Origin of the sequence: Streptomyces hiroshimensis, from assembly GCF_014650335.1 — a bacterium.
Taxonomy (GTDB): Bacteria; Actinomycetota; Actinomycetes; order Streptomycetales; family Streptomycetaceae; genus Streptomyces; species Streptomyces hiroshimensis.
Genome location: NZ_BMUT01000001.1, coordinates 234708 through 350050, shown reverse-complemented (window position 1 = coordinate 350050; position 115343 = coordinate 234708). Strand labels below are relative to the sequence as shown.

General features: G+C 72.6%; 103 protein-coding genes (1 of these 103 only partly in view). 58 read left to right on the top strand and 45 right to left on the bottom strand.

Annotation, left to right across the window (positions count from 1 at the left end; translation table 11 throughout):
- Positions 1 to 540: the 5' end (the start) of a ribosome small subunit-dependent GTPase A gene (rsgA, locus tag IE241_RS01450; RefSeq protein WP_190019702.1), read on the bottom strand. The gene continues 555 nt to the left of window position 1, outside the view; only the first 540 of its 1095 coding nucleotides appear in the window; the start codon lies at positions 538 to 540; the stop codon falls past the left edge of the window.
- 195 nt (positions 541 to 735) lie between these two features.
- Entirely contained in the window at positions 736 to 1920 is a 1185-nt protein-coding gene (locus tag IE241_RS01445; protein ID WP_190019701.1) for a YihY/virulence factor BrkB family protein, read from the bottom strand.
- Positions 1921 to 2151: 231 nt separating this feature from the next.
- Between IE241_RS01445 and IE241_RS01440 the strand changes: the two genes are divergently transcribed.
- The 13 genes from IE241_RS01440 (at position 2152) to IE241_RS01385 (ending at position 13764) form a co-directional block, all read left to right on the top strand.
- The gene (locus IE241_RS01440; RefSeq protein WP_373300535.1) at positions 2152 to 3414 is read left to right on the top strand and encodes a helix-turn-helix domain-containing protein; all 1263 of its coding nucleotides are present in this window, start codon (positions 2152 to 2154) and stop codon (positions 3412 to 3414) included.
- 116 nt (positions 3415 to 3530) lie between these two features.
- The gene (locus tag IE241_RS01435; RefSeq protein WP_190019699.1) at positions 3531 to 4112 is read left to right on the top strand and encodes a GNAT family N-acetyltransferase; all 582 of its coding nucleotides are present in this window, start codon (positions 3531 to 3533) and stop codon (positions 4110 to 4112) included.
- A gap of 182 nt (positions 4113 to 4294) precedes the next feature.
- A complete protein-coding gene (locus IE241_RS34875) occupies positions 4295 to 4378 on the top strand; it encodes a putative leader peptide (RefSeq protein ID WP_373300573.1) in 84 nt (27 codons plus the stop codon).
- 189 nt (positions 4379 to 4567) lie between these two features.
- Positions 4568 to 6265 (top strand): nitrite/sulfite reductase, encoded by a 1698-nt coding sequence (locus IE241_RS01430; protein WP_190019698.1) that lies wholly within the window; start codon positions 4568 to 4570, stop codon positions 6263 to 6265.
- Positions 6262 to 6453: a hypothetical protein gene (locus IE241_RS01425; protein WP_190019697.1), complete on the top strand. Its 192-nt coding sequence runs from the start codon at positions 6262 to 6264 to the stop codon at positions 6451 to 6453. The genes IE241_RS01430 and IE241_RS01425 overlap by 4 nt, the downstream gene beginning before the upstream one ends.
- On the top strand, positions 6450 to 7139 hold the full coding sequence (locus tag IE241_RS01420) for a phosphoadenylyl-sulfate reductase (RefSeq protein WP_190019696.1): 690 nt from the start codon (positions 6450 to 6452) through the stop codon (positions 7137 to 7139). Before IE241_RS01425 ends, IE241_RS01420 begins: the two co-directional genes overlap by 4 nt.
- On the top strand, positions 7136 to 7693 hold the full coding sequence (gene cysC, locus IE241_RS01415) for an adenylyl-sulfate kinase (RefSeq protein WP_190019695.1): 558 nt from the start codon (positions 7136 to 7138) through the stop codon (positions 7691 to 7693). Before IE241_RS01420 ends, cysC begins: the two co-directional genes overlap by 4 nt.
- Complete coding sequence (gene cysD, locus IE241_RS01410; protein ID WP_190019694.1) at positions 7690 to 8604, top strand: sulfate adenylyltransferase subunit CysD; 915 nt, start codon at positions 7690 to 7692, stop codon at positions 8602 to 8604. The genes cysC and cysD overlap by 4 nt, the downstream gene beginning before the upstream one ends.
- Before the next feature lie 2 nt (positions 8605 to 8606).
- Positions 8607 to 9935, top strand: a complete 1329-nt coding sequence (locus IE241_RS01405; protein WP_190019693.1) for a sulfate adenylyltransferase subunit 1 — start codon at positions 8607 to 8609, stop codon at positions 9933 to 9935.
- Between the two features lie 186 nt (positions 9936 to 10121).
- Positions 10122 to 11249, top strand: a complete 1128-nt coding sequence (locus tag IE241_RS01400; protein ID WP_190019692.1) for an aliphatic sulfonate ABC transporter substrate-binding protein — start codon at positions 10122 to 10124, stop codon at positions 11247 to 11249.
- 49 nt (positions 11250 to 11298) lie between these two features.
- Positions 11299 to 12102 carry an ABC transporter ATP-binding protein gene (locus IE241_RS01395; protein ID WP_190019691.1) on the top strand — a complete coding sequence of 268 codons (804 nt, stop codon included), beginning with the start codon at positions 11299 to 11301 and terminating at the stop codon, positions 12100 to 12102.
- Positions 12089 to 12991 carry an ABC transporter permease gene (locus IE241_RS01390; RefSeq protein WP_190019690.1) on the top strand — a complete coding sequence of 301 codons (903 nt, stop codon included), beginning with the start codon at positions 12089 to 12091 and terminating at the stop codon, positions 12989 to 12991. The genes IE241_RS01395 and IE241_RS01390 overlap by 14 nt, the downstream gene beginning before the upstream one ends.
- Positions 12988 to 13764 carry a sirohydrochlorin chelatase gene (locus IE241_RS01385; RefSeq protein WP_190019689.1) on the top strand — a complete coding sequence of 259 codons (777 nt, stop codon included), beginning with the start codon at positions 12988 to 12990 and terminating at the stop codon, positions 13762 to 13764. Before IE241_RS01390 ends, IE241_RS01385 begins: the two co-directional genes overlap by 4 nt.
- Here the strand turns inward: IE241_RS01385 and IE241_RS01380 are convergent.
- The gene (locus IE241_RS01380) at positions 13695 to 14198 is read right to left on the bottom strand and encodes a MarR family winged helix-turn-helix transcriptional regulator (RefSeq protein ID WP_229898669.1); all 504 of its coding nucleotides are present in this window, start codon (positions 14196 to 14198) and stop codon (positions 13695 to 13697) included. The two genes, IE241_RS01385 and IE241_RS01380, sit on opposite strands and share 70 nt — an antisense overlap.
- A 158-nt stretch (positions 14199 to 14356) precedes the next feature.
- Here IE241_RS01380 and IE241_RS01375 point away from each other — a divergent pair, with 158 nt between their 5' ends.
- A complete protein-coding gene (locus IE241_RS01375) occupies positions 14357 to 15196 on the top strand; it encodes an NAD(P)H-binding protein (RefSeq protein WP_190019687.1) in 840 nt (279 codons plus the stop codon).
- 7 nt (positions 15197 to 15203) lie between these two features.
- On the opposite strand, the gene IE241_RS01370 is transcribed toward IE241_RS01375, so the two are convergent.
- Positions 15204 to 15905 carry a LysE family translocator gene (locus tag IE241_RS01370; RefSeq protein ID WP_190019686.1) on the bottom strand — a complete coding sequence of 234 codons (702 nt, stop codon included), beginning with the start codon at positions 15903 to 15905 and terminating at the stop codon, positions 15204 to 15206.
- Between the two features lie 181 nt (positions 15906 to 16086).
- Positions 16087 to 17316 carry a S8 family peptidase gene (locus IE241_RS01365; RefSeq protein ID WP_190019685.1) on the bottom strand — a complete coding sequence of 410 codons (1230 nt, stop codon included), beginning with the start codon at positions 17314 to 17316 and terminating at the stop codon, positions 16087 to 16089.
- Between the two features lie 394 nt (positions 17317 to 17710).
- Between IE241_RS01365 and IE241_RS01360 the strand changes: the two genes are divergently transcribed.
- Positions 17711 to 18598, top strand: a complete 888-nt coding sequence (locus tag IE241_RS01360) for a phosphotransferase enzyme family protein (RefSeq protein ID WP_229898668.1) — start codon at positions 17711 to 17713, stop codon at positions 18596 to 18598.
- 286 nt (positions 18599 to 18884) lie between these two features.
- On the opposite strand, the gene IE241_RS01355 is transcribed toward IE241_RS01360, so the two are convergent.
- Together IE241_RS01355 and IE241_RS01350 are read right to left on the bottom strand one after the other, a co-directional pair.
- Positions 18885 to 19607: a 3'-5' exonuclease gene (locus IE241_RS01355; RefSeq protein ID WP_190019684.1), complete on the bottom strand. Its 723-nt coding sequence runs from the start codon at positions 19605 to 19607 to the stop codon at positions 18885 to 18887.
- Between the two features lie 139 nt (positions 19608 to 19746).
- Entirely contained in the window at positions 19747 to 20988 is a 1242-nt protein-coding gene (locus tag IE241_RS01350) for a DUF5919 domain-containing protein (protein WP_190019683.1), read from the bottom strand.
- Between the two features lie 470 nt (positions 20989 to 21458).
- Between IE241_RS01350 and glgX the strand changes: the two genes are divergently transcribed.
- Positions 21459 to 23585, top strand: a complete 2127-nt coding sequence (gene glgX, locus IE241_RS01345) for a glycogen debranching protein GlgX (RefSeq protein ID WP_190019682.1) — start codon at positions 21459 to 21461, stop codon at positions 23583 to 23585.
- Positions 23586 to 23627: 42 nt separating this feature from the next.
- Positions 23628 to 26060 carry a malto-oligosyltrehalose synthase gene (gene treY, locus IE241_RS01340; protein ID WP_190019681.1) on the top strand — a complete coding sequence of 811 codons (2433 nt, stop codon included), beginning with the start codon at positions 23628 to 23630 and terminating at the stop codon, positions 26058 to 26060.
- Between the two features lie 49 nt (positions 26061 to 26109).
- Here the strand turns inward: treY and IE241_RS01335 are convergent, their stop codons facing one another.
- Positions 26110 to 26997 (bottom strand): LysR family transcriptional regulator, encoded by an 888-nt coding sequence (locus tag IE241_RS01335; RefSeq protein WP_190019680.1) that lies wholly within the window; start codon positions 26995 to 26997, stop codon positions 26110 to 26112.
- Between the two features lie 114 nt (positions 26998 to 27111).
- On the opposite strand from IE241_RS01335, the gene lpdA reads away from it, so the two are divergent.
- The 4 genes from lpdA (at position 27112) to IE241_RS01315 (ending at position 31753) form a co-directional block, all read left to right on the top strand.
- Positions 27112 to 28527: a dihydrolipoyl dehydrogenase gene (gene lpdA / locus IE241_RS01330; RefSeq protein ID WP_190019679.1), complete on the top strand. Its 1416-nt coding sequence runs from the start codon at positions 27112 to 27114 to the stop codon at positions 28525 to 28527.
- Positions 28528 to 28627: 100 nt separating this feature from the next.
- A complete protein-coding gene (locus IE241_RS01325) occupies positions 28628 to 29551 on the top strand; it encodes a GNAT family protein (protein WP_190019678.1) in 924 nt (307 codons plus the stop codon).
- Positions 29552 to 29596: 45 nt separating this feature from the next.
- Entirely contained in the window at positions 29597 to 31333 is a 1737-nt protein-coding gene (gene treZ / locus IE241_RS01320; RefSeq protein WP_190020391.1) for a malto-oligosyltrehalose trehalohydrolase, read from the top strand.
- A gap of 126 nt (positions 31334 to 31459) precedes the next feature.
- A complete protein-coding gene (locus IE241_RS01315; RefSeq protein ID WP_190019677.1) occupies positions 31460 to 31753 on the top strand; it encodes a hypothetical protein in 294 nt (97 codons plus the stop codon).
- A 27-nt stretch (positions 31754 to 31780) separates the two neighbouring features.
- Here the strand turns inward: IE241_RS01315 and msrB are convergent, their stop codons facing one another.
- From msrB to IE241_RS01295, 4 genes are all read right to left on the bottom strand, one after another.
- Positions 31781 to 32188, bottom strand: a complete 408-nt coding sequence (gene msrB / locus IE241_RS01310; protein WP_190019676.1) for a peptide-methionine (R)-S-oxide reductase MsrB — start codon at positions 32186 to 32188, stop codon at positions 31781 to 31783.
- 42 nt (positions 32189 to 32230) lie between these two features.
- Positions 32231 to 33634 (bottom strand): UDP-N-acetylmuramate--L-alanine ligase, encoded by a 1404-nt coding sequence (gene murC, locus IE241_RS01305; RefSeq protein WP_190019675.1) that lies wholly within the window; start codon positions 33632 to 33634, stop codon positions 32231 to 32233.
- Between the two features lie 81 nt (positions 33635 to 33715).
- The gene (locus IE241_RS01300; protein ID WP_190019674.1) at positions 33716 to 34387 is read right to left on the bottom strand and encodes a response regulator; all 672 of its coding nucleotides are present in this window, start codon (positions 34385 to 34387) and stop codon (positions 33716 to 33718) included.
- Positions 34384 to 35859, bottom strand: a complete 1476-nt coding sequence (locus IE241_RS01295; protein WP_308433603.1) for a sensor histidine kinase — start codon at positions 35857 to 35859, stop codon at positions 34384 to 34386. Before IE241_RS01295 ends, IE241_RS01300 begins: the two co-directional genes overlap by 4 nt.
- A gap of 172 nt (positions 35860 to 36031) precedes the next feature.
- Between IE241_RS01295 and IE241_RS01290 the strand changes: the two genes are divergently transcribed.
- Positions 36032 to 37096: an FtsX-like permease family protein gene (locus tag IE241_RS01290; protein WP_190019673.1), complete on the top strand. Its 1065-nt coding sequence runs from the start codon at positions 36032 to 36034 to the stop codon at positions 37094 to 37096.
- Positions 37093 to 37797 carry an ABC transporter ATP-binding protein gene (locus tag IE241_RS01285; RefSeq protein ID WP_190019672.1) on the top strand — a complete coding sequence of 235 codons (705 nt, stop codon included), beginning with the start codon at positions 37093 to 37095 and terminating at the stop codon, positions 37795 to 37797. The genes IE241_RS01290 and IE241_RS01285 overlap by 4 nt, the downstream gene beginning before the upstream one ends.
- A gap of 17 nt (positions 37798 to 37814) precedes the next feature.
- Here the strand turns inward: IE241_RS01285 and IE241_RS01280 are convergent, their stop codons facing one another.
- Positions 37815 to 38315 (bottom strand): indole-3-glycerol phosphate synthase, encoded by a 501-nt coding sequence (locus tag IE241_RS01280; protein WP_190019671.1) that lies wholly within the window; start codon positions 38313 to 38315, stop codon positions 37815 to 37817.
- A 161-nt stretch (positions 38316 to 38476) separates the two neighbouring features.
- Positions 38477 to 39310 (bottom strand): pyrimidine reductase family protein, encoded by an 834-nt coding sequence (locus IE241_RS01275; protein WP_190019670.1) that lies wholly within the window; start codon positions 39308 to 39310, stop codon positions 38477 to 38479.
- Positions 39311 to 39459: 149 nt separating this feature from the next.
- On the opposite strand from IE241_RS01275, the gene zapE reads away from it, so the two are divergent.
- The 3 genes from zapE (at position 39460) to IE241_RS01260 (ending at position 42068) form a co-directional block, all read left to right on the top strand.
- Positions 39460 to 40533, top strand: coding sequence for a cell division protein ZapE (gene zapE, locus IE241_RS01270; protein ID WP_229898776.1), 1074 nt, complete (start codon positions 39460 to 39462; stop codon positions 40531 to 40533).
- A 274-nt stretch (positions 40534 to 40807) separates the two neighbouring features.
- The gene (locus IE241_RS01265) at positions 40808 to 41104 is read left to right on the top strand and encodes an antibiotic biosynthesis monooxygenase family protein (protein WP_190019668.1); all 297 of its coding nucleotides are present in this window, start codon (positions 40808 to 40810) and stop codon (positions 41102 to 41104) included.
- Between the two features lie 67 nt (positions 41105 to 41171).
- Positions 41172 to 42068: a polysaccharide deacetylase family protein gene (locus IE241_RS01260; protein ID WP_190020389.1), complete on the top strand. Its 897-nt coding sequence runs from the start codon at positions 41172 to 41174 to the stop codon at positions 42066 to 42068.
- A 28-nt stretch (positions 42069 to 42096) separates the two neighbouring features.
- Here IE241_RS01260 and IE241_RS01255 read toward each other — a convergent pair whose 3' ends face one another.
- From IE241_RS01255 to IE241_RS01245, 3 genes are read right to left on the bottom strand one after another with little or no spacing between them, the layout of a single operon-like run.
- On the bottom strand, positions 42097 to 42237 hold the full coding sequence (locus IE241_RS01255) for a hypothetical protein (RefSeq protein WP_190019667.1): 141 nt from the start codon (positions 42235 to 42237) through the stop codon (positions 42097 to 42099).
- Between the two features lie 47 nt (positions 42238 to 42284).
- A complete protein-coding gene (locus tag IE241_RS01250) occupies positions 42285 to 42953 on the bottom strand; it encodes an ABC transporter (protein WP_190019666.1) in 669 nt (222 codons plus the stop codon).
- Positions 42950 to 43852: an ATP-binding cassette domain-containing protein gene (locus tag IE241_RS01245; RefSeq protein ID WP_190019665.1), complete on the bottom strand. Its 903-nt coding sequence runs from the start codon at positions 43850 to 43852 to the stop codon at positions 42950 to 42952. Before IE241_RS01245 ends, IE241_RS01250 begins: the two co-directional genes overlap by 4 nt.
- 47 nt (positions 43853 to 43899) lie before the next feature.
- Here IE241_RS01245 and IE241_RS01240 point away from each other — a divergent pair, with 47 nt between their 5' ends.
- A complete protein-coding gene (locus tag IE241_RS01240) occupies positions 43900 to 44601 on the top strand; it encodes a peptidyl-tRNA hydrolase (protein WP_229898667.1) in 702 nt (233 codons plus the stop codon).
- A gap of 66 nt (positions 44602 to 44667) precedes the next feature.
- Positions 44668 to 45939 carry a polysaccharide deacetylase family protein gene (locus tag IE241_RS01235; protein WP_190019664.1) on the top strand — a complete coding sequence of 424 codons (1272 nt, stop codon included), beginning with the start codon at positions 44668 to 44670 and terminating at the stop codon, positions 45937 to 45939.
- A 118-nt stretch (positions 45940 to 46057) separates the two neighbouring features.
- Here IE241_RS01235 and IE241_RS01230 read toward each other — a convergent pair whose 3' ends face one another.
- Positions 46058 to 48160: a transglycosylase domain-containing protein gene (locus tag IE241_RS01230; protein ID WP_229898666.1), complete on the bottom strand. Its 2103-nt coding sequence runs from the start codon at positions 48158 to 48160 to the stop codon at positions 46058 to 46060.
- Positions 48161 to 48270: 110 nt separating this feature from the next.
- Here IE241_RS01230 and IE241_RS01225 point away from each other — a divergent pair, with 110 nt between their 5' ends.
- Positions 48271 to 48675: a BlaI/MecI/CopY family transcriptional regulator gene (locus IE241_RS01225; RefSeq protein WP_190019663.1), complete on the top strand. Its 405-nt coding sequence runs from the start codon at positions 48271 to 48273 to the stop codon at positions 48673 to 48675.
- 292 nt (positions 48676 to 48967) lie between these two features.
- Here IE241_RS01225 and IE241_RS01220 read toward each other — a convergent pair whose 3' ends face one another.
- From IE241_RS01220 to IE241_RS01210, 4 genes are all read right to left on the bottom strand, one after another.
- Complete coding sequence (locus IE241_RS01220; RefSeq protein ID WP_190020386.1) at positions 48968 to 50785, bottom strand: phospholipase C; 1818 nt, start codon at positions 50783 to 50785, stop codon at positions 48968 to 48970.
- A gap of 41 nt (positions 50786 to 50826) precedes the next feature.
- Positions 50827 to 52065 (bottom strand): iron uptake transporter deferrochelatase/peroxidase subunit, encoded by a 1239-nt coding sequence (gene efeB, locus IE241_RS33940; RefSeq protein WP_229898665.1) that lies wholly within the window; start codon positions 52063 to 52065, stop codon positions 50827 to 50829.
- Complete coding sequence (locus IE241_RS33935; RefSeq protein WP_229898664.1) at positions 52062 to 53267, bottom strand: EfeM/EfeO family lipoprotein; 1206 nt, start codon at positions 53265 to 53267, stop codon at positions 52062 to 52064. Before IE241_RS33935 ends, efeB begins: the two co-directional genes overlap by 4 nt.
- A 540-nt stretch (positions 53268 to 53807) precedes the next feature.
- A complete protein-coding gene (locus IE241_RS01210) occupies positions 53808 to 54512 on the bottom strand; it encodes an NERD domain-containing protein (RefSeq protein ID WP_190019662.1) in 705 nt (234 codons plus the stop codon).
- A 247-nt stretch (positions 54513 to 54759) separates the two neighbouring features.
- Here IE241_RS01210 and IE241_RS01205 point away from each other — a divergent pair, with 247 nt between their 5' ends.
- Entirely contained in the window at positions 54760 to 56358 is a 1599-nt protein-coding gene (locus IE241_RS01205) for an alpha/beta hydrolase (protein WP_190019661.1), read from the top strand.
- Positions 56359 to 56423: 65 nt separating this feature from the next.
- Here the strand turns inward: IE241_RS01205 and hemQ are convergent, their stop codons facing one another.
- Both hemQ and hemG read right to left on the bottom strand, forming a co-directional pair.
- A complete protein-coding gene (hemQ, locus tag IE241_RS01200; RefSeq protein WP_190019660.1) occupies positions 56424 to 57137 on the bottom strand; it encodes a hydrogen peroxide-dependent heme synthase in 714 nt (237 codons plus the stop codon).
- A 5-nt stretch (positions 57138 to 57142) separates the two neighbouring features.
- Positions 57143 to 58600 (bottom strand): protoporphyrinogen oxidase, encoded by a 1458-nt coding sequence (gene hemG, locus IE241_RS01195; RefSeq protein WP_190019659.1) that lies wholly within the window; start codon positions 58598 to 58600, stop codon positions 57143 to 57145.
- Positions 58601 to 58787: 187 nt separating this feature from the next.
- Here hemG and IE241_RS01190 point away from each other — a divergent pair, with 187 nt between their 5' ends.
- The 6 genes from IE241_RS01190 (at position 58788) to IE241_RS01165 (ending at position 65357) form a co-directional block, all read left to right on the top strand.
- Positions 58788 to 59981, top strand: a complete 1194-nt coding sequence (locus tag IE241_RS01190) for a thiolase family protein (protein ID WP_190019658.1) — start codon at positions 58788 to 58790, stop codon at positions 59979 to 59981.
- Between the two features lie 70 nt (positions 59982 to 60051).
- Complete coding sequence (locus IE241_RS01185) at positions 60052 to 61233, top strand: 4-hydroxybenzoate 3-monooxygenase (protein ID WP_190019657.1); 1182 nt, start codon at positions 60052 to 60054, stop codon at positions 61231 to 61233.
- 54 nt (positions 61234 to 61287) lie between these two features.
- On the top strand, positions 61288 to 62022 hold the full coding sequence (gene pcaH / locus IE241_RS01180) for a protocatechuate 3,4-dioxygenase subunit beta (protein WP_190019656.1): 735 nt from the start codon (positions 61288 to 61290) through the stop codon (positions 62020 to 62022).
- Entirely contained in the window at positions 62022 to 62588 is a 567-nt protein-coding gene (gene pcaG, locus IE241_RS01175; RefSeq protein WP_190019655.1) for a protocatechuate 3,4-dioxygenase subunit alpha, read from the top strand. Before pcaH ends, pcaG begins: the two co-directional genes overlap by 1 nt.
- A gap of 32 nt (positions 62589 to 62620) precedes the next feature.
- Positions 62621 to 64000: an FAD-dependent oxidoreductase gene (locus tag IE241_RS01170; RefSeq protein ID WP_190019654.1), complete on the top strand. Its 1380-nt coding sequence runs from the start codon at positions 62621 to 62623 to the stop codon at positions 63998 to 64000.
- A gap of 445 nt (positions 64001 to 64445) precedes the next feature.
- The gene (locus IE241_RS01165) at positions 64446 to 65357 is read left to right on the top strand and encodes a nitroreductase/quinone reductase family protein (protein WP_190019653.1); all 912 of its coding nucleotides are present in this window, start codon (positions 64446 to 64448) and stop codon (positions 65355 to 65357) included.
- Between the two features lie 54 nt (positions 65358 to 65411).
- Here IE241_RS01165 and IE241_RS01160 read toward each other — a convergent pair whose 3' ends face one another.
- Positions 65412 to 65894: a MarR family winged helix-turn-helix transcriptional regulator gene (locus tag IE241_RS01160; RefSeq protein WP_190019652.1), complete on the bottom strand. Its 483-nt coding sequence runs from the start codon at positions 65892 to 65894 to the stop codon at positions 65412 to 65414.
- Between the two features lie 203 nt (positions 65895 to 66097).
- On the opposite strand from IE241_RS01160, the gene IE241_RS01155 reads away from it, so the two are divergent.
- Positions 66098 to 67168, top strand: coding sequence for an alkene reductase (locus tag IE241_RS01155; RefSeq protein ID WP_190019651.1), 1071 nt, complete (start codon positions 66098 to 66100; stop codon positions 67166 to 67168).
- Positions 67169 to 67256: 88 nt separating this feature from the next.
- Here the strand turns inward: IE241_RS01155 and hemE are convergent, their stop codons facing one another.
- On the bottom strand, positions 67257 to 68342 hold the full coding sequence (hemE, locus tag IE241_RS01150) for a uroporphyrinogen decarboxylase (protein ID WP_190019650.1): 1086 nt from the start codon (positions 68340 to 68342) through the stop codon (positions 67257 to 67259).
- 91 nt (positions 68343 to 68433) lie between these two features.
- Here hemE and IE241_RS01145 point away from each other — a divergent pair, with 91 nt between their 5' ends.
- From IE241_RS01145 to IE241_RS01125, 5 genes are all read left to right on the top strand, one after another.
- Positions 68434 to 69138, top strand: a complete 705-nt coding sequence (locus IE241_RS01145) for a DUF3000 domain-containing protein (RefSeq protein ID WP_190019649.1) — start codon at positions 68434 to 68436, stop codon at positions 69136 to 69138.
- 561 nt (positions 69139 to 69699) lie between these two features.
- Complete coding sequence (locus IE241_RS01140) at positions 69700 to 70362, top strand: response regulator transcription factor (RefSeq protein ID WP_030369345.1); 663 nt, start codon at positions 69700 to 69702, stop codon at positions 70360 to 70362.
- 283 nt (positions 70363 to 70645) lie between these two features.
- Positions 70646 to 71923, top strand: coding sequence for an HRDC domain-containing protein (locus IE241_RS01135; RefSeq protein WP_190019648.1), 1278 nt, complete (start codon positions 70646 to 70648; stop codon positions 71921 to 71923).
- 379 nt (positions 71924 to 72302) lie between these two features.
- Positions 72303 to 73523, top strand: a complete 1221-nt coding sequence (locus tag IE241_RS01130) for a thiolase family protein (protein ID WP_120755822.1) — start codon at positions 72303 to 72305, stop codon at positions 73521 to 73523.
- Complete coding sequence (locus tag IE241_RS01125) at positions 73520 to 75649, top strand: 3-hydroxyacyl-CoA dehydrogenase NAD-binding domain-containing protein (RefSeq protein ID WP_190019647.1); 2130 nt, start codon at positions 73520 to 73522, stop codon at positions 75647 to 75649. The genes IE241_RS01130 and IE241_RS01125 overlap by 4 nt, the downstream gene beginning before the upstream one ends.
- A gap of 54 nt (positions 75650 to 75703) precedes the next feature.
- On the opposite strand, the gene IE241_RS01120 is transcribed toward IE241_RS01125, so the two are convergent.
- Complete coding sequence (locus IE241_RS01120) at positions 75704 to 75898, bottom strand: DUF397 domain-containing protein (RefSeq protein WP_190019646.1); 195 nt, start codon at positions 75896 to 75898, stop codon at positions 75704 to 75706.
- Positions 75882 to 76718, bottom strand: a complete 837-nt coding sequence (locus IE241_RS01115; RefSeq protein WP_190019645.1) for a helix-turn-helix domain-containing protein — start codon at positions 76716 to 76718, stop codon at positions 75882 to 75884. The genes IE241_RS01120 and IE241_RS01115 overlap by 17 nt, the downstream gene beginning before the upstream one ends.
- Positions 76719 to 76850: 132 nt before the next feature.
- On the opposite strand from IE241_RS01115, the gene IE241_RS01110 reads away from it, so the two are divergent.
- Positions 76851 to 77039 (top strand): hypothetical protein, encoded by a 189-nt coding sequence (locus IE241_RS01110; protein ID WP_190019644.1) that lies wholly within the window; start codon positions 76851 to 76853, stop codon positions 77037 to 77039.
- Between the two features lie 3 nt (positions 77040 to 77042).
- On the opposite strand, the gene IE241_RS01105 is transcribed toward IE241_RS01110, so the two are convergent.
- Together IE241_RS01105 and IE241_RS01100 are read right to left on the bottom strand one after the other, a co-directional pair.
- Positions 77043 to 78218, bottom strand: a complete 1176-nt coding sequence (locus IE241_RS01105) for a hypothetical protein (protein ID WP_190019643.1) — start codon at positions 78216 to 78218, stop codon at positions 77043 to 77045.
- Positions 78215 to 78742 carry an SH3 domain-containing protein gene (locus IE241_RS01100; protein WP_190019642.1) on the bottom strand — a complete coding sequence of 176 codons (528 nt, stop codon included), beginning with the start codon at positions 78740 to 78742 and terminating at the stop codon, positions 78215 to 78217. The genes IE241_RS01105 and IE241_RS01100 overlap by 4 nt, the downstream gene beginning before the upstream one ends.
- Before the next feature lie 132 nt (positions 78743 to 78874).
- On the opposite strand from IE241_RS01100, the gene IE241_RS34570 reads away from it, so the two are divergent.
- From IE241_RS34570 to IE241_RS01085, 3 genes are all read left to right on the top strand, one after another.
- Positions 78875 to 80401 (top strand): serine/threonine-protein kinase, encoded by a 1527-nt coding sequence (locus tag IE241_RS34570; RefSeq protein ID WP_190019641.1) that lies wholly within the window; start codon positions 78875 to 78877, stop codon positions 80399 to 80401.
- 114 nt (positions 80402 to 80515) lie between these two features.
- A complete protein-coding gene (locus tag IE241_RS01090) occupies positions 80516 to 80773 on the top strand; it encodes a hypothetical protein (RefSeq protein ID WP_147449723.1) in 258 nt (85 codons plus the stop codon).
- Positions 80770 to 81018 (top strand): hypothetical protein, encoded by a 249-nt coding sequence (locus tag IE241_RS01085; RefSeq protein WP_190019640.1) that lies wholly within the window; start codon positions 80770 to 80772, stop codon positions 81016 to 81018. Before IE241_RS01090 ends, IE241_RS01085 begins: the two co-directional genes overlap by 4 nt.
- 47 nt (positions 81019 to 81065) lie before the next feature.
- Here IE241_RS01085 and IE241_RS01080 read toward each other — a convergent pair whose 3' ends face one another.
- Complete coding sequence (locus tag IE241_RS01080) at positions 81066 to 81311, bottom strand: hypothetical protein (protein ID WP_190019639.1); 246 nt, start codon at positions 81309 to 81311, stop codon at positions 81066 to 81068.
- Positions 81312 to 81468: 157 nt separating this feature from the next.
- On the opposite strand from IE241_RS01080, the gene IE241_RS01075 reads away from it, so the two are divergent.
- Positions 81469 to 82953 carry a hypothetical protein gene (locus tag IE241_RS01075; protein ID WP_190019638.1) on the top strand — a complete coding sequence of 495 codons (1485 nt, stop codon included), beginning with the start codon at positions 81469 to 81471 and terminating at the stop codon, positions 82951 to 82953.
- Between the two features lie 215 nt (positions 82954 to 83168).
- Positions 83169 to 83774, top strand: coding sequence for a mycothiol-dependent nitroreductase Rv2466c family protein (locus IE241_RS01070; protein ID WP_190019637.1), 606 nt, complete (start codon positions 83169 to 83171; stop codon positions 83772 to 83774).
- A gap of 22 nt (positions 83775 to 83796) precedes the next feature.
- On the opposite strand, the gene IE241_RS01065 is transcribed toward IE241_RS01070, so the two are convergent.
- On the bottom strand, positions 83797 to 84831 hold the full coding sequence (locus IE241_RS01065; protein WP_190019636.1) for a hypothetical protein: 1035 nt from the start codon (positions 84829 to 84831) through the stop codon (positions 83797 to 83799).
- A gap of 224 nt (positions 84832 to 85055) precedes the next feature.
- Here IE241_RS01065 and IE241_RS01060 point away from each other — a divergent pair, with 224 nt between their 5' ends.
- Genes IE241_RS01060 through IE241_RS01045 form a run of 4 tightly spaced genes read left to right on the top strand, consistent with a single transcriptional unit; the run spans position 85056 to position 90228 of the window.
- Entirely contained in the window at positions 85056 to 87314 is a 2259-nt protein-coding gene (locus IE241_RS01060) for a HAMP domain-containing protein (RefSeq protein ID WP_229898663.1), read from the top strand.
- 3 nt (positions 87315 to 87317) lie between these two features.
- A complete protein-coding gene (pgsB, locus tag IE241_RS01055) occupies positions 87318 to 88634 on the top strand; it encodes a poly-gamma-glutamate synthase PgsB (RefSeq protein ID WP_190019635.1) in 1317 nt (438 codons plus the stop codon).
- Positions 88631 to 89113, top strand: a complete 483-nt coding sequence (locus tag IE241_RS01050; RefSeq protein WP_190019634.1) for a poly-gamma-glutamate biosynthesis protein PgsC/CapC — start codon at positions 88631 to 88633, stop codon at positions 89111 to 89113. Before pgsB ends, IE241_RS01050 begins: the two co-directional genes overlap by 4 nt.
- Before the next feature lie 20 nt (positions 89114 to 89133).
- On the top strand, positions 89134 to 90228 hold the full coding sequence (locus tag IE241_RS01045) for a C40 family peptidase (RefSeq protein WP_190019633.1): 1095 nt from the start codon (positions 89134 to 89136) through the stop codon (positions 90226 to 90228).
- 128 nt (positions 90229 to 90356) lie between these two features.
- On the opposite strand, the gene IE241_RS01040 is transcribed toward IE241_RS01045, so the two are convergent.
- The gene (locus IE241_RS01040) at positions 90357 to 91463 is read right to left on the bottom strand and encodes a PLL family lectin (protein WP_190019632.1); all 1107 of its coding nucleotides are present in this window, start codon (positions 91461 to 91463) and stop codon (positions 90357 to 90359) included.
- Positions 91464 to 91592: 129 nt separating this feature from the next.
- Here IE241_RS01040 and IE241_RS01035 point away from each other — a divergent pair, with 129 nt between their 5' ends.
- The gene (locus tag IE241_RS01035) at positions 91593 to 91982 is read left to right on the top strand and encodes a PIN domain-containing protein (RefSeq protein ID WP_190019631.1); all 390 of its coding nucleotides are present in this window, start codon (positions 91593 to 91595) and stop codon (positions 91980 to 91982) included.
- A gap of 34 nt (positions 91983 to 92016) precedes the next feature.
- Here IE241_RS01035 and IE241_RS01030 read toward each other — a convergent pair whose 3' ends face one another.
- The 6 genes from IE241_RS01030 to IE241_RS01005 all read right to left on the bottom strand — a co-directional run bounded on the left by IE241_RS01030 (position 92017) and on the right by IE241_RS01005 (position 100872).
- Positions 92017 to 93519, bottom strand: a complete 1503-nt coding sequence (locus tag IE241_RS01030; RefSeq protein ID WP_229898662.1) for an amino acid permease — start codon at positions 93517 to 93519, stop codon at positions 92017 to 92019.
- 388 nt (positions 93520 to 93907) lie between these two features.
- Entirely contained in the window at positions 93908 to 95878 is a 1971-nt protein-coding gene (gene dxs, locus IE241_RS01025) for a 1-deoxy-D-xylulose-5-phosphate synthase (protein WP_190019629.1), read from the bottom strand.
- 369 nt (positions 95879 to 96247) lie between these two features.
- On the bottom strand, positions 96248 to 97540 hold the full coding sequence (locus IE241_RS01020) for a sugar ABC transporter permease (protein ID WP_190019628.1): 1293 nt from the start codon (positions 97538 to 97540) through the stop codon (positions 96248 to 96250).
- Complete coding sequence (locus tag IE241_RS01015; RefSeq protein ID WP_190019627.1) at positions 97537 to 98367, bottom strand: ATP-binding cassette domain-containing protein; 831 nt, start codon at positions 98365 to 98367, stop codon at positions 97537 to 97539. Before IE241_RS01015 ends, IE241_RS01020 begins: the two co-directional genes overlap by 4 nt.
- Positions 98368 to 98378: 11 nt before the next feature.
- Complete coding sequence (locus tag IE241_RS01010; protein ID WP_190019626.1) at positions 98379 to 99485, bottom strand: substrate-binding domain-containing protein; 1107 nt, start codon at positions 99483 to 99485, stop codon at positions 98379 to 98381.
- 187 nt (positions 99486 to 99672) lie between these two features.
- Positions 99673 to 100872, bottom strand: a complete 1200-nt coding sequence (locus IE241_RS01005) for an ROK family transcriptional regulator (RefSeq protein WP_190020383.1) — start codon at positions 100870 to 100872, stop codon at positions 99673 to 99675.
- Positions 100873 to 101212: 340 nt separating this feature from the next.
- On the opposite strand from IE241_RS01005, the gene IE241_RS01000 reads away from it, so the two are divergent.
- Positions 101213 to 101662, top strand: a complete 450-nt coding sequence (locus IE241_RS01000; RefSeq protein WP_190019625.1) for a hypothetical protein — start codon at positions 101213 to 101215, stop codon at positions 101660 to 101662.
- Positions 101663 to 101769: 107 nt separating this feature from the next.
- Here IE241_RS01000 and IE241_RS33925 read toward each other — a convergent pair whose 3' ends face one another.
- The 4 genes from IE241_RS33925 to ngcE form a co-directional block, all read right to left on the bottom strand.
- A complete protein-coding gene (locus IE241_RS33925) occupies positions 101770 to 102324 on the bottom strand; it encodes a hypothetical protein (protein ID WP_229898661.1) in 555 nt (184 codons plus the stop codon).
- A gap of 30 nt (positions 102325 to 102354) precedes the next feature.
- On the bottom strand, positions 102355 to 103266 hold the full coding sequence (locus tag IE241_RS00990) for a carbohydrate ABC transporter permease (RefSeq protein ID WP_190019624.1): 912 nt from the start codon (positions 103264 to 103266) through the stop codon (positions 102355 to 102357).
- A 34-nt stretch (positions 103267 to 103300) separates the two neighbouring features.
- Positions 103301 to 104218 carry a carbohydrate ABC transporter permease gene (locus tag IE241_RS00985; protein ID WP_190019623.1) on the bottom strand — a complete coding sequence of 306 codons (918 nt, stop codon included), beginning with the start codon at positions 104216 to 104218 and terminating at the stop codon, positions 103301 to 103303.
- A gap of 124 nt (positions 104219 to 104342) precedes the next feature.
- A complete protein-coding gene (ngcE, locus tag IE241_RS00980; RefSeq protein ID WP_190019622.1) occupies positions 104343 to 105785 on the bottom strand; it encodes an N-acetylglucosamine/diacetylchitobiose ABC transporter substrate-binding protein in 1443 nt (480 codons plus the stop codon).
- A 612-nt stretch (positions 105786 to 106397) separates the two neighbouring features.
- Between ngcE and IE241_RS00975 the strand changes: the two genes are divergently transcribed.
- Together IE241_RS00975 and IE241_RS34565 are read left to right on the top strand one after the other, a co-directional pair.
- A complete protein-coding gene (locus tag IE241_RS00975; RefSeq protein ID WP_190019621.1) occupies positions 106398 to 110378 on the top strand; it encodes a GH92 family glycosyl hydrolase in 3981 nt (1326 codons plus the stop codon).
- Between the two features lie 109 nt (positions 110379 to 110487).
- Positions 110488 to 111543: an FG-GAP repeat domain-containing protein gene (locus IE241_RS34565; protein ID WP_190019620.1), complete on the top strand. Its 1056-nt coding sequence runs from the start codon at positions 110488 to 110490 to the stop codon at positions 111541 to 111543.
- A gap of 80 nt (positions 111544 to 111623) precedes the next feature.
- Here IE241_RS34565 and IE241_RS00965 read toward each other — a convergent pair whose 3' ends face one another.
- Together IE241_RS00965 and IE241_RS00960 are read right to left on the bottom strand one after the other, a co-directional pair.
- Positions 111624 to 112787 carry a serine hydrolase domain-containing protein gene (locus tag IE241_RS00965; protein ID WP_190019619.1) on the bottom strand — a complete coding sequence of 388 codons (1164 nt, stop codon included), beginning with the start codon at positions 112785 to 112787 and terminating at the stop codon, positions 111624 to 111626.
- Positions 112788 to 112925: 138 nt separating this feature from the next.
- Entirely contained in the window at positions 112926 to 113447 is a 522-nt protein-coding gene (locus IE241_RS00960; RefSeq protein ID WP_190019618.1) for an EF-hand domain-containing protein, read from the bottom strand.
- A gap of 502 nt (positions 113448 to 113949) precedes the next feature.
- Between IE241_RS00960 and IE241_RS00955 the strand changes: the two genes are divergently transcribed.
- Both IE241_RS00955 and IE241_RS00950 read left to right on the top strand, forming a co-directional pair.
- The gene (locus tag IE241_RS00955; protein ID WP_190019617.1) at positions 113950 to 114210 is read left to right on the top strand and encodes a hypothetical protein; all 261 of its coding nucleotides are present in this window, start codon (positions 113950 to 113952) and stop codon (positions 114208 to 114210) included.
- Positions 114211 to 114221: 11 nt separating this feature from the next.
- Positions 114222 to 115286, top strand: coding sequence for a cobalamin-independent methionine synthase II family protein (locus IE241_RS00950; RefSeq protein WP_190020381.1), 1065 nt, complete (start codon positions 114222 to 114224; stop codon positions 115284 to 115286).
- The last annotated feature ends 57 nt before the right edge of the window (positions 115287 to 115343 follow it).

Below are 115343 nucleotides of genomic sequence, written 5' to 3'. Positions count from 1 at the left end.
CACCTGGGCGCCCGGCGCCACGGTCGCCGTGTCGGACAGGAGGTGGCCGAGGACGACGGGGTCGGGCACGAGGTCGGCCTTGGTGAGGACGACCATCGGCTCGGCCCCGCTCTCCCAGGCCAGGGCCAGGAACCGCTCGACGCGGCCCAGGTCCAGCTCCACGGCCAGGGAGACCGCGATGATCGCGTGGTCGACGTTGGCGGCGAGGACCTGGCCCTCGGAGCGCTTGGACGACGTCGAGCGCACGAAGGCGCTGCGGCGGGGCAGCAGGGCGAGCACCAGACCGCGGCCGGTGTCGACGGCGGCCCAGTCGCCGGTGCACATGATGTTCAGCGGGTCGCCGGTGGTGACGAGCGCGGTGTCGGCCTGCACGGTGTGCACGCCGGTGCCGTCGGGCGCGGGCACGACGACGTCGCAGCGGCCCCGGTCGACGCGGACGATGCGGCCGGGGACGGCGCCCCCGGCGGCGTGGGCGGTGAAGCTGTCAGCGAACCCTGCGTCCCAGCCGTACGGGGCGAGAGGGTGTGAGAGCTCGGTCAAGACGGTGTTCCTTAAAGGAGGAGAAGGAGGAAGTGACGGACTTCTGCTGGGTGCGGGCCGTGACAGTCATCGGTCCTCGCCTCCTCTCCTCGGAACACGCGTCTTTCGCGCTGGGGTGAGCTTAAGCAGGGCGGACGGGCGTGCGCGAAGGGTTTTTCTCCCTTCGCCTTCGCTACTCGCGCCGCTTCACGTGCGCTACTCGCGCCGCTTCGCGTGCCGGGCGTGCTTCGGCTGGTGGGTCTCCTTCTGGAGACGCGAGCGGACGTCGTCCGGGGGCAGGAACTGGGCCCACCGCTCCGGGAACTCCGAGGGCGGCTCGCGGTCCTGGCCGATCACGCCCTCGTCCGGGCCGTAGTCGTCGAGGTCGTCCTCCAGGCTCGCCTCCAGCGCGCGGGCCGCGCGCTCGGCGGCCTCCTGCGCCGCGGCCGCGGCCCGCAGCCGGTCGACGTCGGCGCGCGCGGCGGCGGTGGCCACCGACGGCCACACCCGGTCGAGCGCGGCGTTGACGGCCGCGCCGACGAGCACGGCGAAGGCCGAGACGCCGATCCACAGCAGCACGGCGACGGGCGCGGCGAGGGAGCCGTAGATGGTCGGCCCCTCCACCGTGTGGGTGAGGTAGATCCGCAGCAGGAAGCTGCCGAACACCCACATCGTCAGGGCGACGAGCGCCCCGGGGATGTCCTCCTGCCAGGGCGAACGGACCGGCACGGACACGTGGTAGAGCGTGGTGAGGAAGGCGATGCACAGCAGGATGACGACGGGCCAGTACAGGAACCGCACGACGTCGGCGCTCCAGGGCACGACGTCCACCACCGCCTCGGGCCCGGCGACCATCAGCGGCAGCGCCACCGCCCCGATGAGGAGGGCGACGATGTAGAGGAGGAAGGCGAGCAGGCGGGTCCGGACGATGCCGCGCTTGCCCTCCAGCCCGTACATGATCGTGATGGTGTCGACGAAGACGTTGACGGCGCGCGAGCCGGACCACAGGGCGATGGCGAAGCCGACGGAGATGACGTCGGGGCGGCCCTTGGTGACGTCCCGCAGCAGGGGCCGGGCGATCTCGTTGACGCCCTTGTCGCTGAGGACCGTCGCGGACGCCCTGAGGATGTTCTCCTGGATGGAACCGATGGTGTTGGTGCCGGTCCAGTCGTCCAGGTAGCCGAGCAGGCCGAGGAGGCCCAGCAGCAGGGGCGGCAGGGACAGCAGCGTGAAGAACGCGGCCTCCGCGGCGAGCCCGGTCACGCGGTATTCGATGCAGGAGTTGACCGTGTCCTTCAGAAGAAGCCACGCCATCCTGCGTTTCGAGACATTCCGGTACAGGACGCGAGCCCTGTGCAGCCGGCCGGCCCGACGCCCCGGAGATTCATTTGCTGCCTGCACGCTCTAACCGTATCCGGCCTGGCAGCATCGGCTCGCACTCCCGCCGAACAGACGGGCGACAGGGGGTGGGACGAGCGTCCGGTGGAGGGTGATGCTGCGCCGACTCGGCACCACCCTCCGGCCGCTCTCCCACACCATCCGCCCGCGGCGCGACCCCGCGCAACGGTTGCATGGAGTTGCAATCCTGTGGATGCCCCGGCGGACGGGGCCGCGGGACGGCACCATGGCAGCGTGAACCGCGGAACCACCGACGAACGCCTGCTGCCGGCCGTCCGGGAGGCCTGCCTGGGTGACGCACGGCCTCCGGTGCCCCCGCGCCCGGTCATCGGGCAGTCCTGGCACCGCGTCCGGCTCCGGGGCCTCGATCCGGAGAAGGGCGGTTCGTCCCCGCCGCTCCCGGCCGAGGAGGTCGAGCAGCGGCGCCAGCGCTCGCCGCTCGCGGCGCTGCTCGTCCAGCTGCGCGAGGGGCTGGGCTCGGTGGTCGACATCGAGCGGCACCTGATGGCCGTCACGGACGCCGAGGGACGGGTGCTGTGGCGGCAGGGCAATCCGGGCGTGCTGCGCAGCGCCGACCGGCTCGGCTTCGACGTCGGCGCGTCCTGGGCGGAGGAACTGGTCGGCACCAACGGCATCGGCACCTCGCTGGTGGAGCGGCGGCCGGTGCAGGTGCGCTCGGCCGAGCACTACGTCCGCACCCACCACGGCTGGACCTGCGCGGCGGCCCCGCTGCACGATCCGCGCGACGGGCGGCTGCTGGGCGTGCTGAACGTCAGCGGCCCGGCCCCGGTGTTCAACCCGGCCACGCTGCCGCTGGTCACGGCGGTCGCGAAGCTGGGCGAGGGGGAGCTGCGGTCCCGGCACTGGGAGTCGGTGGAGCGGCTGCGGGCGGTCGCGGCGCCCATGCTGGCCCGGGTGGGCGGGCGGGCGCTGGTGGTGGACCGCGACGGCTGGGCGGCGGCGGTGACGGGCATGGGGCCGGTGGGGCGGGTCGCGCTGCCCAAGACGGTGCAGGCGGGGCGGGCGTGGCTGCCCTCGCTGGGGCTGTGCTCGCTCGCGCCGCTGCCGGACGGCTGGCTGGTGCGGGTGGAGGAGGCGCCCCGCGCCGAGCTCGTGCCCAACCGCGTCGTGCTCGACGTACGCGGCCCGCGCCGCTGGACGGTCACGGTCGCGGGCGCCGGCGGCGAGTGGTCGCAGGAGCTCAGCCCGCGCCACGCCGAGCTGCTGTACGTGCTGGCCCGGCACCCCGTGGGCCGCTCCGCCGCGGAGCTCGCGGCGGACCTCTTCGGCGACGCCTCCCGGACGGTGACGGTCCGGGCGGAGATGTCCCGCATGCGGCGCACCCTGGCGGGCGTCCTCGGCCACCGCCCGTACCGCTTCGCCGACGGCGTCGACGTCCGCCTGCTGACCCCGCCGCGGGGCGAGGACCTCCTGCCGGCGTCGACGGCCCCGGTGGTCCTGACGGACCGCGCACGCCTTCCGGGCGGGCCGGACTGACTACCGGGCCCGCGCCCGGCACCGCATGCCGACCCGAAGCACGGCGACCCACCCCCGGGCGGGGACCGCAAGCCCCCGCTCACCCCGCGCGCCCCGCGTCATGGTTCGCTGGGCGTATGAGCATCCGTACGACCAGCGTGACCACCTGGTCCCTGGAACAGACCTCGCCGGCCGACCTCGTTCCCGTCCAGGAGCCGGACGCCGCGTCCGGCATCCGGATTGTCCGCTCCGAGGTGCCCTCGCCCGAGTTCAGCCGCTTCCTCTACACGGCCGTCGGCGGCGACGTGACCTGGCTCGACCGGCTGCCCTGGAGCCACGCGCAGTGGCGCGCGTACCTGGAGCGGCCCGGGGTCGAGACCTGGGTGGCCTATGAACACGGGACACCGGCGGGCTACATCGAACTGGACCCGCAGCCCGAAGGCACGGTCGAGATCGTCTACTTCGGGCTGATCCCGGCGTTCCGCGGCCGCCGCATCGGCGGCCACCTGCTGTCGTACGGCACCGCCCGGGCCTGGGACCTGGCCGAGCACTGGGAGGGCCGGGAGCCGACCCGCCGGGTCTGGCTGCACACCTGCAGCCTGGACGGCGAGCACGCCGTGGCCAACTACGAGAAGCGCGGCTTCCGCCTGTTCGAGACGAAGACCGAGGAGCAGCCCGAGGCCGCCCCGCCCGGGCCCTGGCCGGGCGCCCACGCCTGAGAACAGGCCGGACACGGGCCGAACACAGACCGGGTACAGACCGGGTACAGGCCGGACACAGGCACCGCGCCCGCCCCGCCCGGCACGGCACGCCACCGAACCCGTCCCGCGATGCGGGACGGGTTCGTCCATAATCCGGACAACGGTGGACTGGCCAGTTCCCGCCGTGCCACGCTTCCGTCATGTCCGGAGCTGGAATCGTCTTGGTGAGTCGGCGTCACGTCGACCTCGTCCGCGTGTCCAGCGCCATCTGTCCGGCGCGCTGACGTCTCAGCACCAGCACTGCCGTTTCCTGACTTTCGCCCGCTCCCCCGCCGTCCCCGATGCCGCGGACGAGCATCCCCCTTGCGCACCCCCGCAGCCCCGTAAGCACCCGCGCCCGCCCCTGCATCCGCATCCGCCGGCGCCGGGCGCACCCGTGGGCGTACCCGCAGGCCACCGAAGGACATACCGCCATGGCTGCCACCTCGCAGACCCCCTCAGCCGCCACGTCCCGCCGCAAGGCCGGCCGCCACCGCGGCGAGGGCCAGTGGGCCGTGGGCCACTTCACCCCGCTCAACGGCAACGAGCAGTTCAAGAAGGACGACGACGGTCTCAATGTGCGGACACGCATCGAGACGATCTACTCGAAAGCCGGCTTCGACTCCATCGACCCCAACGACCTGCGCGGACGGATGCGCTGGTGGGGGCTGTACACCCAGCGCAAGCCGGGGATCGACGGCGGCAAGACCGCGGTCCTGGAGCCGGAGGAGCTGGACGACAAGTACTTCATGATGCGGGTGCGCATCGACGGCGGCCGGCTCACCGTCGCCCAGCTGCGCGCCATCGGCGAGGTCTCGCAGACCTACGCCCGCGGCACGGCCGACATCACCGACCGGCAGAACATCCAGCTGCACTGGGTGCGCATCGAGGACGTGCCCGCCATCTGGGAGCGGCTGGAGGCCGTCGGGCTGTCGACGACGGAGGCGTGCGGCGACTGCCCGCGCGTGATCATCGGCTCGCCGGTCGCCGGGATCGCCGCGGACGAGATCCTCGACGGCACGCCGGCGATCGAGGAGATCGAGCGCCGCTACATCGGCAGCAGGGAATTCTCCAACCTGCCGCGGAAGTTCAAGTCCGCGGTCTCCGGCTCGCCGGTGCAGGACGTGGTCCACGAGATCAACGACATCGCGTTCGTCGGCGTCGTCCACCCCGAGCACGGTCCCGGCTTCGACGTCTGGGTGGGCGGCGGGCTGTCCACCAACCCCCGGCTCGGGGAGCGGCTCGGCGCCTGGGTGCCGCTGGAGGACGTGCCGGACGTGTGGGCCGGGGTCGTGGGCATCTTCCGCGACTACGGCTACCGGCGGCTGCGCACCCGCGCCCGGCTGAAGTTCCTGATGGCCGACTGGGGACCGGAACGTTTCCGCGACGTCCTGGAGAACGAGTACCTGAAGCGCAAGCTCGCCGACGGCCCGCCGCCGGCCGAGCCGAGCAACCGCTGGCGCGACCACATAGGCGTGCACGAGCAGAAGGACGGCCGCTTCTACGTGGGCTTCGCCCCGCGCGTCGGGCGGGTGGACGGCAGCACCCTCACCAAGATCGCCGAACTCGCGGCGGCCCACGGCTCGGACCGGCTCAACACCACGGTCGAGCAGAAGATGATCATCCTGGACGTGGCGCGCGAGCAGGTGGACTCGCTCGTCGCAGGGCTGGAGGACCTCGGCTTCCAGGTCACACCCTCCCCCTTCCGGCGCGGCACGATGGCCTGCACCGGCATCGAGTTCTGCAAGCTCGCCATCGTGGAGACCAAGGCGCGCGGCGCCTCGCTGATCGACGAACTCGAGCGCCGGATGCCGGACTTCGAGGAACCGGTCACCATCAACATCAACGGGTGCCCCAACGCCTGCGCCCGCATCCAGACCGCCGACATCGGCCTCAAGGGCCAGCTCGTCCTGGACGACGACGGCCGCCAGGTCGAGGGCTTCCAGGTGCACCTGGGCGGCGCGCTGGGCCTGCAGGCCGGATTCGGCCGCAAGGTCCGCGGCCTGAAGGTCACCTCCGCGGAACTGCCCGACTACATCGAGCGCGTACTGACCCGCTTCGGCGAACAGCGCGAGGACGGCGAGCGGTTCGCGGCCTGGGTCGCCCGCGCCGGCGAGGCGGACCTGTCATGAGCGGACGCGCCGCCCCCTTCTACTGCCCCTACTGCGGCGACGAGGACCTGCGCCCCTCCGAGGAAGGGCACGGGGCCTGGGAATGCGCCGCGTGCAGCCGGGCGTTCCGGCTGTCGTTCCTCGGGCTGCTGGCCCCCCGCCACCGGGGCCCGGCGCCCGTACCCGGCGAAGGGGACAGCACGTCATGACCGTCACCGATCTGCAGGCGCTCGCCGAACGGGCGGGCCGCGAGCTGGAAGAGGCCCCGGCGCCGGAGATACTGCGCTGGGCCGCCGAGACCTTCGGGGAGCGCTTCTGCGTCACCTCCTCCATGGAGGACGCGGTCGTCGCCCACCTCGCCTCGCGCGCCCTGCCCGGCGTCGACGTCGTCTTCCTCGACACCGGCTACCACTTCCCGGAGACCATCGGCACCCGCGACGCCGTCGCCGCCGTGATGGACGTCAACGTCATCACGCTCACACCCCGCGCGAGCGTCGCCGAGCAGGACGCCGCCCACGGGCCCCGGCTGCACGACCGCGATCCCGACCTGTGCTGCGCGCTGCGCAAGGTCGAGCCGCTGGAGCGCGGGCTCGCCGCGTACGACGCCTGGGCGACCGGGCTGCGCCGCGACGAGTCCCCCACCCGCGCGGGCACCCCCGTCGTCGGCTGGGACGAGCGGCGGCGGAAGGTGAAGGTCTCCCCCATCGCCCGCTGGACCCAGGAGGATGTCGACGCGTACATCGCCGAACACGGCGTGCTCGCCAACCCGTTGCTGATGGACGGCTACGCCTCCGTCGGCTGTGCTCCGTGTACGCGCCGGATCGCGGCGGGCGAGGACGCGCGCGCGGGCCGCTGGTCGGGGCTCGCCAAAACCGAGTGCGGGCTGCACGGATGACACAGGAGCGGGAGCAGAGGATGAGCGGAGCCACGATCTGGCTCACCGGCCTGCCGAGCGCGGGCAAGACCACGATCGCCCGGACGCTGGCCGGGCGGCTGCGCGACGAGGGACACCGGGTGGAGGTGCTCGACGGCGACGAGATCCGCGAGTTCCTCTCGGCCGGGCTGGGCTTCTCCCGGGAGGACCGGGACACCAACGTGCGGCGGATCGGCTTCGTCGCGCAGCTGCTCGCCGCGCACGGCGTGAAGGTGCTCGTCCCGGTGATCGCGCCGTACGCGGACTCCCGCGAGGCGGTGCGCAAGCACCACCAGGAGCGGGGCACCGGCTATCTGGAGGTGCACGTGGCCACGCCCGTCGAGGTGTGCTCGGTCCGGGACGTCAAGGGCCTGTACGCGCGGCAGGCGGCGGGCGAGATCTCCGGCCTGACGGGCGTCGACGACCCCTACGAGGCGCCGGCCGACCCGGACCTGCGGATCGAGGCTCACGGGCAGAGCGTGGCCGAGTCGGCGGGGGCGCTGCACGCCCTGCTGGCGGGACGGGGGCTGGCATGAGCGCCGCCGGAAGCCCCTTCGCCCTGCCCCACCTGGAGGTGCTGGAGTCGGAGGCGGTGCACGTCTTCCGTGAGGTGGCGGGGGAGTTCGAGCGGCCGGTGCTGCTGTTCTCCGGGGGCAAGGACTCGATCGTGATGCTGCACCTGGCGCTGAAGGCCTTCGCTCCCGCGCCGCTGCCGTTCGCGCTGCTGCACGTGGACACCGGGCACAACTTCCCCGAGGTCCTGGCCTACCGCGACCGTACGGTCGCCGAGCACGGGCTGCGCCTGCATGTCGCCTCCGTGCAGGAGGCCATCGACACCGGGCGGGTCCGCGAACGCCCCGACGGCACCCGTAATCCCCTGCAGACCGTCCCTCTCCTCGATGCCATCGCCGGTCACCGTTTCGACGCGGTCTTCGGCGGGGGGCGCCGCGACGAGGAGAAGGCCCGCGCCAAGGAGCGGGTGTTCTCCCTGCGGGACGAGTTCGGCGGCTGGGACCCGCGCCGTCAGCGCCCCGAGCTGTGGCACCTGTACAACGGCCGCCACGCCCCGGGGGAGCACGTGCGCGTCTTCCCCCTGTCGAACTTCACCGAGCTCGACGTCTGGCAGTACATCGCCCGCGAGAAGATCGAGCTGCCCGCCATCTACTTCGCCCACCGGCGCGAGGTCTTCGCCCGCGACGGCATGTGGCTGGCCCCCGGCGCCTGGGGCGGGCCCCGCGACGGCGAGGAGAGCCGGATACGCACCGTGCGCTACCGCACGGTCGGCGACATGTCCTGCACCGGCGCCGTCGACTCCCACGCCGTCACCATCGAGGAGGTCATCACCGAGATCACCGCCTCCCGCCTCACCGAACGCGGCGCCACCAGAGCCGACGACAAACTCTCCGAAGCCGCCATGGAGGACCGCAAGCGCGAGGGGTACTTCTAGCCATGAGCACTGTGACCGACACGACCACGGCCGCGACCTCGCTGCTGCGTTTCGCCACCGCCGGATCCGTCGACGACGGCAAGTCGACGCTGGTCGGACGCCTCCTGCACGACTCCAAGTCCGTGCTGGCCGACCAGCTGGAGGCCGTCGAGCACGCCTCCCGCAGCCGCGGCGCCACCGCCCCGGACCTCGCGCTGCTGACGGACGGCCTGCGCGCCGAGCGCGAGCAGGGCATCACCATCGACGTCGCCTACCGCTACTTCGCCACGCCCCGGCGGCGCTTCATCCTCGCCGACACCCCCGGCCACGTGCAGTACACGCGCAACATGGTCACCGGGGCGTCCACCGCGCAGGCCGCCGTCGTCCTCGTCGACGCCCGCAACGGCGTCGTCGAACAGACGCGCCGCCACGCCGCCGTGGCAGCCCTCCTGCGCGTCCCGCACGTCGTCCTCGCCGTCAACAAGATGGACCTCGCCGGCTACGCGGAGCCCGTCTTCGCCGCCATCGCCGAGGAGTTCACGGCCTACGCGAGCGGGCTGGGCGTCCCCGAGGTCACGGCCATCCCCGTCTCCGCGCTCGCCGGCGACAACGTCGTGGCACCGTCCGCGCACATGGACTGGTACGGCGGCCCCACCGTCCTGGAGTACCTGGAGACGGTGCCCGTCGTCACCGACCCCACCGCCGACCCCGCGCGCTTCCCCGTCCAGTACACGATCAGACCGCAGACGGCCGAGCACCCCGACTACCGCGGCTACGCGGGGCAGATCGCCTCCGGGGTGCTGCGCGTCGGCGAGCCCGTCACCGTCCTGCCGTCGGGGCGCACGAGCACGATCGCCGCCATCGACGCGCTCGGCCAGAGCGTCGACGTGGCCTGGGCGCCGCAGTCGGTGACCGTGCGCCTCGCCGACGACCTCGACGTCTCCCGCGGCGACCTCATCGCGCCCACCGCCGGCGCGCCGCAGGTCACCCGGGACGTCGAGGCCACCGTCTGCCACCTCGCCGACCAGCCGCTGCTCCCCGGCGCCCGCGTCCTGCTCAAGCACACCACCCGCACCGTCCGCGCCATCGTCAAGGACATCCCCTCCCGCCTCACCCTCGACGACCTCTCCCAGCACCCCGCGCCGGGCCGCCTGGAGGCCAACGACATCGGGCGCGTCACACTGCGCACCGCCGAGCCGCTCGCCCTCGACCCCTACGCCGGCTCCCGCCACACCGGCTCCTTCCTCCTCATCGATCCGGGCGACGGCACGACGCTGACCGCAGGCATGGCGGGCGAGGCCTTCGCGGCGGGCCCCGGGAGGCCGTCCGACGACGAGGGATGGGACTTCTGAGATGACGGCGGCGATCACGACCGCGATCACGACCGGCTCGGCGGGCGGCATCGGCCGATGTGCGTGCTGACGCCCGTACCCACGGCGTCGGCGCCCCGCCTCTTCCCGTACCAGTCACTTCCCTTACGCCCCACTGAAGCGCCGGGCGTCCCCTAGCCATACCCCGGCCCGTCGAGAGGACCCCTCGTGCCCGCCGCCGCTCGCTCCGCCCGCCGCCGCGCACTCGCCGCCGTCGCCGCCCTGCCCCTGCTGATCGGCGCCCTCGGCGCCTGCGGCTACGGCTCGGAGAAGGACTCCGCCACCACCGGGTCCGGCTCCACCAAGGGAAAGAACACCGAGGGGAAGAAGCTGTCGGCGGACACCGTCCGGATCGGCTACTTCCCGAACATCACCCACGCCACGCCCCTGGTCGGCGAGCAGGAGGGGCTGCTCCAGAAGGAGCTGGGCGGCACCAAGCTTCGCTCGACCACGTTCAACGCGGGCCCGTCCGAGATCGAGGCGCTCAACGCGGGCTCGATCGACATCGGCTGGATCGGGCCGTCGCCCGCGATCAACGGCTACGTGAAGTCCAAGGGCAAGAGCCTGCGCATCGTCTCGGGTTCGGCCTCGGGCGGCGTGAAGCTGGTCGTCGACCCCAAGAAGATCTCCTCCCTGGACGACGTCAAGGGCAAGCGGATCGCCACCCCGCAGAAGGGCAACACCCAGGACGTCGCGTTCCTCAACTGGATCGCGGAGAAGGGCTGGAAGGTCGACCCGCAGAGCGGCAAGGGCGACGTCTCGGTCGTCCGCACGGACAACAAGGTCACTCCCGACGCCTTCAAGTCCGGTTCGGTGGACGGCGCGTGGGTGCCCGAGCCGACCGCGTCGAAGCTGGTCTCCGAGGGCGGCAAGGTGCTCCTGGACGAGTCCGCGCTGTGGCCGGACGGGAAGTTCGTCATCACCAACGTGATCGTGTCGCAGAAGTTCCTGGACGAGCACCCCGACGTGGTCGAGGCCGTGCTGCGCGGCTCGGTGAAGACCAACGCCTGGATCAAGGCGAACCCGGAGAAGGCCGAGGGCTCGGCGAACGCGGCGCTGAAGAAGCTCTCCGGCAAGGAGCTGCCCGCCGCGATCCTCGACCCGGCGTGGAAGTCCATCGAGGTCCTCGACGACCCGCTGGCCGCGTCGCTGGAGGCGGAGGCCGATCACGCCGTCAAGGCCGGGCTGCTGGAGAAGCCGGACCTTGCGGGAATCTACGACCTGACCGTGCTCAACAAGGTTCTCAAGGCCGAGGGCAGGCCCGCGGTGACCGCCGCGAAGCTCGGCAAGCAGTAGCCGCCCGCCCGTCGTATCCCGCCCCGCCCCATCCCCAGGAGGTGACCGGATGGCCCCGGCACTGACGACCGACAAGGCCGGCCCGGCCGAGATCGCGGACCGCGAGCCCGCGGCGGTCCGGATCGAGAACGTCCACAAGTCCTTCGGCCGCCCCGGCGCGGCCCAGCCCGTACTGGACGACATCTCCCTGGAGGTGCGCCCCGGCGAGTTCGTGTGCCTCCTGGGGGCCTCGGGCTGCGGCAAGTCCACGCTGCTGAACCTGGTGGCGGGCCTGGACCGGCCGACCGCCGGCACCATCGATGTGCCCGGCGGCCGCCCGGCGCTGATGTTCCAGGAACACGCGCTGTTCCCCTGGCTCACCGCGGGCCGCAACATCGAACTGGCGCTGCGGCTGCGCGGCGTGCCGCGCCCGGAGCGGCGGCCGGAGGCGGAGCGGCTCCTGGAGCTCGTACGGCTCTCGGGCGCGTACGGCAAGCGGGTGCACGAGCTGTCGGGCGGCATGCGCCAGCGCGTCGCGCTCGCCCGCGCCCTGGCACAGGACAGCCAGGTCCTGCTGATGGACGAGCCGTTCGCCGCGCTGGACGCCATCACCCGCGACGTCCTGCACCACGAGCTGACCCGCATCTGGTCCGAGACGTCGCTGTCGGTGCTGTTCGTCACCCACAACGTCCGTGAGGCGGTACGGCTCGCGGAGCGCGTCGTGCTGCTGTCCTCGCGGCCCGGGCGGGTGGCCCGGCAGTGGGCGGTGGACATACCCCAGCCCCGCCGCATAGAGGACGCGGCCGTGGCGGACCTTTCCGTCGAGATCACCGAAGAACTGCGTGGGGAGATCCGCCGCCATGGCCAGCACTGAGACGGGCCCCCTGAGCACTTCCGGCGGCCCGCACGACCTCGCCGGCCTGGAGGCCGGGCTCGACGCCCTGGAGACGGTGGAGGTCCGGCGCACCCCCTTCGCCCAGGTGCTGCTCCACAAGGTGCTGCCGCCCCTGACGGCCGTCGTCCTGGTCCTCGCGGTCTGGAAGCTGCTGGTCGTCGCGGAGGTCACCGACGACTACAAGCTGCCCGACCCGTCCGCGGTGTGGCACAGCCTTGAGGACCTGTGGCTGCGGGGCACGCTCCTGGACATCGTCTGGACGTCCGTCTCGCGCGGCCTGCTGGGCTTCGCCGCGGCGCTCGTGCTCGGCACGCCGCTCGGTCTGCTCGTCGCGCGCGTGAAGTTCGTCCGGGCCGCGCTCGGCCCCGTCCTGTCCGGGCTGCAGTCGCTGCCGTCGGTGGCCTGGGTGCCCGCGGCGGTGATCTGGCTCGGCATCACCGACGCGGCGATGTACGCGGTGATCCTGCTGGGCGCGGTGCCCTCCATCGCCAACGGCCTGGTGTCCGGGATCGACCAGGTGCCGCCGCTGTACCTGAGGGCGGGCCGCACGATGGGGGCGACGGGGCTGCGCGGCGCCCGGCACGTCCTGCTGCCCGCCGCGCTCCCCGGCTACATCGCGGGGCTCAAGCAGGGCTGGGCGTTCTCCTGGCGGTCCCTGATGGCCGCCGAGCTCATCGCCTCCTCCCCCGACCTCGGCCTGGGGCTCGGCCAGTACCTGGAGAACGCGCGCACCGACTCCGACATGCCGGGGGTCCTCCTCGGCATCATCCTCATCCTCTTCGTCGGCATCGCCATCGACCTGGCCGTCTTCAGCCCGCTGGAGCGCCGGGTGCTGCGGACGCGCGGACTGGCCGCGGCGAACCGATGACCGCGCCGCCCCTGCTCCTCGTCGCCCACGGCAGCCGCGACCCGCGCCATGCGGCCACCGTGCTGGAGCTGCGCGCGCGGGTGGCCGCGACGCGGCCCGGGCTCCGGGTCGAGGTGGGCTTCCTCGACTTCAGCGTGCCGAGCGTGCCGCGGGTGCTGGAGCGGCTGGCGGCGGAGGGGGTGCGCGACGTCGTCGCCGTACCCCTGCTGCTGACCCGTGCCTTCCACGCCAAGGCCGACATCCCGGCCGTGCTGCGGGCGGCGACGGCGGGGCTGCCGGGCCTGCGGGTGACGCGGGCTCAGGTGCTGGGGCCCTCTCCCCTGCTGACGGCCGCCCTGGAGCGGCGGCTGCACGAGGCCGGTCTGCCGCTCGGCGACCGGCGCCCGACCGGGGTCGTCCTGGCCTCGGCGGGCTCCTCCGACCCGGAGGCGAACGCGGTGATCGCAGACATCGCGCGGGAGTGGCGGCGTACCGGCTGGTGCGCCGTGCGGCCCGCGTTCGCCTCCGCCTCCCCGCCGCACGTGGCGGACGCCGTGCGCGCCCTGCGCGCCGAGGGGGCCCGCCGGGTGGCGGTCGCCCCGTACGTCCTCGCGCCCGGCCGGCTGCCGGACCGCATCGCGCAGGGGGCGGCGGAAGGCGGCGCGGACGTCCTGGCGGACGTGCTGGGGCCGGCGCCGGAGGTGGCGGCCCTGGTGGTGCGGCGCTACGAGGAGGCGGCGGCGGGAGGCGTGCTCTCCCCGGCCCGGCCGGCCGCCCGCAGGCGTTCGGCCTGAGTACGGCCGACCTCCGAGCCCTTGTGCAGGTAGTCGCCGATGACGGCGAGCTCCTCGTCCCCGTAGCCGTCGAGGAGCGCCCGGAAGGCGCCGCCCGGCACGTCCCAGGCCGCGCTGATACGGGTCTGCGCCGCGGGGGCCAGGGCCACCAGGGCGCGGCGGCGGTCACCGGGGTCGGCGCGGCGCTCCACGAGGCCGGCCTTCTCCAGGCGGTCCACGAGGCGGGTGGCCGAGCCGGGGGTCAGGCCCGCGAGCCGGGCGACCTCGCCGGTGCTCAGCGGCTCGCGCTCCATGGCCAGCAGGCTGAGGCACTGCAGGTCGGTGGGGTGGAGGCCGAGATGGTCGGCCATGGCCTGGTTGAACAGCGTCCAGGCCGCGTAGTGCCGGCGGCTCTCTTCCCTGATCCGCTCCACCAGCTCCGCACGCTCGGGCACCGGTCCGCTCCGCTCTCCGAAAAATACTTGCGCGACGCAATGTCTGCTCGCCACAATGATTGCGCGACGCAATGTGCGTCTCGCGAGCATTTTACGTACTCCTCGCACGCCGTGCATTCCCTGCACCGCCTGCGTTCCCCGGAAGGGCACCCCAGAACATGACCACCCTCGTCACCGGCAGCCGCGGCCGCGTCGGCCGCGCACTCATCGACCTCCTGCACACCCGCGGCCACGCCGTCCGGGCCGCCTCCAACGCCCCCGGCGAGCTCGCACTGCCGGACGGCGTCCCCTCGCTGCGTCTCGCGCTCGACGAGCCGGAGACCTTCCCCGCGGCGCTCGACGGCGTCACCTCCGTGTTCCTGTACGCGGAGGGCTCGCACACCGCCGCCTTCGCCGAGGCCGCCGCGAAGGCCGGCGTCCGGCACATCGTGCTGCTCTCCTCCAGCTCCGTGCACTACCCCGACCCCGCCACGCACCCGGTCGCCCGCCCGCACTGGGAGGCCGAGCAGGCCCTGGCCGCCGGGCCGGTCACCGCGACGTTCCTGCGGCCGGGCGCCTTCGCCACCAACGCGCTGGGCTGGTCCCGCGCCATCAAGGCCACCGGCACCGTGGACCTGCCCTACCCCGGCGCGTACTCCGACCCCATCCACGAACAGGACCTGGCCGAGGCCGCGTTCACCGTCCTCACCGACCCCGCGCGGCAGGGCGGCGCGTACACCCTCAGCGGCCCGGAGGCCCTGTCCTTCCTCGACCAGGCCGAGCAGATCTCGCGCATCACGGGCGTGACCGTGACCGTCAACCGCGTCTCCCCCGAGACCTGGAAGGAAGCTGCGGGCCCCTACCTGCCCGGGCACTTCGCCGACGCGCTGCTCTCCTTCTGGAAGTCGTCCGAAGGCAAGCCCGTCGCACTCGCGGGAGGCGTGGAGGAGCTGACGGGCCGCCCGGCCCGTACGTTCGCGACGTGGGTGGAGGATCACGCCGCGGACTTCCGCGCCTGACGTGTTCTCAGGCGGCCTCGGCCGCCGTGCCGATCCCCAGGGCCACCAGGACGCCGCCCGTGGCGCGTTCGAGGTTGCGGCTGACGCGGGGGCGGCGCAGCCAGGTGATCATGCGTGCGGCGCAGACCGCGACGAGCAGCATCCACACCGCGGCCACGGCCGCGTCGATCACGCCGAAGAGCAGGGTCACCCCGAACGGCGAGCTCCCCTCGGGCAGGAACTGGGGAACGACGGCGACGAAGAAGACGCCGACCTTGGGGTTGAGCAGGCAGCTCAGCAGGCCCTGGCGGAACGCCTCGGCCGCACGCGGCGCGGGGGCGGCCCCGGGCTGCTCCTGCAGGGCGGCGGTCCCGGCCACACCGGACGCACCAGGGGTTCCGGTCGCGCCGGTCTCACCAGAAGTGCCGAACGCGCCTCCGCGGCGCGGGCGGTGGGCCCACAGGGCCTGGACACCGAGGAAGACGAGGTACGCGGCGCCCGCGAGCCGGACGACGGTGAAGGCCGCGTCCCAGCGCTGCAGCGCCGCCGCGAGGCCGAACGCCGCGGCCACGCCCCAGGCGAGCGAGCCGACCGCCGCGCCGAGGGCGGTGGCGCTGCCCGTACGGCGGCCGCCGCGCAGGCAGTTGCGCAGGACCAGGAGGGTGTCCGGGCCCGGCGCCATGGCCACCAGGAGGGAGAAGAGGGTGAATCCGAGTATCGCCGCCGTCACGCTGGACTCCTGTCTTCTTGAGGCTCGTGGGGTGATCGAGGCTCGTGTGATGACGGGAGCTTAACCAGGGGAGATTTCCGGGGGATCCTGCCCGGGCGCTGGGCATCGGGCGCCGGGAACGACCACGGCCGCCGCTTCCCGTGGGGGTGGGGAGCGGCGGCCGGCCGATGAGCTGGGGCTGCTACTCGGTGACCTTCAGCAGCTTGTTGGGCGTGCCCGCGCTCGGGTTGGAGATCTTGTCGGGCGTCGCACCCTTGACGAGCGCGCCGGCGACCTGCTCCGGCGTGGCGTCCTTGTGGGCGCCGAGGTAGACGGCGGCGGCGCCCACCACGTGCGGGGTGGCCATCGACGTACCGGAGATGGTCTTGGTGCCGGAGTCGCTGTCGTTCCAGTCGGAGGTGATGTCCGAGCCGGGGGCGTAGAGGTCGACCACGCTGCCGAAGTTGGAGAACTCCGACTGCTGGTCGTCCTTGGTGGAGGAGGCGACCGTGATGGCCTCCTTCACCCGGGCCGGGGAGCTGTTGCCCGCGTCGGTGGACTCGTTGCCCGCCGCGACGGCGAAGGTGACGCCGGAGGCGATCGCCTTCTGCACAGCCGCGTCGAGCGCCTCGTCCGCGCCGCCGCCGAGGCTCATGTTGGCGACCGAGGGGCCCTTGTGGTTCTTGGTGACCCAGTCGATGCCGGCGACGACCTGCTCGGTGGAGCCGGAGCCCTGGCCGTCCAGGACCTTGACGGCCACGATCTTGGCCTTCTTGGCGACGCCGTGCGCCGTGCCGGCGATGGTGCCCGCGACGTGGGTGCCGTGGCCGTTGTCGTCCTCGGCCTTGTCGCTCTTGTCGACGGCGTTGAAGCCGAAGGAGGCGCGGCCGCCGAAGTCCTTGTGGCTGATGTGGACACCGGTGTCGATGACGTACGCGGTGACGCCCTCACCGGCGCTGTCGGGGTAGGCGTACTTGCCGTCGCCCTTGGTCTCGGTCTGGTCGATGCGGTCCAGACCCCAGGAGGGCGGGGCCTCCTGGGTGCCGGTGGCCTTGAAGCGGTGGTTCTGGACGACCTTGGCGACGGCGGGGTCGGCCGCGAGGCGCTTGGCCTCCGTCTCGTCCAGGCCGCTGGCGGAGAAGCCGTGGATCGCCGAGTCGTAGGTACGGCCGAGCTTGCCGCCGTACTTCTGGGCGAGGTCGCCGCCCTGAGCGGACACGGACTTCGCACCCGCGGCGCTCTTGCCGTCCTTCAGCATGACGATGTAGCTGCCCTCGATCGCGCCCTTGGCGCCGGCGCCGTAGACGGTCCCTTCGGGGGCGGGAGCGGCGCCGGCCGGCAGAGCCATGAAGGTGGCTCCGGCGGTGACGGCGGCTGCGGCGGATATCGCCAGGACGGTCCGTCGCCGGCCGGTGCGCTTGTGTGCTGCCATGACGAGGTTTCCTCCTCGTGCGGTTGGTGTGGGGGGAATTGAGCATGTGTCACTACACGCCCGGAGTGACGGAAGGGGCCACTCCGGGGTGCTTCGAAACCCTGTCGGATTTGACGCGGGCAGTTCAACCCCCACGAGGTTTTGTGACATAGGCAACGTCGTTGCGTAATGCCAAACCCCTTTGAAGGAAGGCAATTTGGGCACTGACGGAGCATCAATTGAGCGCAGGGCAGGCGCCGATGAGACTTACGGCGGAGGGTCCGGCCGGAGGGTCGATAAGACGATACGTATCGTCCAGTGCTCGCTTTCCGGCCATCCGTGGCCGGGCGGGTAGCGTGACGGGTCGGATGACGAAAACGCGGCGATCGCCGCAGGTACGGGAGGTACGGGCGCAGTGACGGACGCGGTGGAGGGCACGGCATTCACGGAGCGGCGGGCGCGGGAGCTCCTCGCCGCGGCGGTGCCGGAGGCGCCGGTGGCCGACGCGTCACTGCTCGCGCTCGGCGAGAACGCGGTCTTCGCCGCCGGCGGGCTCGTCGTCAAGGTGGGCCGCGCCGCGGCGCTGCTGGAGCGGGCGCGCCATGAACTGCGGGTCGCCGCCTGGCTGGCGGAGCAGGGCGTCCCGGCCGTGCGCGCCGCCGAGCCCGCACCGCGGACGGCCGAAGGGCACCCCGTGACGCTCTGGCACCGGCTGCCCGAGGCAGTCCGCCCGGCAGGCACCGCCGACCTCGCCGGGCTGCTGCGCACCATCCACGCCCTGCCCGCCCCGGACTTCGCCCTGCCGCGGCGCGAACTGCTCGGTGGCGTCGAGCGGTGGCTGCGGCTGGCCGGGGACGCGATCGACCCCGCGGACGCGGCCTATCTGCGCGAGCGGCGGGACGGCTTCGCGGCACAGGCCGCGGCGCTGGTCCCGCACCTTCCGCCGGGCCCGATCCACGGGGACGCGCTCCCCCGCAATGTGCACATCGGCCCGGACGGGCCGGTCCTGGTGGACCTGGAGACCTTCGCGGGCGACCTGCGCGAGCACGACCTCGTCGTCCTCGCCCTCAGCAAGGACCGCTACGGCCTGCCGGCCGACGCCTACGACGCCTTCGTGCAGACGTACGGCTGGGACGTCCGGGAGTGGGCGGGCTGCGCGGTCCTGCGCGGAGCGCGCGAGACGGCGAGCTGCGCGTGGGTGGCCCAGCACGCTCCCGCCAACGGCGCCGCCCGCGCGGAGTTCGCTCGCCGGGTGGCGTCGCTGCGGGAGGGTGACGCGACGGTGCGGTGGTATCCGTTCTGAGGGCGGCAGCCCTCAGGGCTCCTGCCGGACGGGCAGTCCGCCGTCTGCGGGCCGTGCGTGGCTGGTCGCGCCCACGCGGCGGAGCCGCAAATCGACACAGCCCCGCGCCCCTTACGGGGCGCGACCCAGTGCGGTCAGTGCGGTCAGTGCGGTCAGTGCGGTCAGTGCGGTCAGCCGGCAAATCCTCCCGCCGCAACGGCGGGAAGCCACCGCGGCGAGGGTCCGGCGGCATACGAAGCCACCGGATCCGGTACGTGCACCGGCACCGGCACCCGCCGCGCCCCGGTCAGCGCAGGGGCCAGCGGCCGTCCACGCGTGCCGTGGCGTCCCCCTGGCGGCGGAGCCAGCCCTCGTACCCCCTCGCCCAGTCCGCGTACCACCGCTCCTGGTCCCGGTGGAGATCCCAGGGGGCGACTTCGGCCACCTGCGGATAGTGCTCGGCGAGGGCGCACGCCACCCGGACGGCCGCGAGGGCGTCCGCGCCGGCTTCGTGGGCGTCCTCCAGAGTCACGCCGTAGACCCGGCAGACGGTCTCCAGGTTCCGCTTGCCCTTGCGGTAGCGGTCGAGGGCGCGGTCCATGGTGAGCGGGTCCACGACCGGGCCGGTGCCCTCCCCGCCGGCGGCCGCGCCGCCCGCGGCCGTCAGCCGCTCCGCGAGGGAGGGCAGGCCGTGCCGCCGGAGCTCCGCCGCGAGGATGGTGAGGTCGAAGGCGGCGTTGTAGGCGACGACGGCGGCGCCCGCCGACCAGTGCGCGACGAGGATCTCCGCTATCTCGTCGGCCACCTCGCGGGCGGGCCTGCCGAGGGCCGCGCGCTCGCTGGTGATGCCGTGGATGGCCGCGGCCTCGTCCGGGATGGGGATGCCGGGATCGGCCAGCCACTCCCGGCGCCCGACGGGCTCCCCGCCCTTGGTCTCGACGACGGCCGCCGTGACGATCCTCGCCTCGGCCGGATCCGTGCCCGTGGTCTCCAGGTCGAAGCCGATCAGCAGCTCCTGATGCCACCCCATCGCGGTCCCCCTTCGTGGTGCTTCCCCCGACTGGTCCCCAGCGTCGCACGCCCCACTGACAGCGCCCCGCCCCGGCCTGCGGGAACGCCGTAGGGGGAGGCGTCGCGGGCGGAGTCGCAGTCGGCGGCGCAGGAGGCGCTCACGAGACCGGGCGCGAGTCCGCCCACACGCTCTCGAACTCCTCGCGGTAGGTCTCGAAGAGCCCGTGCTCGGGTTCGCGCCCGTCGCGGACGACGGTGCCGCCGCCGCGCAGCACCAGCACGGGGGCCTCCATGCCGCGGGCCTTGCGCAGGTAGGACTGGACGACGGCCAGCCCGTCCGAGCCGTCGCCGTTGACGAGGTAGGCGGTGAAGCGCGGGGTCTCGTCGAAGACGCGGATCTCGAAGGCGGCGGGGTCGCGCAGCCGGTCGCGCACGCGCCGCATGTGCATGATGTTCATCTCGACGGACCGGCTCATCTCGCCCTTCTTGATGCCCAGCTCCCGCTCACGGCGCCGCACGGCGCTGCTGGCGGGGTTGAGGAAGAGCAGGCGGGCCCGGCAGCCGGCCTCGGCGAGCCGGACCAGCCGGCGCCCCGAGTAGTTCTGGACCAGCAGGTTCAGGCCTATGCCGACGGCGTCGAGGCGGCGGGCGCTGCCGAAGAGGTCCTCCACGGGCAGCTGCCGCTGCAGCCGGACGCGGTCGGGGTGGACGCCCACGACGTCGGCGTAGCGGTCGCCCACGATGTCCTCGACGGCGTCGACGGGCAGCCGGTCGGCGGAGGACGCCCCGGTGCCGCTGCCGCCGCCGAGGATCGTCAGCAGGCGGCCCGCGGCCCGCTCGGCCTGGGCGAGGACGGTCTCGGACAGGGCGCGGTTGCGGGAGACGACGTTGCGCGTGACCTCCAGCTCGTCCAGTGCCAGTTCCAGCTCGCGCCGGTCGTCGAGGTACGGCTCGAAGCAGGGCCAGTGCTGGACGAGGAGCTCGCGCAGCTGGGGCAGGGTGAGGAAGCTGAGGACGTTGTCGTCGGCAGGGTCCAGCAGATAGCCCTTGCGGCGGCTGACCTCGCGCACCGCCACGGCCCGCTGCACCCACTCCTGCCCGGCAGGCCCTGCCGCGGCGACGACCCACTCGTCCTCGCCGTGCACCGGCTCGTAGACGGGCCGCAGCACGGCGGCGACGACGGCGCGCAGCCGCTGCTCCACGAGGTTGAGCCAGATGTACGCCCGGCCGGCCCGCCGCGCGCGGGTGCGCACCTCGCCCCACGCGTCGGCGTCCCAGTCCAGTGCGGCGCCGATCTCCACGGGGCGTGCCAAGGACACGGCGCCGGGAGGTGTGTCGGCCGAGCCGTCACCCCCGGGACTTCCGTCTCCAGGGGGCAGCTCCAGCCCGCCCGAGGTCACAGTGCACCGCCCTTCCGCCCCCGTCCAACGATCAAGGCAGACTACTGTGCGGGCGGGAGGGCCTGCACCCGGACGGGTCCGGTCCTCCGCCAACTCTCCCGTTCCGGAAACCTGTTGTCCGCCCGCCCGGCGCGGGGAGTGAGCCGTTTCATAGCGGCGGGGGCGCAAAACGCGCGGTGAGAGCCGTGCGGGCGCATCTCCGGGCGCGCCCGGCCGCCGGTTTCCGGGGCCGCAGGGGGCCGGTCCGCGCGGGGGCGCACACCCCGCGGGTCACCCGGTCGGACGAGCCGAAGGGGGCTGTGGTTGCGCTCCTTTTGGGGAAGATCTGGCGAAAGGGCGGCCTGTCGGCTCCGATTGGGCGAGGATGCCGCTTCGGCCCGTACGCGCGTATCGAACAGGACGGCCGGCGCGTACGGCGGCGAGGACGGCCCCCGAGTACAGCCTGGGACAACGGAAGAACGGAAGAGTCGATGCAGGTCTGGCCGGGACAGGCGTATCCCCTCGGCGCGACGTACGACGGCGCCGGCACCAACTTCGCGGTCTTCTCGGAGGTCGCCGAGCGGGTCGAGCTGTGCCTGCTGCACGACGACGGCTCGGAGACGGCGGTGGAGCTGCGCGAGAGCGACGCCTTCGTACGGCACGCCTATCTCCCGGGGGTGATGCCGGGTCAGCGGTACGGCTTCCGGGTGCACGGGCCCTACGAGCCGGAGCACGGCCACCGCTGCAATTCCGCCAAGCTGCTGCTGGACCCCTACGCCCGGGCGGTGAGCGGTGCGGTCGACTGGGGCGAGGCCGTCTACGGCTATCACTTCGGGCGGCCGGAGAAGCGCAACGACATGGACTCGGCGCCGCACATGATGACGTCGGTCGTCGTCAATCCGTACTTCGACTGGGGGGACGACCGCCCGCCGCGCACGGACTACCACCGCACGGTCATCTACGAGGCCCACGTCAAGGGTCTGACGATGCGCCACCCGGCGCTGCCGCAGGAGATCCGCGGCACGTACGCGGCGCTGGCCCACCCCGCGGTGATCGAGCACCTGACGGAGCTGGGGGTGACGGCCATCGAACTGATGCCGGTCCATCAGTTCGTCAACGACCACCGGCTGGTGGACGGGGGCCTGGCCAACTACTGGGGCTACAACACCATCGGCTTCTTCGCCCCGCACAACGCCTACGCCTCCTGGGGCGACCGGGGTCAGCAGGTGCTGGAGTTCAAGTCGGCGGTGCGGGCGCTGCACGCGGCGGGCATCGAGGTCATTCTCGATGTGGTCTACAACCACACGGCGGAGGGCAGCCACCTGGGGCCCACGCTGTCCTTCCGGGGCCTGGACAACGCTTCGTACTACCGGCTCGCGGACGACCCGCAGTACTACATGGACACCACCGGCACCGGCAATTCCCTGCTGATGCGCAGTCCGCACGTCCTGCAGCTCATCATGGACTCGCTGCGGTACTGGGTGACCGAGATGCGGGTGGACGGGTTCCGTTTCGACCTGGCGGCGACGCTCGCGCGCCAGTTCCACGAGGTGGACCGGCTCTCGTCCTTCTTCGACCTGGTCCAGCAGGATCCGGTGGTCAGCCGGGTGAAGCTGATCGCGGAGCCGTGGGACGTCGGCGAGGGGGGCTACCAGGTCGGGAACTTCCCCCCGCTGTGGGCCGAGTGGAACGGCAAATTCAGGGATACCGCGCGCGACCTGTGGCGCGGCGAGCCGGCCACCCTGGCGGAGTTCGGCTCCCGGCTGACCGGCTCCTCCGACCTCTACCAGGGCGACGGCAGGCGCCCCCTGGCCTCCATCAACTTCGTCACCTGCCACGACGGCTTCACCCTGCACGACCTCGTCGCGTACAACGACAAGCACAACCAGGACAACGGCGAGGACAACCGCGACGGCGAGAACCACAACCGGTCCTGGAACTGCGGGGCCGAGGGCGAGAGCGACGACCCCGCGGTGCTGGCGCTGCGCGAGCGCCAGATGCGCAACTTCGTCGCCACCCTGCTGGTCTCTCAGGGCGTGCCGATGCTCAGCCACGGCGACGAGTTCGCGCGCAGCCAGCGGGGCAACAACAACGCCTACTGCCAGGACAACGACGTCTCCTGGGTGCACTGGCCGCACCCCGGGGACGCCTCCTCCGCGCGTGCCCGGCGCATGCTCGCCTTCACCCGGGCGATGGTGTGGCTGCGCCGCGACCACCCGGTCTTCCGGCGCCGCCGCTTCTTCCACGGCCGCCCCGTGCAGGGCACCCACGACGACCTCTCCGACATCGCCTGGTTCACCCACGAGGGTGAAGAGATGCGGGACAGCGACTGGCAGGCGGCCCAGGCCAAGTCGCTGACGGTCTTCCTCAACGGCGGGGCGATCTCCGAGCCGGGGCCGCGCGGCGAGCCGGTCGTCGACGACTCCTTCCTGCTGATGTTCAACGCGCACGACAAGCCGCTCGAGTTCGTCGTGCCCGTCGACCACGGCAGGCTGTGGCAGGTCGTGGTCGACACCGCCGGGCCCGAAGGGGTGGCGACCGACGGGCCGAAGATCCGGGCGGGTGACCGCCTGACGCTGGCCGACCGCAGCCTCGCGGTGTTGCAGCGCCCGGCGTAGTTCCCTGCGGCAAGGCGGCCGCGACTGGGTACGTACGTTCCCATGAGGCTCCACAGCACTGTGCCGACCGCGACCTACCGGCTCCAGCTCCAGCCCTCCTTCCCCTTCCGGGCGGCCGAGGAGGCCGTGCCGTACCTGGCCTCCCTCGGGGTGTCCCACCTGCACCTGTCGCCCGTGCTGGAGGCCGTCCCCGGCTCCACGCACGGCTACGACGTCGTCGACCACTCGGCCGTGCGGACGGAGCTCGGCGGCGAGGAGGGCCTGCGGTCGCTGGCGCGCACCGCCCGGGAGCACGGGATGGGCCTGATCCTCGACATCGTCCCGAACCACATGGCCCTGCCCGCGCCCGCGACGCTCAACGGCCCGCTCTGGGAGGTGCTGCGGGACGGCCCGGCCTCGCGCTACGCCCGCTGGTTCGACATCGACTGGGCCGAGCACGGCGGCAAGGTGCTGCTGCCCGTGCTGGCCGGCCCGCTCGGCGGGGAGCTGCGCCACTTCGGCGTCGCGGGCCGCGCGCACGGTGACGAGCGCGTCCTGCGCTACCACGACCACGCCTTCCCGCTGCGGCCCGGCACGGAGCGGCTGCCGCTGCCCGAACTGCTGGACGCGCAGTGGTACCGGCCCGCCTGGTGGCGGCTGGCCCGCACGGAGCTGAACTACCGGCGCTTCTTCACCGTCTCCGAGCTGATCGCCGTCCGCGTGGAGGACCCGGAGGTCTTCGCCGCCACCCACGGCAAGGTGGTGCAGCTGCTGCGGGACGGGGTGGCCGACGGGCTGCGCGTCGACCACCCGGACGGGCTCGCCGACCCCGCCGGCTACCTCCACCGCCTCGCCGAGGCCACGGACGGCCGCTGGACGGTCGTCGAGAAGATCCTCAGCGGCGGCGAACGGCTGCCCGGCGACTGGCCCGTCGCCGGGACCACCGGCTACGACGCCCTGCGCCACCTCGACGGCCTGTTCGTCGACCCCGCGGGCGCCGCCGAACTGGGAGCCCGCTACCGCGCCTTCACCGGCCTGCCGCCCGACCGCGGCGGCGACTGGCCCGCGACGGTGCGCCGCGCCGCGTACAAGGTGATCACCCACGAGCTGGCCGCGGAGACCGAGCGGCTGGTGCGCACCGCCGGCCGGATCTGCGAGGGCTCGCACCGGCTGCGCGACACCGCGCCCTGGGCCCTGCGCACCGCCGTGCACGAGATCCTCGTACGGCTGCCCGTCTACCGGCCCTACGCCGTGCCCGGGCGGCCCGCGGCCCCCGTCGACGCCGCCCTGCTCGAGCGGGCCGCCCAGGACGCGCGCGCCGCCTTCACGGTGCCCGAGGAGGCCTGTGCCGCCGATGTCGTCCGGGACGCCGCGCTGGGCCGCCTGGGGCAGGGGCCGGACCAGCGGGACTTCTGCGCGCGGTTCGCGCAGACCGCCTCCGCGCTGCGCGCCAAGTCCGTCGAGGACACCGCCTTCTACCGGCACGCGCCCCTGCTGTCGGCCGCGGAGGTGGGCGGCGACCCCGGCCGGCCCGCCGTGTCCCCCGAGGACTTCCACGCCTACTGCGCCCGCCTGCAGCACGACTGGCCCGCGACCGGGACGGTGCTGTCCACGCACGACACCAAGCGCAGCGCCGACGTACGGGCCCGGATCGCGGCGCTGAGCGAGTGTCCCGGCCGGTGGGCGGAGCTGATGGACCGGCTCGCGGCCGAGGCCGCCGAACCCCGCGCACCCGACCCGCACGTGGCGTGGCTGGCCTGGCAGAGCGCCTTCGGGCTCGGCCCCGCGAACCCTGCGGACGCTGCCCGGCTCGCGTTCGCCGTGCTGAAGAGCGTGCGCGAGGCGGGGCTGCGCACGACGTGGACCGAGCCGGACGCGGCGTACGAGGCGGCCGTGGAGGCCTTCGTCGCGGCACACCCGTGCGGCCCGGCCCGCGCCGCCCTCGCGCCCCTGGAGGACGCGCTGTGGCCGTCCGTGCGGGCCAACACGCTCGGCGCGGCCCTGCTGCACCTGACCATGCCGGGCGTGCCCGACCTCTACATGGGCACCGAGCGCGCCTACGCCGCCCTCGTCGACCCCGACAACCGGCGCCCGCCGGCCTTCCCGGCGGGCGATGGCGCAGGGGACGGGGGATTGTCCGCCGGAGGCGGGGACCTGTCGGCCGAGAAGCTGCACCTGACGCGTACCGTGCTGAGGCTGCGCCGCGCCCGGCCCGAGTGGTTCGGCCCCGGCGCCTCGTACGAGCCGCTGGCCGCGGACGGGCCGGCCGCCGGGCACTGCGTGGCCTTCGCGCGCTCCGGTGCCGTGGTCACCGTCGTCTCGCGGCTGCACGGGCGGCTGGCGCAGGACGGGGGGCTGCGGGGGACGGTGCTGCCGCTGCCGGGCGGCGGGCGGTGGCGCGAGGTGCTGACGGGCGCCTCGTTCTCGTGTGAGGCGCCCGTGGCTCTGGCGGAGCTGCTGGAGCGCTGTCCGGTGGCGCTGCTCGTACGGGACTGAGCGCCGGGCCGCGCCCCTTGCAGGGCGCAAGTCCCCCGTACATCAGGCTTCAGTCGGTGCCCGGGAACGCCAGCTCGCGGCAGAGTTCGACGAAGGCGGCGGTGGTGCCGGTGAGCTCCACGCGCGCGAAGGCGGTCTGTTCGCGGCGCCAGCGCGGGTCGACGGGGACGGTCACCGCACCGGGCACGTCGCGCGCCATGTGCACGGGCGCGGCCACCAGGCCCAGGCCGGACACCGCCATCCGGACGGCGGTCGAGGAGTGCTCCGTCCAGACGGCCGTACGGGGTGTGAAGCCGCCCTGCTCGCAGACCCAGTCCAGCCAGCGCTTGCCCTGCACGATCGGTTCGAGGGCGCAGCGCACCCAGTCGCGCTCGGCCAGCTCGGGCAGCGCGAGGGGTTCCGTACGGGCTGCGAGGGGGTCGCCGGCCGAGGTGATCAGCCTGATCTCCTCGTGGCCGAGGGAGACGACGGGGCCGTGCCAGCCCTCGGGGCGGGGGCCGACGGCGATGTCGGCCACCCCGCGCTCCATGTGGTCGCGCAGCTCCTCCGTCGTCGCGTACTCGTGCAGGTGGAGGCGGACGGCGGGGAAGGCGCGGCGCCAGCGCGCGAAGACGGGCGGCAGCACCCCGACCGCGAGGGCGTGCAGGGACGCGATGTGCAGCTCGCCGCCGGCCGCTCCGGCGGCGGCCTTCGCCGCCCTGCGGGCCTGTTCGGCGCTGCGGACGGCGAGTTCGGCGTGGGGCAGGAAGGCGCGGCCCATCGGGGTGAGCCCGATGCCGCGCGGGCGGCGCTCCAGCAGCGGGCCGCCGACGTCCCGCTCCAGGGCCTTGATCTGGTGGGAGAGGGCGGACTGGGTCACGTTGAGCAGGTCGGCCGCGCGGGTGAACGACTCCTCCTCGACCACCGCGACGAGGTACTCCATCTGCCGCAGGCTCATGCCCGGCCCTCCCGTGCCCCCATGACCCCTGTTCATGGGATCGATCGAAACATTGCGTTGGACTCATGATCCCTGACGGCGCAGGGTGAAGACATGCGCGAACTGGGTGAAGACATGCACGAAACAGATGTGATCGTGATCGGTGGCGGCACCGGCGGCTACAGCACCGCCCTGCGGGCCGCAGCGCTCGGCCTCGACGTCGTCGTCGCGGAGCGCGATCTGGTGGGCGGCACCTGTCTGCACCGCGGCTGCATACCCAGCAAGGCCATGCTGCACGCGGCGGAGCTGGTGGACGGCATCGCGGAGGCGCGCGAGCGGTGGGGGGTGAAGGCGACCCTGGAGTCGGTCGACTGGTCCGTGCTGACCGCGACCCGCGACGACATCGTCGCCCGCAACCACCGGGGCGTGGAGGGCCATCTGGCGCACGCCGGCGTCCGCGTGGTGCGGGGGACCGCGGAGCTGACGGGCCCGCGGACGGTGCGGATCGGCTCGGGCGCCGAGGCGGGTGCCGTATGGACGGCCCGCCGGGGCATCGTGCTGGCCACCGGCTCGCGCCCGCGCACCCTGCCGGGCCTGGAGCCCGACGGCGTGCGCGTGGTCACCAGCGACGACGCCCTCTTCGCGCCGGGGCTGCCCGGCTCGGTGCTGGTGCTGGGCGGCGGCGCCATCGGCGTCGAGTACGCCTCCCTGCACCGCTCCATGGGCGCCGACGTGACGCTCGTGGAGGCTGCGGAACGGCTGCTGCCGCTGGAGGACGCCGACGTGAGCCGGTATCTGACGCGGGGTCTGAAGAAGCGGGGCATCGGCGTACTGGCGGGCACGCGGCTGGAGGAGGCCGTCGTCCACGAGGGCGGCGTGCGGGCCACGCTGCGCACCGCCAAGGGGGAAGTGCGCACCGTGGAGGCGGAGCGGCTGCTGGTGGCCGTGGGCCGCGTGCCGGTCACCGACGGCCTCGGCCTGGCGGCGGCCGGTCTCGCCACCGACGCCCGCGGCTTCGTCCCGCCGGCCGACTGGTCGCGCCTGGAGACGGCCGTGCCGGGCGTCCACGTCGTCGGCGACCTCCTGCCGCCGCCGTCCCTCGGCCTCGCCCACGCCTCCTTCGCGGAGGGCCTGCTGGTCGCCGAGACCCTCGCCGGGCGGACGCCGCGGCCCGTCGACTACGCCGCCGTGCCGCGCGTGACGTACTCCAGCCCGCAGACGGCCTCGGTCGGCCTGTCGGAGGACGAGGCACGCGCGCGTGGCCACGAGGCCGAAGCCGACTCCATGCCGCTGACGGCCGTCGCCAAGGGCATGGTGCACGGGCAGGGCGGTGTGGTGAAGGTCGTCGCCGAGAAGGGCGGCGGCCGGGTGCTCGGCGTCCACCTGGTGGGCCCGCACGTCTCGGAGATGATCGCGGAGGGCCAGCTGGTCGTCGGCTGGGACGCGGACGCCACGGACGTCGCCCAGCACATCCACCCGCACCCGACGCTGTCGGAGGCGGTGGGCGAGGTGATGCTGTCGCTGGCCGGGCGGGGGCTGCACCAGGTCTGAGAGAAGCCGGTGCCGGGGAGAAATCAGTGGACGGACGGGGGCCGCATGGGCCTTCCTAGGCGGTGCGCATCCAGCGCGACAGCCTCTCCGGAAGGACCCCATGACCCATCTGGTCATCCGTGCGCTCACCGAGCGCGACACCGAACTGTTCTCGGCCCTCGACGTGCCCGCCCTCGTCGGCAGGGGCGCCTTCGGCCACACCTACGTACCCGTGCACCGGGGCGGTGAGTACCGCCCCGACTGGACCTGGGTGGCACTGCGCGACGGCAAGGTCGTCGCCCGTGCCGCCTGGTGGGGCGGGCCCGGCGACGAGACCCCCGTAGCCCTGGACTGGTTCGACTTCGCCGAGGGCGAGGAGGAGGCGGCCGCCCGCCTGCTGCGCACCTCTCCCCTGCGCTGCGAGTACGCCTTGATGGCCCCGCCCGGCTGGCGGGAGACGCCCGAGGTGCGGGCCGCCGTGGAGGCGCGCGTCGCGGTGGCCGAGGCCGCCGGGATGCAGGTGCTGGTCGAGCGCTTCCGCTACGAGTGGACGACCGGCTGCCCGCTGCCCGAGCGCCCCGGCCGCCTGGTCTTCCGGCCCGAGCCCGACGACGCCGTCATACGCGACGTGCTGGGCCGCACCATGGAGGGCACGCTCGACGCGCACGACCGCAAGAACATCACCGAACTCGGCCTGGAAGCCGCCGTCGACGACCTCATGGCCATCCTCACCTGGCTGCCCTCGCCCCGGGACTGGTGGCGGCTCGCCTTCACGCCCGGCGGCGAGCTGGTCGGCGTGCAGATCCCCGCGCACAACCCCGGCGGTCCGTGCGTGGGCTACCTCGGCGTCGTCGCCGGGCAGCGCGGCCGCGGCTACGGCTACGACCTGCTCGTGGAGTGCACGCACGACCTGGTCTCCCGGGGCGCGACGCGCATCGCGGCCGCCACCGACCAGGGCAACCTGCCGATGGCCGCGGGCTTCGCGAAGGCGGGCTACCCCGTCTCGCAGGAGCGGATCGACCTGCTTCCGGCCCGCGAGGCCTGACCACGGGGCACCATGGACAGCACTGCCGCCGGGAAGGAGCCGACCGTGCTGTTCGAGGTGTGGGCGCCGCGGGCCGGCCGGGTGCAGCTGCACGCTAGCGGCCGGGCGCAGCCGATGGAGCGGGACCCGGCCCGGGACGGGTGGTGGCGGTGCGAGGCCCCCGGCGGGGAGGGCACCCGCTACGGGTTCGCCCTGGACGGCGGCCCCGTACGGCCCGACCCTCGCTCGCGCCGGCAGCCGGACGGGCCCGACGGTCCGAGCGCCGTCGCCGACCCCGGGCGCTTCCCGTGGCGGCAGGAGTGGGCGGGCCGGCCGCTGTCCGGCGCCGTCCTCTACGAGCTGCACGTGGGCACGTTCACCCGCGAGGGCACCTTCGACGCCGCGGCCGCGCGCCTGCCGCACCTCGCCCGGCTGGGCGTCACCCATGTGGAGCTGATGCCCGTATGCCCCTTCCCCGGCACTCACGGCTGGGGGTACGAGGGCGTGTCGCCGTGGGCCGTCCACGAGCCCTACGGCGGGCCCGGGGGGCTGTGCCGCTTCGTGGACGCGGCGCACGCGCTGGGCCTCGGCGTCGTCCTGGACGTGGTGCACAACCACCTCGGCCCCTCCGGCAACCACCTGCCCGCCTTCGGGCCGTACTTCACCGACACCCACCACACGCCGTGGGGCGCCGCCGTCAACCTGGACGCCCCCGGCTCCGACGAGGTGCGGGCGTATCTGACGGGCAGTGCGCTGGCCTGGCTGCGCGACTACCGCCTGGACGGACTGCGGCTGGACGCCGTGCACGCCCTCGCGGACACCCGCCCCAAGCACTTCCTCGCCGAACTCTCCGGCGCCGTGGACGCCCTGGCCGCACGGCTGGGCCGGCCGCTGTTCCTCATCGCCGAGTCCGACCTGAACGACCCGGCCACCACCACGCCGCGCGAAGCGGGCGGCCTGGGCCTGCACGCCCAGTGGAACGACGACTTCCACCACGCGCTGCACACCCTCCTGACCGGCGAGTCCCAGGGCTACTACGCCGACTTCGCCGCCGACCCGGCCGCGGCGCTCGCCAAGACGCTGCGGGGCGGCTTCTTCCACGACGGCACGCACTCCTCCTTCCGCGGGCGCCCACACGGCCGGCCCCTCGACCCGGCCGCCCCCGCCCGGCGCCTCCTGGGCTACGCCCAGAACCACGACCAGATCGGCAACCGCGCCCAGGGCGATCGGCTCTCCGCCCGTCTCTCCCCCGGGCGCCTGGCCTGCGCCGCCGCGCTCGTCCTCGGCGCGCCCTTCACCCCGATGCTGTTCATGGGCGAGGAGTGGGGCGCGCGCACCCCCTGGCAGTTCTTCACCGACCACACCGACCCGCAGCTGGCCGAAGCCGTCCGCACCGGCCGCCGGCGCGAGTTCGCCGCGCACGGCTGGGCCGCGGAGGAGATCCCCGACCCGCAGGACCCGGCCACCCGCGACCGCTCCTGCCTGGACTGGGACGAGCCGGAGCGCGAGCCGCACCGCGCCCTGCTGGAGTGGCACCGCCGCCTGATCGCCCTGCGCCGCGCCGGACCGGACCCGGGCCCGCTCTCCGCCACGGCGGTCACCGTCGGCCCCGGCGGCACGGCCGTCCTGCGCCACGGCACCCTGTGCACGGCCGTCAACCCTACGGACGCCCCGGCCGCGCTGCCCCTCGGCGACGCCCCCGCGCGCGAGGTCCTGGCCGCCTGGCACCCGGTGGACCTCCCCGGCCCGGACGGCCTGCTGCACCTGCCGCCCGCCTCGGCGGCCGTGCTGCGGTGCGGCTGACCCCGCCGCTCCTGCGTTGCGGCGGGGCGGGGCCGGAGAGACGCTGAGGGTGGGCGCATCCGCGCCTCAGTGAGCGCGGAGCCGGAGCGCCGGGCGCGGCGGACCGCCCCGAGGGGACGATGACCCATGCGCATGATGCTCAGGGCCCGGCTGGACACCCACGCCTCCAACGAGGTCTACAAGCGCGGCGAGCTGGCGAAGTTCGTACAGGACCTGATGGACCGGACCAAGCCCGAAGCCGCCTACTTCGGCCCCATGGACGGCGGCCGCACCTGCACCCTCGTCTTCGACCTGGCGGACCCGTCGCAGATCCCCGCCACGCTGGAGGCCCTCCTGCTCGACATGGAAGCCGACGTCGAACTGCTGCCCGTCATGAACTACGACGACCTGAAGAAGGGCCTCGCCGCCAAGAACAAGTGAGCCGGCCTCAGCCTTCCGCAGGCTGCCTCATCCCTCCGCCGGCTCCAGGCGCAGGGCGATGGAGTTGATGCAGTACCGCTGGTCGGTGGGGGTGGCGTAGCCCTCGCCCTCGAAGACGTGGCCCAGGTGCGAGCCGCAGCGGGCGCAGCGGACCTCGGTGCGGACCATGCCGTGCGAGCGGTCCTCGATCAGCTCGACGGCGGTGGAGTCCTTCGGGTCGTAGAAGCTGGGCCAGCCGCAGTGGCTCTCGAACTTCTCGGTGGAGCGGAACAGCTCCGAGCCGCAGGCGCGGCAGGAGTAGACGCCCGCCGTCTTGGTGTCGGTGTATTCGCCCCGGAAGGCGGGCTCGGTGCCGGCCCTGCGGAGCACCTGGTACTCCGCAGGGGAGAGCTCCGCGCGCCACTGCTCGTCCGTCTTCTCGACCTCGTACGTCATCTCGCACGCCTTCCGGGGGGTCGCGGCTGTCCGCCGGTGCGGTCAGCTCTCCAGGCGGGCCAGGATGCGCGGACCGAGGTCCGTCACGTCACCGGCGCCCATGGTCAGAACGAGGTCCCCGGGGCGGGCCATTCCCTCGATCACGTCCGGGATCGCGGCCATGTCGTGCTCGGCGCGCACGTCGGCGCCGGCGGCCGCCGCGGCGTCGATGATCAGGGCGCTGGTGATGCCCGGGACCGGGTCCTCGCGGGCCGGGTAGATGTCCAGGACGACCGAGGAGTCGGCGAGGGCGAGGGCCTGGCCCATCTCCGTGCCGAGCTCCTGGGTGCGGGAGAACAGGTGCGGCTGGAAGACGACCAGGATCCGGGCGCCGGCGGCGGCGCCGCGGATGGCCTCCAGGTCGGCGGTCATCTCGGTGGGGTGGTGCGCGTAGGAGTCGATGACCTGCACGCCGCGGGCCTCGCCCTTGAGCTGCAGGCGGCGCTTGACGCCGGTGTACTTGCCGAGCGCGGAGGCCAGGTTGTGCGCGGGGATGCCGAGGGCGATGCCCGCGGCGAGGGCGGCGACGGCGTTGAGCGCGTAGTGACGGCCGGGGACGGAGACCGTGAAGGTCAGCATCTTGCCGCCCAGGAGGACGGTGACCTCGCTGGTCAGGCCGCGCGGGGTGACCTTCAGGACGCGCACGTCGGCGTCCTCGGCCTCGCCGTAGGTGACGACCTCGATGTCGTGGCGGGCTGCGTTTTCGGCGATTCGCTCGGTGAGCTCGCGGGCGCCCGCCTGGTCGGCGGCGACCACGAGCGTGCCGCCCGGGCGGATCCGGCCGACGAAGGTCTCGAACGACTCGTAGATCTCGTCCATCGACGCGTAGTTCGCGTGGTGGTCCAGCTCCACGTTGAGGATGATCGCGACCTCGGGGGCGTACTTGTGGAAGCTGCGGTCGCTCTCGTCCGCCTCCGCCACGAAGATCTCGCCGGCGCCGTGGCGCGCGTTGGAGCCGGGGGCGTCCAGGTCGCCGCCGATGGCGTACGAGGGGTCGAGGCCCAGGGCGTCGAGGGAGACGGCGAGCATCGACGTCGTGGTCGTCTTGCCGTGCGTGCCGGCGACCGCGATCGGGCGCAGGCCGTCCATCAGGCCCGCGAGGGCGTCCGAGCGGTGCACGACGGGGATGCCGCGCTCGGCGGCGGCGGCGAGCTCGGGGTTGTCGGCGCGGATGGCGCTGGAGACGACGACGCAGGTGGCGTCCTCGGCCAGGTGCTCGGCGGCGTGCCCGATGTGCACCGTGGCGCCCAGGGCGCGCAGGGCCTCGGCGGTCGCGGAGTCCTTGGCGTCGCTGCCGGCGACGGCCGCGCCGCGCTGCGCGAGGATCTTCGCGATGCCCGACATGCCGGCGCCGCCGATGCCGATGAAGTGCGGTCGGTCCATCGTCGTGGGGACGGCCGGTGCCATGTGCGGTGCTCCCTGTCGCAGCGTGCTTGATATATCCGGACCGATTCTTGCACCCCGCGGTGACAGCCCCGTCCTCCCCCGTCACACCGCCCGGATCAGCCCCGCCGCCAGGCCCGCCGCGATCGCCGCCGTGCGGCTGTCCACGCCCAGCTTTCCGTAGATGTGCACGAGGTGGGTCTTGACGGTGGCCTCGCTGATGAACAGGCGGCGGGAGATCTGCTTGTTGGCCAGGCCCTCGGCCACCAGTCCGAGGATCTCGGTCTCGCGCTGGGTGAGGGCGGGCCTGCCCCCGGCGCGCACGCGGCCGAGCAGGCGCGCGGCGACCGGCGGCGCCAGGACCGTCTCGCCGCGGGCGGCGGCCTGGACGGCCGCGGCGACGTCCTCGGGCGGGGCGTCCTTGAGGAGGTAGCCGGTCGCCCCCGCCTCGACGGCGGCCAGGATGTCGGCGTCGGTGCTGTACGTGGTGAGGATCAGGACCGCGGGCGGGTCCGGCAGGGCGGTGATGCGGCGGGTGGCCTCGACGCCGTGCATGCCGGCGCCCATCTGGAGGTCCATGAGGACGACGTCGGGGCGGGTTCCGGCGTCGAGGAGCCGCAGGGCTTCGGCGCCGTCGCCGGCCTCGCCGACGGCCTCCACGTCGGGGAGCTCGTCGACCATGGCGCGCAGTCCGCGCCGGACGACGGGGTGGTCGTCGACGATCAGGACGCGGACGGCCTCGCGGGCGGCGCCTTCCGGGTACGCCGGCCTGCTCATGCCGCGGCCTCGGCCGTGTCCCGGGGCCGGGCCCCGGAACCCACCGGCACGGCCGCGGCGATCGCCGTGCCCTCGCCGGGGGCGGACTCGACGGTGAGGGTCCCGCCGAGGGCGGCGATGCGTTCGCGCATGCCGTGCAGGCCGAAGGTCCGGCGGCCGTCGGCGGGGCCGTCCCCCGGGGTGAAGCCGACTCCGTCGTCGTAGACGTCGAGGGTCACCTGGCCGTCGAGGAAGGCGATGGTGACGGCGGTGTGGTCGGCGTGCGCGTGGCGGGCGACGTTGGCGAGCGCCTCCTGGGTGAGGCGCAGCAGGGCCACCTCGGTCTCCATGGGGAGGGCGCAGGGATCGCCGTCGAGGCGGAAGACGGCCCCGGGGACCGTCCGCGCGGTCACGCGGCGCAGCGCCTCGGGCAGCGGGGCGTCCTCCAGGGCGGGCGGGGTGAGGGCCTGGACGAAGCGGCGGGCCTCGGCGAGGTTGTCGGCCGCGGTCCGCCCGGCTTCCCGCATCCGGTCGCGGGCCGCCTCCGGGCTCGCGGTCTCCGCGGCGCGGGCGAGGAGGACGATGCTGGACAGGCCCTGGGCGAGGGTGTCGTGGATCTCGCGGGCGAGCCGCTGGCGCTCGGCGAGCCGCCCGGCCTCGCGCTGGGCGGCGGCGAGCTCGTCGCGGGTGCGCATCAGGTCGTCGATGAGGAGCTGGCGGCGGCAGCTCTCGCGGTAGAGCGCGGCGTAGCCGTAGCCGGTCAGGATGGCGACCACGGCGCCGGCGACGGGGCCGATGACCTTGGCGGCGGTCAGCCCGCCGGGGGCGCCGGCCTGGGCGGCCACGACGGCGGCGGTGGCCGCGGCGACGGCGGGGTGCGCCCAGCGGACCGGCATGGCGTGCAGGAAGAGGAAGAAGAGCGGGAAGGCGACGTAGCTGAAGCCGTGGTCCATGGCCAGGAGCAGCAGCCACAGGGTGGTGACGGCGGCGAGCCAGGGGCCGGGGCGGTCGGTGCGGCGGATGACGCCGAGGCCGTAGACGGCGGCGAGCACGGCGGCGGGCGGCAGGACGGCCACGGGGGCCGTCCCGGCGAGGGCGGGGCCGGCGGCGATGACGAGCAGCACGTAGAACGCCCCGTGCACCGCGAGCCGGACCAGCCGCAGGGAGGGCATCTCGGAGCCGGCGCCACCGACGAGGCCGGGCCGGGCCGCGGGGCCCGCAAGGCCGGGGCCAGGGCCGGGGGCGGGGTCCGTAAGGCCCGCGCCGGGATCCGCAAGGCCGGGACCGGGATCCGCAAGGCCGGGCTGTGCAGGCCGGTCCGCCGGACCGCTCGGAGCCACGCCGGCCGCGAGTGCATCCCGCGCAGGCCCGTCGGCCGGACCCTCCGCGCCCGCCGGGACGGCACCGGCCCGCAGGGCGCGCCACGTAAAACGGCCGGGCACGCGCGCGTGCCCGGTCGCGGTCTCGGGGGCGGGGAGGCTCGTTCGGCTCACCCCATCGAGCGTACGGGCCCTCGCCCGGGGCACCCCTCCCCGCAGCCCTCAACCGTTCGATTGATTTTCGGGTGCACCGTACGTACGGGGTGCGGACCAGCCCTTGCCCTGATGGCGGCGGGGCGTTCGCGCGCGAGTGTGAAGGAGTCCTGACAGAGCCCGGGAGGGGTCCTTGTTCGTCGCGCTCCGTGACATCCGTTTCGCCCGGGGGCGCTTCGCCCTCATGGGCGCGGTCGTCACCCTCATCACCACACTCGTGGTCTTCCTCTACGGCCTGACCGACGGCCTGGCGCGGGAGGCGTCGTCCGCCGTGGCGGGACTGCCCGCCGGCCGGATCGTGTTCGCCGCGCCCGCAGGGGCCGCGCCGGAGGTCTCCTTCTCGAACAGCTCGGTGGACGCCGGGCAGCTGCGGGCCTGGCAGGAGGCGCCGGGTGTGACCTCCGCCGAACCGTTCGGCGTGGCGATGACACGGCTGACGGCGGGCGGCAAGGCGTCGTCGGTGAGCGTGTTCGGCACGCCGGACCGGCTGCGGCCCGCGCTCGTCTCGGGCTCCGCACCGGACGGCCGCGGGGTGGCGGTGAGCGAGCGGCTGGCGCGCGAGAGCGGGCTGCGCACGGGCGATCGCGTCACCCTCGGCACCGAGGAACTGACCGTCTCGGGCATCACCGCCGACCGCAGTCACGGCCACGCCCCGAGCGTGTGGGCCACCCTGCCCGCCTGGCACCGGGTGAGCCGGCAGGCGCAGCCGACCGCGCTGGCCGTCGACGGCGGCGGGCGCCCGGACGGCCCCGCCGCGCACAGCACGAAGGCGGTCGGCGTCGGCGAGGCGCTGGACGGCATCGACGGGTACGCGGCCGAGCACGGCACGCTGCGGATGATCCAGGGGTTCCTGTTCGTGGTGAGCGCCCTGGTCGTGGGCGCCTTCTTCACGGTGTGGACGGTGCAGCGCAGGCCCGACGTGGCGGTGCTCAAGGCGGTCGGCGCGAGCAGCGCCTATCTGGTGCGGGACGCCCTCGGGCAGGCGGCGGTCGTGCTGGCCGCCGGGTCCGCGCTCGGCGCCGCGGCGGGCGCGGCCGGCGGGGCGCTGGCGTCGGCCTCGGTGCCGTTCGAGCTGGGTGCGGCGACCGTCGCCGTGCCGGTGGCGGCGATGGTGCTGCTGGGGCTGGCCGGCTCCGCGCTCGCCGTACGCCGCATCACGTCCGTCGATCCGCTGACCGCCCTGGGAGCCTCCCGTTGAGCACCGCACCCGTCCTGTCGCCCGTCCGGCCACCCGTTCTGTCGCTGGAGGCCGTCGGCCTCACCTACCCGGACGGCGACCGCAGGCTGACCGCCCTCGACGCGGTGTCCCTGGAGGTGGCGCCCGGCGAGCTCGTGGCCGTCGCGGGGCCCTCCGGCTCCGGGAAGTCGAGCCTGCTCGCGGTGGCGGCGACGCTGCTGCGGCCGGACGCGGGCCGCGTGACCGTGGCGGGGCAGGACACCGCGCGGATGAGCGCCCGGGCCCGTACGGCGCTGCGCCGGGAGCGGATCGGCATCGTCTTCCAGCAGGCCAACCTGCTGCCGTCGCTGACCGCCGAGGAGCAGCTGCTGGCCGTGGAGCACGTACGGGGCGCGAGCGTGCGGGGCGCCCGGGGGCGGGCGGTGCAGCTGCTGGAGTCGGTGGGCCTGGACGCGGCGAAGCGGCGCCGCCGCCCGCACCAGCTGTCCGGGGGCGAGCGGCAGCGGGTGAACATCGCCCGGGCGCTGTCCGGGGGCCCGTCCGTCCTGCTGGTGGACGAGCCGACGTCCGCGCTGGACCGGGAGCGCGGCGAGCAGGTCGTGGAGCTGCTCGCCGAGGTGACGCGGGCGCACCGGACGGCCACGGTGCTGGTCACGCACGACCGGGCGCTGCTCGGCCGGGCGGACCGGGTGCTCACCATGGCCGACGGGCGGCTGGGCTGACCCTCCGGCCCGCCGGGTCACTGCTCCTGTACGTCGCCCAGGGCGTAGTCCTCTTCGTCGTTGTGGGCGTAGAGCTTGAGGACGGGGACGCCGACCTTGTGCCGGGCACGGGAGGCCCAGTCGCGGTGGAAGAACTCCTCCACCAGGTGCGGCGCGGTCAGCACGATCACCTCGTCGGCGTGGGTCTGCTCGACCACGGACCGCAGCAGGTTCAGCGGGTGGCCCTCGATGAGCTGGCCGACGGCCTCGCAGCCGGCGTCCCGGAGGCTGCGGAGCGAGTGCTCCAGGGCGAGGGCCGCCGGGCGGACGGCCTGCTCGCCCTCGGGCTCGTCGGCCTCGTGCACGGCCTGCTCCAGCTCGCCGAGCGCGACGTCGTCGATGGCCCGCAGCAGCCGGTCCTCGGCGCCTCTGGGCTGCATGAGGACCACGAAGGACATCTCGTCGTCGTGCAGGGTGGTGACGAAGTCGACGTCGGTGGCGGACAGCGGCTGCTCGATCATCAATACGCTCGTGAACACGGTGGGAGCCCTTCTCCTTCGTGGGCCACCGGCCCAACGGCCAACAGAAACCATCCTGCGCGCCCCCTGGGCCCGCCTGTTCCGATCATGTGCCCCCGAGGGAGCGTCCGATTCAATTCTGCCCACCGACGGCTAACCGGAACGGGATATTCCGCCGATTGTCAGATCCTGTGGTACCTGCTGAAGAGAAATCCTGCCTCTTCGAGGAGCGAAGCGAGGACGAATCGTTCCGGCAGGGGCATGTCGGGGCCGTTCACGATCCGGGCCGCGGTGCCCCCGGCGACCATCGGGGCGAGCGTCAGGCACAGCTCGTCCAGCACCCCGGCCGCCGCGAACTGCCCCAGCAGCCGCGGGCCGCCCTCGGTGAGCAGCCTGGTCAGCCCGCGTTCCGCCAGCACCTGCGGCACCCGGGCGGGATCCACCCGGCGCCCCTCGCCGGCCACGAGCACCTCGGCCCCGGCCGCGCGCGCCGCCGAGACCCGGTCCGCGGGGGCGTCCTCGCCCGTCAGCACGAGGGTGGGCACCAGCGGCTCGGTGAACAGCGGAAGAGAGAAGTCCAGGTCGAGCCCCGCGCTCACGATCGCGATCGCCGGAGCGGGCCCCTGGCCGAGCGCCGCCCGGCGCGCCGCGAACGCCTCACGGGCCCGCGCGGGCCGGTAGCCCTCCTGGCGTACGGTCTCCGCGCCCACGACGACGGCGTCGGCGAGCCCGCGCAGCGTCCCGAAGATGCGCATGTCGGCGTCGGAGGACAGCGGCTGCGAGCGCCCGTCGTGGTGGGCCGCGCCGTCCAGCGAGGAGACCATGTTCGCGCGCAGCCAGGCGTGGCGGGCGGGGCCCGGCTCCTCCGGGTAGGCGTAGACCTCGGCCAGCTCCTCCAGCTCCCAGGTGCGGTCCTCCTGCGCGGAGGCGCGGGCCGGGGCGGAAGGGGAGGGAGCGGCAGCAGAGCCGGGGGAGGCAGGGGAGCCAGGCGATTCGAGCGGGAACAGGCGTCGCATAGGCCGCAGTGTGACATGCCTCGCTCTCGCGGCGGCCGTCAGCCCGCGGACAGCGGCTAGGCTGGAGAGCTGTGTCAGCCACCACCGCCTCCGCTTCCGGCGCAGCCGCCTCGCCGGCCCCGTCGGCCCCGTCCGACGCCTCGGGCCCGATATCCGGCGCCGGTACCGGCTCCCCCGTCGCGCTCACCTCGCGCGCCCCGCACGTGCCGGCCGACCGTCTGGTCGCCGAGATGGTGCCGCCCCCGCGCTTCGGCACGGTGCGCTTCGACAACTACATACCGGCGCCCGACCAGCCCAGCCAGGCCGAGGCCGTCCAGGTCCTCGGCGGCTTCGCGGCCGGCCTCGGCGCCCCCGCCGGCGGCGGAGCGCGCAAGCGCTGGTTCCGGCGCGAGGCGAAGCCGGCCGCCCCGGCAGGCCCGCGCGGCGTCTACCTCGACGGCGGCTACGGCGTCGGCAAGACCCACCTGCTGGCCTCCCTGTGGCACGCCACCCCGGCCGCTCCGGAGCAGAAGGCCTTCGGCACCTTCGTGGAGCTGACCAACCTCGTCGGCGCCCTGGGCTTCCAGCAGACCGTCCGCACCCTCAGCGACCACCGCCTGCTGTGCATCGACGAGTTCGAGCTCGACGACCCCGGTGACACCGTCCTGGTCTCCACCCTGCTGGGCAAGCTGGTGGAGGCGGGCGTCGCGCTCGCCGCGACCTCCAACACGCTCCCTGGCAAGCTCGGCGAGGGCCGGTTCGCCGCCGCCGACTTCCTGCGCGAGATACAGGGGCTGTCGGCCCACTTCCGCCCCCTGCGCATCGACGGCGAGGACTACCGCCACCGCGGCCTGCCGCAGGCGCCCGCTCCGTACGACGATGACACCGTCACCCGTACGGCTGAAGCGACCGAGGGCGCGTCGCTCGACGCCTTCCCCGCGCTGCTGGACCACCTCTCCAAGGTCCACCCCAGCCGCTACGGCGCGATGTGCGACTCCCTGCAGGCCGTGTGCCTGACCGGCGTCGCGCCGGTGCCCGACCAGTCCACGGCCCTGCGCCTGGTCGTCCTGGCCGACCGGCTCTACGACCGCGAGATACCGGTGCTCGCCTCCGGGCGGCCCTTCGACGAGCTGTTCAGCGAGGAGATGCTGAACGGCGGCTACCGCAAGAAGTACTTCCGGGCGATATCGCGCCTCACCGCGCTCGCCCGCGACGCGAAGCAGCTGGTCGAGCCCCGCGTCTGACGTGCCCGCGTCTGACGGGCCCCGCGCCTGACGGGGCGGGCACCCGGTGGCGCGCGAGCGGGGCCGGGCGCCCGGCGGCGCGCAAGCGGAGCCGCCCGCCCGGCCCGCTCCACAAGCGGTGAGCCCGCCCCTCGCGCGCCTTCGCGCCAGCGCCTACGGCCCCCTGCCCAACGCGCCTGCGAGCCGCCGCGGCGGGGCTGCCGTGCAGCGGCCCGGAGAGGGAGGGTGTGTTCGGGCCCGGCACCGGGCCCTCCGCCACCGGCAGGAGCACACCATGGCCATCATCGTCACCTTCGACGTCCCCGACGGGGGCCGGGACCTCTACGAAGCCGTCGTCAGCCGCGTGACCAACGGGCAGGGCTTCACCCGCCTCGCCGACATCCCCGCCGCCGGGCTCATCGCCCACCTCGCCGGCCCCCTGGAGGGCGGGGGATGGCGGGTGACCGACGTCTGGGAGTCGCCCGAGGCGCTGGAGGCCTGGGCCAAGACCCTCGGCCCCGTCCTCGCCGACCTCGGCTTCGCCGACCTGCAGCCCACCGTCACCCCGGCGCACAACGTCGTCATCGCCTGACGGCCGGCGGGCGCGAGGGCCCGTGCACAGGGCATGCGGTGCGGCATACAGTGCCGTGGTGATCCCCATCCCCCGTCGCCGGCCGGTCCGTCACGCCCTCGCGCCCGCACTTACGCCCGCACTCGCCGCGCTGCTCTGCCTGCCCCTCGCCGCGTGCGGCGGCGGCAGCCCCGGTACGGCCGAGCGGTCCAAGAGCCCGGCGCCCTCGCAGGTTTCGGCCGCCGCACCGCAGTCACCGCCGCCCTCCGCGCGGCCGTCGGCCGCGCCCACGCTCCCTCCGGGCCCCGGCGGCACCACCCCCGTCTTCTCCCACGGCAGGCGCGACGGCGCCAAGCGCGTCGCGCTCACCTTCGACGCCGATATGACGGCCGATCAGGACAAGCGCGCCGCACGCGGGGAGCGGTTCGACAACCCGCAGCTGATCACCACGCTGCGGCGGCTGAAGGTGCCCGCGACCGTCTTCATGACCGGCAAGTGGGCGGAGCAGTACCCCGACCAGGCCAAGTCCATCGGCGGCGACGCCCTCTTCGAGGTGGCCGACCACTCCTACACCCACCACGCCTTCTCCACCCCCTGCTACGGCCTGCCCGCCGTCGCGCGCGGGACCGCGCGCGAGGACGTGGAGCGCGCCTTCGCGGCCTTCCGGAAGGCCGGGGTGGAGCACGTCGTGCCGTACTTCCGCTTCCCCGGGGGCTGTTACGACGAGGCGGTCCTGCGCGAGATCGCACCGGCGAAGGTGACGGCCGTGCAGTGGGACGTGATCAGCGGGGACGCCTTCGCCAAGAAGGCCGGACCCGTCGCGGACCAGGTGCTGGCGCAGGTGAAGCCCGGCTCCGTCGTGGTGATGCACTGCACGCACAGCGCGGCGCCGGTCACCGAGGAGGCGATCCGGCGCATCGTGCCGGAGCTGCGGGCCCGCGGCTACGAGCTCGTCCGCGTCTCGGACCTCATCGCCGGAGGCTGACGGCGCCGGCGCAGCGCCCGGCGCGGCGTCAGCCCGAGCACGACGTGCGCTGGGCCTCCTGCCACTCGCAGACGGGACACAGCGTGATGCCGGGGCGGTCGGCGGGGTACTCGGTGGGCTTCGCGCACTGCACGCAGTCCGCGAAGGCCTCGTCGTCGTGGTCGTTCATGCCCCCATCGTCCCCGATCGGCTCCCATCGGCCCCCATGGGCGGAGCTCACGTGCGCCGGGAGGCGAGCGCGCAGGCCACCGCGACGGCCCCGGCCGCCAAGGCGCCCGCCGCGGCGAGCGGAAGCCACGGGATGCTCACCACACCGGTGCGGGAGCCCGTGACCAGGCCGGTCACGACGGCGTTCGCGGGCGACGCCCCGGCGAACAGCACCACGAACGCGGCGAGCAGCGTGGACGGCACCGCCCACGCCGTACTGCGCAGCAGCGGGCGGTTGCACAGCGCCCCGACCGCGGTCCCCAGCAGCGCGCAGACCGCCGCGGCCGCCAGCCCCGCGGCGGCGGCGGACCCCACGGGGACGGCCGCCCGCCGGCCGGTGGAGTGCGGGTCGCCGACCGCCGCGACGACGGCGACGCCGACCGCGGCCAGCAGCAGCGCGGCGCCCAGGGCGACGCCGACCGCGGCGAGGTGGACCCGCCAGGGCCCGGCCGCGGCGGCGCTGCAGTCCCGGGCCGCGGAGGGCTCGTTGGTCACGCAGACCCGGACCAGCCACGCCGTCACGGGCAGCAGCGTGGCCGCCGCCCAGCCGGCGCAGTCGAGGATCGGCTGCCCGCCCTGCACCCCGACGGCCATGGAGGCGCCGTACAGGAGCAGCGGCGGCAGCCAGCGGTGGGAGCGCAGGAGAAGGGCGGCCTGGTAGCGGAGCAGGGCGGTCACGGGTGCGATGCCTCCGATACGGCGTCGGGGTCTGCGGCCTCGGCCGGTGTCAAGGAGCGGATGTGCCACGGCGGGTGGGCGGTGAGGAGGGCACGGAGCAGGGCGTCGGAGTGCGGCGCGGCGACGGTGAGCCGGACGGCGCCGTCCCCGGCAGGCTCCGCCTCAGGGGTGCCCGGGAGGTCCGGGGGGAGGACGGCGCCGGGTGGGGGTTCGGCGACGATGACCGACGGACGAGCGCGTTCAGCGCGACGCGGGGGTCCGGGGGCTTGCCCCCGGTTACGGGAAGGGGCGGGTAGGGGAAGGACACCCCCGCCCTCCACCCGCAGCACCGCATCCGCCTCCCCCGCCAACCGCCCCGGATCGTGGTCCACGAAAACCACCCGCGCCCCGGCCGCCACCCGCGCCCTGACCTCGTCGTCGAGGAGCGCCCGCGACCGGCGCTCCAGCCCCGTCCACGCCTCGTCCAGAACGAGCAGCCCGGGCGTGCCCATGAGCCCCTGGGCGACGGCGACCTTCTGGCTGGTGCCCTTGGACAGCTCGGACAGCGGCGTACCGGCGTACGCCGCGGCGCCGAACCGCTCCAGCCACTCCAGCGCACCGCGCGAGGCGGCCGCGCGGCTCAGGCCGTGGATGCGGCCGAGCCGCGTGAGGTACGCGCCCGCGGTCATCGGCAGCGCGGCGGGGAAGCGTTCGGGGACGTACGCGGTACGGGGACGCCCGGTGATGCGCCCGGTGCTGGGAGCGTCGATGCCCGCGAGCAGGCGCAGCAGCGTGGACTTGCCGCTGCCGTTGGCGCCCTCGACCCGCAGCAGGCTGCCCTCGGGAATGTCGAGGCCGACGTCGCGCAGTATCCACGGGCCGCCCAGTCCGTAGCGGCGGCCCACCCCCGTGAGTCTCATCCGCTCACATTAAGGGGCGCTGCCGGGCGGCTGGCAGACTGGGGGCCGTGACCAGCCCTGACGCACCCCAGTTCGTCCTGCCCCTCGTCGTACGGATCGAGAAGGACGCTCCGCCCGCCCGCACCGACGCCCTGGAGACCGCTGCGCGCGCCGTGCTGACGCTGCTGTCGGACGAGCGGGCCGGCACCGGAAGCGACGGCGAGGACGGCGCGTGGGCGCAGGCCGTACGGGACTGGCAGGATTCCCGGATCCGCAAGGTGGTGCGCCGGGCGCGCGGCGCGGAGTGGCGCAAGGCGTCGGCGCTGCCGGGCATCACGGTGACCGGTGAGCGGGCGGAGGTGCGGGTCTTCCCGCCGGTCCCCCTGGACGGCTGGCCCAAGGAGCTGGTGAAGCTGCAGGTGTCGGGCACGGACCTGGACGACCCCGGGCCGCAGGCGGAGCCGGACCCCGCGCTGCCGGTGCTGTGGATGAGCCCGGAGCTGGAGATGTCCGCGGGCAAGGCGATGGCGCAGGCGGGGCACGGCGCCCAGCTGGCGTGGTGGGGCCTGGACGACGCCGCCCGCGCCGCCTGGCGCGCGGCCGGCTTCGCGCTGTCGGTGCGCACGGCGGACCCGGCCCGCTGGCGGGAACTGGCGGGGAGCGGGCTGCCGGTGGTGCGGGACGCGGGGTTCACGGAGATCGCGCCGGGCTCGTACACCGTGGTCGCGGACCACCCCGCGCTGCGTTGCGGAAGCGCCCAGAGGGGCTGACGGGACTCACAGGGAGACCTGTGATACTGGCGGAGAACATCTGTTTTGGCGCCAGGGGGTAAGAAGTTGTCGAAAAGGACCGCGCGCGGCGCGACGGCTCTCGTCACCGCGGGCGCCGTCGTCGCGCTCGCGCTAGGCCTGACCGCCTGCGATGCCGACGAGAAGAAGGACGCCGCCAAGGGCTCCGCCTCCGCCTCCTCCCCCGGCGCCGCGCAGAGCCCGGGGGACGACGAGGCGGGCGGCGGCAAGAAGCCCGAGGAGAAGTGGGACGGCAAGGTCAAGGTGCTCGGGGACGGATCGACGTCCTACGTCGGCCCGCAGCCGAAGCAGCCCAAGCCGGAGAAGCTGAAGCCGGGCGAGAAGCCGCCGCAGTTCGTGGTCTTCTCCTGGGACGGCGCGCTGGAGGGCGACGACCACCAGTTCTCGCACTTCCGCCAGGTCGCCAAGGACAACAACGCCCAGATGACCTTCTTCCTCACCAGCATGTACCTGCTGCCGAAGTCGAAGGCGTCGCTGTACAAGCCGCCGCAGCACAAGCCGGGCGACGCGGCGATATCCTTCGCGACCGATCCGCACATCAAGGACACCCTGGAGCAGCTGCGCGGCGCGTGGCTGGACGGCAACGAGATCGGTACGCACTTCAACGGCCACTTCTGCGGGCCCAAGGGCGGCGGCGACTGGAGCGTCGCCGAGTGGAAGAGCGAGATCGAGCAGTCGTACTCCTTCGTCGAGAACTGGAAGACGAACACCGGCCTGAAGAGCGTCCCGCCGCTGCCCTTCGACTTCAAGAAGGAGCTGGCGGGCGGCCGCGCCCCGTGTCTGGAGGGGCAGAAGAACATGCTGGCGGCGGCCCAGTCGTTCGGGTGGCGGTACGACGCGAGCTCGCCGGGCGACTTCCAGATCTGGCCGTCCAGGATCAATGACATGTGGAACTTCCCGCTGCAGCTGCTGCCGTACCCCAAGAGCGAGAAGCAGGTCCTGTCGATGGACTTCAACTTCCTCTACAACCAGTCCGGCGACAACACCAAGGGCGACCCGGCCAAGTACGCGGAGTGGCGCAAGCTCACCCGGGACGGCTACCTCAACGGCTTCGAGCGCGTCTACAACGGGAGCCGGGCGCCGATGTTCGTGGGCAACCACTTCGAGGACTGGAACGGCGGCATCTATATGAAGGCCGTCGAGGACGTCGTGAAGGCGGTCTGCAAGCGGGACGGGGTGCGCTGCGTGTCCTTCAAGCAGCTCGCCGACTGGCTGGACGCCCAGGACCCCAAGGTCCTGGCGAAGTTCCGCGGCCTGGACCCGGCGCAGTCGCCGGACTGGTCGACGCTGGTCAAGTAGGGCGACACCGGTCGGAAAGAGCGCGGAGGGCGCCGGGCAGAAGCCCGGCGCCCTCTCCGCTTTCAGCGCTGCCGCGTCAGCGCTGCCGCATCAGCGCTGCCGCATCAGTGCTGCTGCATCAGTGCTGCTGCGCCCCCGCCATGTACTTCGTCCAGATGTCGATGGGGAAGGTGCTGCCGGTGGTGTCCTTCGCCGCGCCGCCGAGGCCGTCCAGCGGGAGCAGCTCCTGCGTCTTGGGGTCGATGCGGGAGAGCGACACGGCGGTCGACAGCTTGCCGCGGTAGCCGGCGAACCACGCGGACTTGTTGCCCTGCCCCGTGCCGTTCTTGCCGGCCGCGTCGGCACCGGCCGCCTTGGCGGTGGTCGCGCTGCCGCGCCGGACCGCGTCCCGCAGGGCGTCGTCCACGGCGGTGGCCACGGACTGCGGCAGGACCCGTTCGGCCTTCGGCTTCTCGACGGGCACCTCGTTGCCGTTGCGGCTCAGCCGGTCGACGGAGAACGGCTCGCTGTGCAGCCCCTTGGCCGCGAAGGTGCCGTAGGCGCCGGCCATGCGGATGGCGCTGGGGGTCGCGGTGCCCAGGGAGAAGGCCGGCAGCTTCGTGCCGAGGCTGCTCTCCAGCAGGCCGGCGTCGACGGCGGCCTTGCCCACGCGGTCCAGGCCCACGTCCATGCCGAGCTGCATCACGGGGGTGTTCACGGACTGCGCCACCGCCTCCTTCAGCGTGACCTTCCCCCAGGACTTCCCGCCGTCGTTGACGGCCTTGACGATCTTTCCGGAGCGGTCCCAGTACGGGCCCTCGGGGGTGCGCAGGCTGACCTTGTTGTCGCCGTCGTAGACCGTGGACGGGGAGACGGGGGTACGGGGCTTGCCGCGCTCCAGCTGGACGCCGTCGCGCAGGGCCGCCGCGTAGACGAACGGGGCGAAGGCCGTGCCCGCCGGGACGACGGAGGAGTTCGCGTCGTTGAAGCCCTGCTGGAGGTAGCCGGGGCCGCCGTAGAGGGCGGTGATGCGGCCGTCGGTGGTGACCGACGCCGCCCCGATGCGCACGTCCTTGTCGGACTCGCGCTTGCCGGGGTCGAGCCGGCCCTTCACCTCGTCCGCGGCCTTCGTCAGGGCCGTCATGGACGGCTTCTCGAAGGTCGTGCGGATCTGGTAGCCGCCGAGGTCGAAGTCCTTCTCGGTGACGGGGGTGTGGGCGCTCACGTAGGCCCGCGCCGTCTCCACGAGGTAGCCGGTCTGGCCGGTCAGGCCGGCCGGCCTGGGCGGTGCCTTCGGCTCGGGGAAGGTGGTGTAGCCGGCCCGCTCCTCCTTCGACAGCTTGCCGGTGGCGACCATCCGGTCCAGGATCCAGCCCCAGCGCTCGACCGCCCGCTCGTGGTTCTTCTTGCCGAGCGCCGGGTCGTACAGGCCCGCGCCCTTGAGCAGCGAGGCGAGGAAGGCGCCCTCGCTCGCGTTGAGCTGGGAGACGTCCTTGCCGTAGTAGGCGTGGGCGGCGCGCTGGATGCCGTAGGTGCCGCGCCCGAACCAGCTCGTGTTGAGGTAGCCCTCCAGGATCTCGTCCTTGCTCATCCGGTTGTCGAGCTTGATCGCGATGAACATCTCGGTGAGCTTGCGGGTGAAGGTCTGCTCCTGGTTGAGGTAGGCGTTCTTGACGTACTGCTGGGTGATCGTCGAGCCGCCCTGGGTGCTGCCGCCGGTCACCATCCGGGAGACGGCGCGGACCATGCCGCTCGGGGAGATCCCGCTGTCGGAGTAGAAGGTCTCGTTCTCGGCCGCGAGTGCGGCCCAGCGCACCTTCTCCGGGACCTTGTCCAGATCGGTGTCCTGCCGGTTGACCTCGCCGGTGCGGGCCATCTCGGTGCCGTCGGCCCAGTAGTAGACGTTGTCCTGCTGGGTGGCGAAGGCGTTGAGGTCGGCGGGTATGTCCGTGCGCGCGTACATGATCGCCACGAGCGCGGCGACGGTGCCTATGACGGTGGAGAAGAGTCCGAGCACCTGGCGCCACGACGGGATCCAGCGCCGGAAGCCCTGCCGGCCCGGGCGCGGGTAGACGGGGCGCAGCCTGCGCAGCGCTGCCGCACCACGCAGTGCTCCCGCACCGCGCAGCCCGCGCTTCCGGGGGGCCGCGCGTCTGCGGCGGCCCGGGCCGGCGGAACGGCCGGCCGGAGCGGATGGTTTCCGGGCATGCGCGGCGTGCGTCCCTTTTCGTCGTTCGAACACCGCTCGACCCTATGATGTCCGCTCCCATAGCGTAATGTTTTACTTCAATGTAAAAGCAGAAGATCCCGGGTCATACCCGTTGAAAGAAGCAGAAGGAACGCCGCAACGCCATGGAAACAGCCACACCCACCGTCGCGGTGCGCCATCCCCGACGCCGGGCGAACGGGGCGCTGGAGGGGGAGGTGCTCGCCGCCCTGCAGCGGGCGGAGGGGCCGCTGACGCCGCGCGAGGTGCAGGCCCGGCTGTCCGGTGAGCTCACCTACAGCACGGTGGTGACGATCCTGTCGCGGCTGCACGGCAAGGAGGTCCTCACCCGGACCCCGCGCGGGCGCGCGTACGCGTACGCCCCGGTCACGGACGAGGCGGGCCTCGCCGCGCGCCGCATGTGCCGCATCCTCGACGGCCTCCCGGACCGCGAGGTGGTCCTGGCCCGCTTCGTGGCGGAGCTCCCCCTGGCGGACAGCCTCCTCCTGAGAGCCCTCCTGACAGACGGCACCCTCCCGGCCCCGAGGTAGGGCTGCGCCCGGCGAACCGGGGCTCTCGCGTCGCCCTCTTGCCGCAGGCAAGAAGAACCCGCTTGGCACCCGGCCCCACCCCTCCTGCCGCAGGCAAGAAAACCCGCCGCAACGGCGAGCAACCACAACGACGCATCCCGGCGGTGCCGCACCCGCCTCAGGCCCGCCCGGCACCGCCGGACTCCACTACGGGGGTTGCGCGCCGTTGCGGCGGAAGGTTGTCGCGAGGGCGACGGAGGCCTGAGGCGCCCGGCGGCCCGGCGGATCCCGCACCGGCAGGGCCCCGGGGGCGTCAGCCCCGGCGGCGCGACCGGCGGTGCCACAGGACCGTCACAGCACCCCCGCACATCGCCGTGCCGCCCGCCGCCAAGGCGACCGGCAGCCTCAGGCCGGCCGCGGGCGCCCCCGGCGCGGCGCCTTCGGCGATCTTCGTCCGTACGGGGGCGACCGCCCCGATGCGCCCGACCGACCGCACGGAACCGTCGGCGCCGAGCAGCACCCGCTTCCCGTTCGGGTGCGCGAAGTCGAACATGTTCAGCAGCGAACCCGCCCGGGTGTCGAAGGACGAGCCGCCGACGGGGCCGGTGTCCCAGTTCCACTCGATGAACCGGAGCACCGACGTCTGCTCGGTCGGCGTGTGGTCGACCACGTTGACCTTGCTGTAGGGCGAGATCACCAGCAGAGGCTGCCGCGGCCCGGGCCCGCACCGCCCCGCGTGCCCGCCGGCCGCGGCGGGCCCGGCCCGGCAGGCGGGGCCGTCCAGCGGCCGGCCGTGCGGCCCCTTGCCCCCGAGGCGGGAGCCGTTGCGCGGCACGGCGTAGGCGTGGTCGTACCAGCCGTCGGAGTCGTCGTAGGCGATGACGACCGCCGTGCTCCCCCACTGCGGCGCGCTCTGGATCTTGTTGATCCACTCCACGAGGAAGCGCTGCTCGTCGGCGGGCCCGGAGTACCCCGCGTGCCCGTCCTGCGCGGCGGGGGCCTTGAGGAAGCTCACGGCGGGCAGCCGCCCGGCGCGCAGCGCGGCGTCGAAGTCGGTGAGGTCGTACTGGTGGTTCGCCCGCCCGTCGTGGCCGATCTCGGCGACGGAGCGCGGCGGGAGGTGGTGCGGGTTGGCGGTCGACCGGTAGTATTGGAACGGCTCGTGGTGCGGGCTGTAGTCGATCACGCGCGTGCCCCCGGCGTTGGCGTGCGTCCGCCCGGAGCAGCGCGCGTGGTTCCCGGACTCCCCGTCCCAGGGAGTGCTCGGGCGGAATCCGCCCTGGAACCAGCCCCATGAGACACCCTCCTCGCCGAGCACGTCCCCGATGTTCCGGCCGGTCATGGCGGCGAGCGCGCCGCGCCCCGTCCGGTCCCGGTTGGAGCAGTCGTCGTACGCCGGGTCGGGGTCGGTGAGGATCGTGCCCACGCCGTCGGCGTCCGGCGCCGCCACGACGCGCGGGTCCGGCTTCGCGGTCCGCTGCGGGCGCTCCGTGCCGGAGGCGGGGTCGGTGGAGACCACGCCGTGGGTCTGGCCGGAGACGAGGTTGATCGCGCCGGGGGTGGACGGCCCGTACGTGGTGCTGAACGAGCGGTCGTTCAGGGCGTAGTGCTGGGCGTAGTTCCACAGGGCGGTGACGGTGTTCCCGTCGTAGTAGTCCATGACGAGTCCGGGCTCGCCGAAGAGCCGCCCCGAGCACTTCCCGGAGTCGGTGTTCTGCACGAACTTGTCGGCCTTGCCGCCGTCGGCCGCGTACTGCTCCGGGCCGTAGGAGTGGTTCTGGTCGCAGGTCAGGACCTGCCGGGAGGACAGCCGGCGCGGCGGGTACTGGTTGGGGTTGCGCTGCAGCAACCCGGCCGTGCGCAGGTTGTCGATGCGGGCGGGCGCCCCGCGCGAGGCCTCGAAGCGGGTGCCGTCGGTGTTCGCGGCCCGCGGGTAGGTGGCGAAGTAGTGGTCGAAGGAGACGTTCTCGTCGAAGACGACGACGAGGTGCTCGACGGGCGAGGCGGTGTCGCCCCAGTCGCCGGGGAACGGCAGCGCGGCCGCGGGCGGGACGACGGCCGCGGCGACGACGGCGAAGGCGGCGGCGAGGCACGCGCCTCTTCTCGTACGGGTACGGGTACGGGTACGGATAGAGGTGCGGCTACGGATAGAGGTGCGGCTGCGGGTACGGGTCACGTGCTTCCTCCCGTTCGGCCCGTCCCGGTCAGCAGGGCGCGTCCGTACCAGTCCGCGCGGTCCCGCACGCCCGGGAAGGCGAAGAAGTATCCGCCCCCGAAGGGGGTGACGTAGTCGGTCAGCGGCTCTCCGGCGAGTCGTTTCTGCACGGCCGTGAACTGGCGCACCGGGTCGCGCTGGTAGCAGCAGAAGAGCAGGCCCTGGTCGAGGGTGCCGTTGCCGTCGACACCGCGGTCGTAGTTGTACGAGCGCCGCAGCAGCCGGTGCGCCTCGCTGCCGGGGGTGCGCGGGTGGGCCAGGCGGATGTGGCTGTCCAGGGGGATCGCCTCGCCCTCGGGGTCGTGGGCGTACCGCGGCGGGTCGCTCTCGCGGGCGCCGTCGAGGGGGGCGCCGGTGTCGCGGTTGCGGCCGATGACGCGCTCCTGTTCGGAGAGCGGGATGCGGTCCCAGAACTCGGTGAGCATGCGGATGAGCCGGACGACCTGGTAGCTGCCGCCCGCGGCCCAGCGCGGCTCGCCGGAGTCCGTGCCGGTCCACACGAGGCGGTCCATGAGGCGGGCGTCGCGGGGGTCGGGGCCGGAGGTGCCGTCCTTGAAGCCGAAGAGGTTGCGGGGCGTGCCGGAGGGGCGCGGCGGGGCGGTGTGGCCGTCGAGCCGCCAGCGGATCTGCATGCCGCCGCGGGTGTGGCGGGTGAGGTCGCGCAGGGCGTGCAGCACCGTGTCGGGGCTGTCGGCGCACAGCTGGAGGGCGAGGTCGCCGTGGCACCAGGCGGGGTCGAGGTCGTCGTCGGGGAAGACGGGCATGGTGCGCAGCAGGCGCGGGGCGTGGTCCGCGAGGCCGTAGCGGCCGTCGAAGAGCGAGGCGCCGGCCGAGAGGGTGACGCCGAGTCCGCCGTCGGCCGGGACGTACGGGCCGAGGATGCCGGAGTCGGGGGGCGGCGCGGTGATGCCGGTGGGGGCGGGGGTGCCGCCGGTGGTCAGGAAGCGGGCGCGGTCGGTGAGGGTGCGCAGCAGGTCGGCGAGCTCGCGGCGGCCGGCGGCGGTGACGTCGAAGGCGGTGAAGGCCGTGGCGCGGGCGGGCGGGGCGAGGATCGTGGCCTGGTGGGGGCCGTGGAAACGGGGGCCGTCGGCGGGGGCGGGCGCGGGAGCAGGGGCGGGGGCGGGGGCGGCGAGCGCGGTCACGGCGCCTGCCGCCAGTGCGCCCCGCAGGAGGCCGCGCCGGAGGACGGGCCTCACGGCGTCCTCCGTGCGTCGCAGAGCGCGGCGACGGACGCGAGCCGCTCCGTGAGATCGCCGACGGCGGCGTCGATACGCGCCCGCTGCGCGCGGTCCAGGCGGCCGAGCGGCGTCCACGTCCCGCGGTAGGCGTGGGCGTGGGCGTCGAGGGCCCGGGCCGCGCGGTCCAGGCGGCGGTCGAGGGCCGGCAGGCCGGGGTAACGGGTGCGCAGGAGGGGGCGGAGAGGGCGGAGGACGGCGCGCGTGGCGTCGAGGTGGGCGCGGGCGGTGGCGAGGCTGCTCCCGCTGCCGTAGTCGGTGCGGCCGGTCAGTTCGGCCCGCAGGGTGTCCTCCAGGATCTCGTGCGCGCGCCGCCCGAGGTCGGCCGGGTCCATCCGGGTACGGGCCCAGCCGGCGCGCAGGGCGCGGACGTCGCGGGCGAGCCGGTCGGCGGCGCGGCGCAGCCCCGGGGCGCGCTCGCGGTGCCACAGGCCGTGCTCGACGCGGTGGAAGCCCGTGAAGCCCGGGTCGCGCACGCCGCGGGGCAGGCCCGCGGCGGTGCGGTCGAGGGCGTCGCCCGCGTCGCCGAAGGCCCCGTAGGCGGCGCCGAGGCGCGCGTAGGCCAGGTGGGCGGTGAGCCAGCGGGAGCGGGCGGCGGCGCGGTCGCCGGTGCGGACGGCCGCGCGCAGGGCGTCGGTGGCGGCTACGAGGCGGGTCATGCTGCGGCCCGCCCACCGCTGGTACGCCAGGGCGGGCGGGATGAGGTCGTGCACGGACACCGGCACGGCGGCGGGGCCGCTGCGGGTGCGGCGGGGGTCGCCGGGGACGCGGACGGCGGGACCGGTGACGGGGTCGGTGTCCTCGCCCAGGCATACGAAGGCGTACGTCCCGGCGCCGAGCCGCACCGGGAGCGTCCGCGCGGCGCCGGGCGCCAGCCCCTCGGCCTCGCCGAGGACGGCACCGGTGCGGGTGTCGGTGAGCCGGACTTCGGCCGCGGTGCCGGAGGTGTTGTGCAGGGTGAACGTCTGCGTGCCGGGCCGGGGGTGGCGCCAGCCGTGCCCGCAGCGGCCGGGGGACGCGTCGACGCGGTCGTCGCCGGCGGCGGGCGTACGGGGCGCGGCCCCGCACCCGGCGAGGACGACGACGGCGGCGCCGCCGGCCACCGCCGTGCCGGTGACGCGCCACCGCGGCGGCCGTCTGCCGGCGAGGGCGCTGTCAGTCACCGGCGGGCCGTCCGCCACCGCGGGAACCGGCCGCCCGGCCGGCGTCTTCCCTGTCACGACGGGAACCGGCCGCCCGGAACGGAAGAACACTCGGCCACACCCTTCCTTCGCCGCAACGGCTGGGGGAGCAACCACCGGCAACCTGCCCGGCGATGCCGGGCCGGCCCGATGCCACGCCGGTGCGGCACCGCCGAAGTCGCGGCGGCCCCGGTTGCCCGGGCGCGCGTCCCGGACGCACCGGTCCGCGCCGAAGTCGAACGCGGTCGAGTTACGGGGCGGCAGCCGTGCGTGCCCTTGCCCGGCACAGGGGTTCCCTGCAGGGGGAACCCGCATCCCCGAGCGTCCGCCGGGCGCGGCGCACCGCACCGCAGCCTCCCCGCGGTCCTCGACCGCATGATCAAGGCTACGCAGCAACCGGCCGCCCGGTCGGGAAATACGCCCGCACTTCACCCATCTGACGGCACGTCACGCTTACGCCGCACAACGCAACGCAACGCAACGCAACGCAACACCACACGACACAACACGCCCGACGACCCGTCACGCCCAGAGCCACACCCGCCGGTTGCGCGCCACGGTGTGGATGCGCCGCGAGCGGTCCGGGTGCAGCACCCCGCCCAGCGCACCCAGCCCCGGCACCTCCCCCTCCCCCAGCACCCGGACGTCGTCGAGCTCCGGCGCGACCTCCACGCTCCGCGCGCCGACGAACACCAGCACCGGCTGCACCTGCACGAGGAAGCCGCAGCCGCGGGAGAGGACGAGGGACGCCCGCGCGGCGTCGTGCCGCGTCTCGCGGACGTACGGGCAGGACTGCCGCTCCCGGTCGGTGCGCACCTGCGACTCGCCGACGCGGACACGGGCCCGCCGCCCGGGCTTGGAGGCGATGCCGAAGACGCCTCCGGGACCGATGAGCAGGTGGGCGATGATCGCGTCCCCCGGCAGGACGATGGAGTGCACCACGTCCCAGCCGCCGCCCCCGGCGAGCCCTTCGAGCGCCGCGCCGACGCACTGTTCGGCGGCCAGCGCCCGGCGCCAGGCGTCCTCCACGGGCCGCCGGCCGAGCAGGCGGGCGAGCACGAGCCGGGCCCGGCCGGAGGCTCCCGCCGCGCCGCAGCCGTCGAGCCGGGCGCGGAGCGTCTCGCCGGGGCGGTTGGGGGCGAGGTCGTCGTCGGGCGGCAGGAACAGCCGCTCGGGATCGTACGTCTTGCCGTTCGCGCTCCTCTTGCCGTCCGGCCGCTCCCGCACGCGCACCACCCCCACCCGCCATACTGCCGCAGAAGCGAGGGAACCAACCCGATCGTCCGGCCGTTGACACGGACAGAGGCCCCGCGACATCCCCCCGATCGCGGGGCCTCGTCCATGCCTCGCCCCGCGCTCGCACTTCCCTCCCCCTTCGGCCGCATTCCGGCGACACCGGCCGCCGGTGCTTTACTTCGCCGAACCCCGGACCAAATATCCCTTTTGTCAGATTAACGCCGGGAAGGGATGGTCAGTGAGAGCAGTCGCGTTGTACGGAGCCCTCGGGTCCCTGGTCCTCACCACACTCATCACCGCCCCGGCCGATGCCCTCGCCCCGGGGCACACGCCGGGCGGCTACGCCGAAGCCCTGGGCGCGGAGAAGGCCGCCCAGCAGGCCGCCGCGGCAGGCATCCGCTTCGGGGCGTGCCCCGCGGCCGAGGGCCTGCCCGCCCCCTTCGAGTGCGGCACCGTGTCCGTGCCGCTGGACTACGCCCACCCCCACGGCAAGCACATCACCCTCACCGTCAGCCGCGGCCGCGCCACCGGCCCGGCGCACGAGCGGCAGGGCGCGCTCGTCTACAACCCCGGCGGCCCGGGCGGCTCCGGCATGTTCTTCCCGCTGCTCGCCGCCGTCCCGCAGTGGAAGAACCTGGCGAAGGCCTACGACTTCGTCGGCTACGCACCCCGCGGTGTCGGCCGCTCCGCCCCGCTGTCCTGCGTGAACCCCGCGACCTTCGCGAAGCCCCCCACCGACGCCCCCCAGCACCCCTCGGCCGCGTACAAGCACAAGAAGATCGCCGAGGCCAAGGCCTACGCCCAGGGCTGCGCCCGCAAGGCCGGCGCCGACCTGCCGCACTTCAACAGCCTCAACAACGCCCGCGACCTGGACGTGCTCCGCGCCGCGCTCGGCGAACGGCGGCTGACGTTCATGGGTGCGTCCTACGGCACCTACTTCGGCGCGCTCTACGCCACCCTCTTCCCCGGGCACGTGCGCCGCATGGTCTTCGACAGCGTGGTCGACCCCAGCCCCAGGAAGATCTGGTACGGCAGCAACCTGGACCAGTCCCTGGCCTTCGAGACCCGCTGGTCCGACTGGCGGCGCTGGGTGGCCCGGCACGACAAGGTCTACCACCTGGGGCACACCCCGGGGCAGGTGCTGGCCTCCTACGACCGCGCGCGCCGGCAGCTGGCGCGCCGCCCCGCAGGCAAGGTCGGCCCCGGGGAGCTGCAGGGCGCGCTCCTCCAGGTCGGCTACACCGACACCTTCTGGGCGCGCGCCGCGAACGCCCTGTCGGCGTACCTGCGCGGGGACGCCAGGCCGCTGCGCGTCATCGCGGAGCCGGACGCCTCGGGCGCGGTGGCGAGCGAGAACGCCAACGCCGTCTACACCACCGTGGAGTGCAACGACGCGCGCTGGCCGCGCTCCTGGCGCGTGTGGGACCGCGACAACACGCGGCTGGCGGAACGGGCCCCGTTCGAGACCTGGCAGAACGCCTGGATGAACCTGCCGTGCGCGTTCTGGAAGACGTACTCGCAGCGGCCGATCGACGTCCGGGTGAAGCACGGCGCGCTGCCGCCCACGCTGCTGCTGGCGTCGGAGCGGGACGCGGCCACCCCGTATCCGGGAGCGCTGGAGCTGCGGCGCCGACTGCCGGGCTCGGCGCTGGTGACCGAGCGGGGCGCGGGCACGCACGGCATCGGGGGCGGCCCCAACCTCTGCGTCAACCGCTACCTGGACGCGTACCTGCTGACGGGCGCGGTCCCGGCGCGGGGCGCGGAGTGCGCTCCGCGCCGGGAACCCGCGGCGACGTCGGGCAAGGGCCTGACGCCGTCACCGTCACCCAAAAGCTGAAAGCCGAAAGCCCAAAGCCGGAAGGTGAAAGGTGAAATCCGGAGGCTGAAAGCCGGGCCCGGCCGTCAGGCCAGCCCGGCCACCAGCTCCGCGACGGCCTTGCGGCGACCCGTGTAGAACGGCACCTCCTCGCGCACGTGCATCCGTGCCTCGGACGCGCGGAGGTGCCGCATCAGGTCCACGATGCGGTACAGGTCGTTCGCCTCGAAGGCGAGGATCCACTCGTAGTCGCCCAGCGAGAAGGACGCGACCGTGTTGGCGCGCACGTCCGGGTAGCCGCGGGCCATCTTGCCGTGGTCCGCGAGCATGCGGCGGCGGTCCTCGTCGGGCAGCAGGTACCAGTCGTACGAGCGCACGAAGGGGTAGACGCTGACGTAGTCGCGCGGCGTCTCGTCGGCGAGGAACGCCGGGATGTGCGACTTGTTGAACTCGGCGGGGCGGTGCAGCGCCATGTTCGACCACACCGGCTCCAGCGCACGGCCGAGGCGGGTGCGGCGGAAGAGGCTGTAGGCGTCCTGGAGGGCGTCCGAGGTCTCGGAGTGCCACCAGATCATGACGTCGGCGTCGGCGCGCAGGCCCGAGAGGTCGTACGTGCCGCGCACGGTGACGTCCTTCTCGGCGAGCTGGGCGAACAGCTCCTCGACCTCGTCGGCCCAGCCGGCGCGGTCCTGCGGCAGGACGTCGCGGAGCTTGAACACCGACCAGAGGGTGTAGCGGATGACCTCGTTGAGGTCCTTGGCCTTCTTGCCGGCGTTCGGGATCTTCTGCGCGTCAGTCATGGTCCCTATTCTCCCTTGTCGTCCCCCGCGCCCTCGGCCAGGGTCGCCAGTAGCCCGTCGGCCGCGCGGTGGGCGCTCGCGATGCAGGCCGGGATGCCCACGCCGTCGTAGATCGCGCCGCAGACCTCCAGGCCGGGCAGGCGGGCGACGTGCTCGCGGATGCGCGCCACGCGCGCGAGGTGGCCGACCGGGTACTGCGGCAGCCCGTCGTCCCAGCGGGTGACCCGGGTCTCCACCGGGGCGGCCGCGAGGCCCACGGCGTCGCCGAGGTCCTTCAGCGACATCGCCACGAGCTCGGCGTCCGGGCGCATGAGGTCGTCCTCGTCGCCGTACCGCCCGATGGAGGTGCGCAGGACGAACAGGTCCGGGTCCGCGTCGGCGTTCCAGCGCCACTTGTTGCTGGAGAAGGTCGACGCCTTGATCTTGCGGCCGTCGACGGGCGGGACGAGGAAGCCGCTGCCGCTGAGCAGCCCCTCGACGTCGGAGCGGCGGAAGGCCATGGTGACCAGCGCCATGGAGGCGTACTCGACGCCGGCGAGGGCGTCGACGGCGGCGCCGGCCCCGGCGGCGCGGCAGGCGCGGGCGAGGATACGGGCCGCGTGGTGCGCGGGCGTGGCGACGACGACGGCGTCCGCGGGCAGCGTCTCGTCCTCCAGCTCGACCAGCCAGCCGCCGTCAGCAGTGCGGGCGATCCCGGTCACCGGCGCGTGGGTGCGGATCTCGCCGCCCGCGGCCCGCACCGCGTCCGCGACGGCGAGCGGCAGCCGCCCGATGCCGCCCTCGATGCCCATGAAGACCGGCCCGGTCTGCTGCCGGGCGGCGGCGCGCTCCTGCAGCTCCCGTACGCCCTCGCCGAGCGAGCGGTGGGTGCGGGCGGCCTCGAAGAGCGGCGGTACGGCCGCCCGCATCGAGATGCGGTAGGCGTCGCCCGCGTAGACGCCGCCGAGGAGCGGCTCGACGAGGCGGTCGACGACCTCGCGGCCCATGCGCTCGGCGATGTACGCGCCGATGGCGACGTCCTCGCCGGGGTCGGTGTGCGGCAGCTCGGCGTCGCGGGCGACGCGGGCGAGGCCGTCGGCGGAGAGGATGCCGGCGGCGGCCAGCGGGGCGAGGTCGCCGGGGACGCCCATGGTGTGCCCGGTGGGCAGGGGGCGCAGCTCGCCGCGGGTCCACAGCATCGCGGTGGCGGCGGGCGGCCGCAGGTGGTCGCCGAGGCCGGCGGCGCGGGCGAGCTCCACGGCCTCGGGGCGGCGGGCCAGCATCGATTCGGCGCCGAGGTCCACGGGCACGCCCGCGATCTCGCCCGCGTGCAGCTTGCCGCCGACGCGGCCCTCGCTCTCCAGCAGCGTGACGCGGACGCCCGCCCGCGCCAGCCGCAGGGCCGCCGCCAGCCCCGAGATCCCCCCGCCGATGACGGCCGCGTGCCGCCGGGAACGGTCCGCCGAAATGTCCGCTGCGCTCATGGGACCACTCTCTCAAACACCCCTGCCCGGACCGGTGGCCGGGCCGCGCAAGAGGCTCCCGTCCGAACGGTCGGGCGGTTACCCATTGACAGCGGACGGCCGCAGCCCGAAGACTCGACTGCGGCCGACCATGAACACCAGTTCACAGGGCGGACCCCGGTGGTGGGGCGCCGCGGGAGGAGCAGCCATGAACGACCGCATCCGGGACGTGTACGTCGTGGACGCCGTGCGCACCCCGGTCGGCAAGTACGGCGGCACCCTCGCCTCCGTCCGGCCCGACGACCTCGCGGCGCACGTCGTGCGCTCCGTCGTCGGCCGCAGCCCCGCCCTCGACCCCGCCCTGATCGACGACGTCGTCTTCGGCAACGCCAACGGCGCGGGCGAGGAGAACCGCAACGTGGCCCGGATGGCCGTCCTGCTGTCCGGCCTCCCGGTGACCGTGCCGGGCCTGACCGTCAACCGGCTGTGCGCCTCGGGCCTGGAGGCCGTCGTCCACGCCTACCGCGCGATCGCGCTCGGCGACGCCTCGGTCGTGGTGGCGGGCGGCGTCGAGTCCATGACGCGCGCGCCCTACGTCCTGCCGAAGCCGGAGCGGGCCTTCCCCTCGGCCCACCAGGAGATGTACTCGACCACGCTGGGCTGGCGGATGACCAACCCCGCCATGCCCGAGCGGTGGACGACGTCGCTGGGCGAGGGCGCCGAGCTGATCGCCGACAAGTACGGCATCACCCGCGAGCAGCAGGACGCCTACGCGCTCGCCAGCCACCGCAAGGCGGCGCAGGCGTGGGCGGAGGGCGCCTACGCGGACGAGGTCGTCCCGGTGCCGGGCGTGGAGCTCCCGCGCGACGAGACCATCCGCGACAACACCTCCATGGAGGCCCTCGCCCGCCTCAAGCCGGCCTTCCGCAAGGACGGGGGCACGGTCACGGCAGGCAACGCCTCGCCGCTCAACGACGGCGCGGCGGCGGTGCTGCTGTGCGACGAGGAGGGGCTGCGGCGAACGGGCCGCGAGCCGCTCGCGCGCGTACGGGCCTCGACGGTCACCGCGACCGAGCCGGAGCTCTACGGGCTCGGGCCGGTGGAGGCCGTGCGCCGGGCCCTCGCCAAGGCCGGGCGCTCGCTGGCGGACGTGACATATTTCGAGCTCAACGAAGCCTATGCGGCCCAGGTCCTGGGATGCTTCGCGGAGTGGCCGGACCTCGACCCCGGGATCGTCAACCCCCGCGGCGGCGCGATCGCCATCGGCCACCCGCTCGGATGTTCCGGCGCGCGCCTCGCGGGGGCGGTGGCCCACCGGCTCGCCGCGGCGGGCTCGGGCACGGGGCTGGCCGCGCTGTGCATCGGCGTGGGGCAGGGGCAGGCGCTGGTCCTCGAACGCTGAGGCCGCCCGCCCGGAGAGGCCCGTACGCCGGGGCCCGCACGGCGCTCGCTCTCCGGGGAGGTTGCCCGTCATGCGTACCACCGTAGGAATCATCGGAGCCGGCCCCGCCGGCCTGCTGCTCGCCCGGCTGCTGCACCGGGCCGGAGTGGACTGCGTCGTCCTGGAGGCCCGCGACCGGGCGTACGTGGAGCGGCGGCAGCGCGCCGGGATGCTGGAGCAGGGCTCGGCGGACGTCCTGCGGGAGTGCGGCGCGGGCGACCGGCTGGACCGCGAGGGACTGGTCCACCGCGGCTTCGAGCTGCGCTTCGAAGGGGAGGCGCACCGGGTGGACCTGCCCTCCATGACCGGCGGGCGGACGGTGACGCTCTATCCGCAGACCGAGGTCGTCAAGGACCTGATAGCCCTTCAGCTGGAGGGCGGGCCGCCGCTGCTGTTCGGCGCGCGGGTCGTGGCCGTGGAGAAGGCCGACGGGGAACAGCCGCTGGTCCGCTTCGTCACGGGCGGCCCCGGCGGGCAGGAGCGGACGCTGGAGTGCGAGTACGTGGCGGGCTGCGACGGCTCGTACGGGGCCTCCCGGCGCGCCCTGCCGCCGGGCGCGGTCCGGATACACGTGCGGACGTACCCCTACTCCTGGCTCGGCATCCTCGCGGACGTCGCGCCCTCCAGCGACGAACTGCTGCTCGCCGGCCACGAGCGGGGCTTCGCGCTGCACAGCATGCGCACCCCCGCCCTCTCCCGGCTCTATCTCCAGGTGCCCAACGACACCTCCCCGGACGACTGGCCGGACGAGCGCATCTGGGACGAGCTCGACATCCGGCTGGCCGCCGGGAGCTGGCGGCTGCAGCGCGGCCCCGTCCTCACCAAGTCGGTGAGCGGCCTGCGCAGCCTGGTCATCGAGCCCATGCGCCACGGACGGCTGCTGCTCGCCGGGGACGCGGCGCACATCGTGCCGCCGAGCGCGGCCAAGGGGCTCAACCTGGCCTTCGGGGACGTCGTCACCATGGCCCGGGCGTTCACCCACTGGCACCGCAGCGGCTCGACCTCCCTCATCGACCGCTATTCGGACAACTGTCTGCGCCGGGTGTGGCAGGCCCAGTACTTCTCGCACGAGATGACGACGCTGCTGCACGCCGCGCCGGGCGCCGACGCCTACGACCGCGCCATGCAGCTCACCCGGCTGCGCCGGGTCACCGGCCCCACGGCGGCCGCGGCGGAACTGGCCGAGAACTATGCGGGCGCGCCGCTGATCTGACCCGGCGGCGGGCCGGTCGGGATCACCACGGGCGGCACGGGGTAGATCGGCCCCATGGCCCTTTCTGAACCTGCACAGGAACGGATACGCCCTACGGACCCCGACGACAGCGCCTTCGCGACCGCTCTGCGCGCCGCCGCCCTCCGCGTCCCTCTCAGGCCGGCCGTTCGCGTGCCCGTGCCGCTGCCGCCGGCGTCCCGGACCGTCGAGCTGACGGGCCCCGTCTTCGGGGCGGCCGACGTCGGTCCCCTCGACGGCGATCTCACCCGGCAGCACCGGGGCGAGCCGATCGGTGAGCGCATCGTCGTCGGCGGGCGGGTCACGGACCGCCGCGGGCGGCCGGTGCGCGGCCAGCTCGTGGAGGTGTGGCAGGCCAACGCCGCGGGCCGCTACGCCCACCCGCTCGACCGCCACCCCGCCCCGCTCGACCCCAACTTCACCGGCGCGGGCCGCTGCCTGACCGACGACGACGGCCGCTACCGCTTCGTCACCGTCCGGCCCGGCGCCTATCCGCTGGGCGATCCGGGCGACCACTGGCGCGCCTCCCACCTGCACTTCTCCCTCTTCGGCACGGCGTTCACCCAGCGCCTGGTGACCCAGATGTACTTCCCCGGGGACCCTCTCCTGCCGGCCGACATCATCTGGCACACCGTCAGCGAGACGGCCGCGCGGGCCCGGCTGGTCTCCGTCTTCGACCCGGCGCTGGGCGAGCCCGGCCGGTCGCTCGGCTACCGCTGGGACATCGTGCTGGACGGCCCGTCCGCCACCTGGGCCGAGGAGGGCCGCTGATGCTGCCCCCGACCCCCTCCCAGACCGTCGGCCCCTACTACGGCACCGCGCTGCCCTTCCCCGGCGGCGGCGACCTCGCTCCCCCGGGACACCCGAAGACCGTGACCGTCCACGGCCACGTCTACGACGGCGAGGGCACGCCCGTGCCCGACGCCCTGCTGGAGTTCTGGCAGGCGGCGCCGGACGGCTCGCTCGCCGGGGCGCCGGGCAGCCTGCGCCGCGACGGGAGGGCGTTCACCGGCTTCGCCCGCGTGCCCACCTGCCGGGACGGGCACTACGTGCTGCACACGCTGCTGCCGGGCGGCGCGCCGTACCTGGCCCTGTGCGTCCTCGCGCGCGGGCTCGACCACCACCTCTTCACGCGGGTGTACGTCGCCGAGCCGCCCGGGGACCTTCTGCTGGCCGCGCTGCCGGCGCAGCGGCGCGCCACGCTGCTGGCGAGGCCGGAGCCCGGGCAGCGGAACTCGTACCGCTTCGATGTCAAGCTGCAGGGGGAAGACGAGACGGTCTTCCTGAGCTGGCATCAGCAGCACGGGAACGACGAAGACGGAAACAGCGAAGGCTGAACGGAAACAGCGAAGGCTGAGAGGAGCCGGACATGGCCGCGCAGCGACTCGTGGTCGTCGGAGGCGACGCGGCGGGCATGTCCGCCGCGTCCCGGGCGCGCAGGCTCCGGGGGCCCGGCGAGCTGGAGATCACCGCGTTCGAGCGCGGCCGGTTCACGTCCTACTCCGCGTGCGGCATCCCGTACTGGGCCGGCGGCGTGGTCGACGGCCCGGACGCGCTGATCGCCCGTACCCCGGAGGAGCACCGCGACCGCGGCATCGACGTGCGGATGCGCACCGAGGTGACCGCGCTCGATCTGCAGGGACGGCGCGTGCTGGCCCACGACCTGGATTCGGGTGAGGAGCGCTGGCACGGCTTCGACCACCTGGTCCTCGCGACCGGCGCCCGGCCGGTCCGGCCTCCCCTGGAGGGCATCGACGCGCCGGGCGTGCACGGGGTGCAGACCCTGGACGACGGCCGGGCGCTCGTCGACGCGCTGGACGGCGGCGCGGCGGGCCGCCGGGCGGTCGTGGTCGGCGCCGGGTACATCGGCGTCGAGATGGCGGAGGCGCTCGTCCGGCGGGGCTACGCGGTGACCGTCGTCGAGCGCTCCGCGCAGCCGATGGCGACCCTCGACCCCGACATGGGCGAGCTCGTGCGCGACGCCATGACCGGGATGGGCATCGAGGTGGTGACGGACACCGAGGTGACCGCCGTACGGACCGGCCCGGACGGCAGGGTCCGCGCCGTCGCCACCGCCGACCGCGAGTACCCCGCCGACGTGGTCGTCCTCGGGCTCGGCGTGCGCCCCGAGACGACGCTGGCCCGCGCGGCGGGCCTGCCGCTGGGCGCCTCGGGCGGGCTGCTCACCGACCGGTCCATGCGGGTGCGCGGGCACGAGAACGTCTGGGCCGGCGGCGACTGCACAGAGGTCCTCGACCTCGTCTCCGGCCGCACCCGGCACATCGCCCTCGGCACCCACGCCAACAAGCACGGCCAGGTCATCGGCACCAACGTGGCCGGCGGCCACGCCACGTTCCCCGGCGTCGTCGGCACGGCCGTCAGCAAGGTCTGCGATCTGGAGATCGCCCGCACCGGCCTGCTGGAGGCCCAGGCGCGCGAGGAGGGCCTGCGCTACGTGAGCGCCACCGTCGAGTCGACGAGCCGCGCCGGCTACTACCCCGGCGCCCGCCCCATGACGGTCAAAATGCTCGCCGAACACGGCACGGGCCGCCTCCTGGGCGTCCAGATCGTGGGCCGCGAGGGCGCCGCGAAGAGAGTGGACGTGGCGGCGGTGGCCCTCACCGCCGGCATGACGGTCGATCAGATGACGTCCCTGGACCTGGGCTACGCCCCGCCGTTCTCACCGGTGTGGGATCCGGTTCTGGTGGCGGCGCGCAGGGCGGCGGCGGAGGTGGCCGCCGCGAGCTGATCGCGCTCGGGGAGCTCAGGAGCCCAGGAACCTCCGGGGGCTCAGGAACCTCCGGGGGCTCGGACAGCGGCTTCCCGGTCCCCGATGAGCGCTGCCAGCAAGGACACATACTGGCTCCCCGTGTCGACGGAGTCGCCCAGCGATGATCTTCGGCGTTGACGCGGGCCGGTCCGGTCGGTGTAATGAGGGCGTGGCGCGTGGCGCCGGCCAAAGAGAAGTGGGCCGGCCGGCGACCGGGCGACCACCCGTCTTCGAGGGTCACCTCATGAATTCACGCTTCGCAGGCCGAGCCTGACGCAGGCGCGCTTCGCTCGCGCTCATCTCGGCGCCCCGTGCGCCCTTTTCCTCCGCTCAGCGCGGATTCCCCTCGTCAGGTCTTCCCGCGGCCGGTTGCCGCCAGGCCGGTTGCCGCCGCGGTCCTGCATTTCCCGGAGAGCCCACCCGTATGTCTCACGCGTCTTCTTTCCACCAGTCCGTCATCGACGAGTTCCGGGCCAACGGCGGAAAGGTCGGCGGCCCCTTCGAGGGCGGCGATCTGCTGCTGCTCACCACGACCGGCGCCAGGTCCGGCGTGGAGCGCACCACGCCGCTCGGCTACGTGCGCCACGACGGCCTGCTCATGGTCGTCGGATCCAACCTCGGCGCCCCGCGGCACCCCGACTGGTACCACAACCTGCTGGCCCGCCCCGTCGTCCGGGTGGAGATCGGCACCGAGCGGTACGAGGCGATCGCGGTGCCCGCCGAAGGGGAGCGCCGCGACCGGCTCTTCGCGCACGTGGTGAGCGCGGCGCCCGGGTACGGCGCGTACCAGGAGAACACCACGCGCGTCCTGCCGGTCGTGGTCCTGGAGCGCCCCGAACCCGAGGCCGCGGCAGGCGGCCCCGCACCGGTGCGGACCCTCGCCGACAAGCTTCTGGAGGTGCACGTCCGGCTCCGCTCGCAGCTGCAGCACGTACGCGACGAGACCGACGCCCACTTCGCCGCACGGGCGGCGCACCAGGGGCCGGGCGAGCCGCCGGCCCCGGGGCTCGGACTGCAGATCCGCCAGCACTGCCTGGCGTTCTGTCAGTCGCTGGAGTTCCACCACGTCAGCGAGGACCGGCACATGTTCCCGGCGATGGAGGCCCACCACCCCCACCTCCGCGACGCCTTCGCACGGCTGCGCGACGAGCACCGCACGGTCGCCCGCATCCAGCAGGAGCTGAGCGGCCTCCTGGCCGGCGTCGCCGGTGCCGACCCCGAGCGGTTCCGGGCGGAGCTGGAGCGGATGGCGAAGGAGCTGACGGCGCACCTCGACTACGAGGAGGAGACGCTCCTGCCGCTCCTGGCCGGGATCCCCTTCCCGCCGGTCGCGTAGCCCCGCCGGTCGCGTTGCCCGCCGGCCCGTAGCGCAGCCCGGGAGGGCGCGCGTTCAGCAGCCGGTGAGGTTGCCTTCCAGGTGTGACAGGAGCCGGGACAGCTCCTTGCGGTCGTCCTCCGTGAGGCCGGCGAGGGTGCGGTCCTCCAGCTCCTGCCACACCTGCTCCACCTCCTTGCGCAGGGCCTCGCCCGCCGGCGTGGTCTCCACCAGGACGGCCCGGCGGTCGCCGGGACAGGGAGACCGGGTGACCAGGCCGGCCTGCTCCAGCCGCTGGACCATGCGGGTCACGGTCGAGGGGTCGAGACCCAGCAGCTTGATCAGCTCGGACTGGCGCTGCGGACCGGCTGCCCACAGCCGCATCATCAGCAGCTCCTGCCCCGCGTAGAGCCCGAGCTTCCGCAGCAGGTTCCCGGCGGTGATGCGGTGGGCCCGGGCGACGCGGGCGATGGCGTGGCTGACCTGGCCGCCGCCCGCGGGGCACAGCTGCAGGTCGTCGGCGGTGTCGGGACAGCTCGGCGGGGTGGGGCCGGACATGTGCGGGGCTCCTTCGCGTGGGGGAGGCGGGACTGCGGGCGCTGGGAGATCCTCCCACCGCCATTATGTTGGCCAGCCAAGTAATGCGCTACAGTGACGTCCAGGGCTAAAGGTTGGTCGACCAACAATGGTCGGCCAATGAGCCTATGAGTCCATGAGCCAATGCTCTGACAACCTGCCGATGATCCATCGAGGGGACAGCCATGACCACCGCGTTCGACCCGATCGACCTCGCCGGCGTCCGGCTCGCCAACCGCATAGCGATGGCGCCGATGACCCGCAGCCGCGCCGGCGAGGGCGGCACGGCCACCGATCTGACCGCCGAGTACTACGCCCAGCGCGCCTCGGCCGGCCTGATCGTCACCGAGGGCGTCCAGCCCTCCGTCGTCGGCCAGGGCTACCCGTGGACCCCGGGGCTGCACAGCGCCGAGCAGGTCGCCTCCTGGCGCAAGGTCACCGATGCGGTGCACGCCGAAGGCGGCCGGATCTTCGCGCAGATCATGCACACCGGCCGCATCGGGCACCCGGTGCTGCTGCCCGGGGGCCTGACGCCGGTGGGCCCCTCCGCGGTCGCCGCCGAGGGCAGCACCTTCACGCACGAGGGCATGAAGGAATTCGTCACCCCGCGGGAGCTGACCGGCGAGGAGGTCCGCGCCACCGTCGCCGACTTCGCCACCGCCGCGCGCAACGCGATCGAGGCCGGCTTCGACGGCGTCGAGCTGCACGGCGCCAACGGCTACCTGATCCACCAGTTCCTCGCGCCCGGCTCCAACCGGCGCACCGACGAGTGGGGCGGCAGCGTGGAGAACCGCATCCGCTTCGCCGTCGAGGTCGTCAAGGCCGTCGTCGCGGAGATCGGCGCCGCCAGGACCGGTCTGCGGATCTCCCCCGCGAACCCGCTGCACACGATCGAGGAGCCCGACGCCGCGGCCACGTACACCGCGCTGGTCGACGCCGTCGAGCCGCTGGGCCTGGCCTACCTGCACATCATGGAGGCGCTCGACGTCCGCGAGCTCACGCTGGAGCTGCGCAAGCGGTTCTCCGGGGTCCTGGTCCTCAACGCCTTCACCGACGGCCCGACCGGCCCGGAGGCCCTCTCGCTGATCGAGGACGGCACGGCGGACATCATCAGCTACGGGATGCTGTTCGTGTCCAACCCGGACCTGCCCGCCCGCCTCAAGGCAGGCGGCCCGTTCGCCGCCGCCGACCGCGCGACCCTCTACGGCGGCGAGGGCGCCAAGGGCTACACCGACTACCCGGCGCTGAGCGACTGAGGAAGGTTTTAAGGGGTTTCACGAAGCGGGCGGCCGGTGACGGCCGCCCGCTCGCGTATGCCCGCTACTGCTCGCTACCGCTGTACCGCTAACGCGCCGTCTGCCCGTGCACGTACTCCACCAGACGCGTCAGCGCGTCCGGGTTCGTGTTCGGCATGACGCCGTGGCCCAGGTTGAAGACGTGGCCCTCCAGGCCGGACGCCGCGTCCAGGACCTCACGGGCCTTCAGCTCCACCGCCTTGTGGCCGGCGAAGAGGACGGCCGGGTCGAGGTTGCCCTGGAGCGCCCGGCCGGGGCCGACGCGGCGCGCGGCCTCGTCCAGCGGGACGCGCCAGTCGACGCCGACGACGTCCGCGCCGGCCTCGCCCATGAGGCCGAGGAGTTCGCCGGTGCCGACGCCGAAGTGGATGCGGGGCACGCCGTGGTGGGCGACCGCGTCGAAGACCTTGGCCGAGGCCGGCATGACGTACTTGCGGTACTCGGCCGGGGCGAGGGCGCCGGCCCAGGAGTCGAAGAGCTGGACGGCGGAGGCGCCGGCCGCGATCTGGACGTCGAGGAAGGCGGCGGTGATGCCGGCGAGGCGGTCGACGAGGTCGGCCCACAGCTCGGGGTCGCCGTACATCATGGCCTTGGTGTTCTCGTACGTCCGCGAGGGGCCGCCCTCGATGAGGTAGCTCGCGAGCGTGAACGGCGCGCCGGCGAAGCCGATGAGCGGGGTGGTGCCGAGCTCGGCGGTGAGCATGCCGACGGCCTCGGTGACGTAGGAGACGTCGGAGGCGTCCAGCGGGCGGAGCCGGTCCAGGTCGGCGCGGGTGCGGACGGGCTCGGCGACGACCGGGCCGACGCCCGGCTTGATGTCCAGGTCGATGCCGATGGCCTTCAGCGGCACCACGATGTCGCTGTAGAAGATCGCGGCGTCGACACCGTGCCGGCGCACGGGCTGCAGGGTGATCTCGGTGACCAGCTCGGGCCGCATGCACGACTCCAGCATCGGGATGCCCTCGCGCACCTTGCGGTACTCCGGCAGCGACCGGCCGGCCTGCCGCATGAACCACACCGGCGTGTGCGGCACCGGCTCGCGCCGGCACGCCCGCAGGAACGCCGAATCGTACGCCGCCGTGCGGCCGGTCTGCTGCTGGCCGGCGGGCTGGCCGGCATCCCTGCGCTCACTCATGCCCCAAATCTTCGCACGGGCCGAACGAGTGACCCGCCCATGTGGGTGTCCCTACCCGGAACCACGCCGCGTTCCGCCTAGTCTTCCGGGCATGGCTGCGGCGCAGGGACACCTCTCGGACGGTCCGGACGACGCGGATGGGGAGGGCTCCCCGTCCGTCTTCCGGCAAGCGGTCGCCGGGCTGCAAGGAGTGCGCCTGCGGCCGGAGATCGAGCTCGACGCGACCCCGCCGCCCCAGCGGCTCGCCCCCTACTCGTACGCGCTGGAGGCCGCGGTCGTCGTCGACGACCAGGAACTGGCCGACGGGCGGCTGATCCTGCTGCACGACCCCGCCGGGCACGAGGCGTGGGGCGGCACCTTCCGGCTGGTGACGCTGGTGCACGCGGACCTGGAGCCGGAGATGGCGGCCGACCCGCTGCTGCCCGAGGTGTGCTGGTCCTGGCTGACCGGCGCCCTGGAGGCGCGCCGCGTGCCGTACGCGGCGCCGAGCGGGACGGTGACGCGGGCGGGGTCGCACTACTTCGGCGGGCTGCGGGACCGCGAGCCGTCGACGCGCATCGAGATCCGGGCCTCGTGGTCGCCCGTGCCGCCCGCCGCGGCGAAGCCGGTGCGGGCGGTCCGCGGCGGGGAGGCCGCCCCGGCCGAGGGCGATGCGGCGGAGGGCGCCGGGGTCCCGGACACGGCGGCGCACCTGGCCGCGTGGTGCGACCTGCTGTGCCAGATCGCGGGCCTGCCGCCGGGCGCCGGCCCGGACGCCGGGGTGGTGACACTCCCCCAGCGCAGGGATCCCCGCTGACCGGGCGCGGCCGACCGGGGCCGGTCAAGGATGCGCCGCATCCTTGAATCCGCCGCGACGGCGACCAGCCACGACGGCGGAGCCCGGCGGTGCCGTACGGGCTCAGGCAGGCCCGGCACCACCGGACAGCACCACTGTGGCTGATCACCGCCGCGGCGGGATTGAAGGGGCGAGCCCCTTCACCGGCTCTCCCGCCGCGCAGGGCCACGGCCCAAGCGCACGCTCGCCCCTTCAGGGCAGCGCCCGACGCGCGCCACGGATCGAAGGGGGCAAGCCCCCTTCGCCGGGAGCCCGCGCAGCGGCCGGCGCGGAACGGTCACCCGGATGCCGTACCGGTGATCGGTTTCTGCCGGTCGCGGGCAATGTTTCGATCGGTAATTTGATCGGTTGTTGATCGATCGCATCCGAATTGCCCGAATTGTTACTCATCAATTCGTGATCATTCCCTAAAGCCGGGACGCTTCGGTGCCGAAGAGGCTTGTGACCCTTCCCATACGGATCGCCCCGGCTTACCCCCAAAAGCCGGCACCCGTCCCCCCGCCACTCCCCCCTGGAGGCTTGGTGTCCGTTCTCCTCGAGCAACCTGCGAGCCTCGCCTACCGCCCCAATAAACCGACGGCGATGGTCGTCGTCGCCGACCCCCGCGTCCGCTCCACCGTCACCCGGCACCTGTGGGCGCTGGGGGTGAGAGACGTGATCGAGGCGTCGTCCATCGCGGAGGCCCGCCCCCGCGTCGGCAACCCGCGCGACATCTGCGTGGCCGACGTCCACCTCCCCGACGGCTCCGGGCTCACCCTCCTGTCCGAGACCCGTGCCGCGGGCTGGCCCAACGGCCTGGCCCTGTCCGCCGCCGACGACATCGGCGCCGTGCGCAACGCCCTCGCGGGCGGCGTCAAGGGCTACGTCGTCACCGGCACCCGCACCAACCTCGGCGTCCCGGGCCGCCCCGGCGCCGCCCCCATCGGCTCCGCGGCCGCTGCCCGGCTGCACCGCCGCCCGCCCGGCGCCCCCGGCCACCCCGGCGGTTACCGCGAGCTCTCCGGCCGCGAGGTCGAGGTGCTGCGGCTGGTCGCCGAGGGGCAGTCCAACAAGGCCATCGGCGTCTCGATGGGGCTGTCCGCGCTCACCGTCAAGAGCCACCTCGCCCGGATCGCCCGCAAGCTCGGCACCGGGGACCGGGCCGGCATGGTCGCCGTGGCGCTGCGCACCGGCATCATCCACTGACCTTCCCCGGCCTTCCCCGGCCTTCCCCGGTCGGCGGGCCTGACCGGCGGACCCGACCGGCGGGCCGGAGCACCCGGAAGATCAGGAAAGATCCGGAAAGATCCACTGCGGCTCCCCCGAAGGCCCCGGGATCACCCGGACGGCAGCCTCGCGGGCATCCCCCGAACACGCACCCGCACACACGCCCGCACACACCCCCTCCCAGCCGCCGGCCCCACACGCCGCGCCCGTCGACGGGACGTTCCGTCGACGGGCGCTTGCCATACACAGATACCCTTGACCGGTGACCGACGCCCAAGAAACCGCAGCAGACACACCACTGCGAACCACCGGGGGCGGCCCCCCGGACGACGTCGTTTCGGCGCCGATCCCCCTACTGGAGCCACGCGAGGGCATCCCGCCGGTCGTCGCTGACAACGATGCCCTGGCGGCGGTCGTCGCCGCGTTCGCCGCCGGCACCGGCCCCGTCGCCGTCGACGCCGAGCGCGCCTCCGGATACCGCTACGGCCAGAGCGCCTATCTTGTACAGCTGCGCCGTGAGGGCGCGGGCAGCGCGCTCATCGACCCGGTCGGCTGCCCCGACCTGTCCGCGCTCGGCGACGCCATCGCCGACGCCGAATGGGTGCTGCACGCAGCCACCCAGGACCTGCCGTGCCTGCGCGAGATAGGGATGACGCCGACGCGGCTGTTCGACACCGAGCTGGCCGGACGGCTCGCCGGGTTCGCACGGGTGGGTCTCGGAGCCATGGTGGAGAACGTCCTGGGGTACGCCCTGGAGAAGGGGCACTCCGCCGTCGACTGGTCGACCCGCCCCCTGCCCGACCCCTGGCTGCGCTACGCCGCCCTCGACGTGGAGCTCCTCGTCGACCTGCGCGACGCGCTGGAGGAGGAGCTGGACCGCCAGGGCAAGCTGGAGTGGGCCCGGCAGGAGTTCGACGCCATCGCCTCCGCCCCGCCCGCCCCGCCGCGCAAGGACCCCTGGCGCCGTACCTCCGGGATGCACAAGGTGCGCAGGCGCCGCCAGATGGCGGTGGTGCGCGAGCTGTGGACCGCCCGTGACCATGTGGCGCAGCGGCGCGACGTCTCCCCCGGCAAGGTGCTGGGCGACGCCGCGATCGTCGAGGCCGCGCTGAACATGCCGCCGAACGCGCACGCGCTGGCGGCCCTGCCCGGCTTCGGGCACCGCATGAGCCGCAAGCAGCTGGAGCAGTGGCAGGCGGCGATCGACCGCGCCCGCGCGATCCCGGACACCGAGCTGCCGCAGCCCGGCCAGCCGCTCACCGGCCCCCCGCCGCCGCGCGCCTGGGCGGACAAGGACCCGGAGGCCGCCGCCCGGCTCTCGGCGGCCCGCACGGCCGTGTCCGAGCTCGCCGAGCGCCTCACGATGCCGCAGGAGAACCTGATCACTCCGGATACGGTGCGGAGGCTGTGCTGGGAGCCGCCCGCGCGGCCCACGCCGGAGGCGGTGGCGGAGATCCTCACCGCGCACGGCGCCCGGCCGTGGCAGGTGGAACAGGTGACCCCACTCCTGGTGAAGGCCCTCACGGAGGCCGTGGCCTGACGTCCGGTAGCCCGCCCCTTCCCGAAACCGGGGCCGCGCCAACCCCAGCCCTCTCGGGGGGCTGGGGGCTTGCCCCCAGGAAACGGAGAAAGGGCGGGACCGGGGCCATCCCCCCGCCGCAACGGCGCCCAGCCCACCGCACGGTGCCCGGCGGTGCCGAGCCCGGCGACGCTGAGCCCGGCGGTGCCGAGCCCCGCCGCATCCTCAGCCGCAGGCGCAGCCACCCCCGTACCGCACACGGAATGTGACCTTCGCCGCTCCCGCCGATGGGTCTGTGCAGCTTGGTTACCCGCAAGTAGCATGACGGTGTCAGCCCGCACCGCGGCGGAGCCGTCTCGGCATGCCCGCGCGCAGCGATCCCGCACAGGAGGAGAGCCAAGTGCCTCGTACCGCTAGGGACGTCGTTTTCGTCGACGGCGTCCGCACCCCGTTCGGCAAGGCGGGCCCGAAGGGCATCTACCACGAGACCCGCGCCGACGACCTCGTCATCAAGTGCATCCGTGAGCTGCTGCGCCGCAACCCGAACCTGGACGCCGCCAAGATCGACGAGGTCGCCATCGCCGCGACCACGCAGATCGGCGACCAGGGCCTGACCCTGGGCCGCACGGCCGGCATGCTCGCGGGCCTGCCGCAGACCGTGCCCGGCATGTCCATCGACCGCATGTGCGCCGGCGCGATGACCGCCGTGACGACCGTCGCCGGCGGCGTCGCCTTCGGTGCGTACGACATCGCCCTCGCGGGCGGCGTCGAGCACATGGGCCGCCACCCCATGGGCGAGGGTGTCGACCCCAACCCGCGCTTCCTCTCGGAGCGGCTGGTCGACGACTCCGCCCTCGTCATGGGCATGACGGCGGAGAACCTGCACGACCGCTACCCGCAGCTCACCAAGGAGCGCGCGGACGCGTACGCGGTCCGCAGCCAGGAGAAGGCCGCCAAGGCGTACGCCGACGGCAAGATCCAGGCCGACCTCGTGCCGATCTCCGTGCGCCGCACCACGCCCGAGGGCGGGGAGCTGGGCTGGGGCCTGGTCACGGCCGACGAGCCGATGCGCCCGGGCACCACCATGGAGGGTCTGGCCAACCTCAAGACCCCGTTCCGCCCGCACGGCCGGGTCACCCCCGGCAACGCCTCCGGCCTCAACGACGGCGCCACCGCCTCGCTGATCGCCGCCGAGGACGTCGCGCGCGAGCTGGGCCTGCCGGTCCGGATGCGCCTCGTCTCGTACGCCTTCGTCGGCGTCGAGCCCGAGGTCATGGGCTACGGCCCGATCCCGGCGACCGAGAAGGCCCTCGCCAAGGCGGGCCTGACGATCGACGACATCGGTCTGTTCGAGCTCAACGAGGCCTACGCCGTGCAGGTGCTCGCGCTCCTGGACCACTACGGCATCGCCGACGACGACCCGCGCGTCAACCAGTACGGCGGCGCCATCGCCTTCGGCCACCCGCTGGCCTCGTCCGGCGTGCGCCTGATGACCCAGCTGGCGCGGCAGTTCGAGGAGCAGCCGCACGTCCGCTACGGCCTCACCTCGATGTGTGTCGGCCTCGGCATGGGCGGAACGGTCATCTGGGAGAACCCGCACTTCGACGGAGGCAACAAGTGAGCACCACCGCTGAACTTCTCAAGGGTGCGGCGGAGCTGTTCCCCGACGAGGTCGTGACGCAGGCGCACGTGCGCCACTTCGACCTCCCCTTCGGCGCCGGGCGCTTCGCGCTCATCACGCTGGACAACGGCCTTGACCACACCAAGCCGACCACCTTCGGCCCGCAGTCGCTCGCGAACCTGAACGCCGCGATCGACCAGGTCGAGAAGGAAGCCGCCGAGGGCTCCATCACCGGCATCGGCCTCACCGGCAAGCCGTTCATCTTCGCCGTCGGCGCCGACCTCAAGGGCGTCGAGCTGCTGAAGAAGCACGAGGACGCGCTCGCCATCGGCAAGGGCGGCCACGACGTCTTCAAGCGCCTGTCCTCCCTCGCCGTCCCGACGTTCGCGTACTACAACGGCGCGGCCATGGGCGGCGGCGTCGAGGCCGGTCTGCACTGCACCTACCGGACCGTCTCGCGGGCCATCCCGGCCTTCTCCCTGCCCGAGGTCTTCCTCGGCCTGGTCCCCGGCTGGGGCGGCTGCACCCTGCTGCCGAACCTCATCGGCGCCGACCGCGCGGTCTCGGTCATCATCGAGAACTCGCTCAACCAGAACCGCCAGCTCAAGGGCAAGCAGGTCTTCGAGCTCGGCATCGCCGACGCCATCTTCGACGGCGCCGACTTCCTGGAGCAGTCCCTCCTGTGGACCGCCCGCGTCCTCAAGGGCGACGTCCAGGTCGACCGCGCCGAGATCGACCGCGGCGAGGCCTGGGACCAGGCCGTCGAGCGCGGCCGCTTCATCGCCGACTCCAAGGTCCACGGCGCCGCCCCGGCCGCCTACCGCGCCCTGGAGATCATCTCCGCGGCGAAGAACGGCGACCTGCGCCAGGGCTTCGACGCCGAGGACCAGGCCCTCGCGGACCTGATCATGGGCGAGGAGCTGCGCAGCGGCATCTACTCCTTCAACCTGGTGCAGAAGCGCGCCAAGCGCCCGGCCGGTGCCCCCGACCGCTCGCTGGCCCGCCCCGTCACCAAGGTGGGCGTCGTCGGCGCCGGCCTGATGGCCTCCCAGCTCGCGCTGCTCTTCGCGCGCCGCCTGGAGGTCCAGGTCGTCCTCACCGACATCGACCAGGAGCGCATCGACAAGGGCGTCGGCTACGTCCACGGCGAGATCGACAAGCTCCTCGCCAAGGGCCGCATCGGCAACGACAAGGCCAACCGCCTCAAGGCCGCCGTCACCGGCTCCCTCGACAAGGCCGCCGGCTTCGGCGACGCGGACTTCGTCATCGAGGCCGTCTTCGAGGAGATGGGCGTCAAGCAGCAGGTGTTCGCCGAGGTCGAGGCGGTCGTCCCCGCCCACACCATCCTCGCCACGAACACCTCCTCGCTGTCCGTCAGCGAGATGGCGTCCAAGCTCAAGCACCCCGAGCGGGTCGTCGGCTTCCACTTCTTCAACCCCGTCGCGATCCTCCCGCTGCTGGAGATCGTCCGCGGCGAGAAGACGGACGACGCCTCCCTGGCCACGGCCTTCGCCGTCGCCAAGAAGCTGAAGAAGAGCGCGGTCCTGGTGAAGGACGCCCCGGCGTTCGTCGTCAACCGCATCCTCACCCGCTTCATGGGCGAGATCCAGAACGTCATCGACGAGGGCACGCCGGTCGCGGTGGCGGAGAAGGCCGTCGAGCCGCTCGGCCTGCCGATGTCCCCGCTGGTGCTCCTGGAGCTCGTCGGCCCCGCGATCGGCCTCCACGTCTCCGAGACGCTGGCCGGCGCGTTCCCCGACCGCTTCAAGGTCTCCCCGAACCTCGCGGCGGTCGTCAAGGCCGGGAAGCGCGGCTTCTACGTCTACGACTCCGGCAAGCCGGAGCTGGACCCGGAGGTCGCCGCGCTTCTGGTGCAGGGCGACTCCGTCCTGACGGAGGAGCAGGTCCGGGCCCGCGTCCTGGAGGCCGTGGCCCAGGAGATCGGCCTCATGCTGGACGAGGGCGTCGTCGCCGAGGCCCAGGACATCGACCTGTGCCTGATCACCGGCGCGGGCTGGCCCTTCCACCTGGGCGGCATCACGCCGTACCTGGACCGGGTCGGCATCGCCGAGAAGGCCAACGGCAAGCGGTTCCTGCCGGTGGGTGTTGCTTCCGTTCCCGCGTAGCGGGACGTAAGCCTGAGGGCCGTACGGGGTTTCCCCGTACGGCCCTCGTTTGCGTTAGCCGTTGCGGCGGACGGCACGGACGAAGACGGCCCAGGCCGCCGGGGAAAAGGCGAGGACGGGGCCGTCGGGGGTTTTGCTGTCGCGGACAGCAGACGCGGACGGCGCCCATTCAAGGCATTGGCCCGCTCCGGAGCCGCTGTAGCTGGACTTGATCCAAACCGCGGCGGATATGTCAGGGTCGATGCTCATCGGGTAGTGCCTCCATGGCGTTCCGGACGAATGCCGACGACTCTGTCGGCGACAAGGCGCAGGACCTGAGCAGATCGTAGGCGTGTCGGCGGGTGACGACGCTGTCGAAATCCTCCAACAGCGTCCCGCTGGCATGTCCCTCTTCCCAGGCCACTTGTGTGCCGTCGCCCAGAGTGAACAACGCCAGCGAGCCGCCCATCAGCGCGTGTCCACCATGGCTGAACGGCAATACCTGCATCACGCAATTGGCGGTTTCGTTCAGGTCGATCAGCCGGGCCAACTGCGGCCGCATGACGGAGGGCCCACCGAATCCGCGGCACAGGACTGCTTCATCGATGACCACGGAATAGTCCGGCGCATCGTCGTCCCGTAGCCGGGCCTGTCGGCTCATCCGCGCCGCTAGCAAGTCCTCGACCTTGGCATCCGTCGCCCTCGGATCGTATGCCCTGAACAGGAGTCGGGCGTATTCCTCCGTCTGCGCGAGGCCCGGCATCAGCTGGCCGGTGTAATCGGCGATGACGCGCGCCTTCGCCTCGATCTCCATCCGCCTCCGGAACGGATCCGGGTGGATTTCCCTCCGCGCCACCTGGTACAGCTCAACGAAAATGCCGTCCGTGTCGAACGCGGCGTCCAGCAGTGCCGGAAGTTCCGGCGGCGGCATGGACTCCGCCGTCTCCACCCGCGCCAAGTGGCTCTTGCTGAAGTTCACGATCTCCGCGAGCCGCTCCAGGCTCATACTGCCGCGATACGTCCGCATCTTCGCCCCGAACAGGTGTCGGGCGGACCGGTCGGGCGTCAGTGGACGTGGCCGTGCGGGCATGCACGGACCTCCCATCTCCCCTGCCCCGCAGGGGACATCAAGTCCTGGTGGTCGAGCTTCTGCCCCGGCAACCCTAGTTCCCTGAACATGAGTTGCCCGCTGGCAACGAGCAAGACACAACGGAGGCCGGACATGATGAACGCCCGTGCGAATGCCCACCCGTACGACGAAGAAGAGGGCAGCCGCACGGCGGCACCCGCCTCATGCCTCACCTGCGCCGTCCTCGTCATGAAGCGCGCCGCAGCCCTCCGGGAGAGCCCCACCGCGGTGGAGGAGATCGAGCGCAAGCGCAGGGAGCACGTCCGGAACGGACACCGCTGAGGCTCAGCCCGCGCGCGTGCCCACGAGCTGGTAGTCAAGGCCGGACACGTTCATCGTGAGCGTGTACGAGGGCGAACCGTTCGTACCGCCGGTGAACTTCCCGCTCAGCTTGTAGCTCCCGGACGTCCGGGAGTTACTGCCGGGCGTGGTGTCGGTAATGATGGTCCAGGGGTTGTAACCGGTTTCCTGGACCGTGCCGTCTTGCTGGAGCCAGGCATCCATCGGGCCGATCTTCATGTTGACCACGCTGGCCACGCCCGTGGTCGCCGGCGTCCAGTTCACGGCGGTGAAATTCACGGTGATCTTCCCGGCATTGTCGGCGCCGGGCCCGCTCGGGTCGCTCACCTTCGTCACGGTGACATAGCACTGGGGCTTCGCACACGCCGCTCCGTTCGCGGTCCCGTTGTAGTCCCCGTTGATGTCGAAGGAGGCCGGCTGTGTAGCCGTGGGAGAGGACGGAGACGACGCCGGCGGCGAGGTGAAGTGGTTGTAGGCCCAGTAACCGCCTATCGCCACACCGGCGATGATCACAAGCCCCACGAGCACCCTGCCGAGCCGCGAGGCGCCCACGACTTCGGCTCCGGCGCCCGCGGCCGCGTCACCGCCCGCGATGACTTCTTCGCCCGCGGCGACAGGTGCGACCGGCGGAGGCTCGGGAGCCGCGCCGATGCCGCCGGGTACCTCGGCGGCCTCCGTGGCGGGAAAGCCTCCCGTGGGAACCTCCTGCCCCACGCCGCCGCCGGGCTTCCGTACCAACCCTTGGCGAGGAGGTTCCGCCGGAACGTCGGGGGCCATGTCGGCACCGCCGGGTTCCGGTGCGGCCTGCGGCTCGGGAGGAACGACGTTGTCGCGCATCCTCCCGAACGCCCGGCGGAACATGTCCTCCTCGGCCGCTCTCTGCTGGAGCAACGAACGGCAGGCATCCGGCCCCCGCGACAGCGCTGCCCGCACCTGTTCGATCCTCTGCTGGAGCTCCGCCATGCCCTCCCGGAGGTGCTGGACCCAGACCTTTGTCTCTTCCGCGGTCATGCCGGAGTGGAAGCTGCCCTCCGCGAGCTGCGCCTCCTTATTCGCCAGGATCGCTCGTTTGGCAGCCAGCCCCTCCTCGTACCCCCTGATCAGATCCTGCGCCTTTTCCATCTGCATGAGGTCGTCGAAGCCCCGCGACAAGTCCTTCATGACTGCTCCTCGCGCCCCTCGGCGCGCTCCCGCCCGGCATCCGCCCGGCTCTCGGCCGACAGGTCCACCTGGCGAAGGCCGACGCCGTCGTAGCAGTGCCAGCCGCTCGCGAAGTCCCACATCCACGCTTCTTCATCGCGCAGGACGAGCCCGGCGCGGAACGCCCGGCCGCGGAAGGATCCGGCGTCGATCCGCCCGTCCTTCAAATCCTCAAGCAGTTGCGAGCAGGTCGACAGCGCGCCCTGCAGCTGCGCGATCAGCTCCATGGCGTCGGCATCGACGGACTCGTCCGGCGAGACCGCCTCCAGGTGGCGCCCGTCGGTCCAGCCGGCCGGGCCGCCGCGGGCCGTGAGCCGCACCCAGCCGTCGGGCCGCCGCTCGACGACCTGCACTTCCGTACCGCCGGGGAGCTCGGCGACGGGCTGTTGTCCCGGATCCGCATCCGGATCCGGCAGGCTCCACAGATCCGCGCCCCACGCGGGGACCGTATGGGTGGCGACGAATTCGTCATTCGCGCTGGTCATGGCATGGACCCTTCCGAGGGGTCCCCTGAATTCAGCCTCGCACTGCGGGCCCGGCGGATCAAGGGGATACGGATGAGGCGAACCCCGGCCCGGCGGCGCAGTATGGAATCAGGGATCACGAAGGGACGCACCGTGAGCGGGCAGGGCGGTCCCGGAACCGGCGAGAGCCCCGGACCGGGCCGCGGAGCGGAAGGGCTGCTGGCCGGCCGGTACCGGCTGGGCGAGGCGCTCGGCGACGGCACGACGGGCACGGTCCGCCGGGCGGTGGATACCGCGCTCGACCGCGAGGTGGCGGTCAAGGAAGTGACCGTCGGCGGTCTGCCGCCCGAGGAGCTCGCCGCGCTGTACGCCCGCATCCTGCGGAAGACCCGGGAGGCCGCCCGGATCCGGCACGCCAACGCCGTCACCGTCTTCGACGTGCTGGAGCAGGACGGGCGGCCGTGGATCGTGATGGAGCTGGTCGACGGGCGCTCCCTCGCCGACGTCCTCTCCAAGGAGGGGACACTACGGCCGCGTGATGCGGCCCGCCTCGCCCAGCCGCTGCTGGGCGCCCTGCAACAGGCCCACCGCATCGGCGTGCTCCACGGGGACGTCACACCGGCGAGCGTGCTGCTGGAACACAGCGGCAGGGTGGTGCTCACCGGCTTCGGCCTCGCCGCATTCGAGGGCCCGGCCGATCTGGCCCGCATCGTCAGTGCCGTCGGATCGGCCGCGTACGTGGCGCCGGAGCTGGCCGTGGGCCCGCCCGGCCCGCCGTCGGACCTGTGGTCACTGGGCGCCACGCTGTACAGCGCCTTGGAGGGCGAGCCCCCGTTCCGGCGCGCCAAGGATGCCGAAACGCTGCAAGCGGTGGCGGCCGACCCTCTGCCGCCGCCTCGGCACGCCGGGCCACTGGCCCCGGTGGTCGAGGCGTTGCTGAGCAAGGACCCGGATCAGCGGCCCGACGCCGAGCAGGCCCGGCGCATGCTCGCCGACGTGGTGGCCAAACCGTCCGTCACGGCGACACAACCGATCACTCCGCCTCCGCCACCACCCCCGCCCCCGCAACGTGAGCCCCACCCACCGCCGACCGTCCCCGCACCGGTACCCGTACCGGCGGCGGGAGGCACCGCCGCAGGCGGTCAGGCCCCTCCCCCTCCGGGCGCACCGGGCGGCGGCCGGCCCCGGCGCAAGGCGCGCGTGCGTGCCCTGATCACCGCGGTCTCCCTGGTCCTGGGCCTCCTCGGCGGCGGTCTCGCGGTGTGGAAACTGACGAGCAGCCCGCACCACGCTCCGCAGCCCGTACCGTCCACGGCCCCCAGCACCCCGCCGTCCGCACCACCTGCACCACCCGCACCACCCCCACCGGCCCAACCGCCCACCGGCACGCCCGCCGCCGCTCCCCAGCAGGTGGTGCAGGACTACTACGCCGCCATCAACAACCATGACTACGCCCGCGCCTGGGAGCTCGGGGGCAAGAACCTCGGTGGTTCCTACGGGGAGTTCGTCAAGGGTTTCGCGACCACCGCGTCGGACTCCGTCACCGTCACCTCCGTGTCCGGCGACACCGTGGGCGTCCAGCTCGACGCGACACAGACCGACGGATCGCACCGGTACTTCTCCGGCACGTTCACGGTGAACAACGGCGAGATCGTCTCGGCCGCCGTGCAGCGCCGCTGAGGCACACGGCGCCCGGCGCGCACCGCCGACACGACAGCCCCGCCCGTCCCCCCGCTCGTGACGCATCACCTCATTCTCCTGCCGAGCCGCATAGCAGATCGCTAGGATTCTGCTATGGCTACGACCCAGCTGAACGCGCGAGTTCCTGAAGATCTGGCCGAGCAAGTGCGGGCCGCTGCCGCCCGCGCCGGCATGAGCATCGGCGATTACGTAAGCGATGTGCTCGCAGCCGACCAAGCCGCGGCATCCGGCAGTCCGGCACTGAGGGAAGCCCGCGCACAGATGCATGCCCTCGCGGCCTACAAGAAGTGGAAGACCACCGGCGAATCCGAAGAGGGCGCGATGGACATGAGCGAGGTCTTCGGCACGTGACGGCCATCCCCGCACGGTTCGCCGCAAACGTAGGCGAGACCATCAAGGCCCTGCCGGTTACTGTCAGGCAGGAACTGCACAACGCAATGCTGCGGGCCTGCTCCGACCCTTGGTCCTGGCCGCAGGCCGACAAGTACGAGATGGACGACACGGTGCGCATCGTTACGACGCCCGCCGCCATCGTCCACTACGCAATCATCGTGGGCCCCAACCCTCACCTCCGGGTCTTCGCCATCACCGTCTGACCTCCACCACCCGCAATGCGCCTGCGCATCAGCTGGGCCACCATGCGCTACGCGGAACGAAGGCCGGCCCCGGGGCCCGCGCCCGCAAGCGCAAAGCGGGCGTACCGCAGTGTGAAGATCTTGCGGAAGCCCTGGGCCGACAGGAACCGGTCGCCGAGCGATCCGGCCCCGGCCTGCGCGACGACGCAGCGTCGGGATCCGTCCCAGGCAGCCGCCATGGCGGCGCCGAGAAGCCGGCATCCGATGCCGCTGCGCCGCTCCACCGGGTGGACGTCAACTGCCAGTTCGGCCAAGCGGTCCCGCACGGCGTCGGTGAACAGCCGCAGAAAGGCCGTACCGGCAGGAGCGCCACCGGCATCACTCGCCGGCCATGCGGGACGTCGGCTCTGACGGCCGGGCCGGGGCTGTACTCCGGATGCGGGGCCCGTGGGGACCCGCGATCGTGGCGCCATGAGGAATCACCCCTTCGTCGTCGTGCACGCCCCCGACAACCGCGGCCTGAGGGCCGTGTCCGTCGGGGGGAAGGTCGTCGGCAAGGCCTGGTCGGAGCAGGGGCTACGCCGGTTGCTGGGCCGGGCGGGCGTGCCGCCGGACGTCGATCTCGGCGACCGCACCCACATGCTCTGGCTGGGTGACAGGAACGACTGGCCGGACCGCCCGCGGCGGAGGCGGACCGCAGCCGTCGTCATGGCGCTCGGGCTGCTCGCATCGGTGACCGTCCTCGTGCGCGTGGGACTGGCGGACGCATTCCACGCACTGGCCTACGGCGGTCGGCTGATGGGGGTCCTGCTGCTGGCCGCGGCACTGGCCGAACTGGTCGGGGTGGCCGCCGTCTGCGACTACTGGGGCAAGAGGGCGGTGAGGTTCTCCGGCGAGGGCGTGCTGCTCGCCGTCCTCGCCGTCACCGGCACGAACCTCGTGTTCCTGGTCATGCAGATCGAGGGCGGCGACTACACCCCGTACCTCTGGCTCTGGATCGCGCTGGCCCTCTGGTCCGGCTGGGCGCTGTGGATGCTGGGGCGGCAGCGGGTCTGGCGGAGCATCCCGTATCCGAAGAGCTTTGCACTCGGCGTAGCGGTGTCCGCCGCCGTCGGCGTCGCGAGCGTGGCGTACTCGGTGATGTACGTGCCGTACGCCACGCCGGTCAAGGTTCCTTTCGGAGTCTCGCTGGGGAATCCGGTGGTGAATTCCGGGCGTACGGTCCTGCAGGTGCCGACCCATGTCACCTTCCGCAACGAGGGCTCGGTCCCGATCTTCGTCGTCGGTACCCTGTGGAGGGTCCAGGGCTTCCCCAGCGCTTTCTCGGACAAGCCGAATGCCATGGCGGACTGGAAGAGCGACCTGACGGCGAGCAATTCCACTCTCCGTCATGAGCGTTCTTCCCCCTCCCACATGCTGGGGGCGGGCGTCTTCGTGGACGCGGGGTCCCGGCTCGACCCCGGTGACGACCTCAGCACCGACATCACCGTGCAGGTCCCGCTGCACCCGGATCCGGGCCGGGTCTCCCTCCTTGCGAGCGTGTCCTACATCCGGGCCGACCGGTGCAAGCTGAGCAACAGCTACCGCGATTCACTCCAGTACTCCTGGAACCCCGACTCCGAGAAGCACGAGCACGTCCGCGACGCGCCCGAGTGGATCGCCGCTCCGGGCGACGAATTCTTCCGCTACGACTCCCGGATCTACCACAGCAGTGAAATGCTGAACATCACTCGCTCACCCGACTACGCATCGATGTGGTGGGTGCTGCCGAAGGGGAACGACAAGGCCGGCTTCGCGAAGGGCGACACCGACCCGTACATGCACGTCGACATCTCCCGGGCCCCCGAGGGTCAGGAAGCGCTGGCCGAGTCGGAGCAGGAGCCGTACGGCATGAAGACCATGTACGTGGCGACCGATCAGCCGGTCGCCCAGCTCCTGCACAAGGCCGGGAAGTAACCCGGGAACGGGATCCGCGCGCCCCGCGCCGCGCCATGTCCGGAAGCGGTGCGCGTGACGCCGGGCGCTGCCCCACGAGCGCCCGCGCCGCGCTCTGCGAGCGGCCGCAGTAGCGCTCCCGGGCCTCGCAGACGCATGGAACGCGGATTGGCCCACGATCTGCGGAGGGAAGTGGATCTGCCTATCGGTCCACCTTTCTCCGTAGCCTCAGAGTCATGACACACAAAGTCGACTTCTACTTCGACCCCATCTGCCCCTTCGCCTGGATCACCTCCCGCTGGATCCTGGAGGTCGAGCGCCACCGTGACCTCGACCTGCGGTTCCGCGTCATGAGCCTCTCCGTACTCAACGAAGGCCGTGCCGATCTGCCCGAGCGCTACCGCAGACTTCTCGACGTGGGCTGGGGCCCGGTACGCGTGTGCACGGCCGCGGCAGAGACGTACGGGGAGGCCGTGCTGCGCGACCTGTACACGGCCCTCGGCACGCGCATTCACAACGACGACGGCGAGGTGTCCGACGAGCTGATCAGGAAGGCGCTGGCCGACAGCGGCCTCCCGGAGTCGCTGGCGGACGCGGCTCGTTCGACCGATTACGACGAGGGGCTGCGCAAGAGCCACCACGAGGGCATGGACCCGGTCGGCGAAGAGGTCGGTACGCCGACCATCCATGTCGACGGTGTCGCCTTCTTCGGGCCCGTCCTCACTGCCATCCCGCGGGGCGAGGAGGCCGCTCGGATCTTCGACGGCGTGCGGCTGCTGGCCGGTTACCCGAACTTCTTCGAACTCAAGCGCACCCGCACGGGGGGCTTGGACTTCAGTTGAACGGCGGGCCGCGGCCGCATGGTCAGCCCCGCTCCGGCCCCCACGTCTTCGCGACCTCCACCAGCGCCCGTACCGCCTTCGCGACCAGCTCGTCGTCGTCCCGTACGCGCCGGTTGTGCTCCACGTGCAGGAACGGCACCCCGGCCTGCTCCGCGTACTCGCCCTCCACGTTCGTGCGGCCCTCCAGGCGGCCGCAGTAGCGCTCCCAGACCTCGCAGACCCGCATGCCCTGCGCGCGGTAGGCCGCGGAGAGGCGGCGGGCGGAGGGGAGGCCCTCCTCGCCCTTGCCGGGAGAGACGACGACGTCGTGGTCGGGCAGGCTGCTGTCGGCGAAGCCGTGGACCTGCACCGCGGGCAGGCGGCGGTCCGCGAGGGCGTCGGAGACGGCCGCGAAGACGGAGTCGCGGCGGTGGGCGACGTCCGCGGCGTCGGGGCCGTCGCCCGAGTCCGCGGCGCGGTGGGCTCCGGCCAGGACGAGCACGCCGCCCGGGGCGCCGCGCAGGAGCCCGATGCCGAGCTGTTCGGTGCGCTGGTCGGCGGAGGGGTGCGGGACCTGGACCTGCCAGCGGGCCGGGCCGCGCAGGTCCACGTAGACGCGGCCCCAGCCGCGCCGGGCCTCGCCCTCGCGCGTGGCGTCGGCGATCTCCGCGTAGCGGGCGCCACCGGTGCTGTCGCCGCCGGTGCTGTCGGCGAGGGTGCGGACGGCGTACCCCACGGCCGAGAGGCGGCGGGCGGCCGCGGCGCAGTCCCCGTCGAGGAGCGCGCGGACGCCGTCGGCGACGGCCCGGCGCTCGCGCTCGGTGGGGATGCGGTAGCTGCCGTCTGCGGTGATGCCGTCCGTGTAGTCGGTGATGTGCCGGGCGAGGTCGACGGTGCCGGTGGGCTCGGGGGCGGCCTTGCGCACCGCGGGGGTGTCCTTGCGCCCGTCCGCCGACGCCGGCGACGGGCCCCCGCAGCCGGTGGCGCCGGTCAGGGCCAGCGCGCCGAGCAGCACGCAGGACAGCACGGTGTGTGCAGTACGTGCAGTGCGGGCGGCGGTCTGCGGCTGGCTCGTCATGCGGGCAAAAGTACCCCGGAGCGGCACCCTTTCCCGCCCCTACTCCAACTGAGCCTGCTGCGCACGCACATGACACACGCGCCGTGAAGATTTTGTCGATACTTTAACTTCCACTTAGAATTCAGCGGTTCCCGTTAGTTCATCCTGATGTGCGGCAAGCGGAACAAGGTATTCCGCCGACCCGGTCAGCAATGCCGAGCCGCGGCCGAAAGGAATACCCAGGAATGCCGCCCTCCGCTCCGCGCGGCGCGCGTCGGCGCAAGATACGCCGGCGTGCCGACATGCCCCTGCTCGGCGGCGCCCGCCCGCCGATCGCCGCGCTCCTGGCACTGCTGCTGCTGGTGGCGGGGGCGACCGCCCTGGTGCTGGGCGACCACGACCGGGCCGCCGTCGACAAGGCCGTGCTCAGCTCGCAGCAGCGGGTCGCGGAGGACGGCGCGCTCGCCCTGCGCGCCTCCCTGGACGAGAGCGTCACCGATCTTCAGCGCGCCGCCGCGCTGTTCGCCGGGCCCGAGGCCGTACCGGCCGACACCGTCCTGGACAAGCTCGGCAAGGTCTACAACAAATGGCGCGGCCTCGCGGTCATCGACCCCGCGGGCGGCACCCTCCTCGCCGCCCGCGGCGAAACGATCCCGCTGGCCGACGCCCTGACGAACAAGGGCGACAAGGACAATAAGGGCAACAAGGCGGGCAACTCCGGCAAACAGGACGGCAACGACGGCGCCCCCGCCTCCCGCCTCGTCAAGCTCCCCTCCGGCGAGACCCGCATGCTCGTCACCGCCGCCCTGCGCGACGGCGGCAAGCCGCGCCTCCTCGTCGCCTCCGGCACCCTCAACGTGCCGGGGATCTCCACCGGCGAGAACCGCTCCCTACTCGTGGTCGACTCCGCCGGCACGGTCCTCGCCAAGGACGGCCCCTCGATCACCCGCACGGCGTGGGCCAAGCGCGCCGCCAAGACGGCGGCCGCCGCTTTCGGTAAGGCCCCCGAGCCCGGCGGCCACCCGGGCGCCAGCGGGCAGCTCATGGGCGGGCCGGACAAGAAGCACCGCACCGCCGTGGGCTACGCGGCGGCCGGCCGCGCCCCCGGCGAGACGAGCCCCGCGGGCGGCCTCGGCCTGTCGGTGGTCACCTCCGTCAAGGTCACCGAGGACGCCAAGGCCGTCCGCACCCAGGCCTTCGGACTGGTGGCCGCCGCCGTGCTGCTCGTCCTCGCCGTGCTGGTCACCTGGATCCTGATCCGCACCGTCCAGCGCCCGCTGATCCAGCTCTACCTGGAGAGCCGCAGGATCGGCCGCGGCGAGCTCGACCGGCCCGTGCGCAGGTTCCGCGGCCGCGAGCCGGCCCGGATCGGCGCCGCCCTGGAGAGCCTGCGCGGCCAGCTGCAGGGCGGGCGGCCCACCCGCACGGGCCGGGCGCGCGGCGGCTTCGGCACCCGCGCCACCGTCATCGTCTGCGGCGTCGTCCTGCTCGCCTGGGCCGCCCCGCTCCTGCTGCTGCTCAACCGCGCCGGCAGCGGCGTGACCGTGCCCAAGCAGCTCGTCGAGGACCAGCGGCGGCGTACGGACACCGCCGCCGACCGCGTCCGCAAGGCGCTCAACGAGGGCTGGGCCGACGTCGCCTCCGTCGCGCAGATCGTCGGGGCGGGCGGCGGCAAGGACGACGCCGCCGACAAGGCCGTGCTGCAGACGACGCTGCGCGAGCACCCCCGCTACCGCGCCGTCTACGTCCTCGACGGCGACGGCAAGGTCCTCACCCGCGCCGGGGCCTCCCCGCGCCATCCGGGCGGAAAGAAGCCGTACGCGGACTCCGTCGCCCAGCTCAACACCTCGGGCAAGGAGCCGGCGGTCGCCGCGTACGCGGCCGTGCCCGGCGGCAAGGGCCGCACCGTCGTCGGCGAGTACGACCCGCAGTTCCTGATCTCCATGGTCACCCGCCCCGGCCTCGGCCAGGTCTGGCTCGTGGACGACAAGCACCGCATCATCGCCGCCGACCGCCAGCACGGCTTCCGCGCCTTCTCCAAGCTCCCCGGCAGCCACCTGGACGACCTCGTCACCAAGGCGCGCAAGGACACCAACGGCACCGCCCTGCTGCACCGCGCCGGCGGCGGCTCCTCCCTCGCGGCCGCGGCGTCCTTCACCGGCGGAGGCGCCGTCCGCGACCTCGGCTGGCAGGTCGTCAGCGAGCAGCCCGCGTCCTGGCTGGAGCTGCCCGAGTACACGGCGCAGCGGCGCACCATGCTCGCCGGGCTGCTCGGCGTGACCGCCGCCGTCGCCTGCCTGGGCTGGCTGCACATCCTCGTCATCCGCCCGCTGCGCACGCTCGCGGACCAGGCCGAGGCGCTGGCCGGCGGCGACCGCAAGACCGTGCTGTTCCCGCAGCACCACGACGAGGCGGGCGCGGTCGTCCGCAACCTCGAACTGATCCGGCAGCAGCTGAACCAACTGAACCAGAAGCAGTCGGCGCGCCCCTCCGGAAGGAACTGACGCGTGCTCTTCCTCTACACGGTCCTGGTGATCTGCTGTGCGATCGTCCTGGTCGCGGGCGTGATCGAGCAGCGCCGCCACTTCACCAACCTGGACATGATCCCCACCCGGGTGCTGATCAACGGCATCCGCGGCAAGAGCTCCATCACCCGGCTGTGCGCGGGCGCGCTGCGCGGCGGCGGGCTGGTCACGGTCGCGAAGACCACCGGCACGGCAGCCCGCTTCATCCACCCGGACGCCACCGAGGAGCCCGTCTACCGCAAGTTCGGCATCGCGAACGTCGTCGAGCAGATCGGCATCGTGCGGCGGGCGGCGGCGTACCGGCCGCACGCGCTGGTCATCGAGTGCATGGCCGTCATGCCGGCCCTGCAGGAGGTCAACCAGACGAAGCTGATCCGCTCCACGATCGGCGTGCTGTGCAACGTCCGCGAGGACCACCTGGCGGAGATGGGCCCCACCCTGGACGACGTGGCCCGCTCGCTGAGCCGCTCCATGCCGCACGGCGGGATCTGCGTCACCGCCGAGCGCGACCGGCTGCACATCCTGCGCGAGGAAGCCGCCAAACGGGACTGCCGGCTGATCGCCGTGGACCCGGAGACGGTCACCGACGCAGAGCTGCGCGGCTTCAGCTGGTTCACGTTCAAGGAGAACGTCGCCATCGCGCTCGCCGTCGCCGAGCTCCTCGGCGTCGACCGGGCCACCGCGCTGCAGGGCATGTACGACGCGCCGCCGGACCCCGGCGTGCTCTCCGTCGAGCGTTATCTCACCCCCGGCGGCATGCCGTTCCGCTTCGCCAACATCTTCGCGGCCAACGACCCCGAGTCGACGCTGATGAACGTCGAGCAGCTGCTGAGCCTGGGCGCGATCGAGCGCCCCCTGCACGTCCTCATCAACTGCCGCCCGGACCGCGTCGAGCGCAACGGCCAGATGGGCGAGCTGATCCCCCGCCTCCAGCCGGAATCGGTCTTCCTCATCGGCCACCCGACGAAGAGCGCCGCCGACGCGATCCCCGCCGAGTGGCGCTCGCGGATCGTCGACCTCGGCGGTGACCGCCGCGACCCGGCCGAACTGGAGCGGGAGATCCTGGACCGGCTCGGCCCCGGCGCCTCGCTCATCGCCATCGGCAACATCCACGGACAGGGCGAGCTGCTGCTGGAGCGGCTGGCGGAACTGCCGGCGGACGACGAGCCGCAGCAGGTGCCGCATCCGCAGGGGCCGGAGGAGCCCCCGGTGTACGTCCCGACCTACATAGATCACACAGAGCACACAGGGCACATAGACCACATGGATCACATAGACCGCACAGGAGATTTCCGTTGATCCCCGCCGTCCTCACCCCGGAGATCGCCGCCATCGGGATCGCCCTCGGCCTGCTGTTCTCCCTGGTCTGCTACCTCACGACCAACCTCTCCCCCGGCGGCATGATCACCCCGGGCTGGCTGGCCCTCACCCTCGTCGAGAGCATCCAGCGCGCCGCCATGGTCGTCGGCATCACCGTCCTGACGTACCTGGCCACCCTGCTGCTGCAGCGGTACGTGATCCTCTACGGCAAGCGGCTGTTCGCCGCGGTCGTCCTGACCGGCGTCGTGCTGCAGGCCACGCTCTACGTGATCCTGCAGCAGCAGTTCCCGCTGATGTACGCGAACCAGACGCTCGGCTTCATCGTCCCCGGCCTGATCGCCTACCAGCTGGTGCGTCAGCCGCGCGGCGCGACCCTGCTGGCCACCGGCACGGTCTCGCTCGCCAACTACGTCGTCCTGACCGCCGGCATCCTGCTGGGCTTCATGCCCACCGCCTGAGCCCTACGGAGCAGAGCCTCATGAAGAAGGACCGCAAGCGCAAGAAGGACCGCAAGCGCGAGAAGGGCCTGACCGGCCGCCACGCCCTGCACACGCTGGTCGTGCTCGGCCTGCTCGGCACCAGCGCCTACCTCACGGTGGAGCTGCGCGAGAAGCAGGACGTCACCGCGCCGCCGGTGCAGTCCGTCTCCGGCGCCGGGGCCACCTCCGGCAGCAAGCCGGCCTCCGGGGAGCGCCGCTTCGAGCGGCTGGCCAACCCCGCCCGCACGGTCGTGCGCGCCGCGGACGGCGGAGTGCTGGCCACCTTCACCGACGGCGCCCGCACCGCAGTCCTCACCGGCGCGAGCCGCACCTTCACCGAGCCCAAGTACACCTCGGCGAAGGTGACCACGGACAGCTGGGTGCGGCTGCTGCCGGAGGCGTGGAAGGAGGGCTCGGAGAAGTCCGCCTGGTTCAAGGACTGGTTCAGCAAGTCCCTCGGCAGCAAGGACCCCGACATCTTCGCCTTCGCCATGGAGTACCTGGAGGGCGCCCCGCAGAAGAAGGACGCGCAGGGCGTCCCGTACTCCGGCGACGCCCAGTTCGGCCCGCTCAACCCCAACGGGTCCGTGGCGGGCGACCTGCGCCTGGAGCAGTCCGACTTCTACGACTACCTGGGCATCCCCTACCGCTTCCGCGACGGCACCGTGGAACAGCCCGAGGCGGCGCGCTTCCGGGCGATGGACTGCTCGGGCTTCGTCCGTACGGTCTTCGGCTACCGGGCGCGCTATCCGCTCATGGCCAAGGACGTCAAGGGCGACGGCCTCCCCCGCACCGCCAACGGCATGGCCCGCCTCTCCCCCGGCGTCCCCGTCCTGGAACTGACCGGCAAGCGCCCCGACGCCACGGACCGGCTGCAGCCGGGCGACCTTGTCTTCTTCGACATCGACAAGCGCACCGGGGAGCGGCTGGACCACGTCGGCATCTACATGGGCCTCGACACCGACGGCAAGCCGCGCTTCGTCTCCAGCCGCGAGGAGGCCAACGGCCCCACCTTCGGCGACAAGGGCGGCACGGCCCGCCTGGACGGCAACGGCTTCTACGCGGCGGGCCTGAGGAGCGCGAAGCGGTTGTAATCGGCCCGGCCCCGCAGAATTCAAGCCCGTCCGGCGATTGAGGACGAGCGCGTTCAGCGCGATAGGGGGCCCGGGGGCGGAGCCCCCGGTTCGGGAAGGGGCGGGTAGGGGAAAAGCCCCCCGCCCCTCTACACCCGCTGCCAGGGCCCCAGCGCCAGCCCCGCCGCATCGCCCCGCTGCCGGGCCACCCGCAGGTGCCCGTCCATGCCCAGGACGGCCACCGTGACCCGCCCGGCCGCATCCAGCGCCAGCCCCGGCGCCCCGCTGAACTCCTCGCCCGTCTCCGACCACTGCGCGGCAAGCGCCTCGTCCCCGCTGGGGCACACGGCGACGGCCGGCAGGCCGGAGGCCGCCCGCTGGGCCAGCACCGTGCAGGCGTGGCCGTCGAGGACGGCGTGCAACACGGCGACCGGCCCGCTGCCGGTGCCGCCCACCGAGACCGTGGCGGGCTCGGCGCCGGTGTCGGTGTCAGTGACGGCGTCGGCCCCGGCCTCGCCGGCCACCGGCTCCGGCAGGAGCGTCTGCAGGCTGCCGTCCGCGGCGTCCCGCCAGAAGTGGGTGACGCGGTCGTCCCCGGTGACCCCGGCCGTCGCCGAGCAGGCACCCGGCTTGGCAGGGACGTTGCGCACGCGCCGCACCGGCCCGCCCGGCTGCTCCTGGCGCCAGCGCAGCACGAACTCGGACGCGGGGCCGAGCAGTTCGATGCGCCCGGCGGGCGTCGCGGCGGCCGTCAGCCCGTCGAGGACGTGACTGCCCTTCATGTCCGCCCAGGGACCCCAGATGCCGCGGGCGTCCTGCCGCCGCCCGCACACACCGCCGCCCGCGTTGCGGACGAAGACGTGCAGGCCCGCGGAGTCGACGGCCGCCGTGGGGGCGCCGATCTGCTCCGAGCGCTGCCGGTCCTGGCCGTGGGGCGAGCCGAGCGAGCGCCAGTTCGTGGGCGGCCGGCCCGACTGGAACTGGGTGGCGTAGACGATGTCCGTCTCGGTGCCGCCTTCGAGCTCGCGCCGCCGCAGGCCCACCAGGTGCACATAGCCCTGCGCGCCCTGCGCTATGGACAGGAACGGCTCCAGGCCGGGCACCGCCAGCAGCTCCGGGCCCGTCCACTCCGGGCCGCCGGGCCGGGTCTCCGTCCAGCGCACGACACCGCCCTCGGCCGGTGCGTAGGCCGTCAGACGGCCGTCGCTCCCCCTCAGTAGCCAGCCGGTGACCGGGGTGGCCGTACGCACTGCCATGACTCGCTGCCAGCCTTTCTCGCATTCGGCCTCGGTCGCGCTGCGCTCGGAGCCCGTTTGTCGACCCTCGACAATAACATCGTGGCCGGTCAGGGCCTCCGTCCGCAGTTGCCGTGCGAGGCTGTGGGCATGAGCGCCCTCCTCCCCGTACTCCTCGTCGTGGACTCCGCGAACGTCGTCGGCTCGGTGCCGGACGGCTGGTGGCGCGACCGCCACGGGGCGGCGGTACGGCTCCGCGACCGCATCGCCGCCTATGCGGCGGCCGGGGAGCGGAGGCTGTTCACGGACGCGCCGGAAGTCGTCCTGGTGGTCGAGGGGGCCGCGCGGGACGTCGGCCCGGTGCCGGGCGTCCGCGTCGAGCAGGCTGACGGCGGCGACGGCGACGACAAGATCGTCGAAGTGGTGGCGGCGCGGGCGCCGGGACGGGCCTGCGTGGTCGTCACGGCCGACCGTGAGCTGCGGGCACGCGTGACGGCACTCGGCGCGGAGGTCGCGGGGCCGAGCCTGCTCCGGCCGTAGGCCGGGGGCTTCGCGCCCCCGGCCTACGGCCGGACTACGGCACCCGGCTGTGCTGCCGCCCGTAGACGAAGTAGACGACGACGCCGACGACCATCCACACGGCGAACCGCAGCCAGGTCTCGGCCGTCAGATTGAGCATCAGCCACAGCGAGGCCAGGACCGACAGGATAGGCACCACGGGCACGAGCGGGGTGCGGAAGGCCCGCGGCAGGTCGGGCCGCGTGCGGCGGAGGATGACGACGCCCAGCGCCACCACGACGAACGCGAAGAGCGTGCCGATGTTGACGAGTTCGGCGAGGACGTCGATCGAGGTGAAGCCCGCGAGCACGGCCACGACCACGCCGAGCAGGATCGTGGACCGGTAGGGCGTGCCGTACTTGGGGTGCACACGGGAGAAGATCCTCGGCAGCAGCCCGTCGCGGCTCATCGCGAAGAACACCCGGCTCTGCCCGAGCAGCAGGATCATGCAGACGGTCGTGAGGCCGACGGCCGCGCCGAAGCTGATGAGCCCGGCCCAGAACGGGTGCCCGGTGGCCTTGAAGGCGTCGGCGAGCGGCGCGTCCGTGGACAGTTCGGTGTACTTCTGCATGCCGGTGACGACGACGGACACGGCCACGTAGAGCAGCGTGCAGATGGCCAGGGAGCCGAGGATGCCGCGCGGCACGTCGCGCTGGGGGTTGCGGGTCTCCTCGGCGGCGGTGGCGACGATGTCGAAGCCGATGAAGGCGAAGAAGACCACGGCGGCGGCCGAGAAGATGCCCATGATGCCGAAGTTCGACGGGGAGAAGCCGAACATCAGCTGGATGAGCGGGGCCTGGATGTCGCTGCCGGCCGTGGTGCCCTGGGACTTCGGGATGAACGGCTCGTAGTTGGAGCCGGTGATGAAGAAGGCCCCGACGATGATCACGATCAGCACGACGGTGACCTTGACGGCGACCACGACGGCCGTCACGCGCGAGGACAGCTTCATGCCGAGGACGAGGATCGACGTCAGCACCAGGACGAGGATGCAGGCGAGGAGGTCGAAACCGAAGCGGCCCTCGTGCGTGCCCTGCAGGGCGACGGGCAGATGCCAGCCCACGTTGTCCATCAGCGACTGGATGTAGCCGGACCAGCCGACGGAGACGACGGCGCAGCCCAGCGCCAGCTCCAGGATCAGGTCCCAGCCGATGATCCAGGCGGGCAGCTCGCCGAGGGAGGCGTAGGAGAAGGTGTACGCGGAGCCGGCGACCGGCACGGTGGAGGCGAACTCGGCGTAGCACAGTGCCGCGAGCCCGCAGACGATGCCGCCGAGGACGAAGGCCAGCGCCACCGACGGGCCGGCGTTCTCCTTGGCGACCTTGCCGGTGAGGACGAAGATGCCGGTGCCGATGACGACGCCGACGCCGAAGACGGTCAGATCGAGGGCGGTGAGGGACTTCTTGAGCGCGTGCTCGGGCTCCTCGGTGTCCCGGATGGACTGCTCCACCGATTTGGTACGGAAGACCCCGCGCTTGCCGCGGCGCTCCCCGAGAGGTCGCTGTTCGCTCGTGCTCATCGGCCCACCTCCACCTGCTCGCGTGCTCACCATGAACTGAGCGAGTGTCCGCGATGATCCGGGCCGGACAGGGGCCTGACCGGCCACCCTCAACAGGATTCACCCGATGGGACGCAGAGGTCCATATGCGTACGGACCGGCCGGACCACCCGGATAGGTGGTCCGACCGGCCCGACGGTGTCAATCTGCGGCTCCGCCGCGCGTGCGCGACCGACCACACACCACGCCCCGTAAGGGGCGCGGGGCGGTGTCAACCTGCGGCTGCCGCGCGGGCGCGACCAGCCACGCACACGCCCCGTAAGGGGCGCGGGGAACTGCGCGACCAGCCACGTACGACCTGCAGCCGACCTCCGACCGAAACCCGTGGAACGGGCGACAGGGCGAAGCCCTAGTCGCGCGCAGGCTCCGCAGCAGCCCCGGCACCCTCGGCGACCTCGGCCGCCCCGGCGGCGGCAGCCGTAGGCGCATCCTCAAGCCGCCCGTCAAGCTTGGCGACAAGCCCCGTGACCTGCCGCGCGATATCCGGCGCGGTCAGCCCGATCTCGGCCATGACCTCCTTGCGGGAGGCGTGGTCGAGGAAGCGCGGCGGGATGCCGAAGTCGCGCAGCGGCAGGTCCACGCCGGCGTCGCGCAGCGCCTGGGCGACCGCCGAGCCGACGCCGCCGACGCGGCCGTTGTCCTCGACGGTGACGACGACGCGGTGCTTCGCGGCGAGGCCGGGCAGGGCCTCGTCGACGGGCTTGACCCAGCGCGGGTCGACGACGGTCGAGGAGATGCCCTGCTTGTCGAGCAGGTCGGCGATCTCCAGGCACATCGGGGCGAGCGCGCCGACGGAGACGAGGAGGACGTCCGGCCGGGTCGTGCCCTCGGCGGGCTCGCGCAGCACGTCCATGCCGCCGATCCGGCGCACGGCCTCGACGGCCGGGCCGACGGTGCCCTTGGAGTAGCGGACGACGGTGGGGGCGTCGTCGACCTCGACGGCCTCGCGCAGCTGGGCGCGGACCTGGTCGGCGTCGCGCGGGGCGGCGATCCGCAGACCGGGGACGACCTGCAGGATCGACATGTCCCACATGCCGTTGTGCGAGGCGCCGTCGTCGCCGGTGACACCCGCCCGGTCGAGGACGAACGTCACGCCGCACTTGTGCAGGGCGACGTCCATCAGCACCTGGTCGAAGGCGCGGTTGAGGAACGTGGCGTAGACGGCGAAGACCGGGTGCAGACCGCCGGTGGCCAGGCCGGCCGCGGAGGTGGCCGCGTGCTGCTCGGCGATGCCGACGTCGTAGACGCGCTCGGGGAAGGCCTTGGCGAATTTGCCGAGGCCGACCGGCTGCATCATGGCCGCCGTGATGGCGACGATGTCCTCGCGCTCCTGCCCGAGCTTGACCATCTCGTCGGCGAAGACGGAGGTCCAGCTGGCGCCGCCGGAGGCGACGGGCAGGCCGGTGTCGGGGTGGATGGCGCCGATGCCGTGGAAGCGGTCCGCCTCGTTCTGCTCGGCGTGCTTGTAGCCGCGGCCCTTCTGGGTCAGGCAGTGCACGAGCACCGGCCCGCCGAAGCGCTTGGCGCGCTGCAGCGCGGACTCCAGGGCCTCGATGTCGTGGCCGTCGATCGGGCCGACGTACTTCAGGCCCAGGTCCTCGAACATGCCCTGCGGGGCGATGAAGTCCTTCAGGCCCTTCTTCGCGCCGTGCAGCGTCTCGTACAGCGGCTTGCCGACGACCGGGGTGCGCTCGAGGATGTCCTTGCCGCGGGCCAGGAAGCGCTCGTAGCCGTCCGTGGTGCGCAGGGTGGCCAGGTGGTTGGCGAGGCCGCCGATGGTGGGCTCGTAGGAGCGCTCGTTGTCGTTGACGACGATCACGAGCGGGCGGTCCTTGGCGACGGCGATGTTGTTCAGCGCCTCCCAGGCCATGCCGCCGGTGAGCGCGCCGTCACCGATGACCGCGACGACGTGGTCGTCCTTGCCCAGGACCTGGTTGGCCTTGGCGAGGCCGTCGGCCCAGCCGAGCACGGTGGAGGCGTGGCTGTTCTCGATGACGTCGTGCGCGGACTCGGCGCGCGAGGGATAGCCCGACAGGCCGTCCTTGGCGCGCAGCTTCGAGAAGTCCTGGCGGCCGGTGAGCAGCTTGTGGACGTAGGCCTGGTGGCCGGTGTCGAAGAGGATCTTGTCCTTCGGCGAGTCGAAGACCCGGTGCATGGCGATGGTCAGCTCGACCACGCCGAGGTTGGGCCCGAGGTGTCCGCCGGTCTTGGAGACGGCGTCGACGAGGAAGGTGCGGATCTCCGCGGCGAGCCGGTCGAGCTGCTCCGGGCTGAGCCGGTCCAGGTCGCGCGGTTCCCTGATGCGGGTCAGCAGGGCCACCCGTGCCTCCTCTTCGTCGAGCTGTCGGCTTGTAGAAACATGTAGAAGTCTTGAGAAACCTCTAGATCCGTCGAGTCTAATGTTCCGCCCGCGGTGGCGATGAACGGGAGCGACCGACGACAGGGCAAATTGCCCCATAGGTCGTACGTACGACGGTCGCGGCGACACGACGGCGCCCCAAAGGGGCGCGGGGAACTGCGCGACCAGCCACAACGCACCGGCGGACGGCGACGGCGCGCACACCCGTACGCAAAGGCACCGCCGTCTGCACAAGGGCACCGCCGCGTACGCAAAGGCACCGCCGTCCGCCGCCCCGGACGGGCGGCGGACGGCGGCGGTACTCCGTGACCGGAGAGCGGCCCGCAGGGCCTACGCCCGTCCGGCGGTCTTCTGGGTCTTGCGGGAGACCGAGTCGATCACCACCGCGGCCAGCAGCACCGCGCCCGTGATCATGTACTGGACCGCCGAGGCGATGCCCAGCAGCGCCATGCCCGACGCGATCGACTGGATCACCAGCACGCCCAGCAGGGCGGACCAGGTCTTGCCGCGCCCGCCGAAGAGGCTGGTGCCGCCGATGACGGCCGCGGCGATCGCGTTCATCAGCAGGCTGCCGGCCCCGGAGGACTGGTTCGCGGCGTTGATCTGCGACGCCAGGAACATGCCGCCGACGGCCGCCATCGTCCCGGAGAGGGCGAAGACGGAGATCCGCACCGCGGCGACGTTGATGCCGGCGCGGCGGGCCGCCTCCACGCTGCCGCCGAGCGCGAAGACCTTCCGCCCGTACGGTGTGCGGCGCAGCACGAGGTCGAGCGCCACCACGACCCCGAGGAAGATCACCACGGCCAGCGGCAGGCCCTTGTACTGGTTGAAGAGCCAGGCCACCACGTACGCGGGCACGGCCAGCGCCACCGTGCGCAGCACGATCTCGCTGAGCGGCCTGCTGGGCACCCCCGCGGCCTGGCGCCGCCTGCTGTCGCGGAACGACACCAGGAAGAACGCGGCCACGGCCACCGTCGCCAGCCCGTAGGCCGCGGCGACATCGCTGAAGTAGTGGTTGGTCAGGCCCGCGACCAGCCCCGAGTCGTCGAGGTTGATCGTGCCGTTGGAGCCGAGCACCTGCAGCATCAGGCCGTTCCAGCCCAGCAGGCCCGCCAGGGTGACGACGAAGGCGGGCACGCCGATCCGGGCGAAGAAGAACCCGTGCAGGGCGCCGATGACGGCACCGGAGAGGATCGCGAGGACGAGCGCCAGCCACTCCGGCATGCCGTGGCTCACGTTGAGCACGGCGAAGACGGCGGCCGCCAGCCCGCTGACCGAGCCCACGGAGAGATCGATCTCGCCGAGGATCAGCACGAAGACGATGCCGACCGCGATCAGGCCGGTGCCGGCCGCGGTGACGAAGAGGTTGTTGAGGTTCTCCGCGCCGAGGAAGGCCGAGTCCCGCAGCTGGAAGACCAGGGCGATGATGATCAGGCCGACGACGACGGGGAGGGAGCCGAGCTCGCCGCTGCGCAGCTTGCGGAGGAATTCGCTCCAGTAGCCGGCGAAGCCCTCCTCGCGGACGAGGAGGCGGGGATCGACGGCGGGGACGGCGTCGTGGGCGGGAGCCTGCCCGTTGGCCCCGTTGGCCCCGCCGGTGTTGGTTCCGTTGGTGGTGGTCACTTCTGGCCCTCCGTACGGGCCTGGCCCTCTGAACGTGCCTTACGACGGGTGACAGCGTTGTCCGTGGCGCCCGTGATGGCGGAGATGATCTCCTCCTGGGAGGTCGTCCGGACGTCGAAGACGCCGTTGTTGCGGCCGAGGCGCAGGACGGCCACGCGGTCGGCGACGGCCTTCACGTCGGCCATGTTGTGGCTGATGAGGATGACGCCGAGGCCGCGCTCGCGCAGCCGCTCGACCAGGTCCAGGACCTGCGCGGTCTGCTCGACGCCGAGCGCCGCGGTCGGCTCGTCGAGGATGACGATCTTGGGCTCGCCGAGCAGCGAGCGGGCGATGGCGACGGTCTGCCGCTGCCCGCCGGAGAGCGAGGCGATGGGGATCCGGACGCTGGGGATCCGGATGGACAGGGTGGAGAGCAGCTCACGGGAGCGGCGCTCCATCTCGACCTCGTCGAGCACCCCGGCGCGGGCGATCTCGCGCCCGAGGAAGAGGTTGCCGACGACGTCGAGGTTGTCGCAGAGCGCGAGGTCCTGGTAGACGGTCGCGATGCCGAGCTCCTGGGCGGCGTGCGGCCGGTCGACGGTGACCGGCTTCCCCTCCCACTCGATGACCCCGTCGTCGGCGGGGCCGACGCCGGCGATGGTCTTGACCAGGGTGGACTTGCCGGCGCCGTTGTCGCCGACGAGGGCGACCACCTCACCGGCGTGGATCTCCAGGTCGACGTCGGTGAGCGCCTGGACGGCACCGAAGCGCTTGGAGATCCCGCGCAGGGCGAGGACGGGGGCGGCGGAACCGGCGGTGGATTCTGCAGTGGATTTGCTGGCGGACATCCGAGGTACCCCTACTTCAGCCCGGCGGAGTCACACTGCGCCTTGTACTTGTCGGTGCAGATCTCGTCGCGGGTGAAGAAACCTTCCTGGCCGACGTACTTCCCGATGTCGCCCTTGGTGAGCGCGAAGGGGGTGACGATGACGGAGGGAACCTTCTTCTGGGTGCCGCTGTCGACGGTGGTCTTGGCGACCGCGTCGAGGCCCTTGCCCTGGGCGAGGGCCACGGCCAGCTCCGCGGCGGCGTCGGCCTCGGGCTTGTAGGGCTTGTAGACGCTCATGAACTGCTCGTCGGAGAGGATCCGCTGGACGGCGGAGAGCTCGGCGTCCTGGCCGGTGACGGGCGGGAGCTTGTCGAAGCCCGCGCTCTTCAGAGCGGTGATGATGCCGCCGGCCATGCCGTCGTTGGCGGAGTAGACGCCGACGATGTTGTCCTTGCCCAGCGAGGAGATCGCGCCCTTCATGTTCTCGTTGGCGTTCTCCGGCTTCCACTCCCTGGTGTCGTACTCCTTGCCGACCTTGACCTTGCCGTCGAGCACGGAGTGGGCGCCGTCCTTGTACATCTTGGCGTTCGGGTCGGTGACCGACCCGTTCATCATGACGATCTGGCCCTTGGAGGCGTTGTCGCCGAGCTCCTTGAGCAGCGACTCGCCCTGGATCTTTCCGACGCGCTCGTTGTCGACGGAGGTGTAGGCCTTGATCGGGCCCTCGGCCAGCCGGTCGTAGGCGACGACGGGAATGCCCTTGTCGTTCGCCTTCTTCACCGAGGAGGCTATCGACTTCGCGTCCACGGAATCGACGATCAGCGCGTCGACCTTCTTGGTGATCATCGTGTCGACCTGCTGCTGCTGGACGGAGGCGTCCTGCTTGGCATTCTCGTAGAGGACGACGGTGTCGGCCCCGGCCAATTCCTTGATCTTCTTCTCGATCAGCGGCTTGTCGAAGCGCTCGTAACGCGCGGTCTGGTTCTCCGGAAGGAGGAGCCCGATGGTGAGCGGGCCCTTCTTCTCCTTCTTGGCCTCCCCGCCACCGGCCTCCTTGGCACTGCCACAGGCGGCGAGACCGGCCGCCATCGACATGGCCGCGACGGCCACGGCTGCACGACGCAGATTCGTGTTCATTACAGAAACCTCCCTGACGAGGCCGCGTCGTTGCGGCCGAGGTGGCTGGAAGTCAACTCGGCCCCTCAGGAGCCGTCAAGAAGTAAATCCTTAACGAGATGGCAACGATGCCATTCGTTATCTGCGTGAACTCAAGAATGCGGCTGAACGAAGCCGAGCGAAAGCGGGACGGACAAGCGGGACAGGCTCAGACAGGCAGCGGAGTCCCGACCGGAGCATGCCCGTCGAGCAAGGTGGAATCACCCATCTCACTCAGCACGAGCGCCAGCGCACCCAGCACCTCGGCCCGGCCGCCGAGAGCACCCGGGACGACCTCCAACTGCCGCGCGGCGCTGGGAATCGCGTAGCGCGAGACGGACTCACGGATGGGCGCGAGCACGAGCTCGCCGGACTCCGCGAGATCGCCACCGAGCACGACACGACGGGGATTGAGGAGATTACAGAGATTTGCCACACCACTACCGATATGCCGCCCGACGTCCGAAATAACCCGTCGACAGCCGGGGTCGCCCTCGCGGGCGAGCTGCACCATTCGAGCGACGGTGAGATCGGTGCCGTGGGCCGAATGGAGCAGGGGCAGCACATAACGGGCGGCGGTAAAGGTTTCAAGACATCCACGGTTGCCGCAACGGCAGACGGGCCCGGACTCATCAAGAGTGATATGCCCGATTTCACCGGCAGTGCCGCCAGGCCCCCGGTAAATCTGCCCGTTGATCACAAGCCCGGCACCCACGCCACTGGCGACCTTGATGTACGCAAGATCGGCGGCCCCGCGCCCGGCTCCCCACACGAGCTCGCCGAGCGCACCGAGGTTGGCATCGTTGTCGACGTGGACGGGCACGCTGAGGCGGGCGGCGAGCTCGTCGCGCGGATTGGTCCCGGCCCACCCGGGCAGGATGGCGGTCGACCCGAGCGTGCCGGTCTCGACGTCGATGGGCCCGGGCACGCCGAGCCCCACCCCGATGATCTTTCCGGGGTCGATCCCGGTATCGGCGATCAGCCGCCTGACCAGCCGCTCGGCCCGCTCCAGCCCCTGCGCGGCGGAAGCGTCGACATCCAGCGGCTCGGCGTCCTCGGCGAGCACGCGCTGGGCGAGGTTCCCGACGGCGACGCGCAGATGCGTATGCCCGAAGTCGACGCCGACGACGATCCCGGCATCGCCGGACAGGGACACACTCCGGGCCCGCCGCCCCCCGGAGGAGGTGGGCGTGACCTCGACGGTCCCGCCGTCCTTCAGCTCCCGCACGATATTGGAGACCGTGGCGGCCGACAGCCCCGTGGCCCGGGCGATCTCCGCCTGGGTGAGCGACCCCGCCCTGCGCACCGCGCGCACGACCCGCTCAAGGTTGGCCCGGTGCAGCGACGACTGCGACCCCGGAGTCTCCACGCCCATCCACTCCCGCCTAGCCGGACACGGCACGCCGGCCGTCCCCTCGACCGGACCACAACCCTGGAGCCCGGCCATCCATACAACATATGAACTCTAAGCTGAGCCGTCCGAGGGAGACCCCGTCAAGGCCTTGAACCACATCGAGGCCTCATCGTTCGCTCAGATGCGTCCGGCACGCGGCAGCGGGCCCCCGTCCCCCGATTTGACGCCTAGCGCACCACATTACGCATTCATGTGGTTTGGTGTGGATACGTCACAGGTGATCCCTTTCCTTCGCCATCGTGGTTCTCCGGGGCCGTGTGACAGCGCGGCCCAACGATGAACGAAGGGCAATCCGATGCGAAATCTCGCGCGTGCTGCGCTGGTGGTCCTCTGCGCAACCGGTGCCGCGCTGCCCGTCCTCCCGGTGGCGCAAGCGGCGACGTCCGCGGCCCCCCTCGACTGCCGGTACGTCTATTCCAACGGGCGCCCCGGCCCTGGCGGGGAGACCAGAGGCAGTGGCGTCTACGACGAGGGCGATCGTGACTCCGAAGGCCGCGTCTGTCACAACGGCTGGTGGGTGCACCCCTACGAGGTCCACCACCGCGACGACGACCACCGTGGAGACGACCACGGTCGCAATGACGACCACCGGCGCGACGACGACCACCGCTGGGACAACGACCACCGCCGTGATGACGATCACCGCTGGGACAACGACCACCACCGGGACGACCACGGCCGCAACGACGACGACCGCCGCGACCACGACCGCGACCACGACCATTCCCACGGGCGACGCCCGTAGCCCTTCGAGGGCCTGGAAGAGGCCGTCCCCCTGGTGCCGCCGGCCGGCCACGGCAGGCGCGGTACCAGGGGATCTTCATACCGTCGGGGGACGGCGCTCTCAGACTCTCAGACCGGAACGGTCAGGCCCTGCTCGTGAAGCCTGGCCACCATGGGCAGGAAGCAACGCTCACCCGTGGCACCGTCGACGCGCACCATCCCGGACAACGGCCCGCCTTCGGCTATGAAGGTCCATCCAGGGCTTCTCCGCTGGCCGTCCGCCTTGAGGAAGACGCCCACGCCCTCTTCCACCAGCCAGTCCAGGACGAGCATCCCGATTCCCTCGATGCCGCCCTCCGGTTCCAGCTCCGGCCCCCACGGGCTTTTGTCCACGGACAGTCCCGCTTCCCGCATGCGGAGCAATGCCGAACGCAGGCACTGTGCCAAGGAGGATTCCGCCACCGTGATGCTCTGCCTCAATTCCGTGGCGACGGCAGGCCCCGCGAGAGCATCGAACCTCCACTGAGGTTCCGTCCCCCGAGGTTCCGTCCCCTGAGATTCGCCCTGGAGAGTCTGCTGCCCTCCGGATGAGATCACGGCGACAACGCCCTGCTCGGCCAGCCACTGCAGGAGGAGCAACGTGGCGTCGTCGTCGAAACACGGGTCGGCCGGATCGGAAACCATGCCCCGGAGCCTGGCACAATCCGCCCGCTCCTACTTCAGCGCCCCCGCCGTAAGCCCCGCCTGCACCTGCCTCTGGAAGACGATGTACGCCGCCAGGACCGGCAGCATCGCGATGACCAGGCCCGCGAAGAGGCCCGACCAGTCGCCCTTGTAGCCCTGGCTGACGGCCAGCGCCACCAGGCCCTGCGGCAGCAGCTTCTTGTCCTCGTCGCCCACGTTCAGGACCGCCGGCAGCAGGTACTGGTTCCACTGCCCCAGGAAGTTGAAGATGCCGACGCTGATCAGGCCCGGCTTCGCCATCGGCAGCATCACCTGGAAGAAGGTGCGCGTGTGCGAGGCGCCGTCGATCATCGCGGCCTCGGCCACGGAGCTCGGGAGGGTGCGGAAGAAGCCGCTGAGGAAGAAGATCGTGAACGGCAGCGAGTAGGCGATGTAGACCAGGATCAGACCGTGGTACGTGTCCAGCAGCTGCATGTTCTTCAGGACGAAGAACAGCGGGACGAGAGCGAGGATCACCGGGAAACTCATTCCGCCCACGAACAGGTAGTAGACGAAGCGGTTTCCCGGGAATTCGAACCTCGCCAGGACGTAGGCCGCCATGGAGCCCAGCAGCATCGTCCCGAACAGCGAACCCGCCACCACCACGACCGAGTTCATGAAGTACTCGCTCATGTGCGCCTGCGACCACGCCCTCGACCAGTTGTCGAAGTGCAGGCTCGTGGGCAGCGCCCAGGGCGAGGTGAAGATGGACTTGTCGTCCTTGAGGGCGCTCATCACCGCCCACAGCAGCGGCAGCGTGACCATCAGGGCCCAGAGGATCAGCACGCCGTGCGAGAAGACGTTGAGGATTCTTCCCTCGGTGCCGATGCGCCCTCCGGGGGAGTCGACCACCGGAGCCTCGGTCACTGCGGTCTCCGCAGTCTCCGGGGTCTCCGCGGTCATTGCGGTCTCTGCGCCGTTTTCCGCGCCGCCCATCTCAGAACTCCAGCCGTTCGCGCCGGCCCAGCTTCATCACGATGCCGGCGAAGATCATGGTGACGATGAGCAGGGCGACACCCAGGGTGGTCGCGTATCCGGCCTGCCCGTCGCGGAATGCCTTCGTGTAGAGGAAGTACGCGAGCACTTCGGTCGAATAGTCCGGCCCGCCGGGGCCCACCGTCATGATCTGCACGACCGCGAATCCGTCGAGCGCCATGATGCCCATGTAGACCCAGCCGGTCTGGACGGTGTCCCACAGCAGGGGCAGCGTGATCCGGAAGAACGTCTGGATGCGGTTCGCGCCGTCCAGCAGCGCGGCCTCGTAGAAGTCCTTGGGGATGGAGCTCATGCCGGCCGAGAACAGGACGACGTAGAAGCCCACGTTGCTCCACACCATCACCGCCATCACGCACCACAGTGCGAGATCCGGGTCACCGAGCCAGTTCGGCTGCACGGAATCCAGGCCCACGGCGCTGAGGAAGGAGTTCAGCGCGCCGCTGTTCGGGTTGTACGCGAACTGGAACAGCAGCGCCACGATGGCGATCGACAGGACCTGCGGGAAGAAGTAGACGACCTTGTAGAGACCGGAGCCCCGGACGCCCGCGACCGCGGCGTTCTTCCTCCGCCGTCCGCCCACGTTGAGCATGAAGGCGAAGAAGAGCCCCAGTCCCAGTGTCACCAGCGGAAGTACCAGCAGCAACAGGACGTTGTGGCCGACGGACTTCCAGAACACGTCGTCGGCGAACATCTTCCGGTAGTTCCCGAACCCGACCATCTTGAAGTCGGGACTCAGGCCGGTCCAGTCCGTGAAGGAGTAGTAGATGGCCTGGAGGAACGGCGAGATCACGAACACCGCGTAGATCGCCAGGGGTACGGCCAGGAACCCCACGATGAACCGGTACTTACCGTGCTGCATTTCCCTGCGACTCCGATCTCCCCGCGAGCGCGGCCGTGCCCGCGCTCACGCACGCGCTCACACCCACGCCTACGCCCGCGCTCACGCCCGCACCCACGCCCGCGCTCGTTTCCGCCCCGCCCCGCTACTTGTGCCGGTACTTCTTGATCGAGTCGTCCTTGCGCGCGTCGTCCGCGAATTTCTGGATCTTGTTGATCGTCTCGTCCGGGGTCATCCGGCCGGCCATCATCTCGCCGAGCGCGGCCACGCCGATCTTCTCCTTCTGCAGAGCGGTGTACCAGTCCCCGATCCGCGGGTTGATCACGTTCTGGCCGGCCTTGGCGAGGGCCTCCTGGGACGAGCTCAGACCGGGCGGGAGCGTCAGACCCTCCGTGCCGCCGTTCAGCGACGTCAGGGACGAGACCTGCTTGATGAAGTTCTGCGAGGACTTCTTGCCCAGCATGATGCGCAGCAATTCCATGCCGCCCTGCGGGTTCTTGGCGTTCTTCGGGACGATGAAGGGCTCGCCGCCGGAGGCCCAGATCGTGCCGAAGGGCATCTTGTCGCGCTTGGCGTCGAGGCTCGACGGCGCACCCACGGACATCTTGAAATCGGCAGGTGTCGTCTTCTTCGACTCGTTCTCCACCCATGAACCGTTGGGGATGAACAGGGCCTTGCCCTGGTTCCAGGCGGTCTGCGATTCGATGTGGGTGAGGCCGGGGGTGCCCTGGAGGATGTAGCCCTTCTTGTAGAGCTCGTAATAGGCCTCGAAGGCCGCCTTGACGGCCGGGTCCTTCCAGGCGTTGGGCTCCAGGTTGTCGATCCGGTCGATGACCTCCCGGCCGCCGATCTTCGCGATGAAGGGGTAGAGGCTGAACGGCAGGTAGTACGGGAACTTGCCGGGGTACGTCCAGCCGGCGATCCCCTTCTTCTTCGCCTTCTCGCAGACGGCGAGCATCTCGTCCCACGTCTCGGGGTACTGCGCGTCCAGCTTCTCCAGCGCCGTCTTCGAATACCAGACGCCGTAGACGGTGTAGGCGTAGTAGAGGACCCATGTCTCCTGGCCCTCGAACTGCCCCATCTCGACGACGCCCGGGCGCAGCGTGTCCCGTACCTTCTTCGACGGGTCGTCGATCGACGGCGCGTCCAGCAGCGCATTCAGGTCGGTCAGCTGCTTCTTGCCGACCAGGGTGCCCGTGTCCATCTGCTTGGCACCGGAGTTGTCGATCAGGTCGGGCGGGGTCCCGCCGTTGAAGCGGGGCTGCAGCTGGGTCTGGATCTCCTGCGTGGCGCCGTGCTTGACGTCGGCCTTGGGGTACGCCGCCTTGTACTCGGCCTCGGCGTCCTTGGCGTACTGCTGGCCGAAGCCGCCGTCGAAGATGACGACGTCGAGCTGCGCGGACTCGTTGACCGCTAGCGGGTTCTTCTCGCTCTTCTTGCCCTTGTCGACCTTGTTGTCGCCGCCGCTGTCCCCGCTGGCGCAGGCGCTCAGCACGCCCATCGACGGCACCGCGATCAGACCGAGTGCGGCCGCTCTCTTGATCAGGCCGCGCCGGCCGAATTCCCTGAATTCCCCTGTGGATCCCATGCTCAAGGCCTCGCCTTCTCCAGGACTCGGGCGGTGGACCGGTACTCCCCTTGTTCACAAGAGTCGACGAAGGGCCCGACACCGCGCGTCGGTTGAAGCTGAGTGTGCTGGGTGTACTGGGTGTGCGGAGTGTGCTGGATCTGCTCGGGTGTGCTGGCTGTACTTGCCGTGCCGGCTGTGCCGGGTGTGCCGGATGTGCTGCTGCCGTACTGGGCGTGCTGGGCGTGCTGGGCGTGCTGGATGCATGTGCGCCGGGAGCGGTGACGTGCCCGCGGCGTTCTCCCCCCGCCGCGCTCCCCCGGATCCGCCGCGGCGACGACCCTCAAGGCCTCGACCCTCAAGGCCTCCCCGGTCGCCGACAGGTATAGTCCACTTCTCACCAACTGGGCAAGATCGGAAGCAGCTTCGGCCTTCAGTCTTTCCCTAGTTGAGACCTCCCCGGGGTGAGATCCCCCCGGGCCGGGACCCTCCACGATACGAGGGCCCGCCCACCTCCGGCCCCTGTGGTGGCGACACCAACTCCGGGACCCTTGACACCACCCGTCTCCCACGCCCTACTTATCTCTGCGCGACTCACTTGACAACGTTGTCGGTTTCGTTGGGAGACATGAGATGCGGCAGGGACAGCGGCACGGACCCCGACACCAATGGCGTAGTGTCACCCGCCCGCTCGTTCTCATCCTCGCCACCGCCCTCATGACGGCCGTTCAGGTACCCCAGAGCGTCCCCGCCGGCGCCGCCCCCGCCGACCGCTCCGCCCCTTCCGACCGCTTCTTCTCCTCCTTCGAGCAGGGCCAGCCGCAACCCGACTGGCGCAACGCCGTCGAGTCCGCCCCCGACGGCCACAAGCGCGCCTCCGGCATCGACGGCAACGACGAGCGCGGCATCCCCGGCAACGTCACCGAGACCGTCACGGCCGTCCGCGCGAGCGGGGAGAACGCGGGCTCGGGCGAGGTCAAGGAGAACCTCTTCGACGGCGAGAGCACGACCAAATGGCTCGACTTCGAGAAGTCGGCCTGGCTGGAATTCGAGCTCGCCGAGCCGGTCACGGCGGTGCGCTACGCCCTGACGTCCGCCAATGACGCTCCCGGCCGCGACCCCCGGGACTGGACCCTCCAGGGCTCGCAGGACGGCCGGAACTGGACGCCCCTCGACAGCCGCAAGGGCGAGACCTTCGAAAAGCGCTTCCAGACCCGCGAGTTCTCCTTCCTCAACTCCACCCCCTTCCGGCACTACCGGCTCGACATAGCCCGCAACAGCGGCGAGGACATCACCCAGCTGGCCGAGGTGCAGCTGGCGCCGTACTACACCGGCCCGCCGCCCCCGTCCGACATGCGCAGCTACGTCGACAGCGGTCCCCCCGGCTCCCCCACCGCCAAGGCCCGCGCCGGCTTCACGGGCACCCACGCCCTGCGCTACGGCGGCGTCCACCAGAGCAGGGAGCGCGCATACTCGTACAACAAAGTCTTCTCGATCGGAGAAGGAGGCGGCGGAGGAGCGGGAGCAGGCCGCGGCGGAGGCAGAGGCGGCGGCCTGCGTGTCACCCCGAAGACCGTCCTCTCCTACAAGATCTTCCCCTCCATGCCCGAGGTCGACCCGCGCTATCCGGCCACGCACGCCTCCTTGGACCTCGCCTTCACCGACGGCACCTATCTGAGTGACCTCGGCGCGGTGGACCAGCACGGCGCGCCGCTCACCCCGCGGGGCCAGGCCGACTCCCGGACGCTCTACGCCAATCAGTGGAACAACAAGGAGTCGCGCATCGGCGCCGTCGCCGCGGGGAAGACCGTGGCGCGGGTGCTCGTCGCGTACGACTCACCGGCCGGGCCGGCGAAGTTCCGTGGCTGGGTGGACGACGTCTCCCTCGCCCCCGCGCCCGCCGAGAAGCCCCCGGCGCACCTCGCCGACTATGCCGTGACGACCCGCGGCACGCACTCCAGCGCCGCCTTCTCCCGCGGCAACACCTTCCCCGCGACCGCCGTCCCGCACGGCTTCAACTTCTGGACGCCGGTGACCAACGCGGGCGCGATGGACTGGCTCTACCAGTACGCCGCCGCCAACAACGCCCACAACCTCCCCACCCTCCAGGCGTTCAGCGCGAGCCACCAGCCGAGCCCCTGGATGGGCGACCGGCAGACGTTCCAGGTGATGCCCGCCGTCACCGCCGGCACCCCGGACACCGGGCGTGCCGCCCGCGCGCTGCCCTTCCACCACGCCAACGAGACGGCGCGCCCCCACTACTACGGCGTCACCTTCGACAACGGGCTCAAGGCCGAGATCGCGCCCACCGACCACGCCGCGATGATGCGCTTCACCTATCCGGGGGGTCCTGGAAGCCCAGGAGGCTCGGGAAATCCAGAGGATCCGGGTGACGGCACGGCAGACAACGCCGCGCTCATCCTCGACAACGTCCGCAACCAGGGCGGCCTCACGCTCGACCCCGGCGGCAGCTCCTTCACCGCCTGGTCGGACGTACGCAGCGGGCTGTCCGTCGGCGCGAGCAGGCTCTTCGTCTACGGCGTGCTCGACACGCCCGTCACGGCGAGCGGCAAGCCCGGCGGCGAGTCGGGCACGACCGGCTACCTGCGCCTCGCCCCGGGCAAGGACCGTACGGTGACGCTGCGCATCGCGACGTCCCTGATCGGCATCGAGCAGGCGAAGGCCAACCTGGAGCAGGAGATCCCGCAGGGCACCTCCTTCGGCCGCGTCCACGACCGCGCCCGCGCCGCGTGGGACGCCGTCCTCGGCCGGGTCGAGGTCGAGGGCGCGACCCGCGACCAGCTCACCACGCTCTACTCGAACCTCTACCGGCTCTACCTGTATCCCAACTCCGGCTTCGAGAACACCGGCACCCGGGCCCGCCCGCGCCACCGCTACGCGAGCCCGTTCTCGCGGCCGGAGGGCGAGAGCACGCCCACGCAGACCGGCGCGCGCGTCGCCGACGGCGAGGTGTACGTCAACAACGGCTTCTGGGACACCTACCGCACCACCTGGCCCGCCTATTCCCTCCTGACCCCGAAGCAGGCCGGCCGGCTCGTCGACGGCTTCGTGCAGCAGTACAAGGACGGCGGCTGGATCTCGCGCTGGTCCTCCCCCGGGTACGCCGATCTGATGACGGGCACGAGCTCCGACGTGGCCTTCGCCGACGCCTACGTCAAGGGCGTCTCCTTCGACGCGGAGGCGGCGTACGAGGCGGCGCTCAAGAACGCGACGGTGGTGCCCACGCAGCCCGGCGTCGGCCGCAAGGGCATGGACACCTCCGTCTTCCTGGGGTACACGAGCACCACGACGCGCGAGGGCATGTCGTGGGCCCTGGAGGGCTACCTCAACGACTACGGCCTCGCGACGATGGGCAAGGCCCTCTACGAGCGCACCCACAAGGCCCGCTACCGCGACGAGTCCGCGTACTTCGCCAACCGCGCCCGTAATTACGTCAAGCTCTTCGACCCCGCCGTGGGCTTCTTCCAGGGCCGTAACGCCGACGGCTCGCGGCGGCTGCCGCCGGGGCGGTACGACCCGCGCGTCTGGGGCCACGACTACACCGAGACCAACGGCTGGAACTTCGCCTTCCACGCCCCGCAGGACACCCGCGGCCTGGCCGGGCTGTACGGCGGCCGGGCGGGCCTGGCCGACAAGCTCGACCAGTTCTTCGGCACGCCGGAGACCGGGGCGCCGGAGTTCGCGGGCTCGTACGGCGGCGTCATCCACGAGATGACCGAGGCGCGGGACGTCCGCATGGGCATGTACGGCCACAGCAACCAGGTCTCGCACCACATCGCCTACCTCTACGACGCGGCGGGGCAGCCGTGGAAGACCCAGGAGAAGGTGCGCGAGGTGCTCTCCCGCCTCTACCTCGGCAGCGAGATCGGCCAGGGCTACCCGGGTGACGACGACAACGGCGAGATGTCGGCCTGGTACCTGTTCAGCGCGCTCGGCTTCTACCCGCTGGTGATGGGCAGCGGCGAGTACGCGGTCGGCTCGCCGCTGTTCACCAAGGCGACGGTCCACCTGGAGGGCGGCCGCGACCTGGTGGTGAAGGCCCCGCGCAACAGCGCCCGCAACGTGTACGTGCAGGGGCTGCGGGTGGACGGCAAGGCCTGGCGCTCCACCGCCCTCCCCCACTCCGTCCTCGCGAAGGGGGCGACGCTGGAGTTCGCCATGGGGCCGCGGCCGTCCTCCTGGGGCAGCGGCAGGAACGACGGGCCGGTCTCGCTGAGCAAGGACTTCAAGGCCCCCGTCCCGGACGGCGACCTGACCCTGCCCGGTACCTCGCCCCTCACCGACGACTCCTCGGTCACGGAGGTGTCCTTCGCCACGGCCCTGCTGCAGGTGCCGTCCGGCTCGCCCGTGACCTCCTACACGCTGACCTCGGCCGACCGGGCGAAGGCGCCCGACGGCTGGGTCCTGGAGGGGTCGGCGGACGGCGAGCAGTGGCAGGAGGCGGACCGGCGCGCGGGCGAGACCTTCGCCTGGGACCGGCAGACCCGGGTGTTCTCGGTGGCCCGGCCCGGCTCGTACCGGCACTACCGGCTGCGGCCGGCGGGAGAGAGCACGCTGGCGGAGATCGAACTATTGGGGTCAAGATCCACATAAAAGCCATTGACTCGTAAAGGAAGTGTGAAACGATCACGGGGATCCAGTGGCGTGCCCCTGACAGGGGGGCGCGCCGCTCTTCACTGAGACTCTTTCCTGGGAGACCCCCGTGGCTCACCTTCCCGGCCGCCCGCGCGCCCGCGCGATGCAGCGCGTCGCGACCGCTGCGATAGCCGCCGCCCTGGTCGGCACCACCGCCGGAACCGCCCTCGCCGACGGCCCCAAGACCTCGCCCGCCGGTACCGCGGCCCAGCGCGCGGCCAAGCTGCCCGCCGACACGTCGTTCAAGCACCGCTCCGAGGCGCTGCGCGGCGAGGCGAAGTCCGGCGACTACCCGAAGACCGGGCCGAACGCCCCCAAGGCCCCCTCGGCCACCCACGCCCCGGGCCTCGCGGCCCCGCGCAAGGGCGTCAAGGCCGACGGCCCCGCCGCCGAGGCCCCCTTCCTGCCCCTGAGCGCCGTCAACAACGACGACCTGTACTTCTACTGGCCCGACGGCAAGGGCGGCATCACGCCCAAGGAGTACGTCACCAACGGCTGGAGCGCCATCAACGCCGCGGCCCGCGTCGACCACGACCGCGACGGCATCGCCGACGGCCTGTACGTCCGCGACAACGCCCAGAACATCATCTTCGCCCCCGCGGGCAAGAGCGCGAGCATCGTGGCGGACGACTGGGGCCAGTACGACCAGTTCATGTCCCCCGGCAACCTCGGCGGCGGCAAGGAGTCCGACATCCTCGTCCGCGACCGCGAGGGCGTCCTGTGGCTCTACCTCGCCTACCCGGACGGCACCCTGAGCGGCCGTAAGAAGGTCGGCCCGGGCTGGGGCCAGTTCACCGAGATCGCCGGCCGCGGCGACCTGACCGGTGACGGCAAGGCCGACATCGTCGCCCGCGACAAGGACGGCGTGCTGTGGCTCTACAAGGGCACCGGCGACTACACCAAGCCGTTCGAGTACAAGCAGCGCATCGGCGGCGGCTGGAACCAGTTCAACAAGCTGGTCGGCACCGGTGACGTCGACCTCGACGGCAAGGCCGACCTGATCGCGCGCGACAACGACGGCGCGCTGTGGCTGTACCGCGGCACGGGCCGTTCGGACCAGCCGTACGACTACAAGGTCAAGATCGGCAACTCGGGCTGGAACCAGTTCCGCCTGATGTACTGACCTGATGTGCTGAGGTGACGTGACGCGGAGGGCCGCACCCCGGTGGGGTGCGGCCCTCCGTCACTGTCAGCCGTCGGCCGTCAGCCTCGGCCGCAGGTGGCGCCGAGGGCGGCCAGCAGGAACTCCTGCCAGGCCTTCTCCACGGCCGGCGGTCCGGCCACGCCGGGCGCGCTCACCGTCCACCCGAAGCTCACCTGGCGGCGGCCGTCCGGGGAGCTGAAGCTCATGGACCGGTAGCCGAAGCCGTTGCCCCGGTTGCCCCACATCAGTTCGCCCGGCCTGGCGGGACAGAGGTCACCGCCGGCCATCAGGCCCTGCGTGTAGTACGGGTACTTGCCGCCCTGCTGCCGCATCTCGGCCAGCCGGGCCGGGGAGAGCAGCGTCCCGTCGGACAGCGCGCGGAAGAACCGGTTGAGGTCGGCACTGGTGGACACCACGGCGGCCGCGGCGCCCCACACCGACGGGGTGTAGTCCGTGGCGTCGACCAGTGGCCCGTTCTCCGGCTTGATGTAGCCGTTCACATGCGGCCCGCTCAGGAACGGGTTCACGGTCGGATACGAGGTGTCGCGCATTCCGGCGGGCCGGAAGACCCTGCGCGTCAGTTCGGTGCCCAGCGACTTGCCGGTGACCTTCTCCACGACCAGGCCGAGCAGTGCGTAGTTGGTGTTGGAGTAGGGCAGATCCGGGCTCGACGGGTCCGCGAGCGGGCGCTTGACCGCGTTCTTGATCAAGCCTTGCGGAGCGAAGTACCGGAATCGGTTCTTCTGGTGTTCCTCAAGCGAACCGGTCGGGTACAGGTCGTCGAGGTAGTCCGGGATTCCGCTGGTGTGGTTGAGCAACTGCCGCAGGTTGATGGGCTCCTTGTAGGGGAGCATGCCCGGAAGGTGCTTCGCCACCGGGTCGTCCAGCTTCAGTTTCCCCTCGTCGGCGAGCTGCATCACGACGGTCGCGACCATCGACTTGGTCACGCTGGCCACGCGATAGCGGTCACCGGGGCGGGCGGGCTGCTCGCTCCGTACGTCCCGCACGCCACTGGCGCCCGACCACCGCTGGTCTCCGACCCGCACCTCGGCGAGGGCGGCGGGGGCCCCGGCCGCCGTCAGCTTGTCCAGCGCCGCCTGGAGAGCCTTGGCGTCCAGGCCGGCCGGCGGCGCGGGAGCCGCGGTCGCAGCCGCGGCCGTGCCCGGCGGGAGGGCGAGGCCGACGGCGAGTGCGGCCGCCGCCACGACGGAGCGGAGTCTCAATTTCACACATTCCCCCAGGAGTTCGACTCTTCGCGATCCTAAGTGATCAAAACGAGTCGAAGGACAGCGGGGGCTACCCCGGGTAGACGCCTCGGCCCGGGAATGCCGGTCCATCGCCCTCGGCATCCCGGCACCGCTTCATCCGCTCAGCGAGTTCTCCCGGCGGTACAGCGCCTCGCCCACAGGCGAGTCCTCCCCGGCGACGTGCGCCCGGACCGAGGCGAGGTAGTCGTCACGGCCGACGCGCCCGTCGCCGTCACCGTCCAGCGCGGCGAAGGCCGATTCGATGTTGCCGACCGGGTTCCCCAGGGCCGCGCGCAACGTCGTGAACTCCTTGAGGTCCAGGGCGCCGTCCCCGTCGGCGTCGGCGAGGTCGAAGAGGCCGCGGAGCACGGGCTCGCAGACGGTGTCGAACGCCTCGGCGCCGGCCCAGGCCGCGTACTCGTCGAAGGTCACTCCCCCGTCGCCGTCCGCGTCCATCGCCGCCCATGCGCGCGCACCGTTCGCGCGGGCGGCGATGACCAGGGGGTCGTCGTCCGTCCGTCCGGTCGCCAGGGTCACCCGCTCGACCCGCGCGGAGTATTCGGCCTTCGAGATGACCCCGTCTCCGTCCGTGTCCAGCATGGCGAAGACGAGTCGTTTGGCTGCGGTTTCATCCACTGAAGCACCTTCCATCGGGTTTGGCCGGCAAATCCCTACCCGCCACACCGGGGTTCCAGGCTCCGGGGACGGCTCGCGCTGCGGTGACGTCGTGCACGTGATGCCGGCCCCGCGCGCGGAACGGGATGCGCGCGGTCGGTCCACTGCGAGAGCCGGGGGACGGCGGAGGTGCCCCGGGGTAGCCAAGGGCCGGTAGTGGATCCGGATTCCTGGAGGGTGCATGGTCAGCAGGCGTAGTGCGGCGGTGGTGTTGAGCTCCCTGCTCCTGGTGGGCTCGGCATGGGGATGGGCACCGGCCGGTCAGGCCCACGAGGGCAGGCACAGAGGGGGCGTCCTGTGCCAGGGCGACAGCACCAGCACGTACGACCCGCCCCTGACCTCTGCGTCACGCAGTACCCGCGTCCACACGGACGCCTGGTACACGTGCACCGTCGAACCCGGCCGGACCGTACACGCCACCGGTTCCCTGGACGGGGTCTCACCGTCGGCGTCCTGTGACGGCTTGAGCAACCCCCGCATCACGGAGGTCGTGAAGTATGACGACGGCGAGCAGTCGTTGATCCTCTACGACCAGGGCACCACTGTCCGTACGGCCGGCGTTCTCGACGTCACGCTGTCGGGCCGGGTCGCCGAGGGGCGCGGGAAGGGGCAGTCGGCGCGGCGGGACGTGCTCCTCGCACTGCCGCAACAGCTGCCCACGGAGTGTCTCTCCTCCGGACTCCGGGGTAACAACGGCCAGGCTCAGCTGGTGATCCAGCCGTGACCCGGGCCTCCCTGACCATTCCCACCGAACCCATCGGCAGCATTCCCCGGCCCGCCGAGCTGCTTGCGGCCATGGCGGACCGTGCCGCGGGCCGGATCGGCGACGACGAGCTCGCCGCCGCCCAGGACCAGGCGGTCCGCGACACCGTCCGCCGCCTGGAGGAGATCGGCTCACCGGTCGTCACCGACGGCGAGCAGGCCAAGCCCAGCTTCGCCACGTACCCCCTGGCCGGTGCCGACGGGCTCGCACCCGACGGGGCGGTCATCCCCTTCGCCGACGGCCACCAGCGGCAGCTGCCCCGGCTGACGGCGGGACCTCTGCGCTACGCCGTGCACGCCGACCGCTATCTGCGCGCCGCCCTCCGGCACGCGACGGTCCCCGTCAAGCAGGCCGTCATCGCCCCCTCGGCGCTCAGCCTGCTCTACCCGCAGGACGGCATCGACGGCTATCCCCGCGAGGCCTTCCTCGACGATCTCACCGCCGAAGCCGAAGCCGATATCCGCGGCTGCCTGGAAGCCGGGGCCCACGTCGTCCAGCTCGACTTCACCGAGGCCCGCCTCTCGCTGAAGCTGGACCCGTCGGGGGGCCTGCTGGAGCAGTTCATCGCGCTCAACAACCGCGTCCTGGAACGTTTCTCCGCCGCCGAACAGGCCAGGATCGGCGTGCACACCTGCCCCGGCGGCGACCAGGACTCCACGCACAGCCTCGACGTGGACTACGCGGCTCTCCTGCCTGCCCTGATGCAGCTGAAAGCCGGGGCGTTCTACGTCCAGCTGGCCGGTGAGCCGGATCCGGACAAGGTCCTCGGCGTCCTCGCCGACCATCTTCCCGGCAACGCGCGCGTCTTCGTCGGGGTCACCGACCCCATCGACCCGAGGGTCGAGACCCCCGAACAGGTCCGCGACCGGATCCTCGCCGCCGCCCGTCATCTGCCCGTCGACCGCCTGGGTACCTGCGACGACTGCGGTTTCTCCCCCTTCGCCGACGACACCTCCACCTCCCGCGACACCGCCTTCGCCAAGATCCGCGCCCGGGTCGAAGGCACCGCTCTGGCTGCCGGCGAGCTGGGTTACTGACGGGTCGGCGGGCTCACGGGCCGGCGGGCTGGCGGGCTGCGGGTTCACCGAAAAGCC

Coding starts and splice junctions, on each gene's coding strand:
- IE241_RS01435 (WP_190019699.1), top strand. CDS start 3,531: ATGAGCATCCGTACGACCAGCGTGACCACCTGGTCCCTGGAACAGACC.
- IE241_RS34875 (WP_373300573.1), top strand. CDS start 4,295: ATGTCCGGAGCTGGAATCGTCTTGGTGAGTCGGCGTCACGTCGACCTC.
- IE241_RS01430 (WP_190019698.1), top strand. CDS start 4,568: ATGGCTGCCACCTCGCAGACCCCCTCAGCCGCCACGTCCCGCCGCAAG.
- IE241_RS01425 (WP_190019697.1), top strand. CDS start 6,262: ATGAGCGGACGCGCCGCCCCCTTCTACTGCCCCTACTGCGGCGACGAG.
- IE241_RS01420 (WP_190019696.1), top strand. CDS start 6,450: ATGACCGTCACCGATCTGCAGGCGCTCGCCGAACGGGCGGGCCGCGAG.
- cysC (WP_190019695.1), top strand. CDS start 7,136: ATGACACAGGAGCGGGAGCAGAGGATGAGCGGAGCCACGATCTGGCTC.
- cysD (WP_190019694.1), top strand. CDS start 7,690: ATGAGCGCCGCCGGAAGCCCCTTCGCCCTGCCCCACCTGGAGGTGCTG.
- IE241_RS01405 (WP_190019693.1), top strand. CDS start 8,607: ATGAGCACTGTGACCGACACGACCACGGCCGCGACCTCGCTGCTGCGT.
- IE241_RS01395 (WP_190019691.1), top strand. CDS start 11,299: ATGGCCCCGGCACTGACGACCGACAAGGCCGGCCCGGCCGAGATCGCG.
- IE241_RS01390 (WP_190019690.1), top strand. CDS start 12,089: ATGGCCAGCACTGAGACGGGCCCCCTGAGCACTTCCGGCGGCCCGCAC.
- IE241_RS01385 (WP_190019689.1), top strand. CDS start 12,988: ATGACCGCGCCGCCCCTGCTCCTCGTCGCCCACGGCAGCCGCGACCCG.
- IE241_RS01375 (WP_190019687.1), top strand. CDS start 14,357: ATGACCACCCTCGTCACCGGCAGCCGCGGCCGCGTCGGCCGCGCACTC.
- IE241_RS01365 (WP_190019685.1), bottom strand. CDS start 17,316: ATGGCAGCACACAAGCGCACCGGCCGGCGACGGACCGTCCTGGCGATA.
- IE241_RS01355 (WP_190019684.1), bottom strand. CDS start 19,607: ATGGGGTGGCATCAGGAGCTGCTGATCGGCTTCGACCTGGAGACCACG.
- glgX (WP_190019682.1), top strand. CDS start 21,459: ATGCAGGTCTGGCCGGGACAGGCGTATCCCCTCGGCGCGACGTACGAC.
- treY (WP_190019681.1), top strand. CDS start 23,628: ATGAGGCTCCACAGCACTGTGCCGACCGCGACCTACCGGCTCCAGCTC.
- IE241_RS01335 (WP_190019680.1), bottom strand. CDS start 26,997: ATGAGCCTGCGGCAGATGGAGTACCTCGTCGCGGTGGTCGAGGAGGAG.
- lpdA (WP_190019679.1), top strand. CDS start 27,112: ATGCACGAAACAGATGTGATCGTGATCGGTGGCGGCACCGGCGGCTAC.
- IE241_RS01325 (WP_190019678.1), top strand. CDS start 28,628: ATGACCCATCTGGTCATCCGTGCGCTCACCGAGCGCGACACCGAACTG.
- IE241_RS01315 (WP_190019677.1), top strand. CDS start 31,460: ATGCGCATGATGCTCAGGGCCCGGCTGGACACCCACGCCTCCAACGAG.
- msrB (WP_190019676.1), bottom strand. CDS start 32,188: ATGACGTACGAGGTCGAGAAGACGGACGAGCAGTGGCGCGCGGAGCTC.
- murC (WP_190019675.1), bottom strand. CDS start 33,634: ATGGCACCGGCCGTCCCCACGACGATGGACCGACCGCACTTCATCGGC.
- IE241_RS01300 (WP_190019674.1), bottom strand. CDS start 34,387: ATGAGCAGGCCGGCGTACCCGGAAGGCGCCGCCCGCGAGGCCGTCCGC.
- IE241_RS01275 (WP_190019670.1), bottom strand. CDS start 39,310: ATGCGACGCCTGTTCCCGCTCGAATCGCCTGGCTCCCCTGCCTCCCCC.
- IE241_RS01265 (WP_190019668.1), top strand. CDS start 40,808: ATGGCCATCATCGTCACCTTCGACGTCCCCGACGGGGGCCGGGACCTC.
- IE241_RS01255 (WP_190019667.1), bottom strand. CDS start 42,237: ATGAACGACCACGACGACGAGGCCTTCGCGGACTGCGTGCAGTGCGCG.
- IE241_RS01245 (WP_190019665.1), bottom strand. CDS start 43,852: ATGAGACTCACGGGGGTGGGCCGCCGCTACGGACTGGGCGGCCCGTGG.
- IE241_RS01225 (WP_190019663.1), top strand. CDS start 48,271: ATGGAAACAGCCACACCCACCGTCGCGGTGCGCCATCCCCGACGCCGG.
- hemQ (WP_190019660.1), bottom strand. CDS start 57,137: ATGACTGACGCGCAGAAGATCCCGAACGCCGGCAAGAAGGCCAAGGAC.
- hemG (WP_190019659.1), bottom strand. CDS start 58,600: ATGAGCGCAGCGGACATTTCGGCGGACCGTTCCCGGCGGCACGCGGCC.
- IE241_RS01190 (WP_190019658.1), top strand. CDS start 58,788: ATGAACGACCGCATCCGGGACGTGTACGTCGTGGACGCCGTGCGCACC.
- IE241_RS01185 (WP_190019657.1), top strand. CDS start 60,052: ATGCGTACCACCGTAGGAATCATCGGAGCCGGCCCCGCCGGCCTGCTG.
- pcaH (WP_190019656.1), top strand. CDS start 61,288: ATGGCCCTTTCTGAACCTGCACAGGAACGGATACGCCCTACGGACCCC.
- pcaG (WP_190019655.1), top strand. CDS start 62,022: ATGCTGCCCCCGACCCCCTCCCAGACCGTCGGCCCCTACTACGGCACC.
- IE241_RS01170 (WP_190019654.1), top strand. CDS start 62,621: ATGGCCGCGCAGCGACTCGTGGTCGTCGGAGGCGACGCGGCGGGCATG.
- IE241_RS01165 (WP_190019653.1), top strand. CDS start 64,446: ATGTCTCACGCGTCTTCTTTCCACCAGTCCGTCATCGACGAGTTCCGG.
- IE241_RS01160 (WP_190019652.1), bottom strand. CDS start 65,894: ATGTCCGGCCCCACCCCGCCGAGCTGTCCCGACACCGCCGACGACCTG.
- IE241_RS01155 (WP_190019651.1), top strand. CDS start 66,098: ATGACCACCGCGTTCGACCCGATCGACCTCGCCGGCGTCCGGCTCGCC.
- hemE (WP_190019650.1), bottom strand. CDS start 68,342: ATGAGTGAGCGCAGGGATGCCGGCCAGCCCGCCGGCCAGCAGCAGACC.
- IE241_RS01145 (WP_190019649.1), top strand. CDS start 68,434: ATGGCTGCGGCGCAGGGACACCTCTCGGACGGTCCGGACGACGCGGAT.
- IE241_RS01120 (WP_190019646.1), bottom strand. CDS start 75,898: ATGAGCATCGACCCTGACATATCCGCCGCGGTTTGGATCAAGTCCAGC.
- IE241_RS01115 (WP_190019645.1), bottom strand. CDS start 76,718: ATGCCCGCACGGCCACGTCCACTGACGCCCGACCGGTCCGCCCGACAC.
- IE241_RS01110 (WP_190019644.1), top strand. CDS start 76,851: ATGATGAACGCCCGTGCGAATGCCCACCCGTACGACGAAGAAGAGGGC.
- IE241_RS01105 (WP_190019643.1), bottom strand. CDS start 78,218: ATGAAGGACTTGTCGCGGGGCTTCGACGACCTCATGCAGATGGAAAAG.
- IE241_RS01100 (WP_190019642.1), bottom strand. CDS start 78,742: ATGACCAGCGCGAATGACGAATTCGTCGCCACCCATACGGTCCCCGCG.
- IE241_RS01090 (WP_147449723.1), top strand. CDS start 80,516: ATGGCTACGACCCAGCTGAACGCGCGAGTTCCTGAAGATCTGGCCGAG.
- IE241_RS01075 (WP_190019638.1), top strand. CDS start 81,469: ATGAGGAATCACCCCTTCGTCGTCGTGCACGCCCCCGACAACCGCGGC.
- IE241_RS01070 (WP_190019637.1), top strand. CDS start 83,169: ATGACACACAAAGTCGACTTCTACTTCGACCCCATCTGCCCCTTCGCC.
- IE241_RS01065 (WP_190019636.1), bottom strand. CDS start 84,831: ATGACGAGCCAGCCGCAGACCGCCGCCCGCACTGCACGTACTGCACAC.
- IE241_RS01060 (WP_229898663.1), top strand. CDS start 85,056: ATGCCGCCCTCCGCTCCGCGCGGCGCGCGTCGGCGCAAGATACGCCGG.
- IE241_RS01045 (WP_190019633.1), top strand. CDS start 89,134: ATGAAGAAGGACCGCAAGCGCAAGAAGGACCGCAAGCGCGAGAAGGGC.
- IE241_RS01040 (WP_190019632.1), bottom strand. CDS start 91,463: ATGGCAGTGCGTACGGCCACCCCGGTCACCGGCTGGCTACTGAGGGGG.
- IE241_RS01035 (WP_190019631.1), top strand. CDS start 91,593: ATGAGCGCCCTCCTCCCCGTACTCCTCGTCGTGGACTCCGCGAACGTC.
- IE241_RS01030 (WP_229898662.1), bottom strand. CDS start 93,519: ATGAGCACGAGCGAACAGCGACCTCTCGGGGAGCGCCGCGGCAAGCGC.
- IE241_RS01015 (WP_190019627.1), bottom strand. CDS start 98,367: ATGTCCGCCAGCAAATCCACTGCAGAATCCACCGCCGGTTCCGCCGCC.
- IE241_RS01010 (WP_190019626.1), bottom strand. CDS start 99,485: ATGAACACGAATCTGCGTCGTGCAGCCGTGGCCGTCGCGGCCATGTCG.
- IE241_RS01000 (WP_190019625.1), top strand. CDS start 101,213: ATGCGAAATCTCGCGCGTGCTGCGCTGGTGGTCCTCTGCGCAACCGGT.
- IE241_RS33925 (WP_229898661.1), bottom strand. CDS start 102,324: ATGGTTTCCGATCCGGCCGACCCGTGTTTCGACGACGACGCCACGTTG.
- IE241_RS00990 (WP_190019624.1), bottom strand. CDS start 103,266: ATGACCGCGGAGACCCCGGAGACTGCGGAGACCGCAGTGACCGAGGCT.
- IE241_RS00985 (WP_190019623.1), bottom strand. CDS start 104,218: ATGCAGCACGGTAAGTACCGGTTCATCGTGGGGTTCCTGGCCGTACCC.
- ngcE (WP_190019622.1), bottom strand. CDS start 105,785: ATGGGATCCACAGGGGAATTCAGGGAATTCGGCCGGCGCGGCCTGATC.
- IE241_RS00975 (WP_190019621.1), top strand. CDS start 106,398: ATGCGGCAGGGACAGCGGCACGGACCCCGACACCAATGGCGTAGTGTC.